We start from the raw sequence: 83,800 nt of genomic DNA on the forward strand, positions 1-83,800 counted from the left end.
CCAGTTCACCCCGTTCCTGCGCGGCGACATCACCGGCGAGTACCGCTACTCGACCGGCCTGCGGGGCAGCGAGTATTACAAGGGCCCTGATTTCGACAACGGGCTCGGGTCGTACGGCGTGAACAAGTCGAGCGGAAACTTCGATTCCGCGGTGGTGCTCGCCAACGCCTATTTCGACCTCGGCACGTGGTACGGCATCACGCCGTTCATCGGCGGCGGCGTCGGCTACGCCTTCAACCACGTCTCGAGCTACTCGACGAACCAGCAGTTCACGAGCCCGACCTACGCCTACGATTACACCAATGCCGGCTGCGGCTGCATCCCGTACGCCCCGGTCTACGACCCGAACGGCAACGCGGTGTACAACACCAACAGCGGCAGCAAGTTCTACAAGGACAAGACGACCGGCAGCTTCGCCTGGGCGCTCCATGCCGGTCTCGCCTACAACGTGACCGACGCGCTGAAGATCGAACTGGCCTACCGCTACCTGAACCTCGGCAAGGCCGAGACGGGACCGGGCTTCGTGCCGTGCTGCACCGGCAGCCTGCAGGCGATCAAGGTGAAGGACATCGAGGCGCACGATGTGAAGATCGGCCTGCGCTACTACCTCGGCGGCCTCGTGGCGGCCCCGCTGCCGCCGCTGATGCCGGAGCCGATCCCCGGCCCGCTGGTGCGCAAGTACTGATCGGGTCTCGGTCCCGATCCCACCGACAGGCGATGACGGCGCGGAGGCTCTCCGCGCCGTTTCGCGTTTCCACGCCCCGTTCCGGTCGATCCGGGCCTGAACGCCGCCAACACCCGGCGCGTCACGCCGGGATTGCAATCTCCGGATTGGAAATCCGTCATCGTGTTCAGCAACGGAGAATTAAGGTTACCGACGTATCACCGGGGTGAGGCTCGATCCGCTGCCGTCTCTTGCTGTCCCAGGACGATCCCGATGCGTACCGTCACCTTTCCGCTGCTGGCGGTTCTCGGTCTCTGCGGCGTGAACACCGCCCGCGCCGCCGATCTGGACTACGATTACCTGCGCGGCGCCGATTACGATCCGGTCCCGGCTCCGGTGGTCGACTGGAGCGGCGTGTATCTGGGCGGCCACGGGGGGTATACCTCGGGTGGATTAGCACAGCGTGACGCGATGCAGTCCACGCTGGCGAATTACTTCAGTTATCGCGATATCGAAAACGAATTCAGCGTCTCGAAATTCCTGTCGCTGCCAGGCACCCGGACGCACGGTGCCAGCTTCGGCGCCTTCGCCGGGTTCAACGTGCAGTTCGACGACATCGTCCTCGGTATCGAGGCCGACTACACGCACACGAATCAGAACAGCTGGTCGACCAACAGCATCAGCCGCATCATGACCACATCCGGAGGCAACTCTGAAACCGTGAATCTGTCCGGAACGTCGAACACACGCATCGACGATTACGGCAGCATCAGAGCCCGGGCCGGCTACGCGTTCGGCAACCTGCTTCCCTACGTCACAGCCGGCGCCGCGATCGGGCAGGTGACGATCAACGACACGGTGGCGGTTCAGAATTACGGTTACAGCGCCACGACCTATGCGGCGAATCAGGCCCTGACGACCGGGCTTCCCGCGGCGGTCTACAATCACGGCTACGCGAGCTTCAATCCGAATTTCCCCCTCAACCGCTCGACGCCGGCCGGGCAGGGTGTCCAGACCATCCCGTACGCGCCGACGACGCTGACGGCGAATGCGCGGACCAAGACCATCGGCGGCGTCGCCCTCGGCTTCGGCCTGGAATACGCCATCACGCCCAACATCCTGGTGCGCGGCGAGTACCAGTACGTGCAGTTCCAGGACTTCAACGGCCACAAGGCAGAGTTGAACACCGTCCGGGGCGGCGCGGCCGTGAAGTTCTGATCACGCCTCCCGCAACGGCCGGATCCTGACCATGACTGACCGTCCCTTGAGGCTGTGGCCCCTGACGTCGCGCGCCGCGCTGCTAGCCGGTCTCGTGCTCGTCCATGGGCCGGCCTTCGCGGAGCGCCGCGGGGCGCATCACCCGACGCGCCGCGTCGTGCGGGTCCGGCCGGTGCCGGCCGCTCCGCCGCCGGTGCTGATACGGGACTACCTGCCGCGCAACCCCAACGTCCCGATGTACAACGAGCCGCCCCGCCGCGAGCCCGTCTGGTAAGGGCCGCGGGCCGCGCTCAGTTCTCCAGCTCGCTGTCCCAGTACAGGTAATCGAGCCAGGTGTGATGGTACTGGCGGTGGTCGAACTCGGGCTGCCGGTGGTGCAGCTCGTAGCGCGTCGGCCGCCGGGGTTCGGTCATCAGCGGCATGTCCGCCTCGGCCGGCGTGCGGTTGGCCTTCCGCAGGTTGCAGGGCGAGCAGGCCGCCACGACGTTCTCCCAGCTCGACAGCCCGCCCCGGGAGCGCGGCACCACGTGGTCGAAGGTCAGGCCCCCCGAGGGCAGCCGCAGGCCGCAATACTGGCAGCTGAAGCCGTCGCGCAGGTAGATGTTGTAGCGGGTGAAGGCCGGGCTGCGGGCCAGCGCCACGTAGTTCTTCAGCGCCACCACGCTCGGGACCCGCAGGGAGCGCGAGGGCGACCGTGCCTCGACGTCGTAGCTCGCCACCAGGGTGACGCGGTCGAGGAACAGGGCCGTGAAGGCGTCCTTCCACGACCAGAGGGAGAGCGGATTGTACGAGAGCGGCCGATAATCCGCGTTGAGGACGAGGGTTTGGAGATCCATCATCGGCGCGACTCTTCGGACTAGCTCTGGCGCGGAGAACGCGCGGGACCAGGCCGCCGCCCCGCCGGCCCGTCCGAACCGGCCCGCGGCCGATGCAGGACGAGCCGGCGCGCGGAGCGACGGCTTGACGGGAGAGGCGGAGGGAACAACAGGGCGGCGGGCCGGCGCGCGGGGGCGCCGGTCGATGCGGTAGCATCCGGAACGCGGCCGGGCCGGGCCGGCATCGCCACCGGCCGCGCCCTTTCGCGTAGCGACGAAAAGGCCCTGTCCATCAGGTGTTCATCTAATCCCAGCGTGACACCCTTGTGAAGCTTTTCCGGATGGGCCGCGGGGACGCACCCACAGCGGCCGGCTGGCGCCGGATCCGGCGCCGGGGTGGGCAGGGGCACGCTTTCGCCCTATTGCTCGCCCAGAGCGCCCGGCCGCCAGGAGGCCCGCCCGGTCCCCGATCGCCGCCGATTCGCCGATGCCGGACCCCGGCCGGCCGCCGTGCGCCCGACGAGAGGTTGCTCATGCATCATATCCCAGCGCGGATCCGGAAGCCGGAAGGCGCGTCGCGCCTGTCCCGCCTGCTCGTTCTGTTCGCCGCGCTGGTGTTCGCAACCCCGGCGGCCCTGACCCTGCCGGCCTTCGCCCAGGATCCGGCGCCCGCCGCCAAGCCCGCGGATCACAAGCCCGCGGACGCCAAGCCCGCGCCCGAGGCCAAGCCCGCGGACGGCAAGGCGCCGGACACGAAGGCGCCGGACACGAAGGCGCCGGACACGAAGGCGCCCGACGCGCAGGCGACCGGCGCGAAGCCGTCCGACGCGAAGCCCGCAGCCCCGCCGGCCGCCAAGGCCGAGATCCCCGAGCAGTTCAAGAAGGTCCGGTCCAAGCTCGACGCCGCCAAGGCCGAGCTCGACGCCCGCGAGAAGCAGCTCGGGCATACGGACCTGACGGTGGCCGACCTCACGGCCATCCGCGACAGCGCCGTCACGGTCACCGACGAGATCCGCACCCTGGTCACCCGGCTCGACGCGCCGCTGGAGGCCGCGCGCGAGCGCCTCGCCCAGCTCGGTCCGAAGCCGAAGGACACCCAGGAGAGCGCCGATGTCGCCGCCGAGCGCGGCGAGCGCGAGGCCGCCGTCACCCGCATCGACGAGACCCAGCGCCTCGCCCGCGCCCTGGTGGTGCAGGGCGATCAGATCGTCGACCGGGTCTCGAACCGCCGCCGCGAATCCTTCACCCGCGACCTGCTCCAGCGCTCCCAGCCCCTGGTCGGCCCCGGCCTCTGGACCAAGGTGATGGGCGACGTGCCCCGGGACACGCGCGCCCTGCAGAGCGCCGTCTCGGATATCGGGCTGCTGTTCTCGCGCAACGGCAGCCTCACCAACCTGCTGTTCCTGGGGCTCGCCTTCGGGATCTCGGTGGCGCTGTATTTCGGCCGGCGCAACATCGCCCCCAAGGGCGCCCGCCGGGACGCCGCCCGGACCGATCCGTCGCGGCGCGCCGTGATGCTCGCCGCCTGGCGGGTGATCCTGCTCGGCACGGTGCCGGCGGTGGCCGGGTCCTACGCGGTCTACTACGCGCTGGACGCCACCAACCTGCTGCCGTCCCGGCTCCTGCCGGTGGCCGCCGCGATCCTCGGGGGGCTCGCCTTCATCGCCTTCGTGGAGGCCCTCTGCGACGGGCTGCTCAGCCCCGAGAAGCCGGCGTGGCGGCCGGCCCCGGTGAGCGATGCGGCGGCCACGCGCCTGACCCGGCTCGCGGTCGGCATCGCCACGGTGATCACCGTGGTGAAGTCCGTGGAGGCCCTGAATTCCGGGATCTCGGCGGCCCTGCCGATCTCCATCGCCACGCGGGGCATCGGGGCGGTCGCCACGGCCCTGATCCTGGCTGTCGGCCTCCACCGCTTCGCCGATACCGAGCAGGAGGAGGAAGCCTGCTTCGGCCCCTACGTGCCGACCAAGACCACCACGGGCATCGGCGGGCCGGCGCGGCTGCTCGGCTGGGCCGCGGTGGCGCTGATCGGCCTCGGCGCGCTGGTCGGCTACGTCGCCTTCGCGGCGTTCCTGATCGACCAGCTGATCTGGGACGCCAGCGTCCTGGTCCTGCTTTACCTGCTGGTCCAGAGCGTCGACATCTTCGTCGGCCGCGCGCTCAGCGACGAGACCCGGCTCGCCACCACGCTCCAGGCCAATACGGGCCTGCGCAAGCGCTCGCTGAACCAGATCTCTGTCCTGGCGACCGGCGCCGCCCGGCTCGTCCTGTTCCTCGCGGCCGCGATCCTCGTGCTGGCGCCCTGGGGCCTGGATTCCACCGACATCGTCTCCTCGGTCCGGCAGGCCTTCTTCGGCTTCAAGGTCGGCGACGTCACGATCTCGCTGTCCAGCATCGCCTTCGGGATCGGCATCCTGGTGGTCGGCGTGTTCATCACCCGCGGCGTGCAGCGCTGGCTGGAGAACACCTACCTGCCGGCCACGGACCTCGATGCGGGCCTGCGCAACTCGATCACCACGGTGGCGGGCTATTGCGGCTTCCTGATCGCGCTGGCGCTCGCCTTCTCGTATCTGGGCCTGAGCCTGGAGAAGCTCACCATCGTGGCCGGCGCCCTGTCGGTGGGTATCGGTTTCGGCCTGCAGTCGATCGTCAACAACTTCGTCTCCGGGCTGCTGCTCCTGTGGGAGCGCCCGATCCGGGTCGGCGACCAGGTGGTGATCGGCGATCAGGAGGGCATCGTGAAGCGGATCTCGGTCCGCTCCACCGAGATCCAGACCTTCGACCGCTCGGCCGTGATCGTGCCGAACTCGAACCTGATCTCCGGGGTGGTGAAGAACCGGGTGCGGGGCGACCGGACGGGGCGCGTCAGCATCACGGTCAGCGTCCTGCGCAACCAGGACCCGGTCCGTGCGGCCGAGATGATCGCGGCCTGCGCGCAGGGCCATTCCGACGTCCTGAAGGAGCCCGCGCCCCGCGTGGTGTTCAAGAAGATCGGCGATCCCTTCCTGGAATTCGAGCTGCTCGTCTGGATCGTGGACGTGAGCCTCGGCCAGAAGGTGGTGACCGACCTGAACTTCTCCGTGTTCTCGACCCTCTCGGAGGCGGGCTTCATCCCGCCGCTCGGGCCCGGCTCCAGCATCGTCACCGTGCAGGGCCTCGACACGATGCAGAGCGCCATGGGCGAGATCGCCAGCCGCTTCATCCAGCCGACGGATGTCCCGGAGGGGGGCGACTCGGCCCGGGTTCCGCGCGACCGCAGCCTGCGGAGCGCAGGCGGCTGACTAGCCGCTCCCGACGGCGATGCGGACGGCGTTCCCGCCCGCATCCTTGGCGGCGTAGAGCGCCGCATCCGCCCGCTCGAACAGCCGGGTCCGGCTGCCGCCCGTCGCGATGCCGGTCTTGACCTCCAGGGCGATGCCCACGGAGGCGCCGATCCGCACCATCTGTCCGCGATACGGAATCGGCCGGCTCAGGGCGGCGACGATGCGCCGGCCGCACTCCGCCAGCGCGCGGAGATCCACGGGCGCCCGCAGGAGCACGGCGAATTCGTCGCCGCCGATGCGCGCCACGAGGGCCGCGTCCCGGCAGATGGCGGCGAGCCGCGCGGCGGAGCGCCGGATGCACTGGTCACCGGCGATATGGCCATGGAGGTCGTTGACCGGCTTGAACCCGTCGAGGTCGATGAGGATCAGGGCACCGAGGGGATCCGGTCCGGCGCCGGACGATCCGGCGTCGAACTGCGCCTCGAAGGCGTGGCGGTTCGCCAGTCCGGTGAGAGGGTCGCGGTCGGCGCGCCGGCTCAGCTCGGCCAGCCGGGCGATCTCCTCGGTGACGTCCTGCTTGGTTCCGAAGAGCCGGGCTGGCCGTCCGCCCTCGGTCTCGACCGCCGCGCGGATCCGGATCCAACGCGGCCGGCCGCAGGCGGTGCGGATCTCGGCATCGAGCCGGAAGCTTGCGTGCCCGGCGATGGCCCGGCGGCGGATCGACTCCAGCAGCCGCCGCGAGGCCGGCTCGTAGAATTCCAGGATCCGCGGGCGGTGCAGCGCCGCGCCCCGGGGGATGCCGAACAGATCGTGGACTCCCCCGGACCAATCGAGGGCGCCGTCATCCAGGCGGCACGACCACAGCCATGTCCCGGCGGCGGCCAGGGAACGCTCCTGACGCGCCAGCAGGCCGGCCTGCGCACGGATGATCGCCTGCTGCAACGCGAGCGTCGCCGCGGCGTCGGGATCGGTGGCCGATTCGGCCTGGGCCGACGGGCCGGCAGGCCCATCGACGGCGCGATCGCGGGGCGTCTCCAGCATGGTCAGGGAACGCTCGGTCGTGAGGTCGGTGCACGTTTAGACGACAGGTCTTTGAGGAAGCCCTAATCGTCCGATGCGCGACGGCCCGGCAGCGCCTATATGCCGCCGGGGCGGCTCGACCGTCGCAGGGATGGGTAAGTCGTGACGAGACGCGATCGGGACGGTCGGCATGCGGGGCGCGGGCTCGGCCGGATCACGGGCAGGATGCTGGGTCGCGCGACGGGCTCGGCGGCGCTGACCGCGGCAGCCCTGCTCGGCGGCTGCGCCACCCAGGCGCCGAGCACCGCGGCGTTGCCGAGCATCTACCTGCCCCTCGCCAGCAACAGCGCGCAGATCGACGTCGCGGCGGCCCGCGACATGATCTCGTCCTACCGCCGCAACCGCGGCGCGCCGCCCCTGACGGTCGATCCCGAATTGCAGCGCCTGGCCGAGGCCGAGGCGGCCGCGATGGCCCTGGCCGACCGGCCGAGCCGGGCGCAGACCGTCAAGGCCGCCGTGGAACGGCTCGGCTACGCCAACGTGAACGCCAACCTCTCGGCCGGCTACCACACCCTGGCCGAAGCCTTCTCCGGCTGGCGCGAGAGCCCGCCCCACGACGCCACCATGCTGGCGCCCGAAGCGACCCGGATGGGAATCGCCACCGCCTACGCCCCGGGCTCGAAGTACAAGGTCTACTGGGCTCTGCTCACCGCCCGATAGAAGCGGTTGACCGGCGGGCCCGGCGCCTTCACGGCAATCCCTTCACGTTCGGGACCGGCGGGGCCTCCTTGAGCAGCGTCACCGTCACGCGCCGGTTGGCGGGCATGTAGGGGTTGTCGGGGAACATCGGCTCGGTGTCGGCCTTGCCGGCGACCGTGGCGAACCGGTCGTCCGGAACGCCGGCGCCGGCCAGGATCTCCCGGACGCTGACCGCGCGGCCCGCCGACAAGTCCCACGGGGGCGCGGCGGGACGCCGGCCGGGGCGGTCCGTGGCGGTGTGGCCCGTGACGGCGATCCGGTTCGGCATCTGGCGCAGGGCCGGGCCGAGCTTCTCCAGCAGGCGCCGGGTGCGGTCGTTGGGCCGGGTCGAGCCTTCCGGGAACATCGAGCGCCCGTCCTGGTCGACGATCGACACGTCGAGCCCCTGCTCGGTCCGGGCGATCACGACGTTCTTCGACACTTCGGCGAAGTCCGGCAGGCTCCGCAGGGCCTGCCGCAGGGAGGCGGCCGCGAGGCCGAAATTCTCCGGCTCGCCGGTGTCGGTCAGGCCGAATTCGCTGCTCTTGTCGAGCCGCGGCGGCGTGGTCCGGTCGGTGGCCTGCTCGGGAGGGATGTCGCGCAGGTGCTTCACGTGGTCGGCGGCCGGCAGGCCGTCGGTCTCGATGATGCCGGCGAACTTGGACTCCGTGTTCACGCCGAAGGCGTCGCGCATGGAGCCCGCCACCATCTGCATCTTCTTCTGGTCCTGCGTCGAATACGCGGCGATCATCACGAAGAAGCTCATCAGCAGCGCCATCAGGTCGGCGAAGGTGACGAACCAGCCGTGGCCGCCATGCGCGCCGCCGCGCTTCTTCCTGGCCATGTCATGCCATCCGCGGGCGCTCCGCCGGGGCTGTCCGGGCGGTCACGCGGCCGCCTCCTCGAACGACCCGCGGTGGTGGTGCGGCAGGTAGGCGACGAGCATCTCGCGGACGAGGGTCGGGCTCCTCTGGTCGCGGATCATCAGGATGCCGTCGATGATGAGCGAACGGGAGACGTCCTCCTCTTCCAGCTTCACGTGCAGCTTGTCGGCGATCGGCAGGGCCACGAGGTTGGCGATGAGCGCGCCGTAGAGCGTGGCCAGAAGCGCGGTCGCCATGGCGGGGCCGAGCTTCGAGGGATCGGACATGTTGGCGAACATCGTCACCATGCCGAGGATCGTGCCGATCATGCCCCAGGCCGGGGCGCAGTCGCCGAAGGCGCGGTAGATCTTCGAGCCTTCGTCGAGGTGCATGAGGAAGTTGTCGCGGTCGCGCTCCATCGTGTCGCGGATGAACTCGCGGTCGTAGCCGTCGGCGACGTAGCGGGCCCCCTGCGCCAGGAAGGGGTCGGAAATCTCTACGTTCTCCAGGGCCATGGGCCCGCTCTTGCGGACCACCTCGGCGATCGTGGTGATCTCCTCGATGAGGTCATGCGGCCTCACCGCGCGCATGGTGAAGGCGTAGCGCAGGCCCATCGGCAGGCCGTGGGCGATGGTGGCGAAGGGGAAGCGGATGATCGTCGCCATGACCGATCCGCCGAAGATGACGATGACCGCATGCTTGTCGAAATAGGCGGCGAAGTTGCCGCCATCGATCATGATCAGCGTGAACACCACGCCGACGCCGCCCAGCAGTCCGACACCGGTTGCGAGATCCATGGGACGATGACCCGACGGGCTTTCCGGACAGAGCTGCACCGCGCTCGCATCCGCGACGCAAGCGGCCCGTGCCGAGTCTAGGGCATCGGGCTGAACGGACCGTAAAGGCGACTGTTTCGAACCTGTATCAGTCCGTCATCGCCCGTTCAGGCGGGCGCTGGCATACCCGTTTCCCAAGAGGGGTTTGACCCGGATTCGGCGCTGAAGCCGGCCGTGCGAACCCGTCAGAGACGGCGTGAGACCCGGGTCACACGGGCCGCGCCAGGGGTGGCGGAGCGGTACGATGGTTCGTCTGTACGGGCGGGTCCTGGGTTTCCTGAAGGCGGAGCGTCGGCTGGCCATAGGCTTGGCCGCAACCAACGTCGTCCTGGCGATCGCGGCCTTCGCCGAGCCCCTGCTGATGGGGCGGATCATCGACCAGCTGACCCATCTCAAGCGCGGCGGCGACGCCATGGGCACGATGCTGCCGCTGCTGGCCGCCTGGGTGGCGTTCGGCTTCTTCACCATCGCGGCGGGCGTGTTCATCGCGCTCCACGCCGACCGGCTCGCCCACCGCAACCGCCTGTCGTCGATGGCGAGCTACTTCGAGCACGTCCTCGACCTGCCGCTCGCCTTCCACTCGGCCAACCATTCCGGCCGGGTGCTCAAGGCGATGCTGGAGGGCACCAACGGCATGGCGTGGCTTTGGCTCGGCTTCTTCCGCGACCACCTCGTCGCCCTGGTCTCGCTCGGCGTGCTCCTGCCGATGACCCTCCTGATCAACTGGCAGCTCGGCTCGATCCTGGTGGTGCTGGTGCTGGCCTTCACGGCGCTCACCACCTTCGTGATGCGCCGGACCGAGGCGCTCCAGGGGCAGGTCGAGGAGTTCAACTCGGGTCTGGCCGCCCACGCCTCGGACGCGCTCGGCAACGTCGCGGTGATCCAGTCCTTCACCCGCGCCAAGGCCGAGAAGGACGCGATGCGCGGCATCATCACCAACCTGCTCGCCGCGCAGATCCCGGTCCTGTCCTGGTGGGCGCTCGCCAACGTGGCGACCCGCGCCTCGGCGACCATCACCATGACGGCGATCTTCGTCACCGGCATCTGGCTCTATCAGGCCGGCACCACCACGGTGGGCGAGGTCGTGGCCTTCATGAGCCTCGCCACCGCCTTCGTGGCGCGCCTCGACCACGTGGTCGGCTTCGTCAACGGCCTGTTCCAGCAGGCGCCCAAGATCGCCGAGTTCTTCGAGATCTACGACACCGTCCCGGCGGTGGCCGACCGGCCGCAGGCCCGGCAGGTGGCGCGCTTTGCCGGCGAGGTCACCTTCGAGGACGTCGCCTTCTCGTACGATGGCCGGCGTCAGGCGCTCGACGGCGTCTCGTTCTCGGCGAAGCCCGGCGAGACGATCGCGCTGGTGGGCACCACCGGATCGGGCAAGTCGACGACGCTCGGCCTCCTGCACCGCAGCTTCGACCCGGCCGCCGGCGCGATCCGCATCGACGGGATGGACATCCGCGACGTCGGCCTGTCGTCCCTCCGCCACAACATCGGCGTGGTGTTCCAGGAGCCGATGCTGTTCGCCCGTTCGATCCGCGAGAACCTGCAGGTCGGCTGCCCCGACGCCACGGATGACGAGATGCTCGACGCCCTGGAGCGCGCCCAGGCCAGTGCCTTCATGGCGCGCCAGCCCGCCGGGCTCGACACGGTGATCGGCGAGCGCGGCCGGTCGCTGTCGGGGGGCGAGCGCCAGCGGCTCTCGATCGCCCGGGCGCTCCTGAAGAACCCGCCGATCCTGATCCTCGACGAGGCGACCTCGGCGCTGGACGCGGCCACCGAGCGCAAGCTCCAGGGCGCCCTGGAGACCGTGATGGAGGGCCGCACCACCTTCGTGATCGCCCACCGCCTCGCGACGATCCGCGACGCCGACCGCATCCTGGTGTTCCACGAGGGCCGGATCGTCGAGGCCGGCACCTTCGACCAGCTGGTGGGGCAGAATGGGCGCTTCGCCGAGCTCGCCCGGGCCCAGTTCATGGCGGCGGAGGCGGAGGAGGACGAGGGGCTGGCGCTGGCCGCGTGAGGCTGCCCGGGCGCCGCTGCGCGCACGCCGTCCGCCTCCCCGTGCGGGGAGGGGACGCCCTCACGCCCACCCGATCCGCGCGAAGAACCCCGCGATCTCCGCGGCGGCCCGGTCGGGATCCTCCCGGTGGGGGAAGTGCCCCACCCCCGGGAACAGCGCCAGATCGAGATCCGAGAAGGTCTCGCCCAGGCGGTCGGTCCAGGCGAAGGGAAAGATCGGGTCGTGCTCGGCCCAGCGCACGCAGGTCGGCACGCCGATCGGCGGTAGGGCCGGGGCCTCGCCCTTGAGCATCGCGATCCGCCCGGCATGGGCGGCCCGGTAATGCGCGAAGCCGCCCGCGAGGTTTCCGGGCTTCAGGAAATTGTCCACGAAGGCGTCCAGCACCGGGTCGAACGCGTCCGTCCGGTGCGACCAGTGGCGCAGGAAGTGGCCGATATAGGCGGCGCAGCTCTCCCGGCTGGCGCCCACCAGCGTCACCGCCAGGTCCATCTGGTTGAAGGACTGGTACCAGATCTCGGTGAGGCGGTCCGGCGCCCCGAGCCGGGGGCCGATCCCCGGATAGACGAAGTCGAACAGGAACAGGCCGGCGCACCGCTCCGGGTGAGACCGGGCGAGGGTCTGGATCACCGCTCCGCCGACATCGTGGCCGACGATGCCGGCGCGGTCGATCCCGAGGGCGTCGAGGAGCGCCACCATGTCGGCGGCCTGCTCCGGCGGGCCGAAGGCGCCCGCGGGCTTGTCGCTGTCGCCGAAGCCGCGCAGATCCGGGGCGATCAGGGTGTGGCGGGCGGCCAGGCGCGCCATCACGGGCTCCCAGGTCAGCCAGAATTCCGGCCAGCCGTGGAGCAGCAGCAGCGGCGTGCCCGTGCCGCAGCGCGCCACATGCAGATCGGCGCCGTTCGCGCGGATCGTCAGGTGCTCGATCCGGTCCATCGTCCCTCCCTCTCGGCCCGGCGGGCCAGCATCTTCGCCTGCAGGCGGCTGCGGCGGGCGGCGATCACCGTGCCGTTGATCTCGCCGCCGAACAGGAACATGGCGGCGAGCCAGTAGAGGAACACCAGGAACACCATCGCGGTGGCCAGACCCCCATAGGTCGACGCGTAGGCGTTGGAGAACCGGTCGAGGTAGTAGCCGAAGCCGAGGCCGGCGAAGAACCACAGGACCAGCGTCACCCCGATCCCCGGCAGCACCGACAGGATCGAGCGCCGTCCGGCCGCCACGAACTTGTGGGCGATGACCAGGACGACGGTCAGCAGCAGGGCCGTCACGGCGATCCGCCCGATCGCCACGGTGAGGCTCAGGGGCTCCAGCCCCGGCGCCACCAGGACGACGTTGCGCCAGATCAGCGGCCCCAGCACCACGAGCAGCGCGAAGGCCAGCATCGCGAACGCCCCGCAGATCACATAGCCGATCGATTCGAGGCGGGTCAGCCACCAGGGCCGACTCTCGCGCAGCCCGTAGGCCCGGTTCAGCCCGACCCGCAGGCTCTCGACCCCCGAGGAGGAGAAGTACAGGGCGAACAGCGCGCCGAGCGTGAGCACGCCGCTGCGCTGCTCGGTGAGCACCCGGTGGACCTCGCCGACGATCGGCTTGGCGATCTCCCGGGGCCAGGCGTCGAAGATCAGCACCCCGGCCTCGTCGGCAAGCGACTGCGTGCCGAACAGGCCGGCCAGCGCCGCCAGCAGGATCAGGAACGGGAACAGCGAGGTCAGGCTCGAGAGCGCGATGTGGCTCGCGATCGCCCAGCCGTCATGGGAGACGAAGCGCTGCGCGGCGACGCCCATGATCTGCAATCCGCTGCGGAGAGGTTTCACGGGTGTCCAACGATCCTCGATCTCGTGATCCTCCCCGGGGAGAGGCCCGCCGATGAACGGTGCCGGCACCCGCGCGTCAACGCCGCCGGCCGGATCCGGTCCCGATCGCCGCCCGGTGACGCGTCCGCGCCACGCCGGCCCCCGGTGGCCGCCGCGCTCCGGCGGGCGGGCGCGATCACCGTTGCGCCCGGCGCGCCGGCATGCTCCGTCCGGCGGACATGCCTACGCTCTCACGCCCGTCGCCGCTCGCGGCCGGCGCCCTTCCGGCGCTGTTCATCCCGATCTGGGCCACGGGTTTCATCTCCGCCCGGGCGGTGGTGCCGCACGTGGATCCGCTGGCCTTCACGGCAATCCGCTTCACGGCCGTCGCCCTGGTGCTGGCGCTGATCGCCACGGCCTCCCGGGTGCGCTGGCCCGGGGACCGGGCGGGCTGGCGCGACCCCGTCATCGCGGGCTTCCTGATGCAGGGGGTCTACCTGTCGGGGGTCTTCTGGGCGGTGAGCCACGGGCTGCCGGCCGGCATCGCCGCCCTCGTCGGCAGCCTCCAGCCGCTGCTCACCGCACTCCTGGCGCAGCCGCTGCTGGGCGAGCGCGTCAGCGGGCGGCGGGCCCTGGGCATAATGATGGGCTTTGTCGGCACGGGCCTCGTGCTCGCCCCGAAGCTCGGGGCCACGGACCCGTCCGGGATCCCGCCGCTGGCGCTCGCCGTCAGCCTCCTGGCGGTGCTGGCGCTGACCCTCGGCACGCTCTGGCAGAAGCGCACCGGCGGCCGGGTCGATCTGCTGGCCGGCGCGACCCTCCAGTTCGTCGGCGGCATGGCCTGCGCCATCCCGCTGGCGCTCGCCTTCGGCAGCACCGCGTTCGACCCCGCCCCCGCCCTGTGGCTCGGCCTCGGCTGGGCGGTCCTGGTCAACTCGGTCGCGGGGATCCTGCTGCTGTTGGTGCTGATCCGGCGGGGGGCGGTGGCGGGCGTCGCCGCCCTGTTCTTCCTGGTGCCCCCGGTCGCGGCCGTGCTCGGCTACCTGCTGTTCGGCGAGGTGCTGACCCCGCTGCAGGGCGCCGGCATGGCGCTCGCCGCCCTCGGCGTGGCGGTGGCGAGCCGGGGCTGAGGCGCCGGGCCTGCGACGGAAGGCGCGGAAACCCTTCGGGGCTTCGCGGTTTGGTGCGCACGGGCCGGCACCGGGCGAGGCGAGGATGGACCAAGAACAACTGGATTCGGGCAAGCCCCGCGAGATCCGCCTCGCCCTCGACGCGATCCCGCTCGGCGGCAAGGCCGAGGGCAAGGCGGGCGACGACGCGGTGCTGTTCGTGCGCGACGCCGACGGCGTGCGCGCCTTCCAGGCCAAGTGCCCGCATCTCGGGGCGCCGCTCGCCAAGGGCGAGATCTGCGGCGGCCGGCTCTACTGCCCCTGGCACAAGGCGGCCTTCGCCCTCGCCGACGGCAGCCTGGAGGAGCCGCCGGCGCTTGAGGCGCTGACCCGCTATCCCGTCCGGATCGAGGGCGGCGAGGCGGTGGCGACGCTGACCCCCGAGCCCGCTCCGGCCCGGCACGCCCGGACGCCCCTCGGACAGGTCCTGATCGTCGGCACCGGGGCGGCGGCGGCGGCCTGCATCACCACGCTCCGGCGCGAGGGTTTTGCGGGCGCGATCACGATGGTCGGCCACGAGGGGCACCCGCCCTACGACCGGACCAAGCTGTCCAAGCAGTTCCTGGCCAAGCCCACCCCGGCGGAGAAGACCCTGCTGGAGCCGGATTTCTCCGCCGCCCACCAGGTCGAGCGGATCGAGGCCGAGGCGGTCCGGATCGATCCGGCGCGCCTCAGCGTCACCCTGGCGGACGGCCGGGTGCTCACCGGCGACGCGCTGCTGATCGCCACCGGCAGCCGTGCGGTGGTGCCGGACTTCGACGGCCGCGATCTCGACGGCGTGATGACGCTCCGCAGCCTCGACGATGCGGTGCGGCTCAGCGCCGCGGCGGAGCAGGCCAAGCGCGTGGTGGTGATCGGCGCGGGTTTCATCGGCCTGGAGGCCGCGGCCTTCCTGACCAAGCGCGGCCTGTCGGTGACGGTGCTGGCGCGGGAGGAGATCCCCTTCGCCAAGCGCTTCGGTGAGGCCGTGGGCGCGGCGCTGAAGCGCTACCACGCCGGCAACGGCGTGACCTTCGTGACCGGCAAGGTCGCGCGGATCGCCGGCACCGGCTCCGTCGAGGCCGTCGAGACCGCGGACGGCACGCGGCTGCCGGCCGATCTCGTGCTGATCGGCGCCGGCGCCGCGCCGGAGACCGGGATCGTCGCCGGGGTGGAGCCGGACGAGACCGGCGGCCTCCCGGTCGGCGCCGATCTGAAGCTCGCCGACAACGTCTGGATCGCCGGCGACATCGCGGCCTTCCCGGAGCGCGGCAGCGGCGTCACCGCCCGGATCGAGCACTGGCGTCTGGCACAGCAGCACGGCACCCACGTCGCCCGGGCGATGCTGGGCGCCACCGGCGCCTTCGCGGGCGCGCCGTTCTTCTGGAGCAACCAGGGCGACAAGCGCCTGGATTACGGCGGCTACGCGCCGGATTTCGATCGGATCATCCTGCAGGGCGATCCGGCGGCGCTGGACTTCATCGCCTATTATGTTCGCCAAGACCGGGCCGTGGCCGCCTGCAGCATCGGCCGCAACCCGGCCTTCACGGCATTCCTGCACCTGCTGGGCGAGGGACGCGTGCCCAGCCCGGAGGCGATCGAGTCGGGTGCGGATCTCACCGCACTGGTTTGACCCGCTCCGTCATCGCTATGCTCCGCTCGCGACGACGGGCGTCCGGGCCGATGGAACCAGTTCCGGCGGCCCATCTTTCGGTAGACGCCGCCCGCCGTCTCGAGAGTCGGGCCCATACGGGAGGCCCCATGAACCAGATCATCGTCGTCGCGCTCATCTGCGCCGCCTCCGTCCAGGCCCCGGACTGCTCCCGCGAGACCGCCCTCGACGTGGTCACCGGGCCGGCCCACACGCTCCAGGAATGCCTCGTTCAGGGCCCGGTGCTGGCAGCCAGTACAGGCTTCAAGGGCGAGGACGGGGCCTACGTGAAGACGCGCTGCGAGCAGAGGCGCTGAGCCGGGCACGGTCTGGCGAACAGCTTTCGGCAGGGCGGCGGACGGATCATCAGTGTCGGGACCGACGCGTATCGCCGCACCGGCCCGGCCTTGACTTTCATGGGCTGCGCATCGGCCCGTGAGCTCCGGCCTTCAACTTGAGTTCAAGGCGAGCCAAACGAAATCTGCTTCGGCTCCGGCCCGCGACAGGTTAAAAGACCCGATCCAAGAAGACGCCACGCGAGCAGGAAACCATGTCCGCATCCCCCGCCATCCAGACCGAGCCGCAGGATATCGCCACCCTCGCCAGGGCCGCCGGCGAGAGCGTCAAGGCCCTCGTCGCGGAGGCGACCCGCCGGGTCCGCACGCGGATCCTCGGAACGGACGGGCGGATCGACGCGGCCAAGCTCGAGGGCGAGCAGCACGCCGCCCACGGGCTCGCATGGCTCGCGACCTACGCGGAGGCGGTCGCCGAGCTCGGCGGCTACGCCGAGCGCCTCCAGGCCGAGGGCCGGTTCGGCGAGACCGAGTCGCTCCTCGTCCGGATCGGCGCCGGCGAGTATCTCGACCAGCTGTTCTCCGGCATCCCGATGAGCCAGGGCGAGATGGTCCGCCTCACCGGCTCGCTCGGCCTCTCCGCCAAGGAGGTGGCGCAGTACCGCACCGACGCCGTCGAGACCCTGATCGCCGAGGGGAACACCCCCGAGAACCGCGCCGCCCTGGTGGCGCGGATGCGCGACGGCAGCGGCTCGGCCACGGTCGGCGCCTCGGGCCTCGACGAGGACATGGAGGCGATCCGCTCCGAGATGCGCCGCTTCGGCAAGGCCGAAGTGGTCGATCAGGCGCACGAGTGGCACCTGAAGAACGCCTACATCCCGATGGAGATCGTCACCAAGATGGCCGAGCTCGGCGTCTTCGGCCTGACGATCCCGGAGGAATACGGCGGCATGGGCCTGCCGAAGACCGCCATGTGCGTGGTCTCGGAGGAGCTGTCGCGCGCCTATATCGGCGTCGGCTCGCTCGGCACCCGCTCGGAGATCGCCGCTGAGCTGATCCTGTGCGGCGGCACCGAGGAGCAGAAGCAGCGCTTCCTGCCCAAGATCGCCAGCGGCGACATCCTGCCCACGGCCGTCTTCACCGAGCCGAATACCGGCTCCGACCTCGCCTCGCTCCGCACGCGGGCGGTGAAGGACGGCGACACCTGGAAGATCACCGGCAACAAGACCTGGATCACCCACCCGGTCCGCGCCGACATCATGACGGTGCTCGTCCGCACCAAGCCCGAGGAGAAGGGCCACAAGGGCCTCTCCATGCTGATCGCCGAGAAGCCCCGGGGCACCGACGCGGAGCCGTTCCCGGTCCAGGGCCTGTCGGGCGGCGAGATCGAGGTGCTCGGCTACCGGGGCATGAAGGAGTACGAGCTCGCCTTCGAGGGATTCGAGGTGCCCGCCGGCAACCTGCTGGGCGAGGTCGAGGGCAAGGGCTTCGCCCAGCTGATGCAGACCTTCGAATCGGCCCGCATCCAGACCGCGGCCCGGGCCATCGGCGTCGCCCAGTCGGCCCTCGACGTCGGCCTGCGCTACGCCGAGGAGCGGGTCCAGTTCGGCAAGGCGCTGGTCAACTTCCCGCGGGTCGCCGACAAGCTCGCCATGATGGCGGTGGAGATCAACATCGCCCGCCAGCTCACCTATTTCTCGGCCCGCGAGAAGGATGCCGGCAAGCGCTGCGACCTGGAGGCCGGCATGGCGAAGCTGCTGGGCGCCCGCGTCGCCTGGGCGGCGGCCGACAACGCCCTGCAGATCCACGGCGGCAACGGCTTCGCGCTGGAATATCCGGTGAGCCGGATCCTGTGCGACGCCCGCATCCTCTCGATCTTCGAGGGCGCCGCGGAGATCCAGGCCCAGGTGATCGCCCGCCGGTTGCTCGAGGCGGCCTGAAAATCGAGCTCAAACTGGGGAATAGTACGTATCATGGGATTATAAGTCGGCTCATGAACCCGGCTTAAACGAAGTCCCAGCTTCCTGGCCCCCGGTGAACAACTGGGGCGGCTCGGTGACCGCGCACGACGACGACGGACAGACGGGCCGCAACATCCTTCGGCGCTGGCAGGATTGCCGGACGCCGGGGGCGCCGATCCCGTCCTACGAGGCCGTCGTGCTCGGGAGCCTCGGCCGCCTCGCCGACCGGGCCGCCCTGGTGACGACCCGGAACGGCCAGGCCGCCCGGATCCTCTGGGCGGGCCAGGAGTTCGGCGCCTGGCTCGCGCAAGGGTCGGAAGGCCCGTCGGCGGAACCCTGTCCCAGCGAGACCGTCCCGGTCGACGCGCTCCCGATCGAGCTGCGCGAGCCCGTCGGCGAGATGGTCGCGGCCGCCCTCGGATCCGGCCAGCCCGCCTACAGCCGGTGCGATCGCCTGCATGCCGGCGTCGTGACCTCGACCCGCCTCGTCGGTGTGCCCCTCGACAACCGCTGGGGCGAGCCGTTCGTGCTGATCGGGTTCGACGGGGCGAGCGTCCGGACCGAACTCGTCCAGGCGATGTTCACCGCCACCGACCAGGGGATCCTGGCCCTCAGCACGATCCGTGACGCGGCGGGCCACCCGGTCGATTTCAAGATCGTCGCCCTCAACCGCGGCGCAGAGCGCCTCCTGGAGCGGCCCGCCGCGGTCCTGCAATGGCAGCGCATCGGCCAGCTCTTCCCGGGGGCGATCACCGCGCGGACGATCGCGACCCTCGCCGCCATGGTCGAGCGGGGCGGGCGCTCCGCCTTCGAGCTGAGCCGCCCCCGGTCCGACGGCGGCACGCTCTACCTCAAGGTCGAGGCGGGCTGCGTCGGCGATCTCCTCTCGGTCACCATGACGGATGTCGGCGACATCAAGGCCCGGGAGGCCTCGTTCCGGCTCCTGTTCGAGAACAACCCGGTCCCGATGTGGGTCGTGGCCGACGCGCGCGACCGCTTCCTGGCGGTCAACGACGCGGCCGTCGCCCATTACGGCTACAGCCGCGAGCAGTTCCTGAGCCGGGCGCCGGCCGATCTCGCCATGCCCCCCGACGCGGCGCCGGGGCTCGGCCTGCCGCCCACCGGCGCCCTCCACCGGCGCGCCGACGGCTCGGCGATCGAGGTCTCCCTGTTCCAGCGGGCGATGCCGTTCGAGGGGCGGCAGGCCGTGCTCGAAGCCGCCATCGACATGACGGAACGCCGGAGGGCCGAGGCCCGCATCGCCCACATGGCGCACCACGACGCGCTCACCGGGCTGCCGAACCGCGTGCTGTTCCGGGACCGCCTCGCCGAGGCGATCTCCCGCCACGCCCGGGACGGGGAGGCGGCGGTGCTGCTCTGCCTCGACCTCGACAAGTTCAAGATCGTCAACGACACGCTGGGCCATCCGGTCGGCGACGCGCTCCTGCGCGAGGCGGCCGAGCGGATCGCCGGCTGCCTGCGCAAGGACGACCTCGTGGCCCGGCTCGGCGGCGACGAGTTCGCCATCCTGGTAGGGGGGATGGATCTCCCGGCCCTGGCCGACGGGCTGATCGCCCGGGTGATCGCCGAACTCGGCCGGCCCTTCCGCCTGGACGGCCAGGATTGCCATATCGGCACCAGCATCGGGGTCGCCTGCCTGCCGCGGGACGGCACCGATCCCGAAACCCTGATGAAGAACGCCGACCTCGCCCTGTACCGGGCGAAGGCCGAGGGCGGCGGCACCTTCCGGTGCTTCGAGCCGGAGATGGATGCCTGGGTGCAGGCGCGGCGGCGGCGCGAGAACGAGCTGCGCGAGGCCTTCGCCCGCGGCCAGTTCTCGCTGGTCTACCAGCCGCTGATGGATGCCCGTTCCGACCGGATCCTGGCCTTCGAGGCGCTGCTGCGCTGGTCCCATCCGGACCACGGCCCGGTTTCGCCGGCCGAGTTCGTGCCGCTGGCCGAGGAGACCGGCCTGATCGTCCCGATCGGCGCCTGGGTGATGCAGACCGCCTTCGCGGAGGCGGCGACCTGGCCGGAGGCGATCCGCCTCGCCGTGAACCTCTCCCCGATCCAGTTCCGCAACCGCAGCCTGGTCGAGACCGTGCGCGGCGCCCTCGCGACCTCGGGCCTCGACCCGCGGCGCCTCGAGCTGGAGATCACCGAATCGGTCCTGCTCGCCGACAGCGCCGCCAATCTCGCGACCCTGCATGAGCTGCGGGCCCTGGGCATCCGGATCGCGATGGACGATTTCGGCACCGGCTATTCGAGCCTCGGCTACCTGCGCAGCTTCCCCTTCGACAAGATCAAGCTCGACCGCTCCTTCGTGAGTCAGGTCGGCGAGAACACCCATTGCACGGCGATCGTGCGGGCGGTGGCGAGCCTGGGCGCCAGCCTCGGCATCGCCACCACCGCCGAAGGGGTGGAGACCGTCGAGCAGCTCGCGATGCTCCGCGCGGAGGGCTACGACGAGGTCCAGGGCTTCCTGTTCAGCCGTGCGGTCCCGGGGCCCGAGGCCCGCAGCCTGATCGACCGCGGGCGGGAGCCGGTCCCGGACGACCGGGCGGCCTGACGGCCGCCCGGCCGGTGCAGGCCCGGGGGCCTACTTGGTGATCTTCACCGACACCGGATCGCTCGACGGGAAGGTCTCCTCCAGGGCCTCGTCCAGGCGCTCGTTCAGCTTCTCCTGCTTGTTGTCGGGGTTCTTGGCGTCGCCCGGCTTGGCGCTGCCCTGCTGGAAGCCCGGCTTGGCTTCGTTCGGCTTGTTGTGGGTCTCGGCCATGTCGCTCACTCGTCCGTGACGGAGGCACGCAAGGGTGCTGGTGGGCATCAACGCGAGGGACGGCGGGTGTTTCCGATCTTTCCGGCGGCCGCATGGGCTTTCCGGTCGAAGCGTCCGGCCCATGGCCTCGCCGGCGTCACCCGCGCGGCGTCGGGATCCGCGGCAGCGCGACGGGCAGCGCGACGGGCGGCGCGGCGCCGACGGGCTGGCTCCGCGTCCCGCGCACGGACGGCCGAACCGGCGGCAGGGTCAGGTGGTCGCGAGCGGCCGATCGACCGGGCTCAGGCCCCTCCTGCGGGCGGTGGCCCCGCGCATCACCGTCTCGTAGACGCCCTCGAGGCGGTCGAGATGGGCGTCGAGGCTCAGGGGCGCCGTCCAGTAGCGGTCGTGGGCGGCCCGGCCCATCCGGGCGGCGAGGCCGTCGTCGGTCAGGCGGCGCAGATGGGCGGCGAGCGCCTCCGCATCGCCGGAGCGGAACCAGAACCCGGTCTCGCCATCGATCACCGCCTCCCGCCCCGCGCAGGCATCGCTGACGATCACCGGCGCCCCGCAGGCCAGGGCCTCGTAGACGGTGAGCGGCTGGCCCTCGTACCAGACGCTCGGGAAGACCAGCGCCCGGGCTTGGCGCATCAGCGCCTGTACGCCGGCGGCGTCGCGCCAGCCGAGCATGACGGCCTCGGGATGGCGCGCCGCGAGATCGGCCCGCTGGGGGCCGTCGCCGACGAAGACCGCCCGCACCCCCGCGCGCTTGGCCGCGTCCGCGAAGATCGGCGCGCCCTTCTCGGTGGAGATCCGCCCGACGAACAGGAAGTCGCCCGGCGCGCCCTCCCGCAGGGGCGCCTGCACCACCGCGATCGGGTTGTCGACCCGGTGGAACACGGTGCCGGGGGGCATCAGCGGCCGGACGACGCTTTCCTGCAGATCGCTGATCGTGACGACGTGGGCGAACAGATCCGGCAGCCGGGCCACGTGGGCGAGGCCGGCATGGCGGACCATCCGGGCCACCTTGCGCGGGTAGCTGCGTGCGTCGCAATGCGCCGCGATGCAGGCGGCCGACATCGGGGTCCGATGGCAGATCCGCTGCTCCGGATAGGCGTAGAAGCCGCCGGTGGGGCAGACGAGGAAGAACTCGTGCATCGTGTAGAGGCACGGCAGCCCGGAGGCCCGGATCGCCGGGCCGATCGACGGCGACAGCGCCTTGGCGAAGGCGTGGACGTGGACGAGGGTGTCCCGGGGGTCGCAGGCGGCGAGTTCCCGCGCGAGGGCGCGGCGCGCCGCACCGTTCCAGATCGCCTGGGCGGCGAAGGCCAGTTTGCTGCGCGCCGTGGTGACGTCGTCCTGCTCCAGGCAGACCACCCGGATGCCGGCGGGCTCCAGCCGGGGGTCCACCGGGCCGACCGCGGCGAACAGGCTGACGCGGATCCCCCGGGCGGCGAGCCCCAGGGCGGATTCGATCGCGACCTTGGCCTGGCCGCCGTTGATCGCGGCGTGGTCTGCGACGAGGACGACGTGCACGTCAGGAATTCCGCCGCTCTGATCCGGGGCAGAGATCTGTATCCGGCCGCGGTTGATCCCCCGTAAACCGCTCTCCTTCATCCTCCCGGCTCCCGAGACCGACGCGATCCCCGGGAGGGACACCGTGCATGTCGTGATCCTGGCCGAGTTCGCGGCCGCCAGCGGCGGGGCCGAGAAGGTGGCGCTGGAATCGGCCCGCGGGCTCGCCGAGGCCGGTCTCGCCGTCACCTACATCCAGGCGATCTCGGGGGCCGTCGATCCGCTCCTCGACCATGCCGGGATCCAGCGGATCGATCTCGGCCTGCCCGACATCTGGTCGCTCGGTGCCGCGCGGGCGGCCGCCGCCGGGATCTGGCACGCCGCCGCCGCCCGCCGCCTCACCGCGGCCCTCGCCGGCCTCGCCGCGCCGCCGGACTGTATCCACCTGCACCAATGGACCCGGACCCTGTCGCCGGCGATCGTTCCGGTCCTGTCGAAGACCGGGGTGCCGCTGGTCGTCACGCTGCACGACTACGCCCTGGCCTGCCCGAACGGCGTCTATTACCGCTTCGACCGGGCCGAGCCCTGCGGGCTCGCCCCCCTGTCGGCCGCCTGCCTCGCGGCGCCCTGCGATCCCCGCAGCCGGGGGCACAAGCTCGTGCGGGTCGCCCGTGCCGCGGCGATGCGGCAGGTCGTCGGTCGGGCCAGCCGGCACCATCCGCTGCACGTCGTCCATGTCTGCGACGCCAGCCGGCAGCGGCTGGGCGCTCTGCTCGGCGGCTACGCCCTCACGCATCATCGGATCGACAACCCCGTCCGGCTTCCGGAGGGGCCCGCGGCCGCGCCCGCCCGCGGCGACGCGATCGCCTATGTGGGGCGCCTGACCCGCGAGAAGGGCGCCGACCTCGTGGCCGACGCCGCGCGGAGGGCCGGACTTCCGGCCCTGTTCATCGGCGCCGGCCCCCTGGAGGCGGAGCTGCGTGCCCGGGACGGCGTGGAGGTGATCGGATGGCAGAGGCCCGAGGCGGTCTGGGCTACGCTCCGGACCCGCGCCCGGGCGCTGGCGGCGCCGTCGCGCTGGTACGAGACCGGCCCGCTCACCGTCTACGAGGCGCTGGCGGCCGGCATCCCGGTCGTGGCCTCCGACCGCTCCGGCGCCGCCGAGAAGGTCCGGCACGGCCGGACCGGATTCGTGCTCGCACCGGAGGTCGGGCCCCTCGCCGAGGCCTTCACGGCGCTCCGGGACGACGCCCTGGCGGCGTCGCTCGGGGCGGAGGCCCGCAGGCTCTTCCGCACCGCGCCGATGGGCCTGGACGCCCATGCGGCGGCGCTCCGGGGGCTCTACGCCCGTCTGTCCGGAGCCGCGGCTGGTGCGATGCAGCATCCGGATTCGCTGGCCCAGCCGCGATGATCCGAGGCGGCCCGGCCCGTCTGGTATACCACAAGCATTCACGATCCGTTCGTGCCCCTCTGGACAGGCAGATCGTTTTTTGCGAAGCGGCCTCTTGCCGGGATCGGCAATCTTGGCCGATCGGATAAATGGCGCAGCTTGCACGCCATCTGCTATCGGGGCTGCAGCCGCGATGCGATGACTGTGCGAGATCATCAGATCTGCATTTTATCGGGCTTCCGGGTCCTGCATGGCCCCCGAAGCATGCACTTGACTTCTTGTTGCGGTGCAACATATAGAAGCGCGTCAACGCGGACGCATCCGGCGTCCCGCTCCATGAATGTTGCTGGAGACATCGATGCAGACCCCGAACTTCGAGATCCCGACCGAGATGCGCGACTTCGCCGAGAAGAGCGTCGATCAGGCTCGGACCGCTGTCGGCACCATGATGACGAACGCCGTGAAGGTCGCCGAGCAGGTCCAGACCTCGGGTCAGACCTTCCAGTCGACCCTGACCGCCGCGGTCGCGAAGGGGTTTGATCACGCGCAGGCCAACGCCAACGCGACCTTCGACTTCGCCCAGAAGCTGGTGCGCACGAAGGATCTCCGCGAGGCGTTCGAGCTCCAGTCCGAGTTCGTCCGCAGCCAGTTCGCCGCGCTCCAGGCCCAGGCCAAGGATTACGGCGCCCTCGCCCAGAACGCCGCCGCCCGCTGAGGCCGGCGCGCCGTCCCCGATCCTCGATCGGGGACGCGATACGGGATCCGGAGGGCGCGCGGCGCCGACCGGATCCGAGGCTCTGACACCCGGGCGTCACGGGTCCGAGGCCGACACCGCGGGCGAGCCGGCTGCGCACGACCCTCCGGCCGCCGCTCCGTCAGGACGGCCTGACGCCGACAGGAGGAGATCGCGCGATGGGAAAGCCGCGTCGACCGAGGGGAGGCCGCCCCGCCGGATCACCCCAACCGCTCCGGAAGGCGCCGGCCCCGGCCGAGACCCGCCCTGCGCCGATCGCCGAGGACGCACCCGCGCCGGCGAGCGACGTTTCCGTCGAGACCCACGAGCCGCAGGCCGAGCCGGCCCAGGCGGCGTGCGCGGCGACCACCCCGGTCCTGCCCGAGACCGCCTCTGAGGTGCCGGCCGACGGGCCGGCCGATGGGCCGACCGAGACGGCCGCGCAGGCGGTCCCCGAAGCCGGCGCCGCGGCGGATATCGCCGTCCCGCCGATGCCGGACGCCGTCGACGTCCCAGACCGGATCGTCTTCACCCCCGACCGCTTCGATGTCGTCGAGATCGGCTCGACCATCGCCCGCTACGTGCGCGGCGAGGGCGAGGCGGCCCTGGCGCATCTGCGGGCGCTCTCGGGCGCCCGGTCGCCGGCCGAGGTGATTCGCCTGCAGGTCGGCGAGGTCCAGCGGGCCGCTGACGCGTCCCTGACCTGCTGGGTCACGGTCATCGGTCAGACGAGCCGCGTGGTCGCGTACCGCTGAAGCGGCGCGGGACTTGTCGCATCCCGGCAACACGGGCGCCCGGATCGAACCGGCGGCGGCAACCGTCCGTTAACCAAGTCGGTCCCATGCCGTAACGGAGGGCACGGGAAACGACACCGGACCGATGCCGAACTGCGCGCGCCTGATCCGTACCGCATGGCTTCGCCTGGCCGTGGCGCTTCTGCCGGCCCTGGCGGGAGCGCCGGTTGCCGCGCAGAACGGTGAGAAGCCCGCCGTCGCCATCGGGGCCGACCTCGCGAGCCAGGCCGGCGGCACGCGCCTGACCCTGACCCTGTCCCGGGCCGTCGAGGCCCGCGGCTTCGTGATGGAGCGGCCGGACCGGGCGGTGATCGACCTGCCCGAGGTCAACTTCCAGCTCGAATCTGGAACCGGCAGCCGCCGCGACGGGCTCGTCCAATCCTTCCGCTACGGCCTGTTCGCCCCAGGCCGCTCCCGCATCGTGATCGACCTCACCGCCCCCGCCACCGTCGGCAGGATCGAATCGGTGACGCGGGCCCGCGACGGCGCGGTGCTGCTCACGATCCCGCTCCAGCGCGCCGACCGCGACGCCTTCCGCAAGGCGGCGGCCGCCGCGGATCCCGCCCCCGCCCAGGCCCGCAGCGCCCCGCCGGAACCGACCGACCAGCGCCCGCTGATCATGGTCGATGCCGGCCACGGCGGCACCGATCCCGGCGCCATCGCGGTGGGCGGCGTGTTCGAGAAGGATATCGTGTTCGGCTTCGCCCAGGCGCTGGTGGAGAAGCTGGAGGCGGCCGGGCGCTACCGGGTCCGGATGACCCGCGACCGGGACGTGTTCGTGCCCCTCGCCGACCGGGTGCGCCTCGCCCGCGAGGCCAAGGCCGACCTGTTCGTGTCGATCCACGCGGATTCGATCTCGGCGGCCCCCCAGGTGCGGGGCGCCACGATCTACACCAATGCCGAGAAGGCCACGGACGCCGAATCCGCCAAGCTCGCGGAGCGCGAGAACCGGGCCGACGCCGCCGCGGGCGCCGACGCCGCCGAGGCGCCGCCGGACATCGCCGACATCCTGCAGGAGCTGACCCTCCGCGAGACCCGCGGCTTCTCGTCGGGCTTCGCCCGCACGCTGATGGGCCAGCTCGCCCCCGTGATCGAGATGAGCGCCAAGCCCCACCGCGAGGCGCGCTTCGTGGTGCTGCGCTCCCCCGACGTGCCGAGCGTGCTGGTGGAGCTGGGCTATCTCTCCAGCAAGCGCGACCTGGAGATGCTGCAATCGCCGGAGTGGCGGGCGGGCGTCACCGGCTCCATGGCCAAGGCGATCGATCTGTTCTTCACCAACCGCGCCACCCTGGGACGTCCGACGGTCATGCGCCGCTCGGCCGCTGTCGCCCCAGTTTCACCATAGAATGCGTGTCGATACGGGACGTCCGAACGCCCCGTCGCACCGCCGTCGAAACCGGCATTCCGAAGGGGCCTGACGGGAGCATCCGGGGGCTGACCGCATCGAGAGCGGACGCACGCGCCGGATGAGCCGATTCCGGCATTCGGCCGGGCCAGCGACGAGCGGAACACCGGATGCGTCTGATCCTTCGTTTCTTCGGGATCCTGTTCAGCGCTGGCGCGGTGCTGTTCGTGGTCGGCGCGGCGGTGGGCGGGTACTTCTACTGGAAGTACAGCCAGGACCTGCCCGACCACGCGGCGCTCGCCAATTACGAGCCGCCGGTGATGACTCGCGTCCACGCGGCGGACGGTTCGCTGCTCGCCGAATATGCCCGCGAGCGCCGGCTGTACCTGCCGATCCAGGCGATGCCCAAGATCGTCGTCGCGGCCTTCCTGTCGGCCGAGGACAAGAATTTCTACAAGCACGGCGGCATCGACCCCGAGGGGATCGTGCGCGCCTTCCTGACCAACGCCAAGTCGGGCAAGCGGCAGGGCGCCTCGACCATCACCCAGCAGGTCGCCAAGAACTTCCTGCTCTCCTCCGAGCAGACCTACGACCGCAAGATCAAGGAGGCGCTGCTGGCGCTCCGGATCGAGGCGGCCTACTCGAAGGACAAGATCCTCGAGCTGTACCTCAACGAGATCTTCCTCGGCACGATCGTGCCGGGCCGCAACCTCCACGGCGTGGCGGCAGCGGCGTTGGATTACTTCGGAAAATCGGTCCACGAGCTGACCATCAACGAGGCGGCCTACCTCGCCGCCCTGCCGAAGGGGCCGAACAACTACCACCCCTACCGCAAGACCCAGGCGGCGCTGGACCGCCGCAACGAGATCATCCGCCTGATGGCGGAGAACGGCTACATCACCAAGGAGGAGGCGGATTCCGCCAAGAAGATGCCGCTCGGCGTCAACCCGCGCGTCGCCTTCCCGAACGCCGCCAACGCCAACTACTTCACCGAGGAGGTCCGCCGCGAGATCTCCGAGCGCTACGGCGAGAAGAAGCTCTACGAGGGCGGCCTCTCGGTGCGCACGACCCTCGATCCGAAGATGCAGGGCTGGGCCCGCAAGGCGCTGGTCGACGGCCTCGTGCGCTACGACCAGGCCCATGGCTGGCGCGGGCCGGTCACCAAGGTCGACCTGACCGGGCGCGACTGGGGCATGGCGGCGGCCGAGGTTCCGGCGCTGGGCGACGTGGCACCGTGGCGCCTCGCCGTGGTGCTGGGCAATGGCGGCGGCGGCGTGCAGATCGGCCTGCAGCCCAAGCGCGAGGCCTCCGGCCAGGTGGTCAAGGACCGCGAGACCGGCGTGATCACGCCCGAGGGCATGCGCTGGGCCGGCCGCGCCAATCTCCAGCCCGGCGACATGGTCTATGTCGAGGCGATGGATGGCGGCCGCGGCCAGTTCCGCCTGCGCCAGAAGCCCGAGGTCTCCGGCGCCATCGTGGCCATGGACCCGAATACGGGCCGGGTGCACGCGATGGTCGGCGGCTTCTCATACGACGAATCCGAGTTCAACCGCGCCACCCAGGCGATGCGCCAGCCCGGCTCCTCGTTCAAGCCGATCGTCTACTCGGCGGCGCTGGACAACGGCTACACGCCCGCCTCGATCATCCAGGACACCCCGATCACCATCGAGGCCGGCCCCGGCCAGGAGGCCTGGACGCCCTCGAACTACGACGGCAAGTCCGGCGGCCCCCACACCCTGCGCTACGGTATCGAGCACTCGAAGAACCTGATGACGGTGCGGCTCGCCAAGGATGTCGGCATGCCGCTCATCGCCGAGTACGCCCGCCGCTTCGGCGTCTACGACGACATGCTGCCGGTTCTGCCGATGTCGCTGGGCGCGGGCGAGACGACGGTGATGCGCATGGTCACCGCCTACTCGATGCTGGCCAATGGCGGCCGGCGCATCCGGCCGACCCTGATCGACCGGATCCAGGACCGTATCGGCGAGACCATCTACCGCCACGACAACCGCAAATGCATCGGCTGCGACGCCGAGAAGTGGTCCGGCCAGGACGAGCCGAAGCTGGTGGACGATTCCGAGCAGGTGCTCGACCCGCTGACCGCCTACCAGATGGTCTCGATCATGGAGGGCGTGGTCCAGCGCGGGACCGCGACGATCCTGAAGCAGATCGGCAAGCCGCTCGCCGGCAAGACCGGCACGACCAACGACGCCAAGGACGCGTGGTTCGTGGGCTTCTCGCCGGATCTGGCGGTCGGCATCTATATCGGCTTCGACAAGCCGCGCTCGCTCGGCGACCGCGCCACCGGCGGCGGGCTGGCGGCGCCGATCGCCCTGGAGTTCCTCAAGACCGCCCTCAAGGACAAGCCGCCGACGCCGTTCCGCGTGCCCCCGGGGATCAAGCTGATCCGCATCAATCTCGCCAGCGGCACCCGTGCGGGGTCCGGTGAGGGCGCCGGGACCATCCTGGAGGCGTTCAAGCCCGGTACCGCACCAGCGGATTCCTACGTGGCGCCGTCGTCCTCGGGCGGCGGCCAGGCCGCCGCCCCCGCGGCGGTCCCGGCCGATCCCGACCGGGCCGCGCAGGCCGGCGGATTGTACTGAAGCGACCGGTCCCGGCTCGCGCTCCGCTCAAGTCGGGTCTGCCCGAGTCGAGTCTGCCCAGGTCGGGTCCGCCCGGCCTGGGCTTTCTGTTGCGGATCCCGAGCGGGCGCAGCGCCGACGCCGGAGCGGCGTTCTGAAGCCGCGGCATGGCCTCGACGAGGGTCACGGATCCGGCCTCATCCTGTCCCCCTCCCGCGTGGGATTCAGGGTGCCTGCCCTGGGCGATTCAGGGTCCGTGCCGTGGCTCCGGGGCGCGGCAGCGGCCCTGCGCGGTCCGGAAGACGTGGCTCGCGCGATCCGCGCACCGGCATCCGCGCAGAAAAAAGCCGCCCCGGATGGAGCGGCTCGAAGAGTCATCAGGGAGGCATCAAAACAGAGCGGACGAACATGTCCAACTCGACATCCAGATCACTGGATGCCTCTTTATGCCCCGGAAACCTTAATCGGAAGTTAATACAAATCTTCGGCCGGTGATCTCAGGCCGCCAGACTGTCGAACAGGCCGCGCCCGTCGGTTCCGCCGATCAAGTCTTCGACGAAGTTCTCCGGGTGCGGCATCATCCCGAGCACGTTCCCGATCTCCGACAGGACGCCCGCGATGGCGTTGAGGGAGCCGTTGCGGTTGGCCTCCACGGTGATGGCGCCGGTGGCGTCGCAGTACCGGAAGGCGACCCGGCCCTCGCCTTCGATCCGCGCCAGCGTCTCGGGATCGGCGAAGTAATTGCCTTCCCCGTGGGCGACGCAGACGTCGATGACCTGACCCGGGGCGTAGGCGCTGGTGAAGCGGGTGTCGGTGCGCTCGACCCGGAGCGTCTGGCGGTGGCAGATGAAACGCCGGTCGACGTTGCGCATCAGCACGCCGGGCAGAAGGCCGGATTCGCACAGGATCTGGAAGCCGTTGCAGATGCCGAGCACGAGTCCGCCGCGCGCCGCGTGGGCCCGCACCGCATCCATGGCGGCGGCCCGGCCGGCGATGGCGCCGCAGCGCAGGTAGTCGCCGTACGAGAAGCCGCCGGGCAGGACGGCGAGGTCGGTGCCGGCGGGCAATTCGTGGTCCGCGTGCCAGACGAGGCTCACCTGCGCGCCGGATCGCCGCAGGGCCCGGACGACGTCCGATTCGCGGTTAGAACCCGGGAAGACGACGACCGCGGCGTGCATCAGAGGATCTCGATCGCGTAATTCTCGACGACGGTGTTGGCCAGGAGCTTCTCGCAGGCCGTGCGCAACGTCGCCTCCGCGGCGGCGCTGTCGACCGCCGAGACCTCGATGTCGAAGACCTTGCCCTGCCGGACGCCGTCGACGCCCTCGATGCCGAGGGATCTGAGTGCGGCCTCGATCGCCTTACCCTGCGGGTCCAGCACACCGGTCTTCAGGGTGACGATGATACGGGCTTTCATGGATCTTCGGGTCTCACGCGTGTCCGGGACGGGAGTGTGACCTGCGACATCGTCACACAGACCGCCGCGGACCGCTTCTAGCAGGAAGGCCGCCGAACTGTCGAACACCCCGCACGCATGGGGATAATTCCGGTATTCGGTGCAACTTGACGAAGATTTCTAGAGCAGGTGCGCTCGCTCAGCGATGCGTGGCTGGGCTCCGCAGCGGCTCGATGCTGGTGGCCCGGCGCCAGAGCTGGAGCATGACCCAGGCCGCGAACAGGCTGAACACGCCCATCAGGACGTGTCCCACCCGCTCTCCGAGATCGAAGATGCCCGCGATGGCCCAGCCCGCCGCGATGGCCACGGCGAACACCTCGGTGCCGACGAGGACCATCATGCTGATGATGGTGATGGCGTTGCGCCCGTTCACGAGATCCGCCCTCGAATCGATTTCGCGTCCCGGACGCGCCGTCCGGGACGCGCGCAGCTAGCCCGGAGCGGCCGCGTGATGCAACCGACGGGACGGATCCCGCGTCAGCGCGGCGCGCGCTTGGCCAGGATCCGCTGCAGGGTCCGCCGGTGCATGTTGAGGCGCCGGGCGGTCTCGCTCACGTTGCGGCTGCACAGCTCGTAGACGCGCTGGATGTGCTCCCAGCGGACCCGGTCCGCCGACATCGGGTTCTCCGGCGGGTCGGCCCGCTCGCCCGGCTGCGCCATCAGCGTGCCGTGGATCTCGTCGGCATCGGCGGGTTTGGCGAGGTAGTCGAAGGCGCCGAGCTTCACCGCGGTCACCGCCGTGGCGATGTTGCCGTAGCCGGTCAGGATCACGCCCCGGGCCTCGGGACGGCGCTCCTTGAGGCGGGCGATCACGTCCAGGCCGTTGCCGTCGCCCAGGCGCATGTCGATCACCGCGAAGGCGGGGGCGCGCGCCTCGACGGCCGAGACGCCGTCCGCGACGCTGTCGGCCACCTGCACGTGGTAGCCGCGGCTCTCCATGGCGCGGGCGAGGCGGGTCTGGAAGGGCTTGTCGTCGTCAACGATCAACAGGCTGCGGTCGGAGAAGGCGGCCAGCGGATCGGCATCGTCGATCACGGCGGGGTTGGTCGCCGCCACAGTCCCGGGCTGCGTGAGCATCCGACACTCCTCTTGGGTTTTCGTCGTCGGGTTCTTGGTCTGTGCCTCATATAGGTACGGCATCGCGCGGTGGCAGGGGGGCGCGGATACTGAGTTCCGGAGAATGTCGCGGCGCCGCCCCCCGCTCGAAGATGTGGCGGGCCCAGGAGACCCGCACGATCGCCCCATGGGCGTCCGGCGCGGCGACGTTCATCAGGGCGAGCTGCGCCCCCGAGCGCTCGATCAGGGTCTTGGCGATGAACAGGCCCAGGCCGAGCCCGGCCCCCACGGTCTCGCCGGATTGCGGCCGGTCGTGGCTGCGGGTCGTGACGTAGGGCTCGCCGGCCCGCAGCAGCACCTCGCTGGAGAAGCCCGGCCCGTCGTCGCGGATCTCGATCCAGACCCGATCGGGCGTCCAGCGCCCCTCGACGGAGACGCGGGCCTCGGCGAAGTCCACGGCGTTGTCGAGGATGTTGGCGAGGCCGAACATGACGCCCGGGTTGCGGCGGCAGGCCGGCTCCGGGCCGTCGCCGGCGCTGGTGACGTCGAGGGCGGCGCCCAGCGCCCGCTGGGGCGCCACCAGCTCCTCCACGAGGTGGCTGAACGTGACCGTCTCCAGGAAGCCGACCCCGTCCCCATCGAGGGAGGTCAGCTTGCCGAGGATGCCGCGGCAGCGGTCGACCTGCTCGCGCAGAAGGTTGAGATCCTCCGCCACCGCCGGCGAGGCGGTGGGGCCGAGCTGGCGGATCAGCTCCTTGGTCACCACCATGATGGTGCCCAGCGGCGTGCCCAATTCATGGGCAGCGGCGGCCGCCAGCCCGTCGAGCTGCGACAGGTGCTGCTCGCGGGCGAGCACGAGTTCGGTGGCGGCGAGCGCCTGGGCGAGGAGCCGCGTCTCCTCCGCCACCCGCCACGCGTAGACGCCCGTGAAGGCGGTGCCGAGCAGGATCGCGGTCCAGACGCCGGAGACGTACAGGAACGGCAGCTCGATCCGCCCGTCGGCGAACCAGGGCAGGGGCCGGTGCACCAGGGCGAGCAGGGTCGCGAGCCCCACCGCGAGGAGCCCCAGCGCCAGCGTCCGCTCGGGCGGGAGGGCGGTCGCGGAGATCAGCACGGGGGCGAGGAACAGCAGCGAGAACGGATTCTGGAGCCCGCCGGTGAGGAACAGCAGAGCCGCGAGCTGCACGATGTCGAAGGCGAGCAGCAGCGCGGCCGAATCGTCGCTGAGACGGTAGCTCGCGGGGAATCGGATCCGCAGGGCGAGGTTCAGCCAGGACGAGGTGGCGATCACCAGGAAGCACCAGCCGAAGGGGAGCGGCAGGCCGAGGCCGAACTGCGCCCCGACCACCGCCGCGCTCTGGCCCGTGACGGCGAGCCAGCGGAGGCGGACGAAGGTGTCGAGCCGCAGGTGTCGGGCGTCGCGGCCGAGGCCGCTGAGATCGGTATCGGGCATGCTGTGTTTCGATGCGTCGCCGGACGGACCCAACCGGCCCGGCTTCTCGCGGATCCCCACCGCATGGCGCGGTGGCGGGGATCCCGGCAAGCCGACCCGGACAAGTCGTCGCTGGTGAACGTGGTCACAGGCAAGTCGCCGCGGCTCCGGGATGTTCCACCGGCGTTCAGGGTGGAGCATTATCCTACCGATTCGGGTTGCAGGGGACGGGCCGTGCGGCGCAATGCCGGCGGCCGGACCGAGACCGCGAGGTGACGATGCTGCTGGCCTATTCGATGTACGAGGGCGCCCGCGCCCTGATGGCGCCCGCCCGCGTTGCCGCCGATCTGACGCGCTACGGGCTGCAGCTGCCGGGCAATCCCCTGGCCTACGGCCCCTATGCTCGCGCGGTGAGCGCCGGCTGCGAGATGTTCGAGCGCGTCACCCGCCAGTACGGCAAGCCCGCCTTCGGCTTCACCGAGACGGTCGTCGACGGCGCGCCGGTCCCGGTCACCGAGCGGGTGGTCTGGGAGCGGCCGTTCTGCCGCCTGATCGCCTTCGACCGCGCCTTCCCGACGCCCCCCGCCGAGGCGCAGCCCAAGCTGCTGATCGTCGCGCCGATGTCGGGCCACTACGCCACGCTCCTGCGCGGCACCGTCGAGGCGATGCTGCCGAACCACCGGGTGTTCGTCACCGACTGGACCGATGCCCGGATGGTGCCGCTGTTCGCGGGCCAGTTCGACCTCGACGATTACATCGACTACCTGCAGGAGATGTTCGCGGTCCTCGGGCCGGACCTGCACGTCATGGCGGTGTGCCAGCCGGCGGTGCCGGTCTTCGCCGCGGTGGCGCTGATGGAGGCGGCCGACGAGCCGGCGGTGCCGACCTCCATGACGCTGATGGGTGGCCCGATCGACACCCGCCGCTCGCCCACCGCGGTGAACTGCCTCGCGCAGGAGCGCGGCCAGGCGTGGTTCGAGCAGAACACGATCAGCCTCGTGCCGCCGATCTACCCGGGGGCGTGGCGCCGGGTCTATCCGGGCTTCCTGCAGCTGTCGGGCTTCATGGCGATGAACCTCGACCGGCACGTCACCGCCCATTCGGACATGTTCGACCACCTGGTGAAGGGCGACGGCGATTCGGCCGAGAAGCACCGCGAATTCTACGACGAGTACCTCGCCGTGATGGACCTGACGGCCGAGTACTACCTCCAGACCGTGCAGACCGTGTTCGTCGACCACGCCCTGCCCACGGGCCGGATGCGCCACAGGGACACGCCGGTCGATCTCGGAGCCATCCGCCGCTGCGCGATCCTCGCGGTCGAGGGCGAGAACGACGACATCTCCGGCGTCGGCCAGACCAAGGCGGCCCTGGACCTCACGCCGAACCTGCCCGACGCCCGCAAGGCCTACCATCTCCAGGCCGGCGTCGGCCATTACGGCGTGTTCAACGGCTCCCGCTACCGGGCGGTGATCGCCCCCCGCATCGCCGCCTTCATCCGCGCCATGCAGGCGGTGCCCGGCACGCGGGGCAGCCACCTGCGGCAGGTTGGCTGAGGCGTTACGTCCAGCCTCCGCCCGCCGCGCCCGGGACAGGCGCGACGGGCCCCGTCCCCTGCGGACGACGATGCTCACACGGCTCCGACCGCTGCGCGCCGCGCAGTGAGGCCGCACCGGCTCCGGCGAAGTCTCGCCCTGCGCCCGCGCGCGAAAAAATCCCCCGCCGATCCTGAATACATAACGCAGTGATGGCCGGACTGGCGCGGGGCTTGCGAGATGCGCCCCGTGACCTGGATCCGCGCAAGCACCGCCCGCGCAAGCACCGCCTGCGCCCAGCCCGACTCCGTCCCCAGACCGGTGGTCGCGCGGGCGCTTGCCCGAGCTCCATTGTCACGCCGGGCCATTGCGCCCCTGCTTAAGAATTGTTCAAACTCGCCCGCAAGGTGTGGGCCGGCGCTTCGGGCCTGAGACCCGCACCGCCAGGGAGAAGACGATGGACCGCAGGACGTTCCTGAAGGGCTCGGCCGCGCTCGGGCTGGCGGCACCGCAGATCGCGCGGCCGGCCCTGGCGCAGGGCGCGAAGGTGCTGCGCTTCGTGCCGCAGGCGAACCTCGCCAATTTCGACCCGATCTGGGGGACCCAGTACGTGGTGCGCAACGCCGGCACCCTCGTCTGGGACATGCTCTACGGCGTCGACGCGCAGCTGAAGCCGCAGCGCCAGATGGTCGAATCCGAGGAGGTCTCGGGCGACAAGTTGACCTGGACCTTCAGGCTGCGCCCCGGCCTCAAGTGGCACGACGGCGAGCCGGTGCTGGCCAAGGACGTGGTGGCGAGCCTCACCCGCTGGATGGCCCGGGACCCGATCGGCCTGATGATCCGTGGAATCCAGGACGACCTCGCGGCGACCGACGACAAGACCTTCCAGTGGCGCCTGAAGAAGCCCTTCCCGAAGCTGCTCTACGCGCTCGGCAAGACCAACGCGCCGATGGCCCTGATGATGCCGGAGCGGATCGCCAAGACCGACCCGTTCACGCAGATCTCCGAGTATGTCGGCTCGGGCCCGATGAAGTTCGTCCGCAACGAGTGGGTGCCGGGCGCCCGGGCGGTGTTCGAGACCTTCACCGACTACAAGCCCCGCGACGAGCCGAATTCCTGGCTCGCGGGCGGCAAGCGCATGCTGGTCGACCGGGTCGAGTGGGTGATCATGCCGGATGCCGCCACCGCCTCGGCGGCCCTGCAGAACGGCGAGGTCGACTGGTGGGAGAACCCGATCTCCGACCTCGTCCCGCTGCTGCGCAAGAACAGCAACCTCAACGTCGATATCGCCGACCCGCTGGGCAATGTCGGCTCGTTCCGGATGAACCACCTGCACCCGCCCTTCGACAATCCGAAGATCCGGCAGGCGGTCATGACCGCGATGAGCCAGGAGGATTACATGCGGGCGATCGTCGGCGACGACGACAGCCTGTGGAAGAAGCTGCCGGGTTTCTTCACGCCGGGGACGCCCCTCTACAGCGAGGCGGGCGGCGGCAACGTCGGCAAGGGCGACATCAAGCTCGGCCAGAAGCTGCTCAAGGAAGCCGGCTACAAGGGCGAGCCGGTGGTCTGCATCGTGGCGCAGGACCAGGGAATCACCAAGGCGCAGGGCGACATCACCGCCGACCTCTTAAAGCAGATGGGCTTCAACGTCGACTTCGTCGCCACCGACTGGGGCACCACCGGCACCCGCCGGGCCTCCAAGGCGCCGCCGTCCCAGGGCGGCTGGAACATGTTCCACACGTGGCACGCGGGCGCCGACTGCATCAACCCGGCGGGCTACCCGGCGGTGCGGGCGAGCGGCGACAAGGCGTGGTTCGGCTGGCCGAACATCCCGCCGGTGGAGACCGCCATCGCCGAATGGTTCGACGCCGCCGACCCGGCCGCCGAGAAGGCCGCCATCGACAAGGTCAACGCCGCCGCCTGCGAGGGCGTGGTCTACGTCCCGACCGGGTTCTTCCTCGGCTACCAGGCGTGGCGGAAGAACGTCTCGGGCATCGTGAAGGGGCCGATCCCGTTCACCTGGGGCGTGTCGAAGGCGTGATGGGGCGGGTGGTGATCATGCCGGCGAACCCGACGCGTTCTCCCTCCCCCCTCTGCGGGGGAGGGTGGCCCTCGCGTCAGCGAGGGTCGGGAGAGGGGAGCGACGATGCAGGATCGGGCTTCGCCCTTCATGCAGGCCGCGCCCCTTCCGGAAGCCGGGTTCCCCTCTCCCGACCCCCTTCGGCGGCCACCCTCCCCCGCAGAGGGGGGAGGGGGTGCGGCGGCGCCCGCCGCGCCCTTCGTCCCACGGCCTAGCGAGGACCCATGCTCGGCTATATCGGCAGGCGCATCCTCGCCACCATCCCGGTCATGGCGGTGGTCGGGCTGTTCGTCTTCAGCCTTCTCTACTTCGCCCCCGGCGATCCGGCGGCGATCATCGCGGGCGACCAGGCGACGCCCGACGACGTCGCCCGGATCCGCGCCACGCTCGGCCTCGACCGGCCGTTCCTGGTGCGGTTCTGGGAATGGTCCTGGCAGATCCTCCACGGGGATCTCGGCACCTCGATCTTCACCAACCTGCCGGTCACCACCATGATCGGCCAGCGGGTGCAGCCCACCGTCTCGCTGATGCTGGTCACCCTGATCTTCGCCATCGTGGTGGCGGTGCCGCTCGGCGTCGTCGCCGCCTGGAAGGCCGGCAGCCTGATCGACCGCCTCGTGATGGGCCTCGCCGTGACGGGCTTCTCGGTCCCGGTCTTCGTGGTCGGCTATGTGCTCGCCTACGTCTTCGCCCTCGAACTCGGCTGGCTACCCGTCCAGGGCTACACGCCGATCGAGCAGGGCCTGTGGCCCTGGCTGTCCAACCTGATCCTGCCGGCGGTGACGCTCGGCCTCGTCTACATCGCGCTGATCGCCCGGGTGACCCGGGCGACCATGCTCGACGTGCTCCAGCAGGATTACGTCCGCACCGCCCGGGCGAAGGGGCTGGGGCAGGGGCCGGTCCTGTTCGTCCACGCCCTCAAGAACGCCGCGGTGCCGATCGTCACCGTGATCGGCATCGGCATCGCCCTGCTGATCGGCGGCGCGGTGGTGACCGAGACGGTCTTCGCGATTCCCGGCCTCGGGCGCCTCACCGTCGATGCGATCCTGCGGCGCGACTACCCGGTCATCCAGGGCGTCGTCCTGCTGTTCAGCTTCGTCTACGTGCTGGTGAACCTCGCCATCGACCTCTTCTACACCGTGCTCGACCCGAGGATCCGCTATTGACCGCGACCGTCGCGCCCTTCCCCAGCAGCGCCCCGCAGGCGGGGACCCCGTCCGAGGCGACCGCCCCCAAGGCGCCCCCGCCGCCGGGCCTCGCCATCGCGGCGCCGCTGCCCGACGTGTTCCCGGCCCGCAAGCGCCGGGGCCCGGTCTGGACCTATATCCGCCGCAACCCGACCATCGTGGTCGGGGGCGTGCTGCTCCTCGTCGTCTTCCTGATGGCTTTGCTGGCGCCGTATCTCGGCACCGTCGACCCGACCGCCCTGGCGCCCGCCAAGCGCACCCGGGCTCCGTCCGCGCAATACTGGTTCGGCACCGACATGCTCGGCCGCGACGTCTACTCGCGGGTGGTCTACGGCGCCCGGGTCTCGCTGCTGGTCGGCTTCTCGGTGGCGTTCCTCGCCTCGATCGCCGGGCTCGCGGTCGGCCTTGTCTCCGGCATGGTGCGCTGGCTCGACGGGATCGTCATGCGGGTCGTCGACGGCATGATGTCGATCCCGCCGATCCTGCTCGCGGTGGCGCTGATGGCGCTCACCCGCGGCTCGGTCCAGAACGTCATCGTGGCGATCACCATCGCGGAGATCCCGCGCGTCGCCCGCCTCGTGCGCGGCGTGGTCCTGTCCCTGCGCGAGCAGCCCTATGTCGAGGCGGCGGTGACCACGGGCACGCGGATGCCGGCGATCATCTGGCGCCACATCCTGCCCAACACGCTGGCGCCCATGACCGTGCAGGCGACCTACATCTGCGCCTCCGCGATGATCACCGAGGCGATCCTGTCGTTCATCGGCGCGGGCGTGCCGCCCTCGACGCCGTCCTGGGGCAACATCATGGCCGAGGGCCGGGCCCTCTGGCAGGTGAAGTTCTACATCATCCTGTTCCCGGCGATCTTCCTCTCGATGACGGTGCTGGCCGTGAACCTCGTCGGCGACGGCCTGCGCGACGCCCTCGATCCCCGCATGGCGAAAGACGTCTGATGAGGACCGGCAGCATGAGCGGCGCACCCCTCCTGTCGATCGAGAACCTGCAGGTCCATTTCCGCACCCCCGACGGGGTGAACCGGGCGGTGGACGGGGTCTCGTTCGCGATCCAGTCGGGGGAGACCCTGGCGATCGTCGGCGAATCCGGCTGCGGCAAGTCGGTGACGTCCATGTCGATCCTGCGGCTCCTGCCCGAGCCGCCGGCCCGCATCGCCGGCGCCATCAAGTTCGAGGGGACCAACCTCCTCGACCTGCCCAACAGCGCCATGCGCAAGATCCGCGGCAACGACATCAGCGTGATCTTCCAGGAGCCGATGACCTCGCTGAACCCGGTCCTGACGGTCGGCCGCCAGATCGGCGAGACCCTGCGCCTGCACCAGGGCCTCGGCCGCCGGGAGGCCGAGGAGCGGGCAATCGAGATGCTGACGCTGGTCGGTATCCCCGAGCCCCGGCGCCGGGTGCGGGAATATCCGCACCAGCTCTCCGGCGGCATGCGCCAGCGGGTGATGATCGCCATCGCGCTCGCCTGCTCGCCCAAGCTCCTGATCGCCGATGAGCCGACCACGGCCCTCGACGTGACCATCCAGGCCCAGATCCTCGACCTGATGCGCGACCTGAAGGCCCGGGTCGGCGCCGCGATCATGCTGATCACGCACGATCTCGGGGTGGTGGCCGAGGTCGCCGACCGGGTGGTGGTGATGTATGCCGGCCGCAAGGTCGAGGAGGCGCCGGTCCGCGACCTGTTCCGGGCGCCGCGCCATCCCTACACGCGGGGCCTGATGGGGGCGGTGCCGAAGCTCGGCGCCGTCGAGCACGGGGCCGACGCGCGGCTCGCCGAGATCCCCGGCATGGTCCCGAGCCTGAAGGGCCGGATCGAGGGCTGCGTCTTCGCCGGGCGCTGCCCGGACGTCACCGACCTGTGTCGCGCCTACGCGCCGGCCCTGGAGCCGAAGGCGCCGGGCCACCTCGCCGCCTGCCACTACGCGCCGAAGGACGCCCTCGCGGCATGAGCGCCCCGCCCGCACCCCCCGCCCGCAGCCTGCTGGAGGTCAACGACCTCAAGAAGCACTTTTCCCTCGGCGGCGGCCTGTTCGGCCGGTCGACCCGCGTGCTGAAGGCCGTGGACGGCCTGTCCTTCACGGTCGCCCGGGGCGAGACCCTGTCGCTCGTCGGCGAATCCGGTTGCGGCAAGTCCACCGTCGCCAAGGCGCTGATGCGTCTCTACGCGCCCACCGCCGGACAGGTGGTGCTCGACGGGCGGCGCATCGACGACCTCTCGGCCGGAGCGCTCCGGCCCCTGCGGCGCCACATCCAGATGGTGTTCCAGGACCCGTTCTCGTCCCTCAACCCGCGGATGCGGGTGCGGGCGATCCTGGCCGAGCCGATCCGCAATTTCGGCCTCGCCCGCAATGCCGCCGACCTCGAGGCGAAGCTCGCCAGCCTGATGGAGCGGGTCGGCCTGCCCCGCGAGGCGCTGGGCCGGTTCCCACACGAGTTCTCGGGGGGCCAGCGCCAGCGCATCGGCATCGCCCGGGCGCTCGCCGCCGAGCCGGACCTGATCATCTGCGACGAGGCGGTCTCGGCGCTCGACGTCTCCGTGAAGGCGCAGATCGTCAACCTGCTGCGGGATCTTCAGCGCGAGCTCGACCTCGCCATGCTGTTCATCTCCCACGACCTCGCCATCGTCGAGCACATGACCCACCGGGTGGCGGTGATGTATCTCGGCAAGATCGTCGAGATCGGGCCCCGCCGCGATCTGTTCCTGGCCCCGAAGCACCCCTACACGCAGGCCCTGCTCTCGGCGGTGCCGATCCCCGAGCCCGGGGCCGGGCGCACCCGCATCGTGCTCAAGGGCGACGTGCCGAGCCCGATCAACCCGCCCTCCGGCTGCCGCTTCCACACCCGCTGCCCGCACGCCTTCGACCGCTGCCGGACCGAGGTGCCCGGCCTCGACGCGGTGGGCACCGGCCATTTCGCCGCCTGCCACCTCAACGACGCGGCCGCGCCGGCCCGGGCGGCCTGACGGAGCCGTCTTTGCGAGCGCAGCGAAGCAACCCGGTGCGGCGCGCGATCCCCGAGCGTGGCGGATCCCTGGGTCGCTTCGCTGCGCGCGCGATGACGGATCGGATCCCTGCAGACGGCTTTTGGAGACAACCGTGCAGCACGACCTCATCCTGAAGGGCGCGCGGGTCATCGACCCGTCGCAGAACCACGACGGGATCTGCGACGTCGCCTTCGCGGACGGACGGGTCTCAGGCTTCGGCCGCGACCTGCCGGCCGGCCCGGGCACGCAGGTCCGCGAGATGGAAGGCGCCATCGTCACGCCGGGCCTGATCGACCTGCACACCCATGTCTATTGGGGCGGCACGTCGCTGGGCATCGACGCCGACGAATTCTGCCGCACCTCCGGGGTGACAACCTCGGTGGATACCGGCAGCGCGGGACCCGGCAACTTCGCGGGCTTCCGCAGCCACGTGATCGAGCGGTCGCAGGCGCGGATCCTCGCCTACCTGCACGTCTCCTTCGCGGGCATCTTCGGGTTCTCGAAGACCATCATGGTCGGCGAGAGCGAGGATCCGCGGCTGATGGCGCCCCGGGAGGCCGTGGAGGTCGCCGAAGCCAACCGGGACGTGATCGTGGGCATCAAGGTCCGGGTCGGGCGCCACGCCTCCGGCGACCAGGGCACCGCGCCGCTGGACATCGCCCTGCAGGTCGCCGAGGAGACCGGCCTGCCGCTGATGGCCCATATCGACGAGCCGCCGCCGAGCTACGAGGCCGTGCTCGCCATGCTCCGCCCCGGCGACGTGCTGACCCACGCGTTCCGGCCCTTCCCGAACTCGCCCGTGACCGCGCAGGGAGTCGTGAAGCCGGCGCTGCGCGAGGCGCGGGCGCGGGGGGTGCTGTTCGACATCGGCCACGGCAAGGGCTCCTTCGCCTTCCGGACGGCGCGTGCCATGCTGGCGGGGGGCTTCCTGCCGGACACGATCTCGTCGGACGTGCACCAGCTCTGCATCGAGGGGCCGGCCTTCGACCAAGTCACCACCATGTCGAAGATGCTCTGCCTCGGCATGAGCCTCACCGACGTCATCGCCGCCTCCACGGTGAACGCCGCCGTGGCGCTGAAGCGCATGGAATACGGGACCTTGAAGGTCGGGGCGCTGGGCGACGCCACCGTGCTGGCGGTGCGGGACGGGGCCTTCGACTACGTCGACACGCGGGGGGAGACCATGACCGGCGCCCAGCGGATCACCGCCGAGGGCGTGGTGCTGAAGGGCCGGTGGTGGCATCCGGCCTGACCGCGCCGGGGCCGGACCTGCAGGTCCTCGGTCCGATCGCATACAGAATATCGACCTTTACAGCCTCTTCGGCGGCCCGATACACTTTCCCGTGAGGGGCGGGCCATCGCCGGCCCTCTGCGACACGCGGTCGAAGCTGCGGCGCCAGGGAGGATGGATGGACACGGGTCAGCCTCTGCTGGAGGTCGACGGCGTCACACTCCGCTACAAGACGCCCGAGCACCTCGTCACCGCCACCTACCGGGTGAGCTTCCGGGTCTGGCCCGGGGACCGGTTCGTCCTGCTCGGGCCCTCCGGCTGCGGGAAGTCGACCCTGCTCAAGGCGGTGGGCGGCTACATGGCCCCCACCGAGGGCGAGATCCGCCTGAAGGGCCGCCCGGTCACCGAGCCCGGCCCCGACCGGATGATGGTGTTCCAGGAATTCGACCAGCTCCTGCCCTGGAAGACCGTGCGGCAGAACGTGGTCTTCGCGCTGGAAGCCTCGGGCCGGCTCAAGGGCCGGGAGGCCCTGGACCGGGCCAACCTCTACATCGACAAGGTCAACCTCACGAAGTTCGCCGACAGCTATCCCCACACCCTGTCGGGCGGGATGAAGCAGCGCGTCGCCATCGCCCGCGGCATGGCCATGGAGCCCGACATCCTGCTGATGGACGAGCCCTTCGCGGCGCTCGACGCGCTCACCCGGCGGCGCATGCAGGACGAGCTGCTGATGCTGTGGGAGGGCACGCGCTTCACCGTGCTGTTCGTCACCCACTCGATCCCGGAGGCGATCAAGGTCGGCTCCCGCATCCTGCTGCTCTCGCCCCATCCCGGCGAGGTGAAGGCCGAACTCAACAGCGCCGAATCCCCGGAGGCGGCGCTGCAGCTGGAGAGCCGGATCCAGCACATGCTGTTCTCGGAAGAGATCGAAGAGGCCGAGAATGTCTAGCGCGCAAGCCCTGACCGGCGCCCCGCTGACCGGCGTCGCGCCGCGCCTGACGCCCGTGGAATCCGGCCGCCCCGAGATCGTGCGCGAGACCGGCCACGCCCATGGCGCCACGGTGGTGGAGAAGCCCCTGTCGCTCGCCGAGCGGCTCTACAACCAGGCCTGGCTGCGCAAGATCGTGATCCTCGTCCTCCTGGCCGGGATCTGGGAGGCCTACGGGCGCTACCTCGACAACGACCTGCTGTTCCCGACCTTCTCGGCCACCGTGGAGGCCTTCTTTCGGGGTATCGCGGACGGCACGCTGCCGGCCCGCGCCTGGTCGTCGCTCAAGGTGCTGCTCATGGGCTACGCCGCCGGCATCGCCCTGGCGACCGTGCTCACGGGCCTCGCCATCGCGTCGCGGATCGGGACCGATCTGCTCGAGACCCTGACGTCGATGTTCAACCCGCTGCCGGCCATCGCGCTGCTGCCTCTGGCGCTGATCTGGTTCGGCCTGGGCAACGGCAGCCTGATCTTCGTGCTGGTCCACTCGGTGACCTGGGCGATCGCGCTGAACACCCATTCCGGCTTCCTGTCGGTGAGCCGGACGCTGAAGATGGTCGGGCGCAATTACGGGCTGTCGGGACCGCGGCTGATCGGCAAGATCCTGATCCCGGCGGCCTTTCCCGCGATCCTCACCGGGCTGAAGGTCGGCTGGGCCTTCGCGTGGCGCACCCTGATCGCCGCCGAGCTGGTCTTCGGCGTGTCGTCCGGGGCGGGCGGGCTCGGCTGGTTCATCTTCGAGAACAAGAACATGCTCGACATCCCGAACGTGTTCGCCGGTCTGCTCACCGTCATCCTGATCGGCCTCGTGGTCGAGAACCTGATCTTCCAGACGATCGAGCGGCGCACCGTCCAGCGCTGGGGCATGCAGGCCTGAGGCGCCGCGGCGCCCGACGACCGGGAGCGTCCCGGTGCGCGGTCGGGTCCAGCGCGTGCTTAGACGTGTCTTCTCGAACTCTGCCTGAATAGAGAAGTAATTTCTCTTTTACGCGGGTGCGACGAACGTTTTCTTCCTATAAGCTCCGTCGACGACCGCGGAGTCCGATCCTGTGAGCCTCGAATCCTCTTCCCAGGCAGCCCCGACGCCGGCGCTTCCCGAGCGGGGCGGCCGGTCGGATACGGCCGCCTCGGTCCTGCCCGGCATCGGCCTGTGCGCGGCGATCACCGCGGTGGCGATGGCAGCGCAGGCGCTGGAGGAGCGGGTCGCCGGCCATCCCTATATCGAGGCCCTGGTCCTGGCGATCCTGGTCGGCATCGCGGTGCGCACCGCCTGGACGCCCCCGGCCCGGTTCCGAACCGGCATCGCCTTCTCGGCCAAGCAGCTCCTCGAAGTCGCCGTCGTGCTGCTCGGCGCCTCCCTGAGCCTCGGGGCGATCCTCGCCTCCGGCCCGGCGCTGCTGGCCGGCATCGTCGGCACCGTGGTCCTCGGCATCGCCGCCAGCGTGGCGATCTGCCGGGTGCTGGGCCTGCCGGCCCGGATGGCGATCCTCGTCGCCTGCGGCAACGCCATCTGCGGCAACTCGGCCATCGCCGCGGTGGCGCCGGTGATCGGAGCGGAGCCGAAGGACATCGCCGCCGCCATCGCCTTCACGGCGGTGCTCGGGGTGCTGATGGTGCTCGGCCTGCCGCTGTTCGTGCCGCTCGCCGGCATGACCGACAACCAGTACGGCGTGCTGGCGGGACTCACCGTCTACGCGGTGCCGCAGGTGCTGGCCGCGACCGTGCCGGTGAGCCTGCTGTCGACCCAGGTCGGAACCCTGGTGAAGCTCGTGCGCGTGCTGATGCTCGGCCCGGTCGTGGTGGCGTTCTCGCTGATCGCGCCCCGGCTGCCGCAGGCGGCGGGGGCGCCGGGCGCGCCGGCCCGTCCCGGCCTCACCAAGCTCGTGCCCTGGTTCATTGTCGGCTTCCTGGCCCTGGCCACCCTGCGCTCCCTGGGCCTCGTCCCGGATGCCGCGGTGAAGCCGCTGACCCAGCTCGCCGGCGTGCTCACGGTCCTGTCCATGGCCGCCCTGGGGCTCGGGGTCGACGTGCGGGTTCTCGCCCGGGTCGGCGGCCGGGTCACCCTCGCGGTCATCGCCTCCCTCGCCGTCCTGATCGTCCTCAGCCTCACGCTGATCCGCGTCCTCGGGATCGGCTGACGCCGCGCCGTCCTGCGCTCCGGCCGGATGTGGCGCGGTATTTCCCGGCCTGTGCGCGTCCGGCGGCTGTAACCGGGGCGGGATCGGCATCTTTGTGCAGGTGACGGATCCTTTTCGCGGGCGATCGCGCCCGTTCGGATCGAAAAGCCCTTTCGGTGATCGACTGTCTTTCAAGACCGTCTTGACACATCCGCGATTTTTGCTTTGGAACCACGTCCATCGTCGTCGAAAGCTTCGGATGGACTCGCGCAGTGCCTGAACAGAATCCCGAGAGCCGCCTCCGGTTGGTCACGTTGGTCGGCGAGATCGTCGCCGCCTACGTCTCGAACAATTCCGTTCCGCCGACGGCGCTGCCGGAGCTGATGGCGAGCGTGCATGGAGCGCTGGCGGCCCTCGACGGGCAACCGGCTGCCCCGGCGGAACCGGCCGTGGAGCGGCCGACGCCGGCACAGATCCGGAAGTCGGTCCAGGAGGACGGCATCGTCAGCTTCATCGACGGCCGGACCTACAAGACCCTGAAGCGCCATCTCACCGCCCACGGCCTCACGCCGGAGCGGTATCGCGAGCGCTACGGCCTGCCGGAGGATTACCCGATGACCGCGCCCGGCTACGCCGCGCAGCGTTCCGCGCTCGCCAAGGCGATCGGCCTCGGCGTGCCCGGCGGGCGCAGCGATCAGCGCAGGACCGGCACCGGCGGCTGATCGGCGGCGCGGCGGGAGCCCGGTGGCGGCGCGCTCTCGGCCTTGCGGCTCTGGAACGGAAGCACCTGCGCGGGGCCCGGGACGGACCTGCCGAGCGCGGCGCGGTCCGGACGCCCGAACGTGTCGGCCCAGCTCAGCTTGATCACGTGGCAATCCGGAGCCGCGGACGTGGTCTCCTCCGCGGGGGGCGGTGCCTTGCGGTTGCCGGCGCTGATCCAGCGCACGATCCGGTGCTCGCGCCCGCGGCGCAGCGCCGGCGGTCCATCCGGCGCGCTGCGCCGGCGGATCGCTTGCCTGTCGTCGGTCCTGTCTGAGATCGACACGCTGAATCACCCCGTCCGCAGTCGGGGCGGGAGCGAGGACGGATAGCGGGTGCAGCCGTGGATCCGTCGGGGTGCTCCACCCGCGACAACGGCGCTATCCTACTGAACTTGCAGGGGCCGGACAGGGCGGTCCCGTCCAAAAAACTTGTCTCTGCGTCCCAGATTGGCCCGGTCCCGGCCCCGGCGGGCTCAGGAGGCGTGCGCGCCCGGCACCGCCGCGAGGAGGCTGCGGGTGTAGGCGTGCTCCGGCGCGGCGAACAGCTCCGCGGTGCCCCGCATCTCCACGATGGCGCCGCGGTGCATCACGGCGATCCGGTCGCAGATCGTGGCGGCCACCCGCAGATCGTGGGTGATGAACAGCATCGCCAGGGACAGGCGCTGCTTCAGATCCTCCAGCAGGTCCAGCACCTGCCGCTGGACGGAGACGTCGAGCGCCGAGACCGCCTCGTCGGCCACTAGCACGTCCGGCTCCATGGCGAGCGCCCGGGCGATGCCGATGCGCTGGCGTTGCCCGCCCGAGAAGGCGTTCGGGTAGCGGGCGGCGGCCTTCGGATCGAGGCCGACGAGGTCGAGGAGGTTTCGGGCCCGCTCCCGGGCCTCGGCGGCCGGGACCCCATGGGCGATCGGCCCCGCCGTGATGATCTGCTCCACGGTGCGCCGCGGGTTCAGCGAGGCGAACGGGTCCTGGAAGATCATCTGGATGCGGCTGCGCTTGTCGCGCAAGGCCGTCTTGCCGAGGGCCGTGTAGTCGAGGTCCCCCAGCCGGACCGTGCCGCCGTCAGGCTCGATCAGCCGGATCGCGAGCCGCGCCGTGGTCGACTTGCCCGACCCGGATTCGCCCACGATCCCAAGAGTCTCGCCGCGGCGAACGTCGAACGAGACCTCCTTCACGGCGGCCACGACCCGCGGCTTGCCGAACAGGCCGGAGCGCCCGGAATAGGTCTTGGACAGCCCGGTCACCGAGAGGGCGACCGGGGCCGCCGCGAGGGGCGCGCGCGGCGGCGGCGTGAGGCTCGGGACGGCGGCGAGCAACGCCCGGGTGTAGGGCGCCTGCGGATTGCGCAGCACCGCCTCGGCCGTGCCGGATTCCACGAGCCGCCCGCGCTGGAGCACCGCCACGTGGTCGGCGATCTCCGCGACCACGCCGAAATCGTGGGTGATGAACAGCACGCTCATCCCGCGCTTCCGCTGCAGGTCGCGGATCAGCCGGAGGATCTGGGCCTGGGTGGTGACGTCGAGGGCCGTGGTCGGCTCGTCGGCCACCAGCACCGAGGGCTCCAGCGCCAGCGCCATGGCGATCATCGCCCGCTGCCGCTGGCCCCCGGAGAGCTGGTGCGGGTAGGCCCGCACCGCCTCCTCGGGGTTCGGCAGGCCGACCTCGGTGGCGAGCGCCACCGCCCGGGCCCAGCGCTCGCTCCGGCTGAGCAGGTTGTGCGCCTCGAACATCTCGGCGATCTGGTCGCCGACCCGCATCACCGGGTTCAGCGCCGTCATCGGCTCCTGGAACACCATGGCGATGCGCCGGCCGCGCAAACCGCGCCACGCGGGCTCGTCGAGGGTCAGGAGGTCCCGGCCCTCGAACAGGATCGTGCCGGCCGTCGGCTTCAGGGCCCGGGGCAGGAGGCCGGTGAGCGCGTAGGCGCTCATCGACTTGCCCGAGCCCGATTCCCCGACCACGCACAGGATCTTTCCGGCCTCGAGGTCGAGGTTCAGGCCCTCGACCGCGTGCGGGCGGTCGGCGCCCTTGGGGAGCGCGATCGTCAGATCGCGGATGCGGACGACCGGCGCGCTCATGGTTCAGGCCCTCGCTTTGCGGCGCCGGAGGATGTCGGGTCCGGCCTCGCCCAGATCCCAGAACAGGCCGGCCATGATCGCCAGGCCCTCGCGGGTGCCGGAGGCGAGCATGTGCTCGTCGGGCCCGTGCTGGCGGCAGGCCGGATAGGAATGCGGCACCCAGAGGGTCGGCAGGCCCAAAATCTCCGAGAAGGCGTCGTTCGGCAACGAGCCGCCGAGATTGGGCAGCAGCGCCGGTTTTTTGCCCGAACTCGCCTCGATCGACTGGAGCGCCCACTCGACCCAGGGATCCTCGACGGGGAGACGTGTCGCCTGGAACACCTCCGCGGCGCGGGCCGGACGGACCTCGATCATCGGGAAGCCGTGCGCGTCGAGATGGGCGCGGACGTTCGGGATCAGGTTCTGCCAGTCGGTGCCGACCACGAAGCGCAGTTGCAGGGTCGCCTTGGCGTGGGGCGGGACAGCGTTGAGCGGGCCGTCCGGATCGCCGGTCTTGAAGGCCAGCACCTCCAGGGTGTTCCAGGCGAAGACCCGCTCGGCCGGACTCAGGCCCGGTTCGCCCCAGTCGGCATCGATCGTGGGCGCGGTCGGGTCCTCGCCGACGCGGATGTCGGCGAGCGCCGCGCGCACGCCCTCGGGGATCGGCGGCGGCCGCAGGGCGTCCACTAGGATGCTGCCCCGCGCGTCGACCATCGAGGCGATCGCTGAGGCCAGCACCGTGCCGGGGTTGCGCAGCAGGCCGCCCCAGTTGCCGGAATGGTGCGGGCCCTCGCGCAGGTTGAGGCTCAGCTCGAAATTGTAGGCGCCGCGGGAGCCCAGGAACAGGGTCGGGCGCTCGCCGTTGAGGCGGGGTCCGTCCGAGGCGATCAGCACGTCCGAGCGGAGGGAATCGGCCTGTTCCCGGCAGAACGGCCGCAGGCCCGGGGAGCCCGATTCCTCGCCCATCTCGATCAGGAGCTTCACGTTGAAGCCGAGATGGCCCTCGCGGGCCGCGATCACCTGCTCCAGGGCGGCGAGGTTGAGGACGTGCTGGCCCTTGTTGTCGGCGGTGCCGCGCCCGTACCAGCGGTCACCCTCGACCACGATCTCCCAGGGGCCGAGGCCCGCGCGCCACTGCTCGGGATAGCCCCGCACCGTGTCGCCGTGGCCGTAGATCAGCACGGTCGGCAGCTCCGCGCCCTCGCGCCGCTCGGCGATCAGGAACGGGCCGTGCACCCCGTCCGGGTTCGGGAAGATTTTTGGAGTTTCAAACCCGAGCCGGCTGACCAGTGGCGCGATGAAGCTTTCGAGGTAGGCGCGGAGCGCCGCCTCCTGGCCGGGGGCCTGGCTCTCGGTGGGCATCGCCACCGCCTCCCGCAGGAGGGCGAGGAACGCGCCCGAATCGAAAGCCTCCGTGGCGCGCGCGATGGCGGCGTCTCGCGTCATGGTGTGTTTCCCGTGAAACATTTTGGTAACCTGTCGACGGGCCCTGGCCCGGCGAAGCCGTCAGTTGCGCGCCTCGGGGGCGGTGATGTCGCGCAGGCCGTCGCCCAGGAGGTTGATCGCCAGCACGAGGAGGAGGAGCGCCACGCCCGGGATGGTGATCACCCAGGGCTGGAAGAACATGTACTGCTTGCCCTCGGCGATCATCAGGCCCCAGGAGGGCAGGGGCGGCTGGACGCCGAGGCCGAGGAACGAAAGGGCGGCCTCCAGCAGGATCGCGTGGGCCATCTCCAGGGTCGCCACGACGATCAGGGCGTTCATGATGTTGGGCAGGATCTCCTGGCGGAGGATCCGCAGGTCGGTCAGCCCCGCGGCGCGGGCGGCCGAGACGAAATCCTGGTTGCGGATCTGCTGGGTCGCGGCCCGGGTCACCACGGCGAAGCGGTCCCAGAGCAGGAAGCCCAGCACCAGCACCACCACCTTCAGGGAGCCGCCGACCAGGGCCGCCATGGCGAGCGCCACCAGCACCACCGGCATGGCGAGCCGCGTGGTCACCACGTAGCTGACCACGGAGTCGACCCAGCCGCCGAAATAGCCGGCGCACAGGCCGAGCACCGTGCCGATCAGCCCCGAGATCAGCGCCGCCGAGATCCCGATCAGGAGGGAGATCTGGCCGCCGTAGAGCAGGCGGCTCAGGTAGTCGCGGCCGAGCTTGTCGGTGCCGAGCACGTGCTCCCAGGAGCCCTTGGCCTGCCAGACCGGCGGGATCAGGCGGCGGGACACGTCCTGCGCGTAGGGGTCGTGCGGCGCGATGAGCGGGGCGGCGAGCGCCGCCAGCACGATCAGCCCGAGGATTCCTGCCCCGATCAGGAAGCCGGTGTGGCGCAGGCCCCGCCGCAGGATCAGGCGGGTGGGGGAGGGCACCGCCGCCAGCGCGACAGGCGCGTCCGGGGGCAAAGCGGGGGCGGCGAGCGCCGCCGTGTCGGGGGGGAGGCTCATGGCGATCTCCGTCCTCAGGCCTGGCGCAGGCGCGGATCGAGGAAGGCGTTCAGGAGGTCGGCGGCCAGCGTCAGGCCGATGTAGATCATCGCCAGAACCAGCACGATCGCCTGGACGACCGGGAAGTCGTTGCGGGCGATCGACTCCCAGGCGAGCTGCCCGAGCCCCTGGAGCGAGAACACCGCCTCGATCACGATCGAACCGCCGAGCATGAAGCCGAACTGCACCGCCAACAGGGCGATCACCGGGATCACGGCGTTGCGCAGCGCGTGCCGCACCAGGATTTTTCTGGGCGGCAATCCCTTGGCGCGGGCGGTGCGGACGTAGTCGGAGGCCAGCACCTCCAGCATGCCGTTGCGGGTGAGGCGCATCACGGCGGGCATCGCGTAGTAGCCCAGCGCGATTGCCGGCAGGACGAAGTTCTTCCACGTGGCGTTGCCCGAGACCGGCAGCCAGCGGAGGTTGACGGAGAAGATCAGGATCAGCGTCAGGCCGAACCAGAAGCTCGGCATCGCCTGGCCGAGCACCGAGACGGCGAGCGCCGTCCGGTCGATCCAGGTGTCCCGCTTCACGGCGGCCACGACGCCCAGCGGGATCGCCACGAACAGGGCCACGCCGAGCGCGATGATGCCGAGATAGAGGGTGATCGGCAGGCGGGCGGCCAGCAGGTCGATCACGCTCTCGCGGAAATAGAAGGAGTTGCCGAAATCGAGGTGCAAAGCCCGCCAGCCCCAGGTGAGGAACTGGGTCAGCAGCGGCTGGTCCAGGCCGTAATCCTGGCGGATCTGGGCGATCTGCGGCCCGGTGGCCTCCGGGCCGGCGATCGCGGTCGCGAGGTCGCCCGAGAGGTGGAGGAGCAGGAAGCTCGCCACCGAGACCGTGAAGGCCACCGCCAGGGCGACCAGCACGCGCCGGAACGTGAAGGCCAGCATGGGCTCAGGCTCCCTTTCGGCGATGCGGACCGGATCGGCTCCCGCCGTCGGAACCGGGGCGGATCGCGGGTCCCCTCTCCCGTGCGGGAGAGGGACAGGGTGAGGGGTGCGACCTCTCCGGGAAGACCTGATCCCTCACCCCAACCCTCTCCCGCACGGGAGAGGGAGCCGGTCGCGCCACGACCACCATCCTCACTTCCACGACGCCGCGTAGAAGCGCGGCACCTCGTCGGGCTGGGCGGTGAAGTTCAGGTCCGACGTGAAGGCGTAGTTGGTCGAGTAGGAGAACATCGGCAGGGCATAGGCCTCTCCGGCGATCCGCTGCAGCGCCTTGGCGTAGGCGGCCTTGCGGGTCTCCGGATCGGTGGAGCCGTCGCCCTTCTGGAGATCGGCGATCACCTGCGGATCCTTGGTCAGATCCTCCTCGCCGCCGCGGAAATACACCCCGTCGAAGGCCGAGACGTCGTTGACCGAGAACGACCCCCAGGTCTGGTAGCCGATCGAGGTCTTGCCGGCCCGCAGCGCGTCGCGGAACGCCGCGTAGCGCAGGTAGTTGAGCCGCGCCTTGATGCCGACCGCGCCGAGATAGCCGATCACCGCCTCGGCGTAGTCGCGCTCGCGATAGGCGCCGAGATCGATCTCGAAGCCGTTCGGGTAGCCGGCGTCCTTGAGCAGCGCCTTGGCCTTGGCGGGGTCGTAGGCGTAGCGCGGCACGCCCTGGTCGGTGCAGCCGAACTGGTCGACGAAGCACAGCGCGTTCATCACCCGCGAGGCGCCGCGCACGAGGTTGTCGACCATCGCCTTGCGGTCGATGGCGTAGGAGATCGCCTGCCGGACGCGCACGTCCTTGAGCGGCGAGTTCTCCTTGGCGCGGCCCAGCGTGTCGAATTGCAGGAAGCCGACCCGCATCGTCTCGGAGTTGAGGACCGTGATGTTGGGCGCGGCGCGCAGCTGCTCGGCCTGGTCGCTCGGCACCCGCCAGATCCAGTCGACACCGCCGGTCATCAGCTCGGCCATCCGGCTCTCGCCGTCCGGGATGACGCGGAACTGCAGCTTGCCGATCTTCGGCTTACCCAGCGGACTGCCGGCCCAGTACTTGTCGAACCGCTCCATGGAGACGCCGCGGCCGCTGTCGACCTTGGTGATCCGGTAGGGTCCGCTGCCGATCGGCGCCTTGGCGAAGCCGTCGAGCCCGACCTTCTTGAAGTAATTGGCCGGGAAGATCGGGGTCGGGCCGGCGAGGTATTCCAGCGCCGCCGGGAACGGCGCCTTGAGGTGGATGCGGACATTATGCGGGCCCGTGACCTCCACCGACTTCATCCAGTCGACGTTCTGGCGGGTGACCGTGCGCGCCTCGGGCGTCAGCACGTAGTTGAACGTGAAGGCCACGTCCTCCGGCCCGAGCGGGTCGCCGTTGTGGAAGACCACGCCCTCGCGGATCGTGAGATCGAGGGTCGTGTCGTCCGCCCAGGTCCAGGCGGTCGCCAGCATCGGCTTGTAGGTGCCGTCCTTCTGGTCACGGTACAGCAGGGTGTCCCAGCAGTTCCGGGCCAGGATCACGCCCTCGCGGGCGCTGTTGTGATACGGGCTGACATTCTCCGGCTCGCTGTCCGAGGCGTAGACCAGGGTGTCGTCGGCCTTCCCGGCCAGTGCCGGATGCGCGGCGATCAGGGTCGCGAACGAGGCGGCGAGGGTCGCGGCCCGGGTGAGAATCCGTAGCGGCATGCGGTCTCCGACGGCGCGGCGGACAGGTCCGGCGGATCGATCCGCGGCTGCCGCGTTTTTCACCCTGCCATGGTGTTGTGCATCTGGGATCGCAACAAGTAGAATTTGGCGAGTGCTGCGTTGCCGTATTGGCAATGTGCATGGCAGCATACAGCGTATCGAGCACGATAATGCAGACGACGGGCCTGCGCTACTTCCTGGCCGTGGCCCGCACCGGCTCGATCGCGGCGGCCTCGGCCCAGCTCAACGTGGCCGCCTCGGCAATCAGCCGGCAGATCGCCAACCTGGAGGCCGAGCTCGACTGCGTGCTGTTCGAGCGGCGCCCGCGCGGCATGGTGCCGAGCCCGGCCGGGGAGCTGCTGGCGCAGCACGCCCATCAGGTGCTGATCCGCTCCGAGCAGGTGGTCACCGAGATCCGGGAGCTGGAAGGGCTCGCCCGCGGGCTGATCCGGGTCGCCTGCTCCGAGGGCTTCTCCCTCGACATCGTGCCGAACGCGATCGCGGCCTTCCACGCGGCCCATCCCGGCATCCGCTTCGAGGTCACGGTCCAGCCCCCGGCCCAGGTCACCCAGACGGTGGCAGTGGGGGATGCCGATCTCGGGATCACCTTCGCGCTGACACCCACCGCGCAGGTCGAGGTGCTCTACGACGGGCAGGTCGACATGCTGGCGCTGGCCGCGCCCGACCATCCCCTCGCGCGGGCGCCCGCCCTGCGCCTCGCCGACCTGCTGGACTATCCCGTCGCCCTGCCGACCCGGGACACGACCCTGCGGCAGGTCTTCGACGCCGCCTGCGCGCACGAGGGCATCGCGGTGGAGCCGGTGCTGACCTCCAACAATCTCTCGGCGCTGCTGCCCTTCGTGCGGCGCTCCCGCGGCATCGCCCTGATGTCGGCGCTGTCGGTGCAGACGCCCCTGCGGCTCAACGAGCTTGTCAGCCTGCCGATCCAGTCCCGGACGAGCCTCGCCCGGGGCGTGAAGATCCAGGCGATGCGCGACCGGCGGCTGCCGAAGGCGGTGCGGGCATTCCTGCGCCAGCTGCTCGACGCGCTGCCGCCGCCGCGATCGCCGTGACCCTCGGCGCGCTCGGCCGGCGACCGCTCAGGCGCCGCTCCGGTCAGCCGCGAGCCGACAGCTGTGGTCCATGACGTCCTCGGCGCTGGCACTCGGCGCCCGGTAGGCCAGCAGGATGTAGCCCGGCTCGGGATCGCCCGGGGGCGTGGCGAGCGCCGCGAAGCTCGTCCGGTGCAGGTCCGGCCGGGCGCCCGGCAGGGTGTGCAGGGCCGCGAACGGGTTGAACTGCGCGGCCTCCGCCTCCGGCACGCGCAGGGCGTAGTAGCGGTCGCCGGCCAGTGGCACCGGGAAGCGGCTCCAGGTGTGGCGCACCTGCCGGCCGTGCGCCCGGACCGCCTTGAGCACGCTCGGCTTCAGGCAGTCGAGATGGATGTGCAGCTGGTCCTGGCTGCGGCCCCGGGCCGAGTTGACCGCGAGCCCGACCTCCGCGGGGGACAGCTTCCCTTTCAGCACGTCCGACACGAGCGGCCGCGCCGCCAGGGCCGCCCGCCAGTAGGCGGCGCCCCGCGGCCCGCGCAGGACCGGTGCCTCCAGGCCTGCCACGGTGTCGGTGGGCATGACGACGCTGTGGGTCGGCTCGCCGGGGGCGCGCAGCACTGCCGAGCCCGGACGATCCGCGTCGCCCAGGTCGACCGAGAGGCACGGGAAGGTCCGGTTGGCGAGCCGCTTGGCGAGCACGCAGGTCTTCAGTGCCGCCCACAGGACGTCGCGGCTCGGATCGGGGGCGGCCGCGGCCGGGACCGCGGCCATCGCGGAGAGCGCCACGAGGAGGGCGGCGAACGGCGCGCGGCGCATGAGGGCTCCCCGATCGAGCCGGCGCGGCGCGTCGGCTTGGCCGTCCCGCAATAGCCGATCCGGGGCCCTGCCGGCAAAGGATCCGGAGACGCTGACGCCGCACCGGAAAACCCGCTATGCCGGCCGCTTCGCCGCCCCGGAGGCCCGCGATGACGCCATGCCCGCGATGACGACCGCGCTCACCCCCGACATCGCCGCGCGCTTCGCCGCGGTCGCCCTGGGCCACGTCGCCCGCGAATATCCGAACAAGCCCGGGCACGTCCTGGCCGGTCCGGCGGATGCCCGCACCCCCGCGGCCCTGCACCCGGCCTTCCACGGCAGCTACGACTGGCATTCCTGCGTCCACGGCACCTGGCTGCTGGCGCGCGTGCTGCGCCTGTACCCGGACGGCCCCCAGGCCCCGGCGATCCGCGCCCGGCTCGACGCGCAGCTGACCCCCGAGACGGTGGCGGGGGAATGCGCCTACTTCGCCGCCCCGACCGCCCGGGGCTTCGAGCGGCCCTACGGCTGGGGCTGGCTCCTGAAGCTCGCCGACGAACTCTCCGCGCTCCCCGAGCGCCGCTGGTCCGAGGCCCTGGCGCCGCTGGCCGGGATGATCGCGCAGCGGTTCCGGGACTTCCTGCCGGTCGCCGTCTATCCGGTACGGGTCGGGACCCATTTCAACACCGCCTTCGCGCTGCGCCTGGCGGCCGATTACGCGGAGGGCGCGGGGGATGCCGGGCTGACCGCCCTGCTGCGCGACACAGCCGAGCGCTGGTACGGGGCGGACACGGACTGCCCGGCCTGGGGCGAGCCCGGCGGCGACGACTTCCTGTCCTCCGCGCTGATCGAGGCCGAATGCATGCGCCGGCTGCTGCCCCCCGCGCGTTTCGCGCCCTGGTTCGACCGGTTCCTGCCCGATCTCCCGGCGTCCCGGCCCGCGACCCTGTTCCGCCCGGCCAGCGTGACCGACCGCTCGGACGGCAAGATCGCGCATCTCGACGGGCTGAACCTCAGCCGCGCATGGTGCTTCCGCGCGCTGGCCGCGGCCCTCGGTGCGGACGATCCCCGCCGGCCGCTCCTGGGCGCGGCCGCGGAGGATCACCTCGCGGCGGGGCTCCCGCACGTCACCGGCGACTACATGGGCGAGCACTGGCTCGCGACCTTCGCGGTTCTGGCCCTGGAGGCGGGGCCGGACGGCGACCCGGGCGGCGGTCCGGATGATCTTCTAAGAGAAACTTGAGAACTCTTCGCCCCGGGTCAGGCTGGGGAAGGGGACCGACAATAAAAAAAGACCGCCCTCAAGAGAACGGTCCGAAAGTCTAGGGAGGAAACGCCCGAGCGGGGCGGCCGGACAATGCGGTCGGCACCGTCTGGCCCGGCATCAACTCGACACAGGTGGTCTTGTTCCTGGATCCGGAACGCCGCGTCGCAACGGCAATGCGCCCGTCACCGGAGCGATTCCGACCGGCCGGCGCAGGTCTCCGGGTCCAAACTCGGCGCGGTAGGTCCGCTCCAGCGTCATCAGGTTCCGCAGGGGCGCTTCGGCGAGGTCGAGGAGCCGCGCATCGCGCCAGCGCAGCTTGCGGCCGAGGTGGCGACGGAACCAGCGCCCGCGCTCCTCCTCGACGAGCAGGATCAGCTTGCCGGTCCAGGTCCGGCGGAACCAGAAGCGTCCGGTCAGCGGCATGGCGGTATCGCGCCCCGATTGTCGAGGCGAATACAATACATCCAGTCCGGTGTGGCCCAAAATGCTTAGGTTAGAACGCGGACGAATTCGGGCGAAGGCGGTTAAGGATCGCGCGCCCCGTCAGCGCCGCCCGGCTGCGGCGCCGGGGCGGCCGGCTGCCCGCCGCGCTTCGCCGTCTCGTAGAGGACCTGGGCGAGCTGCTCGGCGGAGTAGGGCTTGCGCACGAGGGTGAAGCCGTGGGCGTCGTCCGTGGCCAGGATGTGGCTGTAGCCCGAGGTCAGCACCACCGGCAGGTCGGGACGGTCGGCCTGGAGCTGCCGGGCGAGGGCGAAGCCGCCCATCCCCGGCATGACCACGTCGGAGAAGACCACGTCGAAGCGGTCGGGCGTCCGCCCGAGTTCGCCCAGCGCCTCCTCGGCGGATTTCGCCCAGACCGGGGCATGGCCCAGATCCTCCAGGATCTGGGTGCAGAACCGGCCGACCCCGAGATTGTCCTCCACGACGAGGATGCACAGGCCCCGCCGCGGTTCCGCCGCCCGGCGGCGGTCGCGGTCGGCCTCGGCGACCTCTGCGGGCGCCTCGACCTGGGGCAGGTAGAGCGAGAAGGTCGTGCCGCGCCCGAGCGCGCTCGCCACGTCGATGTCGCCGCCCGACTGCTTGGCGAAGCCGATGACCTGGCTGAGGCCGAGGCCGGTGCCCTTGCCGATCTCCTTGGTGGTGAAGAACGGCTCGAAGATCCGCCCCAGATCGGCGTCCGGGATGCCGCCGCCGGTATCGGAAACCCGCACGGCCACGAACGGTCCCGGCGCGCCGGCATGCCCGCGGATCGGCGGCATCGGGCACTCGCCCTCCAGGCGCAGGGTCAGGCTGCCTTCCCCACGCATGGCGTCGCGGGCGTTGACCGCCATGTTGATCAGCGCGGTCTCGAACTGGCTCTCGTCGGCGCGCACGAAGCGGGGCGTCTCCGGCAGCTCGATGATGACGCGGATGCGCGCGCCGGTGACCGAGTCGAGCATGTCGGCGATGCTGCGCAGGCGCGCGCCGATGTCGAAGACCTGGGGCTTCAGCGCCTGGCGCCGGGCGAAGGCGAGGAGCTGGCCGGTGAGCTTGGCCGCGCGGTCCACGGTGTCGGAGACCGCGTCGACGTAGCGGCGGCGGCGCTCCTCGGCGAGGTCGGGCCGGCGCAGGAATTCCATGGAGGACCGGATGATGGTCAGGAGGTTGTTGAAGTCGTGGGCCACCCCGCCGGTGAGCTGGCCGATGGCCTCCAGCTTCTGCGATTGCCGCAGGGCCTCCTCGGCCTGCCGCTGCTCGGTGATGTCGCGCCCGAAGCCGTAGAACAGCCCGTCCTCCGGCACGACGGTCCAGAGCACCCGGCGCCGGTCGCCGGCGCGGGTCAGACAGGAGAGTTCGACATCCTCGACCCGGCTCTCGTCGCAGAGGGGCCGCAGCGCCGCCTGCGCGGCCGCCCGCTCCGGGGCGGCCACGAAGTCGAGGGCGGCCCGGCCCAGGGTCTCGGCCTCCGACCAGCCGAGCGCCCGGCTCCAGGACGGGTTCGCCGACTGGACCCGCCCGTCCCGGTCCGCGACGAGCTTCAGCACCGGCGACAGCGTCCAGACCCGGTCGCGGTCGCGGGTCTGGGCGGCGACCTGCGCTTCGAGGCGCTCCGCCCGGGACTGGAGCAGCGCCTCGATCCGCTTCCGCTCCGAGACGTCGTGGGCGAAGACGTAGAATCCGTCGACCCCTCCGTCCGCTCCCCGGCGCGGCAGGTAGCGGGTGTCGGCGACGCGGGTCTCGCCGTTCGGGAGCGTCCAGGTCCATTCCCGGCGGATCTCCTGCCCGGCCAGCACCCGCTCGAAGGCGGCCTGCCGCATCGCGAAGGCCTCGGGGCCGATGAGCATCCGCACGGTCTGCCCGACGACCTCGGAGGGCCTGCAGCCGGTCCAGGACTCGTAGGCGGCGTTGGCGAACCGATAGGTGAGGGTGCGGTCGATGAAGGCGATCAGGACCGGCATCGCGTCCGCGACCAGCCGGAGTTCCGCCTCCCGGGCGCGGAGCGCGATCTCGCTCCGGCGGCGCTCGGTGATGTCGTTGAACAGGATCGCGACGCGGTTCCGGCCCGGCCCGTCGACCCGGTAGGCGTGCACGTCGTACCAGCGGCCGAGGGCCTTGGCGGCCTGCTCGACGCGGACCGGCTCGCCGGTCAGGGCGACGCGGCCGTAGAGGTCGAACCAGCATTGCTCGTGATCGGGGGCGATGTCCCGCATCCACCGCCCCACCACGTCCGTCAGGCCGGTCTGCCGCTCGAAGGCGGGATTGGCCTCCAGGAAGCGGTAATCGACCGCCCGGCCGTCTTCGAACGTCAGCTCGACCAGGCAGAAGCCGGCATCGATGAAGGTGAACAGCGAGCGGTAGCGCTCCTCGTTCCGGCGCAGGGCGGCCTCGGCATTCCGGGTGTCCAGCTGCGTCATCACCGTCCGGGCGAGCGCCTTGAGGATGAAGATCTGCTGGTCGGTCAGGGTGCGCGGGACGCGGTCGAGGACGCAGAGCGTCCCGATGGCCCAGCCGTCCGGCGTCACCAGGGGCACGCCGGCGTAGAAGCGCAGGTGCGGCTCGCCGGCCACGAGCGGATTGGCGGCGCGGTCCGGCAGCGCGGCCAGATCGGGCAGCACGAGGACGCCGTCCTCGCGCATGGCCTCGGTGCAGAAGCCGAAATCGAGCGGCATCGCCCGCGCGGGGTGGCCGAACGCGGCCTTGATCCACTGCCGGTCGGCATCGACGAAATTGATGTGGGCCATCGGCGTGCCGCAGGCCTGGGCGGCCATCTCGGCGATCTCGTCGAACGCGCGCTCCGGCGGCGTGTCGAGGATGGCGTAGGCGCGCAAGGCGGCGAGCCGCTGGGGATGCTCGGGCTCGAAACCCGACGGGCGGGATATTGTCTCGGTCTGCGACACGGGACCGTCATAGCGTAAGCGCCCGCGCCTCCCTAATGAAACTCTGCCTCACGGGCCCGGCGGCGCGACCAGCCCAAGCATTCCGCGACAGTCCATTAGTCGACATTCGCATCGGATCGTCGGCGACAACATGGTTTCACAGGCGCCGGCCAAGTCTTGTCCGGGCCGACGATCCCGTCCGGGCGCCCGCTGCGGTGTCTTCGTGATCTGTGCCGGCGCGGACCGCACCGGAGGCCGCGCGGTCACGGCTGTGGATCGGATCGCCGCGGCCGGGAGCCCGCGGGGGCGGTGCGGCGTTGCCGGCTCAAGAGGGACGGGTTCGGATCAGGCATGGCCAAGCGCAGGACGAAGGCGGGCGCCCATCAGGGCTTGGAGGACGCGCCGCTGATGCCCACCGGCGCCCTGGCGGTGGCGCTCCTGGCCTATGCCGAGGGCCCCGGTCCGGTGGTGCATGTCGCCCGGGATGCCCGCCGCCTCGAGGACCTCGCCGCGACCCTCCGGGCGCTGGATCCCGACGCGCAGGTCGCGATCTATCCCGAATGGGACTGCCTGCCCTTCGACCACGCCTCGCCGTCGCGGGCCATGATGGGCGCCCGGGCCGCGGTGCTGCGCTGGCTGACCGACCGGGAGGCGCTGCCGGATTTCGTGCTGACGACCGCCCCCGCCCTCGTGCAGCGCGTGCCGCCGCCGGAGACCTGGGCCTCGGCCCGCGTGACCCTGCGGGTCGGCGACCCCCTCGACGTCGCCGCCGCGACCGCCGACCTGAAGCGCCTCGGCTACATCCTCGACGAACGGGTCGACGAGCCCGGCGAGATCGCCGTCCGCGGCCGCACCGTCGAGGTGTTCCCCGCCGCCGCGCCGCGGCCCTGCCGGATCGAGCACGCGGAGGGGCGCGTCACGGCGATCCGCTCCTACGACCCGATCTCGCAGCGCTCGGTGGCCGAGGCGGACGAACTCGTCATCGATCCCGCCACCGAGATCATCCTGGAGCCCGGATCCGGCCAGAGCTTCGAGCCCTTCACCGGCCAGGAGCATCGCCTGGACCGCTATTACCCCCGCCTCGTCACCCTCTTGGACTACGTGCCCGGCGCGCGCCTCGCGGTCGAGGACGGCACGCAGGCCCGGGTCGACGCCTTCTTCGAGCAGATGGACGAGGCGCGGGGCCGGCTGACCGCCCGCGACGCGCAGGGGCAGCCCGGCGCCGCCTTCTATCTGACGCCGGAGGCGTGGCGCGCCATCGTGGCGGCGCACGGCCGGCTTGCCGTCACCGAGGCGGCCGGGGAGCCCCGGGCCATGCCGACCTTCGCCGGCGAGCGCCGGCCGGGAACGGCCTTCGCCAAGGTCCTGCGCGAGCGGCTGAAGGCCGGCGACGTCGTCGTGCTCGCCGGCTCGGTCCGTCCACTCCGGCGCCTCGTGCGCCAGGCGGGCAAGATCGCCGAGCGCCCGATCCGGCTGATCGACGCCTGGGCCGACGTCGCCGAGGCGGCACCCGGCGACGTCCTCGCCCTGGAGGCGCCGCTGGCGGCCGGCTTCCGGGTGCCCGAGCAGGGCGCGACCGTGATCGCCGCCGCCGACCTGTTCGGCCCGGAGGCCGCCGTCACGGGCGGCGCCCGGGCGATCCTGCCCATGGGCGAGGTCGACCTGCGCCCCGGCGACGTGGCCGTCGACCGGGATCACGGCCTGTGCGTGTTCGAGGGGCTGGAGGCGGTGACGACCCGGGGCGAGGAGCCCTCCGAGGCCCTGCGCCTGCGCTTTTCCGGCGACGCGATCCTGATGGTGCCGGTGACCCAGGCCGACCGGATCTGGCGCTACGGTCCGGAGCCCGACGCCGTCACCCTCGACAAGCTCGACGGCGGCACGTGGCCCCGGCGCCGCCTGGAGGCCGAGGCCACCATGGCGCGGACCGCCCGCCTGATGCTGGAGGCCGCCCGCGCCCGCCGGGAGACGGAGGCGCCGGTCCTGTCGCCCCCGGCCCGGGACATGGAGCGGTTCGCCGCGGGCTTCGGCTTCGCGCCGACGCCCGATCAGGCGGCTGCGGTCGATGCGCTGATGGCCGACCTCGCCTCTGGCCGGCCGATGGACCGGCTGGTCTGCGGCGATGTCGGCTTCGGCAAGACCGAGGTGGCGCTCCGGGCGCTCGCGGCCGCGATCTTCTCCGGCCGGCAGGCGGCGCTGATCGCCCCGACCACCGTGCTGGCCCGCCAGCATGCCGAGACCCTGCGCCGCCGCTTCGGGCGGTTCGGCGTGGAGGTGGCGCAGCTCTCGCGCCTCGTGGCGCCGGCCGAGGCCAAGCGCGTCAAGGCGGGGCTCGCCGACGGCACGATCCGGCTCGTGGTCGGCACCCACGCGCTCGCCGGCAGCGGGGTGTCCTTCGCGGATCTCGGCCTGACCGTGATCGACGAGGAGCAGCGCTTCGGCGCGAAGATGAAGGCCGACCTGCGCCGCCTCGCGGATGGCGGCCACGTCCTGACGCTCACCGCGACCCCGATCCCGCGCACGCTCCAGGCGGCGCTCGTCGGCCTCCAGAGCCTCAGCGTGCTGGCCACGCCGCCGGCGTTGCGCCAGCCGGTCCGGACCGTGGTGGCGCCCTTCGACGCCGAGGCGGTCCGCGAGGCACTGATCCGCGAGCACCGCCGGGGCGGCCAGAGCTTCGTGGTCTGCCCGCGGATCGAGGATATCGGCCCCATGGCCGAGCGGCTGCGCGCCCTCGTGCCGGGCCTCGACATCCTGGTGGCGCACGGGGATCTCAAGCCCTCCGCCATGGACGAGGTCATGGTCCGCTTCGCGGATGGCGACGGCGACGTCCTGCTCGCCACCGCCATCGTGGAGAGCGGTCTCGACGTGCCCCGGGCCAACACCATGCTGGTCTGGGAGGCCGCCCGGTTCGGGCTGGCGCAGCTCCACCAGCTCCGGGGCCGCGTCGGCCGCGGCCAGCGGCGCGGCACCGTCCATCTGCTCAGCGACCCCGCCGCTCCCCCGCCGGCGGGGGCGCTCCAGCGCCTGCGGGCCCTGGAGGCCCTGGATCGCCTCGGCGCCGGCTTCGCGGTCAGCGCCCGGGACCTCGACCTGCGCGGCGCCGGCGACCTCGTCGGCGAGGATCAGGCGGGTCACGCCAAGCTCGTCGGGCTCGGCCTCTACCAGCACCTGCTGCAGCTGGCGCTCACCGCCGCCAAGGGCGAGCGCGCCGAGGATTGGAGCCCCGAGATCGAACTCGGTCTGCCGAGCCGCATTCCCGAAGATTACGTCCCCGAGCCCGAGATCCGCCTCAGCCTCTACACGCGCCTCCTGCGCTTGCAGGATCCCGAGGCGATCGAGGCGTTGGCCGGCGAGGTCGAGGACCGGTTCGGCGCGGCCCCCGCGCCGGTGCTCGCCCTGTTCGACCTCGCGCGGCTGCGCGCATCCTGCTGCGCGCTGGGCGTCGCCCGGCTCCGGGGCGGCCCGCAGGGCGTCGCGGCCGATCTGCGGCCGGACCGGCCGCTGCCCGCGATGGCCGCCGAGGCGGACGTCATCCTGCGCGAGGGACGGGTGGTGTGGAAGCGGCCCTGCCCGGATTCCGCCGGGTGCGCGGCGTTGGCGGCCGACCTCCTGGAGCGCATCCGCGCCGCCCGGGAGCGCGCCGGCTGAGTGCGCCGCCGATCTGCGGTCGATCTTGCGCCGGGCGCTTCAAACCGTCACAGCCTGTCGCGCAGACAACGCGAACGGGAGTGTCCCATGCACGTGACGATCGAGCAGGCCGAGACGGCGATCGCGGCCGCGCGGGCGAAGGCCGTCGAGCTCGGCACCCAGATGTGCATCGCCGTGGTGGATTCCGGCGGCAACCTCAAGGCGTTCCACCGCATGGACGATGCCTGGGTCGGGTCTATCGACATCGCCCAGAAGAAGGCCAAGACGTCGGTGTTCTTCGGCATGATGACCGGCCAGATCGGCCAGCTGTCCCAGCCGGGTGGTCCGCTTTACGGGATCGAGCACTCCAACGAGGGGCTGATCACCTTCCCGGGCGGGATCCCGATCGTCGACGCCGACGGCGTGATGTCGGGCGCCATCGGGGTCAGCGGCTCGACGGTGGAGAACGACCACACCGTCGCGGAAGCCGGCGCCAAGGCCATCGGCCAGACCGAACTGCCGGCCCATCCCTGGCGCACCTGAGCCTGCGGATTCCTCAGGGCTCGCGCCGCGCCAGCGCACGGCCGATCCCGAGGAGCAGCATCTCCGAGACCGTCTTCAGATAAGGGTCCCCGTGGCGCTCCAGCGCCGCGTGGACCGCGATGCCGTGGTCGGCCGCGACGTTCAGGTCGGCCCCCTGCGCGGCGCCGCTGCCCTCCGCGTCCCGCACCGACGGCGGATGGAGATCCGTCACGTCGATATAGGCGCCGCGCCCCCGCAGCGCGCCGTCCGCGTCGGGCGTCAGGCAGCCGCGGTTGAGGATCCAGCGGGTCTCGCCCGCCCCGGTCAGGATGCGGAACTCCAGCGAAACCGGGCCCCCGGTCCGACGGACATGGTGGATCCGGCCGAACACCCAGTCCCGGTCCGCCGGGTGGATGCGGCCGAGGGCGGCGTCCAGCGGCAGCGGCGTCCCGGCGAGCCGCGGGTCCCCCGCCAGAAGGGACGCCGCGCCCGTATCGAGCACCGACCGGCCGGCCCGGACGTCCGTATCCCAGAGTCCGATCAGTCCGGCGGCCTGCAGGGCAGAGGCTGCCGTAGAAGCCAGCATCATGGAATCTTCTCCGAACTGGCTAGTATCGATGACTGTACGATGATGGACAGATTGATCCGCACCACATGCGCGCGGCACGCCGGATGTCCAGTATCGTCCCGGTCGACAGCTTCATACGCGGCGTCGCGGCCGCCGAGCGCCGGGTCGCATTGCGGCCGAGGAAGACATCGATGCGGCGCAGGGCGAATCTCGGCGTTCCTCGACAGGTCTCGGTCGTCCCATCACGGCACAAAGACCGGATCCACATCGCTGCGGCAGAGAAAGTTCGATCACAAATGATGGGTAGACCGCGCGATCGGAGAGAATTCCGCACTCCGCCCCGGGCTCCGGGACGGCCGCTGCCCGGCCGCCGGAACGCGCGTCGCCCGACCCTGGTGCGGGTTGCCGGTGCGCCGTAACCTGCACCGTCCGGTCGGCATTCGGCAGAGGCACCATGGAGCGCACGGTGGACCGCATCAACCTCCCGCTCTCGCAGGTCCGGCTCTGGGACAGCCTGATGGACCTCGCCCGGATCGGCGCGCTTCCCAACGGCGGCAACGACCGGCAGGCCCTGACCGACCGCGACGCCGAGGGCCGCGCCCTGTTCCAACGCTGGGGCGAGGCGACGGGGCTGACGCTCACCGTGGACCGGGTCGGCACCATGATCTTCCGCCGCCCCGGGCGCGATCCGAGCCGCAAGCCCGTGGCCATCGGCAGCCATCTCGACACCCAGCCCACCGGGGGCAAGTTCGACGGACCCCTCGGCGTGCTGGCCGGGCTCGAGATCATGCGCGCCCTGCACGAGGCCGGGATCGAGACCGAGGCGCCGCTCCTGCTGATCAACTGGTGCAACGAGGAGGGCGCACGCTTCGCCCCGCCGATGAGCGGCAGCGGCGTCGCCATGGGCATCGTCCCGGAGGCCGACATCCTGGCGACCCGGGACCTCGCGGGCCACGTCTTCGGCGACGCGCTGCGGCGCATCGGCTGGCAGGGCACGGCGGATCCGGCCGCCCTGCGGGAGATCGGCGCCTATTTCGAGCTCCACATCGAGCAGGGCAAGCGCCTGGAGGAGGCCGGCCTCACCATCGGGGTGGTCGACCGGGCGCTCGCCCAGATCTGGTACGAGATCACCGTGCTGGGCGAGGAGGCCCATGCCGGCAGCCCCATGGCGGGCCGGCGGGACGCGATGATGGCCGCGGCGGCGCTGATCGCCTCGCTGGAGGACATCGCCGAGACGGCGGTCGGCGAGGGGGGCGAGCGCGGGCGCGCCACCGTCGGCGTGCTGAAGGCGGAGCCGGCGAGCCGCAACATCACGCCCGGCCGGGTCTGGTTCAGCCTCGACACCCGCCACGGCGACACCGCGCAGTTGGAGGCGATGGGGACGCGGATCCGCGCCCGGGCCGACGCGCTGGCGGCCGGGCGCGGCGTCACGATCCAGGTCTCGGAGTTCTGGCGGGCGCCCCCGACCCCGTTCGATCCGGTTCTGGTGGATCGCGTCCAGGCGGCGGCGGAGGCGCGGGGCCATGCCTGGACGCGGATGCCGACCGCGATCTACCACGACGCCGTCTACTGCGCCCGTGCGGTGCCGGCGGCCCTGGTGTTCTGCCCCTGCCACGGCGGGATCAGCCACAACGAGGCCGAGAGCATCACGCCGGCCTGGGCCGTCGCCGGCCTGGAGGTGCTGGCCGACGCGGTGCTCGCGACGGCGGGTCTCGCCGCCCCCCGGACCGGGCCGGCCTGAGCCCCGCCCGCACCGGCACCCGCGTACGAACGGAGACTGGGTTCCGCATGTCCGACGACAACGTCATCCGCCCCGCCTTCGGCGTCCCCCGCACCCCCGCGCCGGAACCGGAGCCCGATCCCGCCCAGGCGCCCCTGCGCGTCTTCGGCACGGGGGCCGGCCATCGGGTCGGCCTGATCCGGGACCCGTCGGCGGTCGAGGGCGACGTGATCCGGGTCGTGGTCGGTCCGGAGGACGAGCGGGGGGTCGAGACCGTGGCGCTGCTCCCCGCCGACGCGGAGACCGAGGCCGAGCGGATCGGGTTCGCCATCCTGCGGGCGCTGGAAGTGGTCGAGGGCGCGGTCTGAACCGCCGGGTGGGCGGCGCGCGGTCTCGGAGAGCGGGAGCGGCCGGGGCGAACGGGCGCCGGCGGGAGGGCGGCGGGAGGGAAGGCATGACGGGCGTTCGGATCAGCAGCACGGAGATCGCGATCCCCGCGCGGGCCGGACTGGTCTGGTCCGTGCTGACGGATCTGGATTCCTACCCGGCGTGGAACCCGTATATCCGCAAGGCTGCGGGCCGCCTGCGCGAGGGCGCGCGCTGGCGGCTGGAGCGGACCCTGAACGGCCGCGCCTACCGGATGCGCCAGGTGACGGTGATCGGCTGGGAGCCCGGCCGGCGCCTCGCCTGGCGCGGCGGCCTCACGATGCCGCCCCTGCTCGTCGGCGAGCACGAGGTCCGGATCCTCGAGACCGCCGACGGGGTCCGCCTCGTCCAGGCAGTGGCCGTCGCAGGCCTGCTCGCCCCCGCCCTGGTCCCGTGGCTGCGGACGCGCCTGCAGGCCCGGTTCGCGGCGATGAACGAGGCCCTGCGCGACGAGGTCCTGCGCCGGCTGGCCGAGAGCGCCTGACCGCTCCGGTCAGACGACCGGCTTCGGCTTGACGACGGGCGAGCGCGTCAGGCTCTCGATCTCGCGGCCCGGCCGTCCGGCCTTGCGGGCGATCTCTTCCTCCTGCTCGGCGATGAGCTGCCGGGCCGGCTCGTCGCCGTCCAGGCCGCCGAGGATCTCGGCCGGCACACGCCGGTTCGAGGCCCGTGAACCGTCCGTGAAGACGATATCGAACAGAACGGAGCCCCGCTCCTGGGGTCTCGACTTGATGCGTTTGGCCATAGGTGCTGATACGCCGCCGGAATCGGTCGCGGCAAGGTGCGTCGCCGGGCAGGGGGTTGCGCGACGCGCACTGCCGGGTCCGGGCGCCGCCTTGCTCCTGCCGCGATCCCTCCGCCGCCCGTACGGGACGGGCGCCGGCAAGCCGAGGACGTGTGCGTGATACCCTGGGTTCATCTCGATACCGGATCCGTGCCCGGGGGCGGCACCGACCTGCGCCTGATGCGGCGCGGCGACGAATTCGCCATCATGGCCGACACGATCGAGCTCATGAACAACCGGCGCAGCGGTTCCGAGGTGGCGCTCGCGGCGATGACCTGCGCGCGGCTCCAGGACCGGCCCCGGGCCCGGATCCTGATCGGCGGCCTCGGCATGGGCTTCACCCTGCGGGCGGCGCTCGAAGGCCTCGGGCCGGAGGCGCAGGTGGTGGTGGCCGAGCTGGTGCCCGCCGTGGTCGCCTGGGCCCGGGGGCCGCTCGCCCACGTCTTCGCCGGCTGCCTGGACGATCCGCGGGTCGACCTGCAGGAGGCCGACGTCAACCGCCTGATCCAGGCGGGCCCGGCGCGCTACGACGCGATCCTGCTCGACGTCGACAACGGCCCGGAGGGGCTGATGCGCAAGGCGAACGACCGGCTCTACGACAATTGGGGCCTGAAGCGCGCCCGCTGGGCCCTGCGGCCGGGCGGCATCCTGGGCGTCTGGTCGGGCGCGCCGGACCGGAAGTTCAAGAGCCGCCTGCAGCGCTCCGGCTTCGCGGTCGACGAGCAGCGCGTCCACGCGAGCGGCCGGGGCAGCGGCCCGAAGCACGTGGTCTGGCTCGGGACCCGGACCGAGGGGCAGGCCGAGGCTCGGGGCGAGACTCGGGGCGAGACTCGGGGCGAGGCTCGGAGCGAGGGCCGGCCGGCGGGCGGCCCCGGACCGCGCGGACCGGCCCAGGGCCGGCGGCGGCCGGCGCGCTAGGGCCGTTCCCGCACGGGGTGCAACCGGGTTCTGTGATTCCCCACCGCGGGGTGACGGGACCGACGATACGGCCTCCGCGGCGTTCCGATCCACCCCTCTCCGCCTGAGGGGCCCGCGCTCCGGCCCCTCCGGAGGACGGGGGCGGGTCGGACGGCCGGCCCTAGTCCGGAGCGCGCCCTAGCAAAGCGGGGAGAACGGCTCTCGCGACCGGGGCTGACGCCCAGGGTCGCACCCCCTGTCCCGATGCGGGACGCTTCCGCACATTCCCAGCATGGGTGCGACGGGCGGGCATCTCTACACGGTCGAGGTCAGGCCAAGCCGGCATGATCCCGGCCGCTTCACCTGGGCGATCCGCGACCGCGGCAAGCTGGTCCGGGGGTCGTTCCGCCCGTACACCTCCGAGCACGCGGCACGCGCCGTCGCGGAGGCGGAGATCGAGCGGCTCATCGGCCAGGATGGTCGGTCCGGGGGGGCCTAGATCCCGTTCTCGTCCACCCGCCACCGCCAGATCCGCGTGCAGGGCGCTCTGCGCGTCGCGCGGTCCGTCCGCGATCCCGCGCGGTGACATGCTTCAGGTGCATGGCTGGGCGGCCCGACAGGGGAGCATATGCATATCTCCCCGGCGTCCGATCCGTTGCATGCCGCACTGCGGTATCCTATCTTTGCATTGCGGGATGGCGATGGCGTCGCGATCCCGCTGCCCTTCTTGGGCGTTTCCTCCCTAGACTTCGGGCCGCTCCTTCGGGAGTGGCCTTTTTTGTTTGCGCCGACGCACGGTTCGGTGGCGCGGAACCGGGAGCTTGGCGGTACGTTTTTCCGCCATGGAACACTACCGCTCCACCCTCGGTACCACTGCCGTTGCCGTATTCGGGCTGGTGGCGGCCGCGCATATTCTGCATCCGGGCAATTACGAGGTGCAGACACGCCCTGCACGTCCGGTCGTGACGGCTGCGGCACCGGTCGCGCCGGCCGCCTGGGTGAATCCCCCGGCCCACGCGTCCGCACCGGAGACCACCGGGGCGCTGGCGGCTGTCCCGACGCCGCGGATCGCCGCCGCGGTCCCCTCCACGGCGATGCCGACCGCGCCGCTTCCGGCCGAGATGGCACGTCCGGCCGAACCGCTGCGGAAGGCCGTGGCGACGCATCGGCCGAAGGGGGCGGAGCGTGGGTCGCGCCGGACTGCCCGGCTTCGCCACGCCGCACTCGAGCGTACCGCGCAATCCGATCGGCCGGCCGTCGTCGCGGCGGCCCCCCAGACGGCCCCGGTGGCCGCCCAATCCCCGAAGATCGATCCGATCGGCGACATCATCCGCGGTCTCGGCCTCGGTCGCGACGGCTGAGCCGCGCTCCGAAGCCCGGACTCCGACGCGGCGGAAGGGTGCGTTGCGCACGGGACGGCGAGATCCGTCGGCTGGTCCGGGGGTAGGTGCGCATCGCCGGTGCGCAGAGCGATGCTGTCGCCACGGCGCAGATATAAGTCGGTCGTGATGGACCGGCCCGCCGACGGCAGAACGAACCGGGTGGCGGCGGGTCGCTCGGCTTAGGCGGTCGCCCGGGCGATGCCCATTCCGATCGCAGCCCCTGTCATCTCCGGCGCAAGAGAGGGCGTCATCTGTTTGGGTCGTCGCCGTCCAGGGTGGCGCCGGGGCAGTCGCGCGCCGCCAGGGCGCTGCGGACATGCTCGCGGAAGACCTGGACGCGGGCGGGCAATTCGCGCCCGGCGAGGGTGACGGCGCGCAGATGCGCGCCGCGGGTTGCCCAGGGGCTGAGCACCCGCAGGATCTCCCCCGCCTCCACGGCGCGGGCGGCGACGAGGCTCGGGAGATGGCCGATCCCGGCGCCCGCCAGGGTCAGCCGGTGCGCGGTGGCGAAGTCGCTGACCCGGATGGCCGGGCTCAAGGCCAGCGGCTCGGTACGGCCCTGCCCGTCGGTCAGCACCAGTCCCGCCGTGCCGATCCGCTCCCGGGCGAGGATCAGGTCGTGGTCGTGCAGGCCGGCGAGGTCCGTCGGGGCCGGGCGGCGCAGCAGATAGGCGGGGGCGGCGTAGAGGCCCAGAGCCAGGGTCGCGAGGACCATCGCGCGGTAGCCGGTCTCCTCCGCGCCGCCGAGACGCAGGGCGAGGTCGATCCGGTTGGCCGCGAGGTCGAGGCGCGCGTCGGTGTTCAGCATCTCCACGGTGATCTGCGGGTAGGCGGTCCGGAAGCTCGCGACGATCTCGGGCATCACCTCGATCCCGAAATCGATCGAGGTCGTGATCCGCAGGTGCCCGGTCGGCACCGTGCGGGCGTCGCGGGCGGTCTCGGCCGCCTCGTCGAGGAGGGTCAGGCTCTCCTGCGCCTTGGCATAGAAGGCCAGCCCTTCGGCCGTCGGCGAGACCGCCCGTGAGGTGCGCGCCATCAGCCGGGCGCCCAGCGCCTGTTCCAGGCGGGAGATCCGTCGGCTGACGCTGCCCTTGGTCTCCTGCAGGCTCGCGGCCGCGGCCGTCACCGTGCCGAGATCGACGACGGCGCAGAAGGCCCGAACATCCTCGAGTCCGCCCCGGAAGGTTTCCGTTCTCGCAACCATGGGGTTCCGGATAGCAGGCTCAACCGGTGCCGTGAACGGGTCTACAGGGCTGCTGCGGCGCAGCGAATCGCGCTCGACCGTCTGCTCTGCAGGAGACACCCTTGAAGTCGATTCTCGCCTCCGGCCTGCTGGCCCTGCTGGTCGCCACCCCGGTCGCCACCTCGGCGCTGGCCCAGACCCCGCCGACCCGCGATCCGGCGCAGATCCAGGCCGGCACCTACGCGGTCGATCCCGGCCACACCCAGGTCGGCTGGCGCGTGTCCCATATGGGCTTCTCGAACTATGCCGGCGGCTTCTCGGACGTGTCCGGCACGCTGGAGCTGCAGCCGAAGAACCCGGCGGCGGCCAAGCTCTCGGTGAAGATCCCGGTCGCCTCGGTGACGACCACCAGCGCCAAGCTCACCGACGAGCTCAAGGGCGACCAGTGGCTCGACGCCGCCAAGTTCCCCGACATGACCTTCGTGTCCACCAAGGTCACGCCGGCCGGCAAGGACCACGCGAAGGTGACGGGCGACCTGACGCTCCACGGCGTGACCAAGCCGGTGACGCTGGACGTCACCCTGGTCGGCGCCGGCGTGAACCCGCTGAGCAAGAAGTATACGGTCGGCTTCGAGGCCACCGGCACGCTCAAGCGCTCGGAGTTCGGGGTGAAGACCTACGTGCCGCTGATCGGCGACGAGCTGCACCTCACCATCGCGGGCGCCTTCGAGAAGCAGGACTGACACCGGGGGATCGGCCATGGCGAACGGGGTTTCCGCGCGGCGGTACTCCGCCGTGGCGATCTTGCTGCACTGGGCGAGCGCGCTCTCCGTGCTCGTCCTGATCGGCCTCGGGCTGACCATGACGCACGCGGCCCTGGCGCCGCTGCGCCAGTTCCAGCTCTACCAGTGGCACAAGTCGGTCGGCGTCACGGTGCTGGCGCTGACGGTCCTGCGCCTCCTCTGGCGCCTGACCCACCGGGCGCCACCGCACCCGGCCGGGATGCCGGCGCGGGAGCGGCGGGCGGCCGCGGCGGCGCATCACCTGCTCTATCTGCTCCTCGTCGGGCTGCCCCTGACCGGCTGGGCCGTGGTCTCGCTGTCGCCGTTCAACATCCCGACGGTGCTCTACGGCCTCGTCCCCTGGCCGCACCTGCCGCTGGCGGCCCACGTCCCCGACCCCGCCGCCGCCGAGGGCCTCCTCAAGCAGGTCCATGCCCTGGGGGCGTGGTTCCTGGCGGCCCTCCTCGCCGTCCACGTGGCGGCCGCCCTGCGCCACCATTTCCTCCTGCGCGACGACGTGCTGCGCCGCATGCTGCCGGGGCGCCGGCCGTCGACCGCCCCGATCGTGGAGCCCACCCGATGAACGCGCGTCACCTCTGCCTGCTCGCGGCGCTGCAGGGCGCGTTCTTGTGCGCGTTCCTGGGCGCGTTCCTGGGCGAAGCCCTGCCGGCCGCCGCCGCCGAGTGGGCGGTGGATCCGGCCCGGAGCGCGATCCGGTTCTCGGGCGTGCAGGTCGGCGTCCCGTTCACCGGGCGGTTCGAGCGGTTCACGGCCAGCGTGGATTTCGACCCCGCCAAGCCCGAGGCGGGGCACGCGCTCGTGCTGGTCGACCTCGCCAGCGCGCGGACCGGGGACGTCCAGCGCGACGAGGCCCTGCCGCAGAAGGACTGGTTCGACGTCAAGGCGGCGAGCCAGGCGCGCTTCGAGGCGACCCGCTTCGTCGACAAGGGGCAGGGCGACTACGCTGCGGTGGGGACGCTGACGATCCGCGGCACGAGCCGGCCGGTGACGCTGCCGTTCCACCTGACCTTCGACGGCGGCGCGGCGCATGCCGTGGGGCGCGTCGGCCTCGTCCGCACCGAGTTCGGCGTCGGCCAGGGGGCCTGGGCCTCGGGCCAATGGGTGGCGCTCGATGTCGGCGTCGAGGTCGACATCGTCGCGACGGCGCAGCCGGCCTCCGGCCACTGATCCCGGCCCCGGTCGAATCCTTCGGCGGGTGTCACGCGCTCCGTCATCGCGAGCGCAGCGAAGCGACCCAGGGTAGCGCGCCCTCCGTAAGTGTGGCGCTCCTGGATCGCTTCGCTGCGCTCGCAATGACGGCGGCCGGGCGTCGGACGCCGCCCCGTCCCGGCCCGCGCTACCCCGGCCGGTCCTCCGACCCGGTGCCCAGCGCCCGCTGGACCATGACGCTGTCCGACCAGTGGCCGTACTTGAAGCCCACCGCCCGCAGGTAGCCGACCCGCTCGAACCCGCAGGCCTCGTGGAGCCGCAGGGACGCCGCGTTCTCGGCGTCGATGTAGCCGATCATCTGGCGGTAGCCGCCGGCCGCGCAGGCTTCGATCAGGGCCGGCAGCAGCCGGCGGCCGATCCCGGCATGCAGGTGGTCGGGATGCACGTAGATCGAGTGCTTCAGCGTGTAGCGGTAGGCCGGGCGTTTCCGGAACGGCACCGCGTAGGCGTAGCCCGCCACCGCGCCGTCCCGGTCGGCCACGAGGTGGGGCAGGCGCTTCTTGCGCATGGTCTTGCGCCGCCGCTTCAGGTCGTCGGGAAGCAGACGGTCCTCCTCGGCGACGCCGACATCGCTCACGCCCCTGCTGATGTGGTGCTCGTAGATCGCCACCATCGCCTCGACATCCGCATCCGAGGAGGCGCGGATGACGATGTCGGGGCAGGTGCGGGCCGGGACCAGGCCGGGCGTCTCGACCTCGATCTCCATCAGGCCCCCTCGCGTGCCACGTAGGTGTGGAAGCGGATCCGCCCGTCCGGATCGACCTCGCGGTAGACGCCCTGGATCTCGGCCTCGAAGCCCGGGAACAGGTTGGCGGAGGCCTCGAACATCTTGAAATAGTCGAGCATGGGCTTGGCCCGGTCGTCCAGGCGCTCGCCCGGCAGCACCGTGCCGATGCCCGGGGGATAGACCAGCATCAGCGTGGTGGCGATCCGCCCCTCGGCCTCGGCGATCGGCACGTAATCCACCTTGTTGCGGGTCAGCAGCTGGGCGGCCTTCTTGGGCGGCATCACCATCTCGGGCAGGTGCTCCGGGGCGAACTGGCGCCGCTGGAGCGTGGAGGTGCCGGCCTCCCGGTGGAAGGCGTGGAATTCGGCGCAGAGGTCGCGCAGGCGCACGCCGCGGTAGCGGTTCGGCCGGCGGTTGACGAATTCCGGCATGGCCTCCTCCAGCGGGACGTTGTCGTCGTGGAGCCGCTTGAAGGCGACGAGGCCCGAGATCAGCGTGCCGGCCTTGGAGGATTCGACCCCCGGGGTCAGCAGGAAGAGCAGCGAGTTCAGGTCGTTCTTCTCGGCGACGATCCGGTTCTCACGCAGGTACTGGGCCACGATCGGCGCCGGCACGCCGTGCTGGGCGTAGGCCCCCGTGTGCCGGTCGAAGCCGGGGGTGAGCACGGTGAGCTTGTTCGGGTCGGTGATCGCGTAGCCCGGCGCCACGTGGGTGAAGCCGTGCCAGCGGGCGCCCGGCTTCAGCTCCCAGTGGCGCGGCGTGGCGGCGAGTTCGTCGGTCGGCACGCTCTCCCACGGCACCTCGGCCCCGTCGGCATTCACCGTCACGTCCGGCACGAAGGGGTCGAAGAACCAGCGCCTTGCGGGATCGCGTTCGTTCTCCTCGAATTCCCGCCGGATCGCCCGGACCTTCTTGCGCCACTCGATCCCGAGCCGGATCGTGTCGTCCCACAGGATCATGCCGGAGCGGCCCTTCATCATCTGGGCGCCGACGTCGAGGGAGGCGAAGAGCGGGTAGAAGGGCGACGTGGAGGCGTGGACGAGGAAGCTCTCGTTGAGCCGCTTGTGCTCGACCCGCCGGGTCTGGCCGCGGATATGCCCGTCGCGGGTGTGGATCTGCGAGGCCTGGGAGAAGCTCGCGAGCTGCTTGTGGGTCGATTGCGTGGCAACGATGCCGGGCGAGGTCTCGTCGAGGCCGGTCAGCCCCATGGCGAAGCGGCGGGCGTAGAGCGGGTGGAACTTCATGAAGCCCGCCCAGGCCTCGTCGAACAGGATGTAGTCGCAGAGGTGGCCGATCTTCTCCAGGATCTCCTGGGCGTCGTAGATCGTGCCGTCGTAGGTGCACTGCTCGATCACCGCGACGCGGAACGGCCGCTCCCGGCGCCACGCCTCGGGATCGGTCACCAGCGGGTTCCGGCGGATCTTCTCCCGGATCCGGGTCTCGTCGAGGGCCTCATGATACATGGGGCCGATCAGGCCGTAGGCGTTCCGGTCCGTTTCCAGAAAGATCGGGATGCCGCCGCCCAGGAACAGGGCGCCGTGATGCGCCGCCTTGTGGTTGTTGCGGTCGAACAGGACGAGGTCGTCCTCCGCGATCAGCGAGGACAGGACGATCTTGTTGGAGGCCGAGGTGCCGTTGAGGACGAAGTAGGTCTTCTCGGCCCCGAAGATCTTGGCGGCCTCCTTCTGGGCCTTCAGCGCCGGGCCCTCGTGGGTCAGCAGGTCGCCGAGGTCGAGGACCGAGTTGTCGAGGTCGTCGCGGAAGATCGCTTCCCCCAGGTGCTCCACGAAGATCCGGCCGATCGGCGACCGGTTGTAGAAGATGCCGCCGTTGTGGCCCGGGCAGGTCCAGAGCTGGTTGCCCTTCTCGGCGTAGTCGACGAGCGCGCCGAAGAACGGCGTCTTGAGGGTCTGGGCGTATTGCGTGACCCGGCTGACGAGGCCGCGGGCGATGAATTCCGGCGTCTCCTCCGCCAGGAAGATGTAGCCGTCGATGAAATCGAGCAGTTCGACCGGGATGTCCTCCAGCCGCTTGCGGCGGACCATGATGACGATCGGCATCTCCAGGCCGCGCTTGCGCATCATGTCGATCAGGGCGGCGGCCTTGCCGTCGAGGCCGCGCTTGCCCCAATCGACCACGAGGCAGCCCACCGCGGCGTCGGTCTGCACCGCGATGGCCGCGTCCTCGACCCGCCGGGCGCGCACCACCTCGAAGCCGCGCTGCTCCACGGCTGCCACGATCTGATTGACGCGCGCGCCTTCGAGATCGTCCGGATCGAAGGCGGGGGCGCACATCAGGACCGTGAAGCGACGGTGGAAGTCCATGGAGCCCTCTCTGGCCTCGGATGCAGCGCGTGGCTTTCCGGCCCGTCTGCGACGATTGCATGACAACGTGCGCGGCGGGTGGTCGTGGTGCGGACGAAAGGGCGTGATCCGGGCGCGGTCGGAGCCGTTGGACCGCGGCCTTCCCACCCGCGCCCTCAGCCTGAGGTGCCGGTCGGAGATCGGTCGCGCGGCCCGCGGCGGCAACCCGTCTCAGGGTATCACAGGGCGCGCCGCCGCGCCCAGACATCCGGATTGACCAGTCCGCCCGGCCGCCGGCTCGCCAGCACGTCGACCACGCGGCCGGCGGCGGTCTCGGCGGTGCGGATCAGGGCCGACCCGGTGGAACCGCCGACATGGGGCGTCAGGATCGCCCGCGCCTGACGGGCGAGGGGGTGGTCGGCCGGCAGGGGCTCCTGGGCGAAGACATCGAGCCCGGCGCCCGCGATCGTGCCGGATTCCAGCGCCTCCACCAGGGCCGCCTCGTCGATCAGGCCGCCGCGGCTGGTGTTGATCAGGAAGGCGTCCCGCTTCATCCGGGCGAGCTGGTCCCGGCCGATCAGGCCGCGGGTGGCCGGGGTCAGGGGCACGTGCAGGGAGACGATGTCGGCCTCCGCGAGGAGCGCGTCCACCGAAGGAGCCCGCAGGGCGCCGGCATTGGCGAAGTCGGCGTCCGGCCGGCTCGGGCCGTAGGCCAGCACCCGCAGGCCGAGGGCCGCGCCGAGCCGGGCCGTCGCCTGCCCGATCGCCCCGAAGCCGACGAGGCCCAGCGTCAGGCCGGCCAGCTCGATCAGGCGGGCGGTGAACTTGAAGCTGTCGTCCCCGCGCCGGACCGAGCGGTCGGCCTCCGGCAGGGCCTTGGCCAGGGCGAAGATCAGCGCCAGCGTCTGCTCGGCCACCGAGACGGCGTTGGCGCCGGGCGTGTTGACCACCACGATCCCGGCCTCGGTCGCCTCGGCGGTGGCGACGTGGTCGGTGCCGGTGCCGTGCACGCCGATCACCCGCAGGGCCGGGGCCGCCGCGATGGCGCGGGCCGGGAAGCCGGTGTTGCGGGTGATGACGGCGACGCACGGGGCGGCCTCGCGGGCCAGGGTCTCGGGATCCGTGCCGCTCGCCGGACGCGGCTCCAATCCGGCCGCCCGCAGCCGGTCGAGGCCCGCCGCGTGGATCGGCTGGACGATGAGGCACGGACCGGTGATCACGGGAAAACCTCTGCACTAGAGGAGGGGTGACAGGCACGTTTCGCGCCGGGCCCGTCTAGGCGGGGTGGGCAAGCCTGGCAACCGGGCGCCCCGGTCTCCGCCGCGGCAACCCGATCGGACGCGCGCGATCCACACCCGATCGCGGCCGTGTCGGGCCCCGCACGCCCCGCCCGGCCCGACGATCCCGGCCGCGCGCCTCGGCCGAGCTCCGGCCCGGCCTTCCGCGAAATCGCCGGCTCGACCGTGCGATGATGAGTGAGGCACTGATAATGATGTCGTTCGGCAATGAAAGTCAGTATAGAACTCACTCAATATCGATCACGTAGATCGACCCTGCATGCGCTGAATATAATTATAATTAATCCAAATGTATTTTTGACACACGTAGAGATATTTGCTGCCTTGCTCCGTGATTCGGAGCTTTCGTCACAACAATGCGGTCTCAAGATTTCTCGGTGCCGGTTTCCGCGCGGAACCGGCGCCGGCGGCGCGCGGCCCGGCCGGTTCTCCCGATGGCTGTCCTGCTGGGCTTCGTCGGTTCCGGGCTGCACGCGGCCCGCGCGGAGGAGGCTGGGGCCGGCCGGGAGGTCCAGCTCGACGAGATCTCGGTCGCGAGCGCGGTCGCGCCGCGCGGACCGGTCCCGGCCTATGCCGGCGGTCAGGTAGCGCGGGGCGGTCGCCTCGGCCTGCTGGGCGATACCGAGATCCAGAAGGCGCCCTTCAGCATCGCCAGCTACACCGACACGCTCATCCGGGACCGGCAGGCGCGGACGGTATCCGAGACCCTGGTCCTCGACCCGTCGGTGCGCGCCACCCAGACCACGGGGGCGCCGTTCGACTCCTTCTCCATCCGGGGCTTCCCGTCCAACGAGAACACCAGCGGCGAGGTCGCCTTCGACGGGCTCTACGGCATTGCCCCGAGCTTCCGCATCTTCACCGACTACGTGGAGCGCATCGAGGTCCTGAAGGGGCCGTCCGCCGCCCTCACGGGGGTGTCGCCGAACGGCGCGGTCGGCGGCGTGGTCAATATCGTCCCGAAGCGCGCCGGCGCGGACCTGACCCGCGTCACCCTGGATTACGGCTCGACCGCCTGGGGCGGCAGCCAGGTCGACGTCGCCCGCCGCTGGGGGCCGGGACGGGAATGGGGCGCCCGCGTCGTCGGCAGCCTGCACGGCGGCGCCACGCCCTTCGACCGCCAGACCGAGACGACCGGCGTCGGGGCCCTGGCCCTCGACTACCAGGGTGACCGGTTCCGCGCGTGGCTCTACCTGCTGGCGCAGACGGACCGCTTCAACGCGCCGCTGCGCCCGTTCCTCCTGCGGGCCGGCGTGCCCGTACCGCGGGCGCCCGACGGTCGCCTGAACCTGACCCAGCCCTGGGAATACTCGGACGTCGACGATCGCGGCGGCCTGCTGCGCACCGAGTACGACCTGACCGATCAGGTCACGCTGTTCGCGGATGTCGGCGGCGGGCAGACCGGAGTGGAGCGGTACTTCCAATCGGCACCGACGATCCTCAACGGCCGCGGCGACACGACCAGCACGCCGCAATTCTACGCCCTCGGCGTCGACCGGCTCACCTACGACGCCGGCGTCCGGGCCCGGTTCGAGACCGGATTCATCCGCCACGCCCTCACGCTTCAGGGCTCCGTGTACGACGAGGCGACGGGACGGCGGTTCTCGCCCGGCCGGGGCGCCTACCTGTCGAACCTCTACGTGCCGGCCCTCGTCCCGTACATCGCGCCGATCTACGGCATCGGCCGGCCCCGCCTGTCCGACAGCACCCTGTCGGGGATCGCGGTGGCCGACACGCTGTCGGCCCTCGACGAGCGCGTCCTGCTGACCCTGGGTGTGCGCCGCCAGCGCGTGGAGGCGCACAATTACCTGTCGAATGTCGGCACGCTGGCCTCGTCGTACGACAAGAGCGCCACGACCCCGATGGTCGGTCTCGTGGTGCGGCCCTGGGACTCGGTCTCGCTCTACGGCAACTACATCGAGGGCCTGAGCCGCGGCGACGTGGCTCCGGCGGTGGCGACCAATTCCGGCACGATCCTCGCTCCCTACGTGGCCCGACAGGTCGAGGCGGGTGTGAAGCTCGATCTCGGCCGGTTCGGCGCCACGCTCGGCGCCTTCCGGATCACGAAGCCCGCGGGCGAGCTCGGCCCGCAGGGGCGCTTCGCGGCGACCGGCGAGCAGCGCGTCGGCGGGCTCGAGCTGAGCCTGTTTGGCGAGATCACGCCGCAGGTGCGGGTGGTCGGCGGCGTCACCCTACTCGACGGACGCCTCGTCCGGACGGCGCTCGCCGCCAATCGCGGGCACCGGCCGATCGGCGTGCCAGAGGTCCAGGCGAGCCTGGGCGCCGAGTGGGACCTGCCCGGGTTGCCCGGCCTGACGCTCAACGGCGCCGTCATCTCCACCGGGCGGCAGTTCGTCGACCTCGCGAACACCCAGGCCCTGCCGGCCTGGGCCCGCCTTGACCTCGGCCTGCGCTACACGACCCTGGTCGCCCAGCGGCCGACGACCTTCCGGGCCAGCATCCTCAACGTGACCGACGCGCGGTACTGGACCGGGGTCGCGTCGTTCGGCACCTTCTTCCAGGGCGCGCCGCGCACCTACCTACTGTCGATGGCGGTGGATCTCTGAGCCGGACCGGAGTGGCCATGCTGCTTCTGACGGGCCGCGCGATGTTTCACGGGAAACACTTTCTTAACCCTGAGAGTCGGGCGTGCGGGAGCCGCCCGCTGTTGCAGCGGCGCCGTCGCGGCGCGGCGCCTGCCGGGTTACCACCGGTCCACCATGACCACATCGAGCTGGCGCACCCTCCGCAACGAGCTGGCCCGGGCGCGGCTGGAGAAAGCCCTGCCGGCCATCTTCCCGGCATCGGTCCTCCAGCACGCTTTGGCGCGCCCGCTGATCCCGCCGACGCCGCGGCTCGCCGTCGAGAGCTACTGGCGTAACCACATCCTCCGCGCCGACCGGCTGGCCCGGGCGCTGGCGGCCCGCTCCGGGACGCCCGAGGGCTGGACCTGGCAGCTCGGGGCCGAGGGCCGGGCCGGAAGCTTCCGCATGCCGCCGGCACCCTACCGCGATCCGGTCTTCGCCCGCGGCCGGGGCGTCTGCTGCATTTGCGGTCAGCCGGTCTACCGGTTCGGCTGGCACCGGGATCTCTGGGCGCGCGGCGCCCCCAACACCAATGCCGGCTGGCACGCGGCCTGTGTCGCGGCCTGGAAGTTCTGGATCGCGCCGCATGCCCAGGTCCGGGCGCTGAAGCTCCGCCAGCGGCATCGCTGCACCACCACCGGCAAACGCCTGCTGAAGACGGCCGAGGTCGACCACACCTTGCCGCTCTACCGGGTCTGGCGGGAGCACCGCGACGCGCCCTGGCCGGTGCTGCTCGGCTATTGGGGGGCGCCGAACCTGCAGGTGGTCAACCGCGCCGCCCATGTCGACAAGTGCCGCGACGAGGCGGCCGAGCGCTCCCGGACCGTGCAGCGCGCCCGTTTCCGGGTGGTCGAGGACGAGTCCGGGTTCAGCGTGGTCGAGGAGGAGTGACCAGCCGGCTCAGCCGTCCAGGGCCTCGAAGGCCCGCGACAGGTCGGCCAGCAGGTCGGCTTCCGCCTCCAGGCCGACGGAGAGACGCAGCAGCCCGTCGGTGATGCCCGCGATGGCGCGCGCCTCCGGGTCCATGGCCGCATGCGTCATGGTCGGCGGATGGGCGATCAGGCTCTCGACGCCGCCCAGGGATTCGGCCAGCGTGAACACCCGCAGGGCCTCCACGAAGGTCTTCACCGCCGCACGGCCCCCGGCGAGCTCGAAGCTCAGCATGGCGCCGAAGCCCGCCTGCTGCGTCTTCGCCAGGGCGTGTCCCGGATCGGTGGGCAGACCCGGGTAATGCACGCGGGCCACCGCCGGATGCGCCTCTAGGAAGGCCGCCAGGACGGCGGCGTTGCGTTGCTGCTGCTCCACCCGCACGAACAGGGTGCGCAGGCCCCGGAGCGTCAGATAAGCGTCGAGGGGCGAGCCCGTGACCCCGATCGTGTTCGCCCAGGCGGCGAGTTCCTCCCCAACGGCCTTGTCGGCGGCGACCACGACCCCGCCGATGACGTCGGAATGGCCGTTCAGGAACTTGGTGGTGGAATGGACGACCAGATCCGCCCCGAGGGCGATCGGCTGCTGCAAGGCGGGCGACAGGAAGGTGTTGTCCACCACGGCCAGCGCGCCGGCCGCCTTCGCGTCCGCGGTGATGCGTCGGATATCCACCACGCGCATCAGTGGGTTGCTGGGCGTTTCGATCAGCACGACCTTCGGCCCCTCGGCCAGGGCCGCCGCCCGCGCGTCCGGATCGGTCTGGTCGACGAAGGCCACGCGGTAATGCCCGCGGGCGGCGCGGAAGCTCAACAGCCGGTGAGTCCCGCCGTAGCAATCGTGCGGTGCGACCAGGAGATCGCCCGGCCGCAGGCTCGACAGCGCGAGATCGAGGGCCGCCATGCCGCTCGCCACCATGACGGCGCGGGCGCCGCCCTCGAGCTTGGCGATCGTGTCGGCGAGGGCGTCCCGCGTGGGGTTGCCGAGACGCGAGTAGTCATAGGGTCCAGCCTGCTCGAAGGCCGGGAACTTGAAGGTCGTCGACAGGTGGATCGGCGCGATCACCGCGCCGAAGGCCGCGTCCTGGGCCACGCCGTTGGCCGCCGCAACGGTACGGGCTGCAAATCCCTCTGACATCGCCTCGTCCTCCACGCAGAGATCGTCCGCACCGTCCAACCGGAGCGAACGGGCGTTCTTTATGCAGAACGTATCAGACTTTCAAGAGAACGGTCGCGCGTTCATGCTGGGACGGTCAGCGCCCAGCGACGCCACGGCCACGGCGCCATGCCGGCGAAGACCTGTCCCGTCGGATCCCCGCGCGCAGCAGGGCCGCCCCCGATAACCGAGCATCACGGTGGACAGTCCGTAGCGCAGGACTGTGTCGCTCCGGCGGTCGGGTCGCCACCTTGGCCGGGCATGACGACCGCGTGCCAGTGCCGCAGGCCTTGTGCGCGCTGCGGGGTGAACGCGTCGAACAGGGTGGTCCTGTCGATGGCGGACAGGCGCAGGCCCAGGGCGCCACCGGTCATGCCCGGGGGCTCCGGAGGTCGTGCGGCCGCGTCATCGGGTCCCTCGAGGTCGGCCACGATGACACCCTTTCGCCCGCCCGCCGCGGCGGAGTCAGGCGGTGCGGGTGTCGCGCACCGCCGCCGGTGGCGTCTCGTCCGCCACGGCCGGTGCGGCGGCCCGCACGCCCTCGGCCTCCTGCGCCAGGGTGCGGGCCAGGAGACCGGCCCGTCCGGCCCACAGGTCCCGTTCGTCGCGCAGGACCTCAAGCCGGTCCGCGGAGGCGGCCAGTGCGACGCGCAGGCCGTCGATCTTCGCCCGCAGGTCGGTCGTACGCTGCCGCTCGCTCGCCAGGGCCGCCTTGAGCACGCTGAGGGCGGCTTCGGCCGCGCCGCGCGTCCCGGCGGGGCGACGCAGGACCGGTGCGGCCCGCGGCGCCAGATCCGACCCAGCAGGAGCCGGCGCCGGGGCCTGGGATGCGGGCTCCGGACGCAGCCGCGCGATCTCGGCCCGCACCTGCGCGACGTCGAGCCCGGCAGCCGCACGCGGCTCGGGCCCGGCCGCCAAGGGCGCGCGCTCCACGGGAGCGCTCTCCAAGGGGGCGGCCTCCACGGGGGCGGTCTCCGAGATAGCTGTCGCCACGGGATCGGCCCCCACGACCGGAAATCCCTCTTCCTCGAGAACGAGCCCGTGCAGCATGGCGAAGACCCGGTCGCCGTCGAGGCGCGCGAGGTCGAAGCCGCTCTCGGCCGAGAGGCTGCTGAAGCGGGCCTGCCCGCTGGACGACTGGCCCACGAACGCCATCGACCAGTTGGCGAAGGCGCGGCTCTCCGCCGGGCCGCATTGCAGGACCGTGACGTCGTCGTGCCGCAGGTCGCGCTGGATCCGCTCGAAGGTCGTCTCGACCCCCCGACGCGGACCTTCGAGCACCTGCGCGAAGGCGCCCGCGTTGAACATCAGGGCGCCGGTTACCCCGAGGGCCGCGTTGTTGCGCTGGGACGCGTCCAGGATCTGGCGGACCGCGGCCATCACCTCCGGCTCCGAGCCCTGCAGCAGGTTCTTGCTGGCATAGACGAGACGGTAGAGGTCGCTCATGGCAAGGCGTTCCGAAGGGGAGAGTGATCAGGTCTGCGGAAAGCCGGCGAAGACCTGGCGCAGGTCCTCGGCGGGTACGGGCTTGCTGATGAGGTAGCCCTGCACGTCGGTGCAGCCCTCCAGGCGGATGCGCTGCATCTGCTCGGCCGTCTCGACGCCCTCGGCGACGGTGGTCATGCCCAGGCTCTTGCCCAGGCCGGCGATCGCCCGGATGATCGCCTCGCCGTCGGGCTTGCTGGTCAGATCCTTCACGAAGGAACGGTCGATCTTGATCTTGTCGAAGGGGAACGAGCGCAGGTAGCTCAGCGACGAGTAGCCGGTGCCGAAATCGTCCATGGAGACGCGCACGCCGAGTTCCCGCAGCCGGTGCAGGGTCTG

General features: G+C 71.4%; 74 protein-coding genes (2 of these 74 only partly in view). 42 read left to right on the forward strand and 32 right to left on the reverse strand.

Annotated features, from left to right (window positions below; all coding sequences use genetic code 11):
- From MCBMB27_RS18730 to MCBMB27_RS18740, 3 genes are all read left to right on the forward strand, one after another.
- Positions 1 to 685, forward strand: partial view of an outer membrane protein gene (locus MCBMB27_RS18730; protein ID WP_043346381.1) — the 3' portion only. 290 nt of this gene lie to the left of the window's left edge; only the last 685 of its 975 coding nucleotides appear in the window; the start codon falls outside the window, past its left edge; the stop codon is at positions 683 to 685.
- A gap of 252 nt (positions 686 to 937) precedes the next feature.
- A complete protein-coding gene (locus MCBMB27_RS18735) occupies positions 938 to 1,882 on the forward strand; it encodes an outer membrane protein (RefSeq protein ID WP_053611315.1) in 945 nt (314 codons plus the stop codon).
- Positions 1,883 to 1,913: 31 nt separating this feature from the next.
- The gene (locus tag MCBMB27_RS18740; RefSeq protein ID WP_075381033.1) at positions 1,914 to 2,156 is read left to right on the forward strand and encodes a hypothetical protein; all 243 of its coding nucleotides are present in this window, start codon (positions 1,914 to 1,916) and stop codon (positions 2,154 to 2,156) included.
- 16 nt (positions 2,157 to 2,172) lie between these two features.
- On the opposite strand, the gene MCBMB27_RS18745 is transcribed toward MCBMB27_RS18740, so the two are convergent.
- On the reverse strand, positions 2,173 to 2,721 hold the full coding sequence (locus tag MCBMB27_RS18745) for an HNH endonuclease (RefSeq protein WP_043346385.1): 549 nt from the start codon (positions 2,719 to 2,721) through the stop codon (positions 2,173 to 2,175).
- A gap of 509 nt (positions 2,722 to 3,230) precedes the next feature.
- On the opposite strand from MCBMB27_RS18745, the gene MCBMB27_RS18750 reads away from it, so the two are divergent.
- On the forward strand, positions 3,231 to 5,978 hold the full coding sequence (locus tag MCBMB27_RS18750; protein WP_075381034.1) for a DUF3772 domain-containing protein: 2,748 nt from the start codon (positions 3,231 to 3,233) through the stop codon (positions 5,976 to 5,978).
- Here MCBMB27_RS18750 and MCBMB27_RS18755 read toward each other — a convergent pair whose 3' ends face one another.
- Entirely contained in the window at positions 5,979 to 7,001 is a 1,023-nt protein-coding gene (locus MCBMB27_RS18755; RefSeq protein ID WP_043759623.1) for a diguanylate cyclase domain-containing protein, read from the reverse strand. It lies immediately after the preceding gene.
- 204 nt (positions 7,002 to 7,205) lie between these two features.
- Here MCBMB27_RS18755 and MCBMB27_RS18760 point away from each other — a divergent pair, with 204 nt between their 5' ends.
- A complete protein-coding gene (locus MCBMB27_RS18760) occupies positions 7,206 to 7,700 on the forward strand; it encodes a CAP domain-containing protein (RefSeq protein ID WP_043384797.1) in 495 nt (164 codons plus the stop codon).
- Between the two features lie 28 nt (positions 7,701 to 7,728).
- Here the strand turns inward: MCBMB27_RS18760 and MCBMB27_RS18765 are convergent, their stop codons facing one another.
- Entirely contained in the window at positions 7,729 to 8,562 is an 834-nt protein-coding gene (locus MCBMB27_RS18765) for an OmpA/MotB family protein (RefSeq protein ID WP_075381035.1), read from the reverse strand.
- 42 nt (positions 8,563 to 8,604) lie between these two features.
- The gene (locus tag MCBMB27_RS18770) at positions 8,605 to 9,378 is read right to left on the reverse strand and encodes a motility protein A (protein ID WP_043384792.1); all 774 of its coding nucleotides are present in this window, start codon (positions 9,376 to 9,378) and stop codon (positions 8,605 to 8,607) included.
- 283 nt (positions 9,379 to 9,661) lie between these two features.
- On the opposite strand from MCBMB27_RS18770, the gene MCBMB27_RS18775 reads away from it, so the two are divergent.
- On the forward strand, positions 9,662 to 11,437 hold the full coding sequence (locus MCBMB27_RS18775) for a glucan ABC transporter ATP-binding protein/ permease (RefSeq protein ID WP_043351464.1): 1,776 nt from the start codon (positions 9,662 to 9,664) through the stop codon (positions 11,435 to 11,437).
- 60 nt (positions 11,438 to 11,497) lie between these two features.
- Here the strand turns inward: MCBMB27_RS18775 and MCBMB27_RS18780 are convergent, their stop codons facing one another.
- Together MCBMB27_RS18780 and MCBMB27_RS18785 are read right to left on the reverse strand one after the other, a co-directional pair.
- Positions 11,498 to 12,370: an alpha/beta fold hydrolase gene (locus MCBMB27_RS18780; protein ID WP_075381036.1), complete on the reverse strand. Its 873-nt coding sequence runs from the start codon at positions 12,368 to 12,370 to the stop codon at positions 11,498 to 11,500.
- Entirely contained in the window at positions 12,349 to 13,221 is an 873-nt protein-coding gene (locus MCBMB27_RS18785) for a YihY/virulence factor BrkB family protein (protein ID WP_043384854.1), read from the reverse strand. Before MCBMB27_RS18785 ends, MCBMB27_RS18780 begins: the two co-directional genes overlap by 22 nt.
- Before the next feature lie 248 nt (positions 13,222 to 13,469).
- On the opposite strand from MCBMB27_RS18785, the gene MCBMB27_RS18790 reads away from it, so the two are divergent.
- The 5 genes from MCBMB27_RS18790 to MCBMB27_RS18810 all read left to right on the forward strand — a co-directional run bounded on the left by MCBMB27_RS18790 (position 13,470) and on the right by MCBMB27_RS18810 (position 20,852).
- The gene (locus MCBMB27_RS18790) at positions 13,470 to 14,360 is read left to right on the forward strand and encodes a DMT family transporter (RefSeq protein ID WP_391526794.1); all 891 of its coding nucleotides are present in this window, start codon (positions 13,470 to 13,472) and stop codon (positions 14,358 to 14,360) included.
- Between the two features lie 85 nt (positions 14,361 to 14,445).
- Positions 14,446 to 16,011: an FAD-dependent oxidoreductase gene (locus MCBMB27_RS18795; RefSeq protein ID WP_236952746.1), complete on the forward strand. Its 1,566-nt coding sequence runs from the start codon at positions 14,446 to 14,448 to the stop codon at positions 16,009 to 16,011.
- A gap of 128 nt (positions 16,012 to 16,139) precedes the next feature.
- Entirely contained in the window at positions 16,140 to 16,346 is a 207-nt protein-coding gene (locus MCBMB27_RS18800; protein ID WP_043357188.1) for a hypothetical protein, read from the forward strand.
- A gap of 233 nt (positions 16,347 to 16,579) precedes the next feature.
- A complete protein-coding gene (locus MCBMB27_RS18805) occupies positions 16,580 to 18,262 on the forward strand; it encodes an acyl-CoA dehydrogenase family protein (protein WP_075381037.1) in 1,683 nt (560 codons plus the stop codon).
- 94 nt (positions 18,263 to 18,356) lie between these two features.
- On the forward strand, positions 18,357 to 20,852 hold the full coding sequence (locus MCBMB27_RS18810; protein ID WP_083683621.1) for a putative bifunctional diguanylate cyclase/phosphodiesterase: 2,496 nt from the start codon (positions 18,357 to 18,359) through the stop codon (positions 20,850 to 20,852).
- Between the two features lie 30 nt (positions 20,853 to 20,882).
- Here MCBMB27_RS18810 and MCBMB27_RS18815 read toward each other — a convergent pair whose 3' ends face one another.
- Both MCBMB27_RS18815 and MCBMB27_RS18820 read right to left on the reverse strand, forming a co-directional pair.
- On the reverse strand, positions 20,883 to 21,062 hold the full coding sequence (locus MCBMB27_RS18815) for a hypothetical protein (RefSeq protein WP_043384781.1): 180 nt from the start codon (positions 21,060 to 21,062) through the stop codon (positions 20,883 to 20,885).
- A gap of 249 nt (positions 21,063 to 21,311) precedes the next feature.
- The gene (locus tag MCBMB27_RS18820; protein WP_075381038.1) at positions 21,312 to 22,577 is read right to left on the reverse strand and encodes a glycosyltransferase family 4 protein; all 1,266 of its coding nucleotides are present in this window, start codon (positions 22,575 to 22,577) and stop codon (positions 21,312 to 21,314) included.
- 124 nt (positions 22,578 to 22,701) lie between these two features.
- On the opposite strand from MCBMB27_RS18820, the gene MCBMB27_RS18825 reads away from it, so the two are divergent.
- The 5 genes from MCBMB27_RS18825 (at position 22,702) to MCBMB27_RS18845 (ending at position 29,421) form a co-directional block, all read left to right on the forward strand.
- Positions 22,702 to 23,967, forward strand: a complete 1,266-nt coding sequence (locus MCBMB27_RS18825; RefSeq protein WP_043357181.1) for a glycosyltransferase — start codon at positions 22,702 to 22,704, stop codon at positions 23,965 to 23,967.
- A gap of 337 nt (positions 23,968 to 24,304) precedes the next feature.
- Positions 24,305 to 24,661: a phasin gene (locus MCBMB27_RS18830; RefSeq protein WP_043357179.1), complete on the forward strand. Its 357-nt coding sequence runs from the start codon at positions 24,305 to 24,307 to the stop codon at positions 24,659 to 24,661.
- A gap of 197 nt (positions 24,662 to 24,858) precedes the next feature.
- Positions 24,859 to 25,434 (forward strand): phasin family protein, encoded by a 576-nt coding sequence (locus tag MCBMB27_RS18835; RefSeq protein ID WP_043357177.1) that lies wholly within the window; start codon positions 24,859 to 24,861, stop codon positions 25,432 to 25,434.
- A 124-nt stretch (positions 25,435 to 25,558) separates the two neighbouring features.
- Entirely contained in the window at positions 25,559 to 26,818 is a 1,260-nt protein-coding gene (locus MCBMB27_RS18840) for an N-acetylmuramoyl-L-alanine amidase (RefSeq protein ID WP_043759637.1), read from the forward strand.
- Positions 26,819 to 26,988: 170 nt separating this feature from the next.
- Positions 26,989 to 29,421 carry a penicillin-binding protein 1A gene (locus MCBMB27_RS18845; protein ID WP_043350075.1) on the forward strand — a complete coding sequence of 811 codons (2,433 nt, stop codon included), beginning with the start codon at positions 26,989 to 26,991 and terminating at the stop codon, positions 29,419 to 29,421.
- A gap of 476 nt (positions 29,422 to 29,897) precedes the next feature.
- On the opposite strand, the gene purQ is transcribed toward MCBMB27_RS18845, so the two are convergent.
- The 5 genes from purQ to MCBMB27_RS18870 all read right to left on the reverse strand — a co-directional run bounded on the left by purQ (position 29,898) and on the right by MCBMB27_RS18870 (position 33,365).
- Entirely contained in the window at positions 29,898 to 30,578 is a 681-nt protein-coding gene (gene purQ, locus MCBMB27_RS18850) for a phosphoribosylformylglycinamidine synthase subunit PurQ (RefSeq protein ID WP_075381039.1), read from the reverse strand.
- Positions 30,578 to 30,817: a phosphoribosylformylglycinamidine synthase subunit PurS gene (purS, locus tag MCBMB27_RS18855; RefSeq protein ID WP_043350071.1), complete on the reverse strand. Its 240-nt coding sequence runs from the start codon at positions 30,815 to 30,817 to the stop codon at positions 30,578 to 30,580. The genes purQ and purS overlap by 1 nt, the downstream gene beginning before the upstream one ends.
- Before the next feature lie 178 nt (positions 30,818 to 30,995).
- Entirely contained in the window at positions 30,996 to 31,229 is a 234-nt protein-coding gene (locus MCBMB27_RS18860) for a hypothetical protein (protein ID WP_043350069.1), read from the reverse strand.
- Positions 31,230 to 31,333: 104 nt separating this feature from the next.
- Entirely contained in the window at positions 31,334 to 31,933 is a 600-nt protein-coding gene (locus MCBMB27_RS18865; RefSeq protein ID WP_043350065.1) for an ActR/PrrA/RegA family redox response regulator transcription factor, read from the reverse strand.
- 46 nt (positions 31,934 to 31,979) lie between these two features.
- Complete coding sequence (locus tag MCBMB27_RS18870) at positions 31,980 to 33,365, reverse strand: ActS/PrrB/RegB family redox-sensitive histidine kinase (protein ID WP_043350081.1); 1,386 nt, start codon at positions 33,363 to 33,365, stop codon at positions 31,980 to 31,982.
- A 257-nt stretch (positions 33,366 to 33,622) separates the two neighbouring features.
- Here MCBMB27_RS18870 and MCBMB27_RS18875 point away from each other — a divergent pair, with 257 nt between their 5' ends.
- The 11 genes from MCBMB27_RS18875 (at position 33,623) to MCBMB27_RS18925 (ending at position 46,204) form a co-directional block, all read left to right on the forward strand.
- Positions 33,623 to 34,900 carry a polyhydroxyalkanoate depolymerase gene (locus MCBMB27_RS18875; RefSeq protein ID WP_043350062.1) on the forward strand — a complete coding sequence of 426 codons (1,278 nt, stop codon included), beginning with the start codon at positions 33,623 to 33,625 and terminating at the stop codon, positions 34,898 to 34,900.
- 436 nt (positions 34,901 to 35,336) lie between these two features.
- A complete protein-coding gene (locus MCBMB27_RS18880) occupies positions 35,337 to 36,923 on the forward strand; it encodes an ABC transporter substrate-binding protein (protein ID WP_043759640.1) in 1,587 nt (528 codons plus the stop codon).
- A 263-nt stretch (positions 36,924 to 37,186) separates the two neighbouring features.
- The gene (locus MCBMB27_RS18885; protein WP_075381040.1) at positions 37,187 to 38,128 is read left to right on the forward strand and encodes an ABC transporter permease; all 942 of its coding nucleotides are present in this window, start codon (positions 37,187 to 37,189) and stop codon (positions 38,126 to 38,128) included.
- Positions 38,125 to 39,099 (forward strand): ABC transporter permease, encoded by a 975-nt coding sequence (locus tag MCBMB27_RS18890; RefSeq protein WP_083683623.1) that lies wholly within the window; start codon positions 38,125 to 38,127, stop codon positions 39,097 to 39,099. The genes MCBMB27_RS18885 and MCBMB27_RS18890 overlap by 4 nt, the downstream gene beginning before the upstream one ends.
- A complete protein-coding gene (locus MCBMB27_RS18895; RefSeq protein WP_043350053.1) occupies positions 39,099 to 40,112 on the forward strand; it encodes an ABC transporter ATP-binding protein in 1,014 nt (337 codons plus the stop codon). Before MCBMB27_RS18890 ends, MCBMB27_RS18895 begins: the two co-directional genes overlap by 1 nt.
- Positions 40,109 to 41,125 carry an ABC transporter ATP-binding protein gene (locus MCBMB27_RS18900; RefSeq protein ID WP_075381041.1) on the forward strand — a complete coding sequence of 339 codons (1,017 nt, stop codon included), beginning with the start codon at positions 40,109 to 40,111 and terminating at the stop codon, positions 41,123 to 41,125. The genes MCBMB27_RS18895 and MCBMB27_RS18900 overlap by 4 nt, the downstream gene beginning before the upstream one ends.
- 133 nt (positions 41,126 to 41,258) lie before the next feature.
- Positions 41,259 to 42,398 (forward strand): amidohydrolase/deacetylase family metallohydrolase, encoded by a 1,140-nt coding sequence (locus tag MCBMB27_RS18905; RefSeq protein WP_075382025.1) that lies wholly within the window; start codon positions 41,259 to 41,261, stop codon positions 42,396 to 42,398.
- Positions 42,399 to 42,555: 157 nt separating this feature from the next.
- Positions 42,556 to 43,326: an ABC transporter ATP-binding protein gene (locus MCBMB27_RS18910; RefSeq protein ID WP_043350049.1), complete on the forward strand. Its 771-nt coding sequence runs from the start codon at positions 42,556 to 42,558 to the stop codon at positions 43,324 to 43,326.
- Positions 43,319 to 44,242 carry an ABC transporter permease gene (locus MCBMB27_RS18915; protein WP_051976149.1) on the forward strand — a complete coding sequence of 308 codons (924 nt, stop codon included), beginning with the start codon at positions 43,319 to 43,321 and terminating at the stop codon, positions 44,240 to 44,242. The genes MCBMB27_RS18910 and MCBMB27_RS18915 overlap by 8 nt, the downstream gene beginning before the upstream one ends.
- A gap of 172 nt (positions 44,243 to 44,414) precedes the next feature.
- Positions 44,415 to 45,503 (forward strand): YeiH family protein, encoded by a 1,089-nt coding sequence (locus tag MCBMB27_RS18920; RefSeq protein WP_043384759.1) that lies wholly within the window; start codon positions 44,415 to 44,417, stop codon positions 45,501 to 45,503.
- Positions 45,504 to 45,754: 251 nt separating this feature from the next.
- The gene (locus MCBMB27_RS18925) at positions 45,755 to 46,204 is read left to right on the forward strand and encodes a Ros/MucR family transcriptional regulator (protein WP_043384757.1); all 450 of its coding nucleotides are present in this window, start codon (positions 45,755 to 45,757) and stop codon (positions 46,202 to 46,204) included.
- Here MCBMB27_RS18925 and MCBMB27_RS18930 read toward each other — a convergent pair.
- The 6 genes from MCBMB27_RS18930 to MCBMB27_RS18955 form a co-directional block, all read right to left on the reverse strand.
- Complete coding sequence (locus MCBMB27_RS18930; protein WP_043351624.1) at positions 46,177 to 46,527, reverse strand: hypothetical protein; 351 nt, start codon at positions 46,525 to 46,527, stop codon at positions 46,177 to 46,179. The genes MCBMB27_RS18925 and MCBMB27_RS18930 overlap by 28 nt on opposite strands.
- Before the next feature lie 189 nt (positions 46,528 to 46,716).
- Positions 46,717 to 48,321, reverse strand: coding sequence for an ABC transporter ATP-binding protein (locus MCBMB27_RS18935; RefSeq protein ID WP_075381042.1), 1,605 nt, complete (start codon positions 48,319 to 48,321; stop codon positions 46,717 to 46,719).
- Between the two features lie 3 nt (positions 48,322 to 48,324).
- Positions 48,325 to 49,746: a M20 family metallopeptidase gene (locus tag MCBMB27_RS18940; RefSeq protein WP_075381043.1), complete on the reverse strand. Its 1,422-nt coding sequence runs from the start codon at positions 49,744 to 49,746 to the stop codon at positions 48,325 to 48,327.
- A gap of 60 nt (positions 49,747 to 49,806) precedes the next feature.
- Positions 49,807 to 50,742, reverse strand: a complete 936-nt coding sequence (locus MCBMB27_RS18945) for an ABC transporter permease (RefSeq protein WP_043384746.1) — start codon at positions 50,740 to 50,742, stop codon at positions 49,807 to 49,809.
- A 14-nt stretch (positions 50,743 to 50,756) separates the two neighbouring features.
- Positions 50,757 to 51,674 carry an ABC transporter permease gene (locus MCBMB27_RS18950; RefSeq protein ID WP_075381044.1) on the reverse strand — a complete coding sequence of 306 codons (918 nt, stop codon included), beginning with the start codon at positions 51,672 to 51,674 and terminating at the stop codon, positions 50,757 to 50,759.
- A 192-nt stretch (positions 51,675 to 51,866) separates the two neighbouring features.
- Positions 51,867 to 53,399: an ABC transporter substrate-binding protein gene (locus tag MCBMB27_RS18955; protein ID WP_075381045.1), complete on the reverse strand. Its 1,533-nt coding sequence runs from the start codon at positions 53,397 to 53,399 to the stop codon at positions 51,867 to 51,869.
- Between the two features lie 170 nt (positions 53,400 to 53,569).
- On the opposite strand from MCBMB27_RS18955, the gene MCBMB27_RS18960 reads away from it, so the two are divergent.
- Positions 53,570 to 54,472: a LysR family transcriptional regulator gene (locus tag MCBMB27_RS18960; protein ID WP_043351634.1), complete on the forward strand. Its 903-nt coding sequence runs from the start codon at positions 53,570 to 53,572 to the stop codon at positions 54,470 to 54,472.
- A gap of 27 nt (positions 54,473 to 54,499) precedes the next feature.
- On the opposite strand, the gene MCBMB27_RS18965 is transcribed toward MCBMB27_RS18960, so the two are convergent.
- Complete coding sequence (locus tag MCBMB27_RS18965) at positions 54,500 to 55,267, reverse strand: CDP-diacylglycerol diphosphatase (protein ID WP_075382026.1); 768 nt, start codon at positions 55,265 to 55,267, stop codon at positions 54,500 to 54,502.
- A gap of 166 nt (positions 55,268 to 55,433) precedes the next feature.
- Here MCBMB27_RS18965 and MCBMB27_RS18970 point away from each other — a divergent pair, with 166 nt between their 5' ends.
- Positions 55,434 to 56,489 (forward strand): DUF2891 domain-containing protein, encoded by a 1,056-nt coding sequence (locus MCBMB27_RS18970; RefSeq protein ID WP_075382027.1) that lies wholly within the window; start codon positions 55,434 to 55,436, stop codon positions 56,487 to 56,489.
- A gap of 141 nt (positions 56,490 to 56,630) precedes the next feature.
- Here the strand turns inward: MCBMB27_RS18970 and MCBMB27_RS18975 are convergent, their stop codons facing one another.
- Together MCBMB27_RS18975 and MCBMB27_RS18980 are read right to left on the reverse strand one after the other, a co-directional pair.
- Positions 56,631 to 56,936 carry a hypothetical protein gene (locus MCBMB27_RS18975; protein WP_043387073.1) on the reverse strand — a complete coding sequence of 102 codons (306 nt, stop codon included), beginning with the start codon at positions 56,934 to 56,936 and terminating at the stop codon, positions 56,631 to 56,633.
- Between the two features lie 101 nt (positions 56,937 to 57,037).
- A complete protein-coding gene (locus MCBMB27_RS18980; protein WP_075381046.1) occupies positions 57,038 to 59,890 on the reverse strand; it encodes a PAS domain-containing protein in 2,853 nt (950 codons plus the stop codon).
- A gap of 330 nt (positions 59,891 to 60,220) precedes the next feature.
- On the opposite strand from MCBMB27_RS18980, the gene MCBMB27_RS18985 reads away from it, so the two are divergent.
- Both MCBMB27_RS18985 and MCBMB27_RS18990 read left to right on the forward strand, forming a co-directional pair.
- Positions 60,221 to 63,514 (forward strand): DEAD/DEAH box helicase, encoded by a 3,294-nt coding sequence (locus MCBMB27_RS18985; RefSeq protein ID WP_170861856.1) that lies wholly within the window; start codon positions 60,221 to 60,223, stop codon positions 63,512 to 63,514.
- 87 nt (positions 63,515 to 63,601) lie between these two features.
- Positions 63,602 to 64,036 (forward strand): GlcG/HbpS family heme-binding protein, encoded by a 435-nt coding sequence (locus MCBMB27_RS18990; RefSeq protein WP_075381047.1) that lies wholly within the window; start codon positions 63,602 to 63,604, stop codon positions 64,034 to 64,036.
- Positions 64,037 to 64,049: 13 nt separating this feature from the next.
- Here MCBMB27_RS18990 and MCBMB27_RS18995 read toward each other — a convergent pair whose 3' ends face one another.
- The gene (locus tag MCBMB27_RS18995; protein ID WP_043387077.1) at positions 64,050 to 64,604 is read right to left on the reverse strand and encodes a PAS domain-containing protein; all 555 of its coding nucleotides are present in this window, start codon (positions 64,602 to 64,604) and stop codon (positions 64,050 to 64,052) included.
- Between the two features lie 433 nt (positions 64,605 to 65,037).
- Between MCBMB27_RS18995 and MCBMB27_RS19000 the strand changes: the two genes are divergently transcribed.
- The 3 genes from MCBMB27_RS19000 (at position 65,038) to MCBMB27_RS19010 (ending at position 67,213) form a co-directional block, all read left to right on the forward strand.
- Positions 65,038 to 66,324, forward strand: coding sequence for a Zn-dependent hydrolase (locus tag MCBMB27_RS19000; RefSeq protein ID WP_075381048.1), 1,287 nt, complete (start codon positions 65,038 to 65,040; stop codon positions 66,322 to 66,324).
- A gap of 47 nt (positions 66,325 to 66,371) precedes the next feature.
- Positions 66,372 to 66,671 carry a hypothetical protein gene (locus tag MCBMB27_RS19005; RefSeq protein WP_043348759.1) on the forward strand — a complete coding sequence of 100 codons (300 nt, stop codon included), beginning with the start codon at positions 66,372 to 66,374 and terminating at the stop codon, positions 66,669 to 66,671.
- Between the two features lie 86 nt (positions 66,672 to 66,757).
- Complete coding sequence (locus MCBMB27_RS19010) at positions 66,758 to 67,213, forward strand: SRPBCC domain-containing protein (protein ID WP_075381049.1); 456 nt, start codon at positions 66,758 to 66,760, stop codon at positions 67,211 to 67,213.
- Positions 67,214 to 67,222: 9 nt separating this feature from the next.
- On the opposite strand, the gene MCBMB27_RS19015 is transcribed toward MCBMB27_RS19010, so the two are convergent.
- The gene (locus MCBMB27_RS19015; protein ID WP_075381050.1) at positions 67,223 to 67,474 is read right to left on the reverse strand and encodes a hypothetical protein; all 252 of its coding nucleotides are present in this window, start codon (positions 67,472 to 67,474) and stop codon (positions 67,223 to 67,225) included.
- A 156-nt stretch (positions 67,475 to 67,630) separates the two neighbouring features.
- Here MCBMB27_RS19015 and MCBMB27_RS19020 point away from each other — a divergent pair, with 156 nt between their 5' ends.
- The 3 genes from MCBMB27_RS19020 (at position 67,631) to MCBMB27_RS19030 (ending at position 69,771) form a co-directional block, all read left to right on the forward strand.
- The gene (locus MCBMB27_RS19020; RefSeq protein WP_075381051.1) at positions 67,631 to 68,431 is read left to right on the forward strand and encodes a spermidine synthase; all 801 of its coding nucleotides are present in this window, start codon (positions 67,631 to 67,633) and stop codon (positions 68,429 to 68,431) included.
- A 271-nt stretch (positions 68,432 to 68,702) separates the two neighbouring features.
- Positions 68,703 to 68,909: a hypothetical protein gene (locus tag MCBMB27_RS19025; RefSeq protein ID WP_043348747.1), complete on the forward strand. Its 207-nt coding sequence runs from the start codon at positions 68,703 to 68,705 to the stop codon at positions 68,907 to 68,909.
- A gap of 322 nt (positions 68,910 to 69,231) precedes the next feature.
- The gene (locus MCBMB27_RS19030) at positions 69,232 to 69,771 is read left to right on the forward strand and encodes a hypothetical protein (RefSeq protein WP_236952747.1); all 540 of its coding nucleotides are present in this window, start codon (positions 69,232 to 69,234) and stop codon (positions 69,769 to 69,771) included.
- A 268-nt stretch (positions 69,772 to 70,039) separates the two neighbouring features.
- Here the strand turns inward: MCBMB27_RS19030 and MCBMB27_RS19035 are convergent, their stop codons facing one another.
- Positions 70,040 to 70,996 (reverse strand): LysR family transcriptional regulator, encoded by a 957-nt coding sequence (locus MCBMB27_RS19035; protein WP_043387084.1) that lies wholly within the window; start codon positions 70,994 to 70,996, stop codon positions 70,040 to 70,042.
- 101 nt (positions 70,997 to 71,097) lie between these two features.
- Between MCBMB27_RS19035 and MCBMB27_RS19040 the strand changes: the two genes are divergently transcribed.
- Genes MCBMB27_RS19040 through MCBMB27_RS19050 form a run of 3 tightly spaced genes read left to right on the forward strand, consistent with a single transcriptional unit; the run spans position 71,098 to position 72,945 of the window.
- The gene (locus MCBMB27_RS19040) at positions 71,098 to 71,718 is read left to right on the forward strand and encodes a YceI family protein (RefSeq protein ID WP_043759663.1); all 621 of its coding nucleotides are present in this window, start codon (positions 71,098 to 71,100) and stop codon (positions 71,716 to 71,718) included.
- Between the two features lie 16 nt (positions 71,719 to 71,734).
- Positions 71,735 to 72,340: a cytochrome b gene (locus MCBMB27_RS19045; protein ID WP_075381053.1), complete on the forward strand. Its 606-nt coding sequence runs from the start codon at positions 71,735 to 71,737 to the stop codon at positions 72,338 to 72,340.
- The gene (locus MCBMB27_RS19050; RefSeq protein WP_075381054.1) at positions 72,337 to 72,945 is read left to right on the forward strand and encodes a YceI family protein; all 609 of its coding nucleotides are present in this window, start codon (positions 72,337 to 72,339) and stop codon (positions 72,943 to 72,945) included. Before MCBMB27_RS19045 ends, MCBMB27_RS19050 begins: the two co-directional genes overlap by 4 nt.
- Positions 72,946 to 73,114: 169 nt before the next feature.
- Here the strand turns inward: MCBMB27_RS19050 and MCBMB27_RS19055 are convergent, their stop codons facing one another.
- From MCBMB27_RS19055 to MCBMB27_RS19065, 3 genes are all read right to left on the reverse strand, one after another.
- On the reverse strand, positions 73,115 to 73,693 hold the full coding sequence (locus MCBMB27_RS19055; protein WP_043348725.1) for a GNAT family N-acetyltransferase: 579 nt from the start codon (positions 73,691 to 73,693) through the stop codon (positions 73,115 to 73,117).
- Positions 73,693 to 76,038: an Orn/Lys/Arg family decarboxylase gene (locus MCBMB27_RS19060; protein WP_043348722.1), complete on the reverse strand. Its 2,346-nt coding sequence runs from the start codon at positions 76,036 to 76,038 to the stop codon at positions 73,693 to 73,695. The genes MCBMB27_RS19055 and MCBMB27_RS19060 overlap by 1 nt, the downstream gene beginning before the upstream one ends.
- A gap of 218 nt (positions 76,039 to 76,256) precedes the next feature.
- Positions 76,257 to 77,237: a hydroxyacid dehydrogenase gene (locus tag MCBMB27_RS19065; protein WP_075381055.1), complete on the reverse strand. Its 981-nt coding sequence runs from the start codon at positions 77,235 to 77,237 to the stop codon at positions 76,257 to 76,259.
- Positions 77,238 to 77,749: 512 nt separating this feature from the next.
- Here MCBMB27_RS19065 and MCBMB27_RS19070 point away from each other — a divergent pair.
- Together MCBMB27_RS19070 and MCBMB27_RS19075 are read left to right on the forward strand one after the other, a co-directional pair.
- Positions 77,750 to 79,879 carry a TonB-dependent receptor gene (locus MCBMB27_RS19070; protein WP_075382029.1) on the forward strand — a complete coding sequence of 710 codons (2,130 nt, stop codon included), beginning with the start codon at positions 77,750 to 77,752 and terminating at the stop codon, positions 79,877 to 79,879.
- Positions 79,880 to 80,032: 153 nt separating this feature from the next.
- Entirely contained in the window at positions 80,033 to 80,788 is a 756-nt protein-coding gene (locus MCBMB27_RS19075; protein WP_075381056.1) for a hypothetical protein, read from the forward strand.
- Positions 80,789 to 80,797: 9 nt separating this feature from the next.
- Here MCBMB27_RS19075 and metB read toward each other — a convergent pair whose 3' ends face one another.
- The 4 genes from metB to MCBMB27_RS19095 form a co-directional block, all read right to left on the reverse strand.
- Positions 80,798 to 81,958, reverse strand: coding sequence for a cystathionine gamma-synthase (gene metB / locus MCBMB27_RS19080; RefSeq protein ID WP_075382030.1), 1,161 nt, complete (start codon positions 81,956 to 81,958; stop codon positions 80,798 to 80,800).
- 212 nt (positions 81,959 to 82,170) lie between these two features.
- Positions 82,171 to 82,350: a hypothetical protein gene (locus MCBMB27_RS19085; protein ID WP_053611291.1), complete on the reverse strand. Its 180-nt coding sequence runs from the start codon at positions 82,348 to 82,350 to the stop codon at positions 82,171 to 82,173.
- A 91-nt stretch (positions 82,351 to 82,441) separates the two neighbouring features.
- Positions 82,442 to 83,422 (reverse strand): BLUF domain-containing protein, encoded by a 981-nt coding sequence (locus tag MCBMB27_RS19090; protein ID WP_075381057.1) that lies wholly within the window; start codon positions 83,420 to 83,422, stop codon positions 82,442 to 82,444.
- A 27-nt stretch (positions 83,423 to 83,449) separates the two neighbouring features.
- Positions 83,450 to 83,800, reverse strand: the 3' end of a protein-coding gene (locus MCBMB27_RS19095; RefSeq protein ID WP_083683626.1) for a putative bifunctional diguanylate cyclase/phosphodiesterase. The gene runs 1,374 nt beyond the window's last position; the window shows 351 of its 1,725 coding nt (coding positions 1,375–1,725); its start codon lies beyond the right edge, outside the window; it ends in the stop codon at positions 83,450 to 83,452.

Origin of the sequence: Methylobacterium phyllosphaerae (genome assembly GCF_001936175.1) — a bacterium.
GTDB classification, from domain to species: domain Bacteria; phylum Pseudomonadota; class Alphaproteobacteria; order Rhizobiales; family Beijerinckiaceae; genus Methylobacterium; species Methylobacterium fujisawaense.

Coding starts and splice junctions, on each gene's coding strand:
- MCBMB27_RS18735 (WP_053611315.1), top strand. CDS start 938: ATGCGTACCGTCACCTTTCCGCTGCTGGCGGTTCTCGGTCTCTGCGGC.
- MCBMB27_RS18740 (WP_075381033.1), top strand. CDS start 1,914: ATGACTGACCGTCCCTTGAGGCTGTGGCCCCTGACGTCGCGCGCCGCG.
- MCBMB27_RS18745 (WP_043346385.1), bottom strand. CDS start 2,721: ATGATGGATCTCCAAACCCTCGTCCTCAACGCGGATTATCGGCCGCTC.
- MCBMB27_RS18750 (WP_075381034.1), top strand. CDS start 3,231: ATGCATCATATCCCAGCGCGGATCCGGAAGCCGGAAGGCGCGTCGCGC.
- MCBMB27_RS18755 (WP_043759623.1), bottom strand. CDS start 7,001: ATGCTGGAGACGCCCCGCGATCGCGCCGTCGATGGGCCTGCCGGCCCG.
- MCBMB27_RS18760 (WP_043384797.1), top strand. CDS start 7,206: ATGCTGGGTCGCGCGACGGGCTCGGCGGCGCTGACCGCGGCAGCCCTG.
- MCBMB27_RS18765 (WP_075381035.1), bottom strand. CDS start 8,562: ATGGCCAGGAAGAAGCGCGGCGGCGCGCATGGCGGCCACGGCTGGTTC.
- MCBMB27_RS18770 (WP_043384792.1), bottom strand. CDS start 9,378: ATGGATCTCGCAACCGGTGTCGGACTGCTGGGCGGCGTCGGCGTGGTG.
- MCBMB27_RS18775 (WP_043351464.1), top strand. CDS start 9,662: ATGGTTCGTCTGTACGGGCGGGTCCTGGGTTTCCTGAAGGCGGAGCGT.
- MCBMB27_RS18780 (WP_075381036.1), bottom strand. CDS start 12,370: ATGGACCGGATCGAGCACCTGACGATCCGCGCGAACGGCGCCGATCTG.
- MCBMB27_RS18785 (WP_043384854.1), bottom strand. CDS start 13,221: ATGGGCGTCGCCGCGCAGCGCTTCGTCTCCCATGACGGCTGGGCGATC.
- MCBMB27_RS18790 (WP_391526794.1), top strand. CDS start 13,470: ATGCCTACGCTCTCACGCCCGTCGCCGCTCGCGGCCGGCGCCCTTCCG.
- MCBMB27_RS18795 (WP_236952746.1), top strand. CDS start 14,446: ATGGACCAAGAACAACTGGATTCGGGCAAGCCCCGCGAGATCCGCCTC.
- MCBMB27_RS18800 (WP_043357188.1), top strand. CDS start 16,140: ATGAACCAGATCATCGTCGTCGCGCTCATCTGCGCCGCCTCCGTCCAG.
- MCBMB27_RS18805 (WP_075381037.1), top strand. CDS start 16,580: ATGTCCGCATCCCCCGCCATCCAGACCGAGCCGCAGGATATCGCCACC.
- MCBMB27_RS18815 (WP_043384781.1), bottom strand. CDS start 21,062: ATGGCCGAGACCCACAACAAGCCGAACGAAGCCAAGCCGGGCTTCCAG.
- MCBMB27_RS18830 (WP_043357179.1), top strand. CDS start 24,305: ATGCAGACCCCGAACTTCGAGATCCCGACCGAGATGCGCGACTTCGCC.
- MCBMB27_RS18835 (WP_043357177.1), top strand. CDS start 24,859: ATGGGAAAGCCGCGTCGACCGAGGGGAGGCCGCCCCGCCGGATCACCC.
- MCBMB27_RS18840 (WP_043759637.1), top strand. CDS start 25,559: ATGCCGAACTGCGCGCGCCTGATCCGTACCGCATGGCTTCGCCTGGCC.
- MCBMB27_RS18845 (WP_043350075.1), top strand. CDS start 26,989: ATGCGTCTGATCCTTCGTTTCTTCGGGATCCTGTTCAGCGCTGGCGCG.
- purQ (WP_075381039.1), bottom strand. CDS start 30,578: ATGCACGCCGCGGTCGTCGTCTTCCCGGGTTCTAACCGCGAATCGGAC.
- purS (WP_043350071.1), bottom strand. CDS start 30,817: ATGAAAGCCCGTATCATCGTCACCCTGAAGACCGGTGTGCTGGACCCG.
- MCBMB27_RS18865 (WP_043350065.1), bottom strand. CDS start 31,933: ATGCTCACGCAGCCCGGGACTGTGGCGGCGACCAACCCCGCCGTGATC.
- MCBMB27_RS18870 (WP_043350081.1), bottom strand. CDS start 33,365: ATGCCCGATACCGATCTCAGCGGCCTCGGCCGCGACGCCCGACACCTG.
- MCBMB27_RS18875 (WP_043350062.1), top strand. CDS start 33,623: ATGCTGCTGGCCTATTCGATGTACGAGGGCGCCCGCGCCCTGATGGCG.
- MCBMB27_RS18880 (WP_043759640.1), top strand. CDS start 35,337: ATGGACCGCAGGACGTTCCTGAAGGGCTCGGCCGCGCTCGGGCTGGCG.
- MCBMB27_RS18885 (WP_075381040.1), top strand. CDS start 37,187: ATGCTCGGCTATATCGGCAGGCGCATCCTCGCCACCATCCCGGTCATG.
- MCBMB27_RS18895 (WP_043350053.1), top strand. CDS start 39,099: ATGAGGACCGGCAGCATGAGCGGCGCACCCCTCCTGTCGATCGAGAAC.
- MCBMB27_RS18900 (WP_075381041.1), top strand. CDS start 40,109: ATGAGCGCCCCGCCCGCACCCCCCGCCCGCAGCCTGCTGGAGGTCAAC.
- MCBMB27_RS18910 (WP_043350049.1), top strand. CDS start 42,556: ATGGACACGGGTCAGCCTCTGCTGGAGGTCGACGGCGTCACACTCCGC.
- MCBMB27_RS18915 (WP_051976149.1), top strand. CDS start 43,319: ATGTCTAGCGCGCAAGCCCTGACCGGCGCCCCGCTGACCGGCGTCGCG.
- MCBMB27_RS18935 (WP_075381042.1), bottom strand. CDS start 48,321: ATGAGCGCGCCGGTCGTCCGCATCCGCGATCTGACGATCGCGCTCCCC.
- MCBMB27_RS18940 (WP_075381043.1), bottom strand. CDS start 49,746: ATGACGCGAGACGCCGCCATCGCGCGCGCCACGGAGGCTTTCGATTCG.
- MCBMB27_RS18945 (WP_043384746.1), bottom strand. CDS start 50,742: ATGAGCCTCCCCCCCGACACGGCGGCGCTCGCCGCCCCCGCTTTGCCC.
- MCBMB27_RS18950 (WP_075381044.1), bottom strand. CDS start 51,674: ATGCTGGCCTTCACGTTCCGGCGCGTGCTGGTCGCCCTGGCGGTGGCC.
- MCBMB27_RS18955 (WP_075381045.1), bottom strand. CDS start 53,399: ATGCCGCTACGGATTCTCACCCGGGCCGCGACCCTCGCCGCCTCGTTC.
- MCBMB27_RS18960 (WP_043351634.1), top strand. CDS start 53,570: ATGCAGACGACGGGCCTGCGCTACTTCCTGGCCGTGGCCCGCACCGGC.
- MCBMB27_RS18965 (WP_075382026.1), bottom strand. CDS start 55,267: ATGCGCCGCGCGCCGTTCGCCGCCCTCCTCGTGGCGCTCTCCGCGATG.
- MCBMB27_RS18970 (WP_075382027.1), top strand. CDS start 55,434: ATGACGACCGCGCTCACCCCCGACATCGCCGCGCGCTTCGCCGCGGTC.
- MCBMB27_RS18975 (WP_043387073.1), bottom strand. CDS start 56,936: ATGCCGCTGACCGGACGCTTCTGGTTCCGCCGGACCTGGACCGGCAAG.
- MCBMB27_RS18985 (WP_170861856.1), top strand. CDS start 60,221: ATGGCCAAGCGCAGGACGAAGGCGGGCGCCCATCAGGGCTTGGAGGAC.
- MCBMB27_RS18990 (WP_075381047.1), top strand. CDS start 63,602: ATGCACGTGACGATCGAGCAGGCCGAGACGGCGATCGCGGCCGCGCGG.
- MCBMB27_RS18995 (WP_043387077.1), bottom strand. CDS start 64,604: ATGATGCTGGCTTCTACGGCAGCCTCTGCCCTGCAGGCCGCCGGACTG.
- MCBMB27_RS19000 (WP_075381048.1), top strand. CDS start 65,038: ATGGAGCGCACGGTGGACCGCATCAACCTCCCGCTCTCGCAGGTCCGG.
- MCBMB27_RS19005 (WP_043348759.1), top strand. CDS start 66,372: ATGTCCGACGACAACGTCATCCGCCCCGCCTTCGGCGTCCCCCGCACC.
- MCBMB27_RS19010 (WP_075381049.1), top strand. CDS start 66,758: ATGACGGGCGTTCGGATCAGCAGCACGGAGATCGCGATCCCCGCGCGG.
- MCBMB27_RS19015 (WP_075381050.1), bottom strand. CDS start 67,474: ATGGCCAAACGCATCAAGTCGAGACCCCAGGAGCGGGGCTCCGTTCTG.
- MCBMB27_RS19025 (WP_043348747.1), top strand. CDS start 68,703: ATGGGTGCGACGGGCGGGCATCTCTACACGGTCGAGGTCAGGCCAAGC.
- MCBMB27_RS19035 (WP_043387084.1), bottom strand. CDS start 70,996: ATGGTTGCGAGAACGGAAACCTTCCGGGGCGGACTCGAGGATGTTCGG.
- MCBMB27_RS19045 (WP_075381053.1), top strand. CDS start 71,735: ATGGCGAACGGGGTTTCCGCGCGGCGGTACTCCGCCGTGGCGATCTTG.
- MCBMB27_RS19050 (WP_075381054.1), top strand. CDS start 72,337: ATGAACGCGCGTCACCTCTGCCTGCTCGCGGCGCTGCAGGGCGCGTTC.
- MCBMB27_RS19055 (WP_043348725.1), bottom strand. CDS start 73,693: ATGGAGATCGAGGTCGAGACGCCCGGCCTGGTCCCGGCCCGCACCTGC.
- MCBMB27_RS19060 (WP_043348722.1), bottom strand. CDS start 76,038: ATGGACTTCCACCGTCGCTTCACGGTCCTGATGTGCGCCCCCGCCTTC.
- MCBMB27_RS19070 (WP_075382029.1), top strand. CDS start 77,750: ATGGCTGTCCTGCTGGGCTTCGTCGGTTCCGGGCTGCACGCGGCCCGC.
- MCBMB27_RS19075 (WP_075381056.1), top strand. CDS start 80,033: ATGACCACATCGAGCTGGCGCACCCTCCGCAACGAGCTGGCCCGGGCG.
- metB (WP_075382030.1), bottom strand. CDS start 81,958: ATGTCAGAGGGATTTGCAGCCCGTACCGTTGCGGCGGCCAACGGCGTG.
- MCBMB27_RS19085 (WP_053611291.1), bottom strand. CDS start 82,350: ATGACCGGTGGCGCCCTGGGCCTGCGCCTGTCCGCCATCGACAGGACC.
- MCBMB27_RS19090 (WP_075381057.1), bottom strand. CDS start 83,422: ATGAGCGACCTCTACCGTCTCGTCTATGCCAGCAAGAACCTGCTGCAG.